Consider the following 86239-nt stretch of genomic DNA (forward strand, 5'->3'; position numbering starts at 1 on the left):
TGATGGTTCCGCAGGTATCACCGATCTCGCCGAGCGTATCGTCCAGATCGCCGACAGCGACATGGCGCAATTCCAGACGCTCTACCCGGACGACATGCCACTCATGGGCAAGATCGAAACCATTGCCAAGCGCATCTACCGCGCCGACGAAGTGTTGGCCGACAAGAAGGTCCGCGATCAGCTGAAACAGTGGGAAGATGATGGCTTTGGCCATCTGCCCGTCTGCATGGCAAAGACGCAATACAGCTTCTCCACCGACCCCAACCTGCGCGGCGCACCCACCGGCCATTCCGTGCCGGTGCGCGAAGTTCGCCTCTCAGCAGGCGCAGGCTTCATCGTCGTCGTCTGCGGAGAAATCATGACCATGCCCGGCTTGCCACGTGTCCCATCATCAGAAACCATCATGCTCAATGATGAAGGGCTCATCGAAGGCCTGTTCTAATGCTGAAATATCTTGCCAGATTTTCTCTTGTCGCGGTCGCTCTAACGACGACCCCGGCTTCTGCTGGCGAGTGGTTCACCCACCCATTTGGAGAGTTGCGGGCCTATCATGGCTCGTGGCTCGCCGTTTGCAGCGACAGCGGTCGCGGTGAATGTCGTGCCGTTCAAATGGCGGGAGACGATGGCAGCGGCTCGTTCTTCGGGTCACGCCGCATGAGCATCGTCGTCAAGGAACCACAAGGCTACACCGTTGAGATTTTCCAGCGTGGAATGACAACTCCGATATCCGGCAGCGTCACACTGAACATCGATGGCTCCAGAACGAACCTCACAGATGATCAATGGTCAGACGGCGCACCTGAATACACCAATGTGCTGGAAACATTTTCTCTGCGGGGAGACGGTCTGATGAACAAGCTCGTTGCCGAAATGAAGGCAGGCAACCAACTTTATGTCCGCCATTCGCCTTCAGAAAACGATCGCCGCACCATTCGCTTTGACCTGCACGGCTTCACGTCTGTGATGAACGCAATAAACAAGCACCTGCAAAACAGAAAGAACTAACCCATGGCTGACATCATCGACGGCAAGGAATTCGCAGCCAAAGTTCGTGCGCAGGTGGCGGAACATGTGACCGCTATAAAGAATGACCACAACATCACACCCGGCCTCGCCGTTGTGTTGGTGGGCGAAGATCCCGCATCACAAGTCTACGTCCGCAACAAGGGTAAGCAGACGCTGGAATGCGGCATGGCGAGCTTCGAGCACAAGCTTGATGTCGACACCGATCAGACAACGCTGATGGCGATCATCGAAAAGCTGAACGCTGATCCTGCCGTCCACGGCATCCTGTGCCAGCTTCCATTGCCAAAACATCTCGACGAAGAAGAGGTGCTCAACGCCATCCTGCCGGAAAAAGACGTGGACGGTTTTCACATCTCCAATGTCGGCCTGCTCGCCACAGGCCAAAAAGCAATGGTGCCCTGCACACCGTTGGGCTGCCTGATGATGCTGCGGGAAAAGCACGGTTCGCTGTCCGGCATGAACGCAGTTGTCGTCGGTCGTTCCAACATTGTCGGCAAACCCATGGCGCAACTCCTGCTGCGCGACAGCTGTACCGTCACCATCGCTCACAGCCGCACCAAGGACATCGAAGCGCTGTGCAAAACAGCCGACATTCTGGTGGCAGCGGTCGGCCGCCCTGAAATGGTGACGGGTGATTGGGTGAAACCAGGCGCCACCGTAATCGACGTAGGCATCAACCGCATCGACGCGCCTGAAAAAGGCACAAAGGAAGACGGAAGTGTCAAAACGCGCCTTGTGGGCGATGTGGATTTCACGTCTGCTGGCGAAGTCGCAGGGGCCATCACGCCGGTTCCCGGTGGCGTAGGCCCCATGACCATCGCCTGCCTGTTGGCTAACACGCTCACCGCCTGTTGCCGCGCCAACGGTTTAGCCGAACCACAAGGCCTAACCGCTTAAACAAAAACGAGATTTCGCAGGTTCACTCTGGGTCTGCGACATAAACTCTCACTGCCAGATCGTTGACTTGTCATTGATCTGATCTAGACATGCCCGATCACTGTGAATAGATTGCCGACGGAAACCACTTGAAATATAACGACGATCACCTCGACCCTGAAATCCTGCGCTCCATGCTGGCCTACCGCTTCATGGTCATCCAGCCGAAGCTGAATGCGCAGGCTGCTCAACTGGTAAAAGAGCAGGCGGGCCTAAGCCTGACGCAATGGCGTATCGCAGCTCTTGTAAAAATGTACGGGCCGGAAGTCGCATCTACAGACATCCTGCGTGACGTCAAAATGGACAAGGGCATGTTCAGCCGTTCGCTAAAGAGTCTCATTGATCAGGGCATCATCACACGCCGTGCAGACGAAAACGATCAACGCAGAACACTGCTGTCACTGACGGCTGCGGGTGAGACAATCTACAAGCGCACACTCCCCTACATTCATGCCCGCGAGCGCCATCTGGTGCACGACTTCACAGAAGAAGAGCAGGCTTGCCTTGATAGCGTTCTGACTAAGCTCGAACGAAATTCGGAATTCCGAAAATTCAACGTGGGCATTGAGGCCTAAGGGCCAGCACCAAATTCCTGCCGAACAGCTTCCGTGTGTTCACCAATATCAGGCACAGCACGCGCCTCTATCTCTGGTCGGAGCGGCGGGACAGCCAACGTAAAATCGCCGCCTGATACGCTTGCCTTGGACCTTCTCACCGCGGGGTGGTTTGTAACACCTGACACCGTATTGATCCGCGCCCCAGCCAGATTACCGGCCTCAAGCCGAACGAGCGCATCTTCGCATGTGAGCTTTACAAAGACTGGCGCCATTTCACCGTCCAGCGCTGCACGATTTGCATCACGCGCGGGATTGTCGTGAAAGCGCGGGTCGTGCTCGAGGTCTGGCCGCTGCAGAGCCACCGTGCAAAAACGCGTCCACTCCGCAGGGTTCTGCACCACCACCATTACTTGCCCGTCGGAACACTCGACCGGCCCGTAGGGATAGATGGAAGCGTGCGCCAAACCGGAACGCGGCACCTCACGGCCCAGATGTTCGTAATGCATCATCGGCACATTCATCCAGTCGGCCATGGTGTCGAACAAAGTCATCTCGATAGCGCGTCCATGACCGGAAATAGATCGCGCGATCAACGCCTCCAGCACGGCGGCGTGGGCGTTCATTCCACACGCGATGTCCGCCAGTGATACGCCGACTTTCACCGGTGTGTCCGCAGTTCCTGTGACAGCACAGACACCACTTTCCGCCTGCACCAGCGCGTCATACGCGCGGGCGTTGGCGTAGGGCGTGTCGCCGCCATAGCCAGCAATCTGCACGGCGATCAGCTTTGGGTTGGCAGCTTTCAATTCGTCGAAACCAAGTCCCAGCCGGTCCACCGCGCCACGCGCAAAATTGCTGACAAGCACGTCGGCCTGCTCCGCCATACGCCGCACAATGGCGAGGTCATCGGCGTTCTTAAGATCGAGAACTGCGCTTTCCTTGCCCCTGTTCAGCCAAGCAAAATATGCGCTGGTGCCGTGGACAGCTCGGTCGTAGTGGCGGGCGGTCTCGCCACCGGCACGCTCGATTTTAATCACCCGCGCACCGGCATCAGCCAGCCGTTGCGTACACATGGGCGCGGCCACCGCCTGTTCGATGGCGACGACGAGAAGGCCGGAAAGCGGTTGGGCGGGGTTGCTCATGGGTCGAACCTACACGCCGAGGTAACGGTCGGCCAAATCATCTGTCAGATCAGACGAAACTCCCGACCAGACCGTCTCACCCTTTTCGATCAGCACGCAACGGTCCACCACGCGTAACAATTCAGCCAGCGTTTTATCGACGATCAGGATCGCCTGTCCCTCGCGTTTCAAACCCGCGATAGCGTCCCAGATTTCACGACGCACAACCGGGGCCAACCCCTCTGTTGCTTCGTCCAAAACCAACAAACGCGGGTTCGTCATCAACGCGCGGCCAATGGCGAGCATCTGTTGTTCTCCGCCGGAAAGCGTATCGGCCATCTGACCTGCCCGTTCCCCAAGCCGCGGGAAGAGGTCGTGAACCTTCGCCAGCGACCATGTTCCGCGTTGGGCAGCTACGGTCAGATTTTCAGCGACCGACAGGTTGGCAAAACAGCGCCGCCCTTCCGGCACCAAACCGATGCCAAGCTTTGCGACACGATGGGCAGCCATCCCACCGGTTTTCATGCCGGCAAATTCGATGGACCCGCCGGACAATGGCAACAGGTTCGAGATGGTGCGAATGGTCGTGGTTTTGCCCATGCCATTGCGCCCCATCAGCGCGACGGCTTCGCCTTCCGACACATCGAGATCGACACCGAACAGCGCCTGCGTTGCGCCGTAGTGGGCGGCAACCGCTTCGAGCTGCAACAACCGGCTCACGCGCCCTCCCCCAAATAGGCTTCGCGCACTTGCGGGTCGCTGCGAATATCATCGACGGACCCGTGGGCGATCACCTTGCCGCCCACCAACACGGTAACACGATCAGCCAGTGCGAATACCGCATCCATGTCGTGTTCGACGAGCAAAATAGGTGCCTGCGCGCGAAGACCATCGAGAATGGATGTCAGTACCACCGAACCGCCGGGCCCGATACCGGCCATGGGTTCGTCCATCAAAAACACCTTCGGCTTCAACGCCAACGCCATGCCAAGTTCCAACTGGCGACGTTCGCCGTGGGAAAGGCTCGCCGCCTTCTCGTTGGCGCGGGAACCGAGACCAGCGTCGGTAAGATGCGTCATCGCAGGTTCGGTCAAAGCCTTATCGTTTGCCGCACGACGGAAGAACGAGAAGCTGCGGCGGCTATGGCCCTGCACAGCGAGCATCACATTTTCCAGGGCTGTAAAATCGTCGATCAGCGAGGAAATCTGAAACGTGCGCGCGAGGCCTGCTGCGCTGCGGCGGGGAACATCGAGCGCGTTGATGTTCGCGCCATCAAAACTCACCTCGCCTTCGTCAGGCACCTGCTCACCGGTGATCTGGCGAATGAAGGTGGATTTGCCTGCGCCGTTAGGGCCGATCAACGCATGGATTTCACCAGCGCGCAGATCGAAATCCACAGCGTCACAAGCCGTCAGCGCGCCGAAGCGTTTGGTGATCGCGGCCGTGGAGAGGATAGGTTCAACCATGGTGCGACGCCTTTCCCGACAGAAAAGCGATCGCACCACCACGTGCAAACAACACGACGCCAAGCAAAATGAGACCGACGAAGAACTGCCAATGTTCCGTCCAGCCACCCAACGTGTTTTCCAGCACAACGAACAACGCAGCGCCGAGCAGCGGGCCGAACAATCGCGCGGTGCCGCCCAGAATGATGAACACGATCAACTCGCCAGACGTCTGCCACGACAGCATGGAGGGCGACACGAAGCGGTTGAGATCGGTGTAAAGCGCCCCTGCCAAACCGGTGATCGCACCCGACAAGATGAATGCAACGTAGCGGATGCGGAAGGGTGCGATGCCCACCGCCTCCAACCGTTCGCCGTTCTGTCGCGCTGCCGCCAAAGCCAGCCCGAAGCGGGAATGGGTGAAACGATCCACCAGCCAGATGACGAGCGCAAGAACCACAAAGCAGACGATGAAGAACGGCAACGGCACCAGCGTGTTCAGCCCCGGAAAACCGTTACGAACGTAAGTCGGCAACCCGTCCTCACCGCCGTAGCCGGGAAATGAGATGGCGAAATAATAAATCATCTGCGCGAAGGCGAGCGTGAGCATGATGAAATAAACACCCGCAGTGCGAAGCGCGAAAAGGCCGATAAGAGCGGCCAATAGGGCAGACACCACTATTGCGACCAGCCAGATGACCGGCATGCTCTTCGTGCCTTCGATGAGGAACGGCACCGTCATCAAAGGTTCGGATGTGAAGGCGTGACTGGCGAGAATTCCGCAGACGTAACCGCCCGCACCAAAGAACGCCGCATGGCCAAAAGAAACCAAACCGCCATTGCCGAGCGCAAGGTTCAGGCCAGTGGCGGCGATGGCAAGGATTGCGATGCGGGTGGCCAGTGTGATGGTGAACGTCTCGCCCGTCGCCGATGCCCACAGAACCGCAGCGGGCAACATGAGCAGGACGGCCAGATCAACGATCCGTTCGCGGGACATTTTGAAACCCATCAGTGTTTCGCCCCGAATAAACCTGTCGGGCGCACCACAAGCACGCAGGCCATGACGATGTAGATAAGCATGGAGGACAAGGACGATCCCACCGCCGTTGCGCTGGACGGCTCCATGAATTGCGCAAAAAGCGCGGGCAGCATGGAACGGCCCAATGTGTCGGACAGGCCCACGATCAACGCACCGACGAACGCGCCGGGGATCGAGCCAAGGCCGCCGATGATGATAACGACAAAGGCGAGAATAAGCACCGGTTCACCCATGCCCACTTGCACCGATTGCAGCGATGCCACCAACGCCCCGGCCAGCCCTGCCAGCGCTGCGCCAAGCGCGAACACAAGTGTGTAGAGACGGTCTATATTCACGCCCAATGCAGAGATCATCTCGCGGTCGGATTGTCCGGCGCGGATACGCGCACCGACACGGGTTCGCGCAATGAAGATCATCAAGCCAGCAGCCAGCGCAAGACCGACACCGATGATGAAAAGGCGGAACAGCGGATATTGAATGCCGCCGGGCAACGTCACCGCGCCGGACAGGCCTTGCGGTACGGACAGGTAGAGCGGGAACGAGCCGAACAGCCACCGCGTGCCTTCGGAAAAAACGAGTATCAGCGCGAAGGTTGCCAGCACCTGATCGAGATGGTCACGTTTGTAGAGACGGCGGATCACCGCCAGTTCCACCACTGCACCTGCAGCGGCGGCAAACACAAGGCTCGCCGCAACGCCGAGCCACCACGAGCCGGTCGCAGCAGCAACAGCGGCACAGGCAAATGCGCCGACCATATAAAGCGAGCCGTGGGCGAGATTGATAAGACCCATGACGCCGAAAATCAGCGTCAGCCCCGCCGCCATGAGGAACAGCATGACACCGAATTGCAAGCCGTTCAGCGCCTGCTCCGCGATCAGGGTCCATGTCATGTAATTGTTCTGCCTTCAAACAAAACGGGCGGCAGACCGATCATCGGCCCACCGCCCGTTGAAGCTGCGCGTCGCCTACTTAAGCGCGCACTGTTCGGCGTAGGCATCGCCACGGGCAATGAGGCCGGTGGAGATGATCTTGTTTGTGAACACATCACCTTCTTTCACCACTTCGCGGACGTAGATGTCCTGAATGGGGTGCTGGTTGGTGTTGAAGCTGAACTTGCCGCGAACGGAATCGAATTTCGCAGCCTTCAGCGCGGTGCGGAATGCGTCTGCATCCTTCACATCGGCTTCCGCCATGGCGGACAGGATGAGGTTTGCCGTGTCGAAACCCTGGCTTGCGTAGAGCGATGGCAGACGACCATATTCAGCCTGAAACGTTTCCACGAACGCTTTGTTGGCAGCGTTGTCGATGTCCTTGTTCCACTGCGACGTGTTCTTCACACCCAGCGCCGCTTCACCCACGGCCTGCAAAATGCCTTGGTCGAATGAGAAAGCAGGACCAACCAACGGTTTGTCGACGCCGGAACCAGCATACTGCTTCATGAAGGCGATACCCATGCCGCCGGGCAGGAAGAAGAACACGCTATCGGCACCCGATGCACGGATCTGCGCGATCTCGGCGGCGTAATCGGTCTGGCCGAGCTTGGTGTAGATCTCGCTTGCCACTTCACCTTTGAAAAACCGTTTGAAACCGGTCAGCGCGTCTTTGCCAGCGGGGTAGTTGGGCGCAAGGATGAAGGTCTTTTTAAAACCGGCATCGTTGGAATAGGCACCGGCAGCTTCGTGCAGGTTGTCGTTCTGCCACGCGACGTTGAAGTAGTTCTGGTGACAACCGGCACCAGCCAGTGCGGATGGGCCAGCGTTAGGCGACAGGTAGAATTTGCCCTGCGCGGTGGCAGCTGGAACAACAGCCATGGCGAGGTTAGACCAGATGATGCCTGTGAGGATGTCGACCTTTTCCGACTGGATCATTTTATCAGCAAGCTGCACGGCGATGTCCGGCTTGCGCTGATCATCTTCCACCACGACGGTGAGGTCGGAATTGCCAGCCTGTTTCGCGGCCAGCATGAAGCCGTCCCGCACATCGACACCAAGGCCCGCACCACCACCGGTCAGCGTGGTGATCATACCGACTTTGACAGGTTCGGCCTGCGCGGAAAGCGTGCTTGCAGCCATTAGGGCCAGTGCAGCTGCGCCAGCGGCCAGTTTGGAAATCGTCTTCATTCTAGATCCTCCCGAGATCATCTGTTGCCGTTCCTCAAGAGCCGGTCATCGCAAACAACCTAGAGTGGCTTTTCCGCCGCGCAAAGGCCGCAGCGAGGAAAAATGCGCGCTTATTTAACGGGTGCCACAATGGCTTTCACGAAACTGTCGCAAATGCGATGACAGGTCGTGCGGTTGCCGAAACCACTGATCGCGCAAACACATGTCGCTCTTCAACCCCATGCCCCGCAAACCAGACTGGACCCAATGTCAGACCCGCGCTTTGCACTGCTTGATGAGATTCATGATCTGGTTCTGGTGCTCGATCCAGACCGCACGGTGGTCTTCGTCAATCGCGGTGCGGCGGTGCGACTGGGCGCAATGCATCTGGGGCGGCCCTTCATTCACGTCATCCGCAATCCGCAATGCCTTGATCTGTTGGAACAGGTGGAGCGCGGCGCAGCATCTGCTGCCGATACGATCACACTTCGCACGCCCACCCCCGGCACGTTCCGCATTCGTGTCAGCCGCAGCGATGCCGGAAATGATACGCGCGAAACACCTTTTATCGTGGTCGCGATGTTGGACATCTCCGAACAAATCGCCGCCGAACAAATGCGGTCGGACTTCGTGGCGAACGTCTCCCACGAATTGCGCTCACCACTCACGGCATTGTCCGGTTTCATCGAAACCCTGCAAGGACCGGCCAAAGACGACGCGGATGCTAGCGACCGTTTTCTCACCCTCATGCAGGCCGAAACAGGCCGCATGACGCGGCTGATCGCCGATCTTTTGAACCTGTCGAAGGTGGAGGGGCGACAAGCGGCGCGGCCCACAGACGAAATCGAACTGCAGAGGATTTTGGCCCGCGCATGCACTCTGGTGCAGCAGCGCGCCGATGATGCGGACAAGGTCATTCGCTTCGATATCCCGTCGGAGCTGCCGTCGATCCGCGGCGATGAAGATGAGCTGGTTCAACTGGTCCAGAATCTGCTGGAAAATGCCGTGAAATATTCAGCGCCGGGAACCGCGATCGACGTCAGCGTCACGCCGGACACGCGAACCCCCGGCATCAGTGGCCCAACCCTCACCGTTGCCGTTCGTGACCACGGTGAGGGAATCGCCCGTGAACACCTGCCTCGCCTGACCGAGCGATTCTATCGCGTGGACGATCATCGCGGGCGCAAAAGCGGTGGCACAGGCCTGGGCCTAGCCATCGTGAAGCACGTTGTTCAGCGCCATCGCGGTCGTCTGCATATCGAGTCCGAAGTGGGTAAAGGCAGCATCTTCAAGGTTCACCTGCCGATAGAAGGCTAGCGTTACCGCCAACCGGTGTTGCGAAACCGCTTTCACCCACAGGCTGTCACGAAAACTGTCACACAAGTGTCACCCACCGTTCCTAGGCAACACCTGCAAGGGGCAAACGGCCACGTCTGGCCACCCCTGATGAGACTCTCTTCCGACCTTTCTAAAAGGATCAATCATGAAAAAGACAATAGCTCTCAAGGCCGCTCTGCTTGTTGCAGCAGCAGCCATCGTATCCACACCAGCCGCAGCACGCGACCAGATCAATGTCGTCGGTTCCTCCACTGTGTTCCCATTCGCAACCGCAGTCGCTGAACGCTTCGGTAAGGGCACCAGCTTCGGTACGCCTGTTGTTGAATCAACTGGTTCCGGTGGCGGTTTGAAACTGTTCTGCTCAGGGACAGGTGCCAACACGCCGGACATCACCAACGCCTCGCGCCGCATCAAGGCATCTGAAGTTGAACTTTGCGCGTCCAACGGCGTGAAGGAAATCGTTGAAGTTAAAGTCGGCTATGATGGCATCGTGCTCGCCAACTCCCGCGCAACAGCGCCGCTGGCTGTCGACATCAAGGACATCTACAACGCGCTCGCCAAAGAGGTCGAAGTTGACGGCAAGATCGTCGCCAACCCCTACACGATGTGGAACGAGGTGAACCCCGCTCTGCCCGCCACCAAGATCGAAGTGCTTGGCCCGCCACCAACCTCCGGCACGCGCGACGCTTTCGTTGAGCTCGTGATGGAAGAAGGCTGCGACATGTTCCCGGCCATCGCCGCGCTGAAAGACAGCGACAAAGATCGCCACTCCACGGTGTGCAAGTCGGTGCGCGAAGATGGTGGCTACGTCGAAGCCGGTGAAAACGACAATCTCATCATCCAGAAGTTGGAAGCCAACGCAGACGCCTACGGCATCTTCGGCTTTTCCTTCCTCGATCAGAATGCCGACAAAGTGCAGGGTGCCACCATCGGTGGCAAGGAACCTACGTTCGAGAACATCGCAGACGGTGCCTATCCCGTGTCGCGCTCGCTGTTCTTCTACGTGAAGAAGGCTCACGTCGGTGTCATCCCCGGCATCGAAGAGTTCCTGGCCGAGTTCACCTCGGAAGGTGCTATGGGTGAAGACGGATATCTTGCCGATAAAGGCCTCATCCCGATGCCGGAAGACGAGATGGCCAAAATTCGCGATGATGTGAAGAACTTGAATCCCCTCTCCATGTAAGCGGAATTTCCGTTTAGACCCCCTTTCAGAACAGGAACCCGGCGGTCGATTTAGGCCGCCGGGTTCAACACTTTCCACGACGAGGTGGCTTTCCATGAACATGGCGATTGATGACCCGGCCACACGGTCCAGTTCTGGCGCGGTGCATTCGATTGTGCGCACCTCATCACGCGACCTCTTTGTCGACCGTGTGGTGCGCGGCGTTCTGATCGCCTGCTCGCTGGTGGCCGTGCTGACGACAATTGGCATCGTAGCCTCGCTGCTTTTTGAATCCTTGCGCTTTTTCCAGCGCGTCCCGATCACAGAGTTTCTCTTTGGCCTGCAATGGAGCCCGCAGACGGCTCTTCGCGCCGATCAGGTCGGCTCATCCGGTGCATTTGGCGCTGTTCCTCTCATCACCGGCACATTGTTGATTTCGGCCATCGCGCTCATCGTTGCGGCACCGTTGGGCCTTCTATCGGCTGTCTATCTCGCCGAATACGCATCGGAACGCGCCCGCGGCATTATCAAGCCATTGATCGAATTGCTCGCCGGTATTCCAACAGTTGTTTACGGCTTCTTCGCCGCCCTCATCGTCGCCCCGATGTTGCGCGGCGGAGGAGACCAAGTCGGTTTCGACATATCATCAGAATCAGCGCTAGCCGCTGGCCTCACCATGGGTGTGATGATTATTCCGCTGGTCTCATCGCTCTCAGATGACGTTATCAACGCCGTTCCCCGCGCGCTGCGTGAAGCCTCATACGGTTTGGGTGCAACGCAGTCAGAAACCATTCGTCAGGTCGTGTTGCCCGCAGCAATTCCCGGCATCGCAGGCTCCATGTTGCTGGCAGCATCCCGCGCGATTGGCGAAACCATGATCGTGGTCATGGCAGCCGGTCTTGCTGCAAACCTTACGGCCAACCCCTTCGAGGCCGTCACCACAGTCACCGTGCAGATTGTCACGCTGCTGACAGGTGATCAGGAATTCGACAGCGCCAAGACGCTGTCCGCCTTTGCACTCGGCCTCCTGCTTTTCGTCATCACGCTGGCGCTGAACGTCCTCGCGCTCCGCATCGTCGACCATTACAAGGAGCAGTACGACTGATGCCCTCTCCAGCTTCCTCGATCCTCCGCAGCGGCCCCACAAAGCGCAGCAAGGCGGAAACCCGCTTCAAGATGTATGGCCTCGCCGCCATCATCCTCTCGCTCGGTTTCCTTGCGCTTATGGTCACGTCCATCGTTGTGCGCGGCACCGGTGCGTTTCAGCAAAGCTTCATCACCCTCGACGTCGCCATTCCGGCAGACGTCGATGTGAACGACATCAACGCCCCCAACTGGGGCGGCGTGTTGAAGAAGGCGTTGCGCGAACGTTTCCCCGACGCCAAATCCCGCAACGACAAGCGCAGCCTCTACCGCCTCGTTTCATCCACCGCAGAGTTCACGGTGCGCGATGCGGTGGCCGCCAATCCGGCGCTCATTGGCACAACGGCCCCTATCGCTATTCGCGCATCGTCCGACATCGACATGCTCATCAAGGGTAATGTCGATCTGGAGCTACCGGAAAACCAGCGCCGCGTGACCGACCAACAGGCCGCATGGCTGACCGATCTTCAGCAGGCCGGAGTGGTGGAAACATCGTTCAACAAACAATTCTTCACCGGTGGCGATAGCCGCGAACCGGAACAGGCCGGCATCTGGGGCGCTGTCGTTGGCTCGTTCCTTTCACTGATGGTCTGCTTCACCCTCGCCTTCCCGCTAGGCACCTTGGCCGCCGTCTATCTGGAAGAATTCGCCCCCAAGGGACGCATCAGCCAGATCATTGAAGTGAACATCAACAACCTCGCTGCCGTGCCCTCCATCGTGTTCGGTCTGTTGGGACTGGCGATCTTCCTCAACTTTTTCGACCTCCCGCGTTCCACTCCGCTCGTCGGCGGCATGGTGCTGGCGTTGATGACATTGCCAACCATCATCATAGCGTCCCGCGCCTCGCTGCGCGCAGTACCGCCCTCCATCCGCGAAGCTGCTTACGGCCTTGGCGCTTCGAAAGTGCAAACCACGTTCCATCACGTGGTGCCGCTGGCCATTCCCGGCATGCTCACCGGCTCCATCATCGGTATGGCTCAGGCGTTGGGCGAAACCGCACCTCTGTTGATGATCGGTATGGTCGCCTTTATCGTCGATATCCCATCCGGTGTGCTGGATGCTGCAACCGCCCTACCCGTTCAGATTTTCCTCTGGGCCGACGCGCCGGACCGTGGCTTCCTCGAGAAAACTTCCGCCGCCATAATGGTGCTGCTGGGTTTTCTTATCATCATGAACATTATCGCGATCGTGCTTCGCAAGAAACTGGAGGTCCGCTGGTGACCCTTAATCAAGAAGCGACCCTCGCTGAAACTGCCCCCGTCGCAGACCAGGTTGAAACCATCATTGATGTCAAAGATGTCGACGTCTTCTACGGTGACAAGCAGGCCATTCATACGGTCTCCGTTCCCATCGAAGCCAATACCGTAACGTCCTTCATCGGCCCGTCAGGTTGCGGCAAGTCCACGCTGTTGCGCTGCCTGAACCGCATGAACGACGTGATCCCGATCTGTAAGGTAACCGGCGATATTCGCTTGGCCGGACAAGACATCTACGCACCCGAAGTCGATGTTGTGGCGTTGCGCCGCCGTGTCGGCATGGTGTTTCAGAAACCGAACCCGTTCCCCAAATCCATCTTCGATAATGTCGCCTACGGCCCGAAAATCCATGGCCTCGTAAAGTCGAAATCGGATCAGGAAGAAATTGTTGAAAGCTCGCTAAAACGGGCAGGTCTGTGGAATGAGGTGAAGGATCGTCTGTCCGAACCCGGCACCGGCCTGTCCGGTGGCCAGCAGCAACGCCTGTGCATTGCTCGTGCCATAGCCGTGCAGCCCAACGTTATTTTGATGGATGAGCCATGTTCTGCGCTCGACCCCATCGCCACCGCCACGGTAGAAACGCTGATCGACGAATTGCGCGAAAAATACACGATCATCATCGTCACCCACTCAATGCAGCAGGCCGCGCGCGTGTCGCAAAGAACCGCGTTCTTCCATCTGGGAGAACTCGTAGAATACGGTGACACGGAATCGATTTTCAACGCACCGCGCGAAGAGCGGACGCAAAACTATATCACCGGCCGGATAGGCTAGAAGAAAAATCCGCATCGGCTGAGGGAGAACAATGCCATGGAAAACGCACACATAGTCAAAAGCTTCGATGCAGATCTGACACGCATCGAGAACCTGATCCTCGAAATGGGCGGGCTTGTCGAAAGCCAAATCACAGGTGCGCTGGAAGCGTTGCTGGCGGGTGACGAAGAGCGTGCATTGGAAATCCGTGCGGCGGATAAGGCCATCGACGCGCTTGAAAGCAAGGTCGATGAACAAGCGCTCAGCGTGCTTGCCCTGCGTCAGCCTATGGCCACCGATCTGCGCTCCGTTGTTTGCGCGTTGAAGGTCGCGGGCAACCTTGAACGCACCGGCGATTATGCCAAGAACATCGCCAAACGAACCGTCGTTCTGGCGGATGTAAAATTACCCGGCAGCGCACCAAAAACGCTGAAGCGCATGGGCGCGTTGGTGCAACAAATGGTTGCTGACGTGCTGAATGCATACGTTGCAAAAGACCTCGCCATGGCTGACGAGCTTATCCTGCGCGATGAGGAAGTGGACCAGATCCACAACACCCTGTTCCGCGAATTGCTCACCTATATGCTGGAAGAACCGCGCAACATCACACCCTGCATGCACCTGTTGTTCATCGCCAAAAATCTGGAGCGGATGGGCGACCACGTCACAGCGATTGCCGAGCAAATTCACTACGTCGTCACTGGCGCCATGCCGACGGACGACCGCCCCAAGGCTGACCAGACCAGCGTTATGCCGCTCTAAGCAATCACGGGATATGGGATGAACAACATGTCAGACCCCAAAATTCTTGTCGTAGAAGACGAACCCTCCCAGCAGGAATTGCTGGTCTACAATCTGGAAAAAGCGGGCTTCCGCGTTGTCGCCACCGGAGATGGCGAGGACGGTGTTGCGGCAGCTCAGGACGAGAATCCCGCGCTCATCGTGTTGGATTGGATGCTACCCGGCCTGTCCGGCATCGAAGTCTGCCGCCAGTTGCGCCGCGATGCGGACACCCGCCAAATTCCCATAATCATGCTCACCGCTCGCGGCGAAGAGGGCGACAAGGTACGCGCGCTGGACACCGGGGCAGACGACTACATCGTCAAACCATATTCAGTAGCCGAACTGCTGGCCCGCGTGCGCGCCCATATCCGTCGGGCAAATCCCGCAGAAGTCGGCGAGATGCTGGAGCACGGAGACATAAAACTGGACCCATCTCGCATGAAGGTAGAGCGTTCCGGAACGGGTATCAAACTCGGCCCGACCGAGTTCCGCCTGCTCACCGTTTTCCTGTCACGCCCCGGTCGCGTGTGGACGCGCGAAAGCTTGCTTGAAAGAGTGTGGGAACACGATCTCGATATCGACCAGCGCACGGTGGACGTCCATGTCGGTCGCCTGCGCCGCGCGCTAAAGGTCAACGGATTGGCAGACCCGATCAGAACCATCCGGTCGGCAGGTTACTCGCTGGATTTCGAAGACTAGTCTCGCAGCGCGGACATCCAGTGCAGCGTTCCAGCAGTCGGTTGCGTGGGCTTGTATTCAGCCCCAAGCGGAACCTCCCATCCCATATCGCTGAGCAGAGCGAAAATGTGCTCGTAGTTCACTTCGCCATGATCGGGCGTTCCACGGTCGGGCACGGAAGCGAACTGGATGTGACCAATTACCGGCAGGAGTTTCCGCAACCTGTTGGTCAGGTCGCCGCCCATCAATTGCATGTGGTAGCAATCGAACATTAGCTTCGCCCGCTCGTCGCCAACATCGGCCAGAACTTCTTGTCCTTGTTCAACGGTGGACAGAAAATAATCCGGCGCATCATAGCGGTTGAGCGGCTCGATCAGAATGCCAATGTCGTGGGGCGCGGCCCGTTCGCAGGCATAGCGCAGGTTTTGAACAAATGTAGCATGAGCTTCCTGCCCTGACGCGAAACCCGCCATGACGTGAACATTCGTCGCTTCGATTTCAGCTGCGTAATCCACCGCCTGATCGACAGCAGCACGCGCATCCGCCTCACGACCGGGCAAAGCGGAAAGGCCGTTTTCGCCACCGACAACATCACCACGATCCGTGTTGAGGCCCAGCACCGGCAGGCCTGTTTCAACAAGTGCAGCCTTCACCTCATCAGCCGGTGTCGCGTATGGCCAATGCAATTCAACCGCATCGAAACCGGCTTTTGCAGCTTCGCGGATGGCATCTGGCAGACTGTGCTCGGTGAAGAGAAAACCGAGGTTGGCTGAAAATTTCGTCATGCGTCCCACTCCACATCGAACTTGGTGACAACGGCCTGCACTTGGTCAGGCGTCAGTCCGCGCGGGTTCATGCCTCGTGTCATCATCGCAAGACGCGCGGTATCCTCTAATTCTTCGACAGCATTACAGGCCGCTTCTATATCACGACCAGCAACCACCGGCCCGTGGTTGGCGAGCATCACCGCACTGCGTTTTCCCGCCAACCCACGCACCGCATCTCCCATGGCAGGATCACCAGGCAGAAAGAACGGCAGCAACTTCACGCGGCCCAATTTCATAATGCCGTAGGGCGTGAGTGGCGGCAGGAAATTATCTTCATCAGCATCAGTCATCATCGATAGCGCAACGCTGTGGCAGGAGTGCAAATGCACCACCGCACCCGCTGTTGATCGCGTGTCGTAAAAAGCGCTGTGAAGCGGCATTTCCTTCGTCGGCGCATCGCCGTCGATCAGTTGACCAGAAGCGTCAAACCGCGACAGCCGACCCGGATCAAGCCTACCGAAGCTCGTGCCGGTGGGCGAGACCAGCAGGCCGCCATCTTCAGTCCGCGCAGATATATTTCCCGTGCTTCCGCCGGTCAGACCACGCTCAAACATTGAAGCAGCCAAGCGGCAAATCAATTCGCGAAGATCAGCTTCCGCGCTCATCGTGGCGTTCCAGACAGCAACGCATCGGCTTTTGCGAAGAAATCGGGCGCACCGAAATTCCCCGATTTCAAAGCAACCACCAAGCCCGGTCCAGCGCGAAGAGCAGGCACACCGGGATCGATTTCCGGTCCAATTTCCAAAGTGTTCAATGCCAGCCCCTCAACCACTGCACCGGACGTTTCACCGCCCGCCGTGATGATGCGCGTGAAACCAGCCGCCACCGCAAGACGGACCAATTCGGCGAAAAACTCTTCCACCGCACCGGCAGCCCGTTCGCGGCCATAGCGCTCCTGAATATCGCGAACGACAGCAGGGTCGGCAGAGGAATACACCAGCGGCAAGCCATCAGCAGCAAGCGCCCAATCCAGCGCACTTTGGGCAGACACCTTACCTTCGATCACATCGGCAGCATCCACCATCATGGCAGGCGCAGCCTCGGCATGGAGCGCAACTTGTGCCCGCGTGGCGTTGGAACAAGAACCGGAAACCGCAAGTGCACGGCCCGCCTGCCTCGTCCATGCCGACCGAACATCAACAGCTTCAAACTCATCGAAATTCGCAGGCAAGCCCATTGCGACACCAGAGCCGCCGGTGACCAGCGGCAGGCCTTTCGCAGCGCGCCCAATCTCTAAAAGATCTTCATCGCGCACGGCATCCACCACAATGTGGCGATGTCCAGCGTCGTGCTCGCGGTCGAGCGCGGCCTTAACCGCTTCGCTGCCCGCCCAAACATCAGCAGCCGAGACATGACCCACCGAATGTTTCGATTGCAGCGCCATCCAACGCCGCAGGTCACTATCGGTCATGGGCGTCAGCGGGTGGTTCTCCATCCCACTTTCTGAAAGCAACTTGTCGCCAACGAACAGATGCCCCTGATAAATCGAACGACCCGTCCCGGGAAAAGCGGGGCAGACGATCACGCGGGCTGCCTCCAACGCTTCAGCCAGCGCGTCTGCGACCGGCCCAATATTCCCTTCGGCTGTGGAGTCGAATGTGGAGCAATATTTGAAGACGATCTGCTGACAGCCTTGATCGAGCAACCACCTTAGTGCTGCAAGCGACTGCTCCACGGCATCGGCAGGAGCAATGGATCGCGTCTTAAGAGCCACAACACCAGCGGCAGCTTCGACATCAGCCGGGCCATCTGGCACGCCTGTGTACTGCACGGTGCGCATTCCAGCCTTCGACAGCGTATTGGCGAGATCGCTGGAGCCGGTAAAATCGTCGCCAATACAACCGATCAGCACGAGCGCAAGACCATTTCCAAGGTCAAAGTTAGTTTGAACATCAGCACTCTTTCAGATCCGCAGGCAAAACAGTCTTACCGCACACTATGAAGGGCTATGTCGCCGAAGGAAACCGCTGGTCGGACCACTACATCGTCTTGCTGCGGCTAACCCGCCGTTTCGATATTTTCGCGCAAGGCTTCAGCCAGCAGCCGACGCTCCTCTTTCAGCAGCAGCAAATTTTTGGTGTTGGATTTGAACGCGAAGTCGAAAAGGTCTCCGACGACAGGAATGAGGCCAACGGCAAAATCCACACCGACATTGGCGATCATCTTCGCAATGATGTGTTTGCGCGCGCCAATCTTATAGGCGTCAGCAACAAAGATCGCAGACATGCCCGTTGTCGCAATATCGCCCACGACTGGCACCAGCCCAACGACACCGTCCAGCCCAAAGCGCATCTGCGTGCCAGGGAACCGGAAGCTGCTGTCAAGCCAGCGCTCCAGCATTTCCAAATGGTGGTCTTGCAGCACGCCATTGGGCCCGTCCGCCAATGTCAGTTGCTCGATCTCATCAGCGGTAAGGTCTCGGACGGCCAAGTCAGGAGAGATTTCTCTGCTCACAGCTTACCGTCGCGGGCAATGATCCAGACAGCATGCACAACGCCGGGAATGTAGCCCAGAATGGTGAGAATGATATTGATCCAGAATTGACCACCAATTCCCACGGTCAAAAAGACACCCAGTGGTGGCAGTAGGATCGAAAAGATTATGCGCAAAAGGTTCATGTTTGCAGCTCCGTTTGTCGTTCCCAACGATAACGCGTAGACCGTCACAATGTTGCGCTCCGCTCAGATATGATTCCTGAAATCTCGACAACGAGATTAGGGAACAGATCAACGGCTGCTGCGTTTTAGTTATAGTGGTCGTACGGCGACCGTAAAAATGGAGACGTGAATGACCCAGAATATCGCACCGCAAGACGCTCGTCAGGGCCGCAAAAGCCGTCGGGTCGTCAAAGTACTAGTAGCAGCACTTGCTCTGACAGCCGTAGCGTGGGTTGTGCTGGAATATGTCTGGAGCTAGCGCAGCAAAACAACAGTACTGTAAATGAAAAAGACCCGCATGGCGTAGCGCCATGCGGGTCTTTTGCATTTAAGAACTCAAATTTCGAGGTAGAATGCCGCTATCCGCGCCTAACGGCGGGAGTCCAAGGCCACTGAACCAACGATATGGCTTGAAATGGCATCCGGCCCGAACTCGCCTTCCTCATCAAGACCGAGATCTTCAACCAGACGACTTCTGGCGCGCGAAACGCGACTCTTAATGGTCCCAACGGCCACGCCAACAATTTCAGCCGCTTCTTCATAGGAAAATCCGTTGGCCCCGATAAGAACCAATGCTTCGCGCTGGTCTTCCGGCAAATCCTCTAGAGCTGCCTTGAAGTCCTGCATATCCATGTGGCCCTGCTGCTCGGGATGGCTTGCCAATTGAGACGCCAGCACACCCTCGCTATCCTGCACCTCTCGCCCACGCTTACGCATTTGCGAGTAAAACTCGTTGCGCATAATTGTAAACGTCCAAGCCTTCAGATTAGTGCCTGCCTGAAACAGGTGGTGCTTGTTCCACGCCTTCATCAGCGTTTCTTGCACCAAATCATCAGCCTTATCGGCAGTCTTGGTCAGCGATAGCGCAAAAGCCCGCAAGTTGGGAATGACGCTCAAAAGTTCAGTTTTAAATGTGTCGGGAACACTCATTGAAGCTCAAATCAGCGTTTGGTTGAGCTGGAATTTTCCAACTCTTGAAGCAGGTCGAGAAAACGGTCAGGAACCGGTTCAGAAATCACATCGGAATAAACCTGCTGCAATTTCTTACCCAGTTCCGCCTGCACTTTTGCCTCTAAAACGGGCTTAGGTTCATTTGCGTCATCATTACTATTCATCAAAAAAATTCCCGGCCCATCCAATTACCATTGCGCCGGCTACAAGGCCGGTAAGCTTTCAACGGGCGGCTGCAGATATGGTTCCAAAACATATTTTTTGGTCAATTGACACGGCAGCATCTGCCAGGGAAATGCTACGCCAGCGAACCGCTCAGGTTCACGAAAATATAGAATTCACACCCATTATGACAGGTGCCAGTTTTGTCGATCGTTGAAAATATCAAACCAAACCTCCCCTATCTACGCCGTTACGCCCGCGCACTCACCGGCACTCAGGAAAGCGGCGACACATACGTGGCCAACGTGCTGGAGGCGATAATTACCGATCCCTCGCAGATTGACGAAAAGCGCAATGCGAAGCTCGCTCTGTTCCATATCTTCTCGCGCATTTGGGCTTCGCTTGATGTGAATTTGGAACACGACCGTGCACCGACACCGGCTGAACGAAACGTAACCGGTTTGTCTGCATTACCACGCCAGGCCTTCTTGCTAACCTCCCTGGAAGGTTTCGACACCGCAGAAGCTGCTGAAATTCTGGAATGCAGCAAGGACGAGATCGCAACCTTGATCCAACAAGCGGGTGAAGAGATCGCCAGCCAGGTCGCGACATCAATTCTGATCATTGAAGACGAACCATTGATTGCGATGGATATAGAGCAGCTGGTCACAGATATTGGCCACGAGGTCACCGGGATTGCCCGCACTCATACTGAAGCTGTCGCGGAGATTGCAAAACGCAAACCGGGTATGATCCTGGCCGATATTCAACTTGCCGACGGATCATCGGGCATTGATGCCGTGAATGAGATTTTGGACCGCATTAATGTGCCGGTCATATTCATAACGGCCTACCCGGAGCGATTGCTCACCGGTGAGCGCCCTGAACCCGCGTTTCTGATCACCAAGCCGTTCCGACCGGAAACGGTGAAAGCGGTGATTTCCCAAGCCCTTTTCTTCGACCAACGTGCAGGAAGTTAGAAAAAAAGCTGCAGTCGGCTGACATCTAATGTGAACCAAACCGGCTGCAGCTCGTTTTACCTCACCGAAGAAGCTTTCCGCACAAAAACTTTTTCGCATCGTGTCAGACTGGGCGACAGAGGGAACTGCAATGAATTCAGCAGAACCAAAAATCTCCGCATCGCAACTCATGCGCGCACTGCAAGGGACAGATATCTGCGTCTTTTTCCAAGACTGCGATCTCGTTTACCAATGGATTGAGAACCCTCTTGCAGGTTGGAGCGAGGCTGACCTGATCGGTTTTTCCGACCGGCAAATATTTGAGCCGAAAGTCGCCGACCATCTGGTCGGGACCAAGCAAGACGTTCTGGCGTCGGGTAAGAACCAGAAAATTGAAGTCGAGGCTTCAAAAGACGGCGTCGTAAGCTGGTTCGACCTTTATTTGGAATGCGAACACGGAACAGATGGACAGCTGGCAGGACTACTATGCTTTGCGGTCGATATCACAGAGAAAAAGCGACGCGAGCACAATATGCGCGAGCTTTTGATGGAGGTATCGCACCGGTCACGCAACATGCTGTCTATGGTCCAAAGTCTGGCCAATCATTCGTTGAAGTCCGGCGACAACGATCACTTGCTTGAACGCTTCAACGACCGCCTGCAGTCCCTCGCGTCTACACTTACCGTCGTTACAGCGGCCGATTGGGATGGGGCTTCTCTTCACAAACTCATTCGAGCACAGGTTTTACCATTCGTGGAACGCGATAGCGTAATTGATATTACCGGACCAGATATCGATATTACGCCCAACGCTGCCATTCACATCGGACTGGCTTTCGAAGAGTTGGCCGCCAACAGCGCCCTACATAGGCAAGCGCCGATTATCGCCAGCGAAGTTGGCATCGCGATAAATGAAACTGGCGATGGGATTCTCGCTCGGTGGCACGAGAAGACCGACTACGACGCAAAAGGGGACGGCTTGGATGCGCTAACTCTGAAAAAAATCGTTCCGGCCGCAATTGGTGGAAGCTCACAGATCGATCACATCGACGGCAAACTGACATATAAGCTGCACGTTCCTGCGATCAATTTGCGAGAATACGCTGATAATTAAAGCGCAGTGATCCGCCTTAACTGCGACAGTTAGGCGTGTAGGAATTATATCAGCATTCTTTGACACGGGCACCTAAACATGACCCTAATGATCCACGCCTGAGGGGGCCTGAACACCGCTTTTTAGTCTGACATAGCGTGAAAAACCGCAGTTACAGACTCGCAAGCCAGGGATCAAGGGCCGCTATTTTGCTAAACGATCCAATCAACAAAAATTCTGCAGGCATTTCTTTGACGAAGCCTGACGAAACACGCGGCATGCGTGAGCTATCAAACGGCGATATCCACGCGCTTCTCGACGCCAGTCCCGATTGCATCAAAGTCGTCGAGATTGATGGATCCGTCGCCTACATGAATTTCAATGGCCAATGCGCCATGGATATAGATGATTTTAACGCGATACGTGGTCGTCAGTGGGTCAGTCTGTGGCCGGAACACGCGCAGATGTTGGTGCAGCAGGCGATCGCAAAAGCCATGCAGGGCGAGATCAATCGCTTCGAAGCTTTGTGCCCAACCGCAAAGGGCAAGCGCAAATGGTGGGACGTTTCAGTGTCGCCAATCACCGATGAACAAGGTCGGGTTAAACGATTGTTGGCCACGTCGCGTGACATCACAGAAATTGTCGAGCGAGAACGTAGATTGCGCGAACACGACACGCAGTTGATGGACTACGCCGAAGCGCAAAGCGACGCGTTAGCCGCAAAAGAAGAATTGTTGAAGGTGCAGGACACACTGCTGCGGGAAATCGACCATCGGGTGAAGAATTCTCTGGCGATGATCTCTAGTCTGTTGCGCATGCAGGCCTCGGCCTCGCGAAGCGAAGCGGTAGAAGACGAGCTACACGATGCGGCAAACCGTGTCCTGACCGTCAGCCGTGTGCACGAGAAGCTGTATCAAGGCCGTGACGTGTCTTCAGTGAACATGCGTGATTATATCGAGCCGCTTTGCACCGAAATCCGCGATGCAGTGTCGTCCGATGCGATCGAAATCAATTTCGATTTGCCCGATGAATTTATCTCCGCAGACATGGCGGTGGCTTTGGGTCTGATGGTCTCGGAACTGTTGTCCAACGCATTGCGTCACGGTTTTGAAGACAACGAAACGGGCCGGATCGACATTTCCTGCAAAGGCAACCGCGACGCATTCGTTTTCTCCGTTGCCGATAACGGCAAAGGTTTGCCAGCTGACTTCACGCTGGAAAAAGAGACAGGTTTGGGCATGAAGATTGTGCGGCTATACGCCAGCCAACTTGGCGGACAACTGACCCACACAAGCGAAGACGGCATCGGGGCTGAATTTAAGATTGCTGTGAATGTCTAAGGCAAGCTCCACGGAAATCTGATGGCTGACGACGACAAATCTTCCAACGAGTTGGCACAAGACCGGACAGACTGGGCGGAAGATCGCACAGTTCAGGCTAACGAACGCACGTTTGCCGGTTGGATGCGAACCGGAATGGCAGCAATCGGTATCGCAATCGCATTGCAGGCTGTATTCGGTGAGATGGAGAGAACATGGATACCAAAATCCGTCGCAACTGCGTTTCTCTTACTTGCTATGCTTATCTTTTATGCGGCTTGGAAAAATGCCTGCAAGCTCATTCAACGGCTAGACGCTCACGCCGCAGAGCCAGTATCTGCAAGCCGCTTTGGCACTATTGCATCGATAATGGCGGCAGGCGCTTTAGGGACCGGAATCGTGCTGTGGCTGATCTAACGCCTCACGTCTTGGCCTGTGCCCGAATGTAATCTGCAGCCTCCTGCCGTGTTTCGAAAATATGCGGCGGTATAGAACGGCTCTTCAAATCCTGCCCCAGTTTTTGCCGTAAAAATGCCGACGTCGTGTAACGGGTCGCTTCCAGATAATGATCGGTTTCCAGCTGTGCCATGAGATTGGCAAACCGTTCCGTCATGCGCGGTGCGATGAAAATGCCATCATAATTCGAAACCAGATTGACCTTTTGCCCCAGCGAATTGAAAAACGCATTCAGTCCGGTCGACAGCTCTTCTAGGTCATGCGGATCTTCGATTTCCAAACCAGACAGGTTGGCGAAGACGATGTTGTTTTCTCCATCATGCGTCAGCCGGTCTGACAGAGGAATTTCCAGCAATTGCTTCCGCAATTCCATCGGCTCCTCACTGAAGATACGGCTGTCCATCAGCTTCGGCTCACCATCGATGATAGGAGTGAATTCCATCAAATCGAGAATGTCTTTTTGAACATCGATACCCGGCGCAACCTCGGTCAATTGCAATCCGCCATCCACAAGCCGGAAAACGCAGCGCTCGGTGATGTAGAACACGTCTTGCCCACGGCTGGCGCCATAGGTGCCGTTGAAAGTGATCTGCTCCACATCGCCGATGAACTTGCGGTTGCGGCCTTCCGTGACGATCCGAAGCTTGTGATCCTCAACCGCAACTTCCAGCCCGCCCGCTGTAAAAGTGCCGACGAAAATCACCTTTCGCGCGTTTTGCGAAATGTTGATGAAACCGCCAGCACCGGCAAAACGTGTCTTGAAGCGTGAAACATTGACGTGGCCGTTCTGGTCAGCTTCCGCCATGCCGAGACAGGCGAGATCAAGCCCGCCACCATCGTAAAAATCGAACTGCTGGTTCATCTGAATGATGGCGTCGGCATTGATACCAGCACCAAAATCAAGCCCTGATTGCGGAACGCCACCCAGAACACCGGCTTCCGTGGTGAGCGTGATACGGTCGATCACGCCCTCTTCGTTGGCCACCGCAGCCACACCTTCCGGCATGCCGATGCCCAGATTGACGACACCGTTGACCGGCAATTCCATCGCCGCGCGCCGCGCGATAATTTTACGCTGGCACAGCGGCATGGAAGGTGGCGTGCCCACATCGGCTTTCATGCGGCCGGTGAAGGCATGGTTGTAGGGTGTCTTATAGGTCTGGTGATGTTCGGAATGATCCGCCATCACGATGCAATCCACCAAGTTGCCCGGCACCATGACTTGTCGCGGGTCCAGCGTGCCACCAGCTGCGATGCGCTCAACCTGCGCGATCACAAGACCGCCGGAATTCTTAGCAGCCATCGCAATCGGCAGCATGTCCAGCGTCAGCGCTTCACGTTCCATGGTGATGTTGCCATAGCGATCCGCCGTGGTGCCGCGAATGAGAGCGACGTCGATAGGAATGGATTTGTAGAACAGCCAATCCTCGCCGTTGATCTGCATCACCTCCACCAGCTTTTCAGTGGTGCATTCGTTGATCGCCCCGCCGCTCTGGCGAGGGTCCACGAAAGTGTGCAGGCCAACTCGGGAAAACATCCCGGGCTTACCGGCAGCGATGTCACGGTAAAGCTGCGAGATGCAGCCGAGCGGCAAATTGTAGGCTTCGATCTTGTTGTCGATGGCCAGCGCACCAAGCTTCGGCACCAGCGACCAGTGGCCGCCCACCGCGCGCTTCACGAGGCCAGGCGCTGCCAGCCGGTTGAGGCCTTTTTCGCCACCATCACCGGGGGCAGCAGCAAACAGAAGCGAGATACCGGATGGCGATTGCGTTTCAGCAAACCGCTCCTCCAACCCGCGTAGCAATGCTTCGGGCGTTCCGACACCAACAAAACCAGCCACACAAACTGTGTCGCCATCGCCAATCGTGGCAATCGCCTGTTCCAACGAAACGAGTTTATCGACCATTCCAACGCCCCTCCCAAGGCTGCCGCTTAGGGCTACTGCTTCGTCTTGCGTTCCATCCAGTCGACCAACCCACCAGCGACAACACCTTGCGCCTTGCCGGATACGAACACGCCGACATGACCGCCCGGAAAGCCGATTTCTTCGTAGAGATCATCCGCCACGAACTTACCCAGCGCCTTGGAACAAGATACCGGAATGATGTGATCGCGCAGCGCGAAAATATTGATGACGGGCATGTCGATCTTCGTCAGGTCCACCGCCTCACCACAAACCTCGAACGTGCCTTCGACAAGTTTGTTCTCGCGATAGAGATCGTTGAGCCATTGCCGTGCCGCCTCACCGGGGTGGTCTGGTCGGTCGGCGATCCACTTTTCCATACGCAGGAAATTGTCGAGCGCCTTCGGGTTACCGTCCATCGCGGCCAGCCCGATATTGTATTTCGTCATCGACGCCATCGGCGTGAGTGATGAGAATACGGCGCCCGTCATAGCACCGGGCAGATTGCCGTAGGTGTCGATGATCTTGTTCACGTCATCGGCATCCAGATTGCCAATCCAGGAATTGAGGAACCCCTCACCTTCCCAAAATTCATCAGGCCTGCCGTGAAAATCCACTGGCGTAATTGCCAACGCCAGACCGGAGAAAAGCTCGGGCCGTGTGGCAGCCAGCATCACCGCGAACGTGCCACCCTCACAAATGCCGAACAGGTTGATCGGCTTGCCGCCATTGGTCTCCACCACATGCTCCACGCAGTCGCCGAGATAACGGTCCACATAATCATCAAATGTGAGATAGCGGTCGGCCCGCGTCGGCGTGCCCCAATCCACCACATAGACGTCGATACCAGCAGCCAACAATGTGCGGACCAGCGAACGGTCATCTTGAAGATCGATCATGGTCTGACGACCGAACAACCCATAGCAAATCAGCACCGGTGGAATGTCGGCCCGTATGTCTGTGACAGGATGATAGTGGTCCACCCGAACCTTGTCGGTACGGAAAACCGTATCGGCAGGCGCGTCGGCAATCTTCACCTCTGAATCGCGTTGAGCCGCGATATAAGCGTTGGACTTCAGCGCCCGCGCACCGGTGGCGGCCATCTCAGACCACGCCAATTGCCAAGCCTGCATCGCTTGCGCGACCGGATCGGCCTCCGGTTCTTTTGCTGGACCGTCTTGGCTCAAGATGCGTCCGTATTTGCTGTGTCAGTCTTCGCTGTATTGGTAGCTTTGGACTTGCGGGCTGATTTGCTGGTCCGGCGCGTCGGTTTTTTCACATCACCGCCCTGCGCTTTGATCACCGCTTTCAGTTGGCGCTTCAGATCGCGCACTTCGCCGCGCACGTCGTGCAACTGTTTGGCCATGTCATCGACTTCGGAACGGGTGGGCATCTGCCATGCTTCTGCCCACTGCTCCGCCGCTTCGTTCATCCGCGCTTTCACATCGAGACCTGCGCGCAAAAGATTGCGTTGGGCATCAAGATAATCGCTCTGGCGTTGCGTCGAAAGAAGCTCGGCATTGGCAATCTTAAGCCATGCTTGCAGCGCCGCATTCACATCACCGGTCTTCAGATCATCCAGCGACCAGTCCTGCGCATAGGTGCTGTAGGCACGGCCCCATGCAGCACGAAGAACGGCGGCAAATTCACCAGCCGCCTTTTGATAATCCAGCCATTCACGGCTGGTCTGCGCAGCATCCATCCACGGCGCAGCAAGGTCTGCAAAGCGCGGGCCTTGAGCCACAGAATCCAGTATTTCGCGCAATTGTTCGGGTGCGAAATTAGCCCATGCATCCATTGCGAATGGCGCAGCTTTCGACGCATCGAATTGCTGGAACCCTTCCGCGAAATTTGGCATCGAACCGAAGGCAAAACCCGGCATTGTCATCGCCATTGGGTTGAACATCTGCGCGAACATGTCGGTGCCACCCCCATTCCAGATCGTGTCGGAACGGATTGGCGCGTTCGGCGCGCCATCTCTGTAGCCAGGCATCCATGCAGCCATCAGCTCACGCCACGTGTCCACAAGGTCATCGCCACCGGCGGCGCCGGGCGGGTTCATGCCGCCATTCATCGCGCCGCTCATGGCAGCCTGAAACTGCTCTGTGGCTTGCGCCTGAGCGTCCATCATAGCCTTGCCACCTTCGCTCCACATCTTCGCCATTTGAGCGAAAGCGTCACTGTCATCCTGTGCCATGGAGTTTCCTTTAGTTCAGAGCTGCGGTGTAAATCGCCAGCGCCGCATCATAGGTCATCTCGCGCGGATTGTTCACGAGCAAGCGGGTCTGTTTCATAGCATCTTCCGCAAGCATAGGCAGTTGGTTGTGGTTCACACCAACCTCGGCAAGCGTGGACTGCATACCCAGTTTCGGGCCAAGCGATTTGAAGCCGTCGATCATGCCCTGACCGATTTCGCTATCGGATTTGCCGGCAAGTTCAGGGAAGATCAGCGGACCAATTTCGGCGTACAGACCTTCGGCTGACGGCATGTTGAATTCCAGCACATGGGGCAGAACCAGCGCGTTCGATAGGCCATGCGGCACATGGAAATGGCCGCCCAGCGGATAGGCCAGCGCGTGAACCGCAGCCACCGGTGCGTTGGCAAATGCCATACCGGCGAGCATGGAACCGAGCAGCATCGCAGAGCGGGCTTCGCGGTTTTTGCCGTCGGAGCAAGCGGTTTCGATGTTAGCACCCAGCAGTTCCAGCGCTTGACGGGCCAGCGTGTCAGAAAGAATGTTTTTCTTATGCGCCGAGGTATAAGCCTCAATCGCGTGAACCATAGCGTCGATGCCGGTAGCCGCGGTCACAGCCGGTGGCAGACCGACAGTCAGTTCAGCGTCCAGAATAGCCCAGTCCGGCAGAAGCTGCGGCGACACCACGCCCTTCTTCTCATTCGTGCCGGTGGTGACGATGGAAATCGGCGTCACTTCCGAACCTGTGCCCGCCGTTGTTGGCGCAAGAACCAGCGGCAAGCGACCGCCGGTCACGAGGCCAACGCCGTACATTTCACCAATGGGCTGATCGCTGTTCATAAGCACCGCGATGAGCTTGGCCGTATCGAGCGATGAACCACCGCCCACCGAACAGACGCCATCGACGCCCGCAGCTTTCGCTTCTTCGACAGCCGTCAGCACCATGCTTTCCGGTGGGTCCGGCACAACGTCGTCGATGATGTGGGCGTCGATACCAGCAGCCTTCAGGCTGTCTAGCGCAGCAGCGGCAAGACCGAGTTCAAGAATGATCTTGTCGGTGACGAAAGCCACCTTCTTGCAGCCCTGCTTCGCCATGATCTCACCGATCTTCGCGGTGGAGCCCACTTCGGACAGGACATTGGGTGTGGTCTGGAATTGGAAGGCGTGCATGTTCGGGAAACCCTTTTGTTCGGTATCAGGTCGTGCTGTGCAGGTGTGTAATCAGACGTCTTCAGACTGATCGAGGCTGGTCATGCCCTTCAGGCGTTCCGTCAGCTTCATATTTTCAGAATAGTCGATCGGGCAATCGATAATCGACACGCCACCATCGTTCATGGCTGTCTTGATCGTGTCCAACAGATCTTCGGTTTTGGAAACGTGGTAGCCCTTGGCACCAAAGCTGTCGGCAAATTTTACGAAGTCCGGGTTGGTCACATCGATGTTCGACTTACGACCGTACTCACGCAGCTGATGCCACTCGATGAGGCCGTATTTATTGTCGTTGAAAATCAGGATCGTGATATTGAGGCCAAGGCGAACTGCCGTTTCGATTTCCTGATTGTTCATCATGAAGCCACTATCGCCGCAGACGGCCAGAATGTTGCGTTCGGGATAGACCAGTTTGGCAGCAATCGCGCCGGGCAGCGCGATACCCATCGACGCAAAGCCGTTGGAGATGATGCAGGTGTTAGGCCGTTCCGCTTGGAACATCCGCGCCATCCACATTTTATGCGCGCCGACATCGGAAATGACGATGTCTTCCGGGTTCATGGCCTTGCGCAGATCGGAGATGATTTTCTGCGGTTTGATCGGGTGCGCGGTGTCATCAGCGTAGCGGTTCAATTCCTTGACGATCTTCTTGCGAAGTTCCGGCATCGCCTTGTTCTTATCCTGATCACAGCGCGACGCGATGCGGTTCATGGAGTCCGTCAGGTCGCCCACGACACCGGCTTCAACGATGTAATGAGTGTCCACCTCTGCAGGTGAACCATCGATATGAACGATTTTCTCTTCCAGCTTCGGGTTCCAATAAGCAGGGTCGTACTCGACAAGATCGTAACCGATGCACAGCACCAGATCCGCTTCTTCGATACCGAAGGCGATAAGATCGTGCGCTTTCAGGCCAACGGTGCCCAGCGACAACGGGTGAGATGAAGGGATCGCACCCTTGGCCATGAATGTCGTGGCAACGGGAATGTTGACGGTTTCGGCAAGGTTCAACAATGCGTCGCATGCATTGTGGCGGATGACGCCATTACCCGCGATGATGATCGGGTTCTTGGCTTCATCAATCAGCTGCGCCACCTGACGGCATTTACCGGATGCTGCCTGTGGCGGCACCGGTTGCTGCACGCGCAATGGCGGCATCTCGTCGATTTCCATCTCAGCGACGTTCTCGGGAAAGTCGATGAACGCGGCACCGGGCTTTTCGGTTTGCGCAAACTTGAACGCCTTGCGGACGATCTCCGGCACAATTTCAGGTTCACGAATTTGCACGGAATACTTGGTGATCGGTGCAAACAGGTTCACCAGATCGAGCACCTGATGGCTTTCTTTGTGCATGCGGGTCGTTGCGCCCTGCCCGGCAATCGCAACCATCGGTGCGCGGTCCATATTGCCGTCGGCAACGCCGGTCACGAGGTTCGTGGCACCCGGGCCAAGCGTCGACATACAAACACCGGCACGGCCGGTCAGGCGGCCGTAAACGTCGGCCATAAACGCAGCTCCCTGTTCATGGCGCGTGATAACGAACTGGATAGGGCTGTCGAGCAGCGCATCCATCACACCGATATTCTCTTCACCGGGAATGCCGAAGATATATTCGACACCTTCGTTTTCAAGGCATTTTACAAGCAGTTGTGCGGAGCGAAGCCGGTTAGTTGTTTTCACAGAAGTTCCTTTGGCCCTTGATATGGCGCGTTAAAGTTGACCCAAACCTGAACACGAAACGTCGCAGTTTCTTGCCGGTTCCGATAGGGTTAAAAGCAAAAATTGTGCAGACGCACAATAAAAATGTTGCGCCGCACAAATTAAATGCTATGTTAGCTTCAATAGCGACGCAGAGTCGCTCGAAAAACGACCATCACAGGAGTGAATCACATGGCCAGCACCAAAGAAACAATGAACGAGCAGACTGCCGACATCATGGGCAAGAGCCAGGAATTCGTTACCACACACATCGCCAATTCCGAAAAAGCGATGGAATCGCTGATCGAGCTGAACGCAGCCGTGTTCAAGGGCGGCGAAGCAATCGCCAAGAAAATGTACGAAAACTACGTTTCCAACGTTGCAGCCACCTTCGACGGCGTAAAAGCCATGAACAAGGCCGGCGACGTGTCCGAATTCTTCAAAATCGCAACGTCCAACGTTGCTTCCGGCACCGAGCGCCTCGCTGACCAGACCAAAGGCGTTGCTGAACTCTCCGGCAAAGTCATGAAAGACACCGGCGAAGCAGCACGCGCAGCCTACTCCAAAGGCTTCGCAGTCAACCTGTAAAGACGAAGGTCGCCGGTTCCTCCCAACCGCGCAGACCACCTTTACCATTCAAGCCGTCGCGCTCGTTAATTCGGGTTCGGCGGCTTGTTTGTTTCTGCCCTTGCCCTATCATGATGCAGTGCAACATTCCTGATGGAACCGCACCGCCCCTCATCTGTTTAGACCGCAAGAACCGGAAACCGACACCCCATGTCTGACGCCAAATCTGACCCAAGGCCGACAAAAGCAGCGCCTGCCGCCAAACGTGGCCGCCCTTCCAAGAAGGAAAGCGGGCAAGATGGTTCTGATGGCTCAACAATCGTCATCCGCAAATACCCGAACCGACGTCTCTACAACACGGCGTCCTCCAGCTACATCAAGCTAGATGACATCGTAGACCTGATCGCCGATGACACGCCCTTCGTTATCGAAGACGCAAAGACGGGCGAGAACATCACCCGTTCGATCCTCAACCAGATCATCTACGAGCGCGAAAACGGTTCTGATGACGCCTTCCACTTTCCGCTGGAATTCCAAAAGCAGCTGATCGGCATGTATGGCGACAGCTACTCGAAAATGGTGCCTGACTATCTTACCCAGTCGCTTTCGCTTTTCGCGCAGGAGCGGGAGAAGATGGGCGAAGCCATGACGAAAGCCGTTGGCACCGCCATAGACCGCAACGCCCGTGCCATGATGGATTTCAGCCAGGCGCTCGCCAAGCAAAATATGGCGATGTTCAAACGCTCCTGGTCAATGTTTCTGCCAACGCTGAACCAGTCCGGAACAGAAACAACACCACAGGCCGATGCGGAAAAGCCCGCCCCCCGTGACGCCGAACTGGAAAATATTCAGGCGCAAATCGACGCCCTGCAATCCCGCCTCAAGGACATGAGCTAGACGGCTTTTCGCCTCGTCATTAGCCGCCCGCTCTCCCCACAACGGAACATTCATGCCCCACCGTAAAAAGCAGCCTGCCAAAGCCTACTCCAAGCACTACCATCTCGGTCTTGGATTCCACGGCTTCCACCGCATCAACTATCTGGAGTGGGGCAATGCGCAGGACTTTTCCCATCAGGAAACACTGTTCTGCGTCCACGGCCTGACGCGCAACGCTCGCGATTTCGATTTTTTCGCGAACCGCATGTGCGACATGTATCGTATCGTCTGTCCGGACGTTGTGGGCCGTGGCGACAGCGACCACATTCCCGAAGACGGCTACAACTACCTGCAATACAACGCAGATATGAACAGCCTAATTTCACGTTTGAACGTGACCGAGGTGAACTGGATCGGCACGTCCATGGGCGGCATCATCGGCATGGTGTTGGCATCGGTCGCCCAGTCTCCCATCAAGCGGCTTGTCATCAATGACATCGGTCCGGAAGTGTCCCGCGAGGCGCAGCTGAAGATCGCCGAATATATTGGCAAGAGCATCGATTTTGCGTCGGTGGAGGCCGTCGCTGACCATCTGAAGAACATCTATTACGAGTTCGCCCCCATGACGGAGGAGGACTGGATGCATATGGCAAAATACTCATGCCGCCGCACAAAAGCCGGCACGTGGCGGCTGAAAGTCGACAATCGCGTCGGCGAAGCGTTCCGCGAAAGCATCTCCTATTTCAACGTCGATATGTGGGAAACTTGGGAACGCATAACCTGCCCCGTTCTCGTATTACGCGGCAAAAATTCGTCCTTCCTGTCGGAAGAGACCGCTGAAAAAATGCTGACCTGCGGGCCGCAAACCACATTGGTGGAATTCGACGATACCGGTCACACACCGACGCTGCGCAACGAAGAACAATGCGACGTCATCGCCGAATGGCTGGCCAGCAACTAATCTCACCCTATCACGTCGCAACCACCCCAAGGCAAACGACGGGAATGCAGGCGCAACGAACGACTTTCAAGGAACGACTACATGAAAAATCTCCGCAGAACACAGTGCCTCATCAACGGCGAATGGACGGGCGGCGAAGACATGCCCGTGCTCGACCCTGCCACAGGCGAACAGATCGCCATGGTGCCCAAGATGGGTGCCGACGAGACCAACCGCGCCATCGATGCCGCAGCCACCGCATTCGAAAGCTGGTCCAAAACCACCGCCAAGGAACGCGCAGCCATCCTGCGCCTCTGGTACGAACTCGTCGTCGAAAACGCCGATGAAGTCGCCGCCATCCTGACATCCGAACAGGGCAAACCACTGGCAGAGGCCAAAGGCGAAGTTCTCTACGCCGCATCCTTCATCGAATTTTACGGCGAAGAAGCCAAGCGCATTCATGGCGAAACCATCCCCTCCCCGTGGCCGGACGGACGCATCGTCGTCATCCGTCAGCCCATCGGCGTGGTCGCTGCAATCACCCCGTGGAATTTTCCGGCTGCGATGATCACCCGTAAGGTCGCCCCCGCATTTGCCGCTGGCTGCACGGCTATCGTGAAGCCCGCCGAAGACACGCCGCTGACCGCATTTGCGCTGGCCGCACTGGCACAGGAAGCTGGCCTTCCAGCGGGCGTTTTGAACGTCGTGACCGGCGACGCGCCAGCCATCGGCGGTGCCATGTGCGATAGCTCCGATGTGCGCGCCCTCACCTTCACCGGCTCCACGCCCGTGGGCAAAATCCTAATGCGCCAGTGCGCCGACACCGTTAAGGTGATGGGTCTAGAACTGGGCGGCAACGCGCCCTTCATCGTCTTCGATGACGCCAATATCGACAAGGCCGTCGAAGGCGCCATGGCGTCCAAATTCCGCAACGCCGGCCAAACCTGCGTCTGCGCCAACCGCATCTATGTTCAAGACGCGGTCTATGATGAATTCGCCGAGAAACTCACTGCCGCTGTCAACAAACTCGTCGTCGGGCCCGGTGACGAAGCCGCCTCCACGACCGGCCCTCTCATCAATGATGCTGCCATCGACAAGGTGCAGAAGCTGGTCGCAGACGCCATGGACAAGGGCGCAACGGTCGCAACCGGCGGCGTGGTTTCCGACAAAGGCCCACGCTTCTACGAGCCCACCGTGTTGACCAACGTCACCACCGACATGGCTGTAACCAACGAAGAAATCTTCGGCCCCGTTGCACCGCTCTACCGGTTCGAGGACGAAGAAGAAGTGATCGAGCTGGCCAACGCAACACCGTTCGGCCTAGCCTCTTACTTCTTCGCCCGCGACATCGGTCGCGTCTGGCGCGTAGCGGAAGCGCTGGACTACGGCATGGTGTCGATCAACTCCGGCGTGCTCTCCACCGAAGTCGCTCCGTTCGGTGGCGTGAAGGAATCCGGTCTGGGCCGCGAAGGCTCCACCCACGGCGTCGATGAATTCACCGAGATGAAATACCTGATGATGGGCGGCCTGCACGACTAGACCGGTAACCGCGACACATCCCCCAACACTCCCTTGTCATCCCCGCCCCCGGGTCAAGCCCGAGGGCGGGGATGATAGCCGAATTGTGGTGAGTGGTTGAGAAATCTATCCCCGCTCTCCGTGCCCACCCCATACTACCCCTTCTTTCGCGCATGAGCCGACGGTCCGGACCGTCCTGATCGTTGCGTGGAAGCGATCCTTCCGTCGCGCGCGCTTAACGGTCGCAAGCGGGCGGAGCTCTATGTCGCACCGGCAGGGCTGCCACAACAGCTTCGGGACCGGACGTCGAACGTCAGTAATGGCGGGCCGAAGGCAAGGCCGATGAACCGCAGATTATCGCGGTTCATTTTCGGGGAGGTGACGGGAATGGTGTTGAGACACACTCGCAGCAGGATTGAGCGGGGCGAAGGTGTCATGCCTTTTCGCCTGAGACTACAGGCTAACGGCAGACTTCTTCGTCCCGCTGGCTCTTTATTTTACGGGGTCGCTTGCGCTTTGGCGCAGCCAAAACGGCGACACCTTACTCCCCGTTCGGACGTCGTGAGACGGGCCGGGGTTCTTGCTCGTCCGCAATCCCAATCCTCCGCTTCAAACAAGACGCAGGCAACTAAAAGCTCTGGCCTTACCCCTTCGCGCAGCCTGCTACTGCATCACCAAGCGCGGCCATCATAGATTCGTAAAGCTCCGGTCCATCGGCTTGTTCAAAGCCCAACTGATCTACTGTTACGACCACCGTGTCTCGACCTTCAGTTAGCGTGCTGATCTGCCCGGGCTTGGTGCTGGCCTCGACCAACAGGCAACCGGGTTTTTCGGCAAGCGCGGCGCGGACCGACGAAACACCTTGTGCGCTGCCACCTTCGGTATTCGCACCCAGCAGCGTGTCGCCCTTGGTCAGCCCATAGCGCTCCATAAAGCGGGAGATGGAATCGTGGACTTGATAAATCGGCAGGCTGCTTTCACGCACGGCCGCGGTCTTCTCACGCAGGCTGGCATCCAACGCCTTCAGGCGGGCGGTCAACGCTTCGGCATTGGCGCGATAGGTCGCTTCGTTAGCAGCATCGACAGATACAAGACCATCGGTGATGGCTTCCACCATCTCGACCATCTCAACAGGGTCGAGCCACACATGCGGGTCGTCACCATGATTATGGTGGTCGTGGCCTTCATGGCCATCCTCCGCCTTGGCTTCCTTAGCGTGGTCATGGTCGTCATGCCCATCCTCAGCCTTAGCCTCCTTGGCGTGATCGTGGTCATCATGCCCATCCTCAGCCTTAGCCTCCTTGGCGTGATCGTGGTCATCATGCCCATCCTCAGCCTTAGCCTCCTTGGCGTGATCGTGGTCATCATGACCGTCTTCGGCTTTAGCCTCCTTGGCGTGGTCATCATGATCGTCGTGCTTCTCTGCGCCATGCTCGCCCTCTTCGCCTTCCATAAGCGTGATCACCTTCGATGTATCGGCAAGAGAATCGATGGCCTTATCGAGGCGTGTCGACATGCTTGGCCCAACCCAAATGACGAGATCCGCGTTAGAAAGCGCCCGCGCTTTTGATGGTGTCAGGCTAGCGGTGTGCGGGTCGGCATTGCCCTCAATCAAAAGTTCAGGAGTGCCAACGCCCTGCATCAGGGTGGCAACCACAGAATGAATTGGGCGAATGCTGACAGCAACATCAACGGCCCATGCTGCTGTGGTAAACTGGGTGGCCGCAACCGTTGAGAGTGCCGTTGTGAGTGCCGTTGTGAGCGCTGTGGTGAGAAGCAAGCGTTTGAACATGATAGATAAGACCCTGTGTTTTAAGCCGCCCGGTTTGTGAATTTTTGGGCTTTGTGTCAGGTGAAAGATGTGGCATTTAATGTAACAATGAAAAGTACGATATACTGATCTCATGAGCGAACGCAACATCATTGAATTAAAACAGGCAGGCTTTCGAGCTGGCGAGCGCTGGGCCGTTCGCGATGTGTCGTTCACCGTGCAGCCGGGCGAAATCGTGACGTTGATCGGCCCTAATGGTTCCGGCAAATCCACCACCGCGAAGCTGGCACTCGGTATTACCAAACCAACAGCAGGCACCGCTACCCGCACCGCTGATCTGACCATCGGCTACGTGCCGCAGAAGATGTCGATTGACTGGACCTTGCCGCTGACGGTCTCGCGCTTCATGCGTTTGACCGACCGTCTTACGAGCGATGAAACTCTTGCAGCACTGCAACGCACCGGTGTTGCCCAACTGGTGAACGACCAAATGAGAACGCTTTCCGGCGGAGAATTCCAGCGCGTCCTTCTGGCCCGCGCCATCGCCCGAAAACCGGATTTACTCGTGCTGGACGAACCCGCGCAGGGCGTTGATTTTCAGGGCGAGATCGAACTCTACCAACTGATCGGAGACCTGCGTAACGAATTAAATTGCGGCGTGTTGATGATCTCCCACGACCTGCATCTCGTTATGGCGCAAACCGATAAAGTGATCTGCCTCAACGGCCATATGTGCTGCGCGGGAACGCCCACCACGGTCACGGAGAGCGACGATTACCGCAACCTGTTTGGCACCCGCGCAGGCGAAGCGCTGGCCATCTATCAACACAGCCACGACCACAAACACCTGCCCGATGGCACCGTGCAATTGGCAGACGGCACAGTTGCCGACCATTGCGACACCTGTGGTACCGAACACGGTGAAAACAGCTAATGGATGACTTTCTTATTCGTGCCGGCGTGGCTGCGGTCGGTGTGGCGCTGGTTGCGGGGCCTTTGGGCTGTTTCGTGATCTGGCGGCGGCTTTCCTATTTTGGCGACACGCTGGCCCATGGCGCACTTCTTGGCGTAGCCCTATCCTTCCTCTTGGGTTTAGCACCCGTAGCAATTGTATTTCTGGTCTGCGCATTCATCGCGCTGGCACTGTTTGCACTACAACGCGATGGCGCGCTGGCGTCTGATGCAATTTTGGGCATCCTGTCCCACGGATCGTTGGCGCTTGGCATGGTTGCAATCGGGGCGATGTCTTGGCTGCGCGTCGACCTCACCGGACTTCTGTTCGGCGATATCCTCGCGGTGAACATGAATGATATTCTCACCATCTGGATCGGCGGCGCGGTCTGTCTTGCCGTTCTTGTGCTGATCTGGAACCGGCTTTTTGCAGCCACCGTAAACGGCGATATCGCAGCAGCCGAAGGGCAGCAGCCGGAACGCATCACATTGGTGTTCATGTTGTTGGTGGCAGGCGTGATCGCCATCGCCATGAAGGTGGTTGGTGTGTTGCTGATAACCGCGTTGTTGATCGTGCCTGCCGCCACTTCGCGGCGGTTGGCACATACGCCCGAAGCAATGGCGGTGGTCGCGTCACTGCTGGGCGCAGCGTCTGCCGTGCTTGGATTATGGGCGTCACTGCAGTGGGACGTTCAAGCAGGCCCAGCCATCGTCGTGGCCGCGCTGGTACTGTTCGTGGGAAGCCTCGCCATCCCCCAGCGGTAGAAGCCGTGGTAGGGTGGCGGTTATCGCAGCAGTGTGCGTCCATCGGCACCAAACAGGTGCATCTTGTCGGGATCAGCGGTGAATTTCACATGCTCGCCGCGCTTAAAATCACCGGTACCTGGGGTTTTTGCGACCAACGGATCAGGCGTTCCTTCAAGATCGAAATAGAGGTTCGTGACTTCGCCAAGCGACTCAACCAATGAAAGAGGCCCCTCAATCAAAGCCTTCGCCTTACCCGTGATGAGCGTCATATCCTCAGGGCGGAAACCGAGCGACACGGCAGTGCCTTCCAGTTCCTTGTCAGTGGCAATCGGCACTTTGACTTCGTTGCCGGATGCGAGCCGCACGGTAGAAATTTTCCCGGCCTTGGCCAGCGTTGCCGACACGATATTCATGGCTGGTGAGCCGATGAATTGCGCCACGAACAAATTGGCTGGACGTTCGTAAAGATCGATAGGAGCGCCGACCTGTTCCAGATAACCGGCAGACAGCACCACGATGCGGTCGGCCAAGGTCATGGCCTCAACCTGATCGTGAGTGACGTAGATCATCGTCGTTTCCGGCATAGACTCCTTCAGCTTCGCGATCTCGATACGGGTCGCAACACGGAGCGCGGCATCGAGGTTCGAGAGCGGTTCGTCGAACAGGAACACTTTCGGATCGCGGCAAATGGCGCGGCCAATAGCGACGCGCTGGCGTTGGCCACCGGACAAAGCCTTGGGCAGGCGAGTGAGATATTCGTTCAGCTGGAGTATTTCGGAAGCCGAACGCACACGGCGGTCGATCTCTTCGGGCGACGCTTTCGCGATCCGCATGCCGAAGGCCATGTTGTCGTAAACCGTCATATGCGGATAAAGCGCGTAGGACTGGAACACCATGGCAATGCCGCGCTGGGACGGCGGCATTTCATTGACGCGTTCGCCACCGATTTGAAGCTCACCGGCGGTGATGCTTTCCAGCCCCGCAATCATGCGAAGAAGGGTAGATTTACCGCAACCGGATGGGCCCACGAAGACGATAAACTCGCCCTCGTCGATTTCCAGATCGATACCGTGGATGACCTCGGTCTCGCCGTAGCTCTTGTAGACATCGTTCAGTTGCAGCGCACTCATACCTGTTCTCCCCCGTCGGCCCGTTGTTCCTTCATTGCGTAGTAAGCGCCGAAGGGGGGCAAAGTCAGTTTATGGTCTTCGATGGTCGCCCCGCTTCCGGGGCCTTCCAGTGTCGATAGTCCGCCGTCAGGCAGCGTCGTAGAAACGCTTTCGTCGCTCATATTCAGCGCGACAAAAATCGTGGTGCCGCGATACGTGCGTGTGAAGGTGAGCAAGTTCGGATTATCGCCGATAAAACGGATATCGCCCTTGGCAAAAGCGGGATGGGCCGCGCGGAAATGGATGATTTCCATGTAGCGGGCGAGCAAGCTATCATCATCACCAAGCTGCGCGTCGGCGGCCAGATGGATGTGTTCGGCAGCCACCGGCAGCCATGGATCGCCCTGTGTGAAACCGCCTTTGGGATCGTTATCCGTCCAGACCATCGGCGTCCGGCAACCATCACGGCCCTTGAAGGTGGGCCAGAAGCGAATGCCGTAGGGGTCCTGCAAATCCTCATACGCAATCTGCGCTTCGGTGAGGCCGAGTTCTTCACCCTGGTAGAGGCAGACGGAACCGCGAAGCGCCAAAATGAGCGAGGCCGTCATCCGCAGATAGGCATCGCGTTGCTCAATCTGGTCCGCCCAGCGGGAAGCGTGACGGACGACATCGTGGTTTGAAAACGCCCAACAGGCCCAGCCATCCGGCGCGGTTTTCTCAAACGCCTGCACAACTTCACGCACCTTCGGTGCAGATACCGGTTCCGGCGCGAGGAAATCGAAAGCGTAGCACATGTGGACCATGTCATCGCCAGACGTGTAGTCGGCAACAATCTGCAAACCGTTCTCGGCATCACCCACTTCGCCCACAGCAGCGGCGGCAGGGTACTCGTCCAGCAACGCGCGGAAGCGTTTCAGAAAGTCGAGATTTTCCGGCTGGTTCTTGTCGTGCTGGTGGCTCTGATAATTGTAAGGGTTCACCGTTGGCGCGATGGAATTGTTCCGCTTTTCCTTCGCCAGCGCCGGATTGTCAGCAAGCCCTTCGGAGTGGAAATAGAAGTTGATCGTGTCCAACCGGAAGCCATCCACGCCACGGTCGAGCCAGAAACGAACAGTGTCGAGCAACGCATCCTGCACGTCACGATTGTGGAAGTTCAAATCCGGCTGGGAGGTGAGGAAGTTGTGCAGGAAATACTGGCAGCGGCTCGTGTCCCACTGCCACGCAGAACCACCGAAAATCGACAGCCAGTTGTTGGGCGGCGAACCATCTTCCTTGGCATCGGCCCACACATACCAATCAGCCTTGTCGTTCTCGGCATCAACACGACTTTCCTTGAACCACTCGTGCTGATCGGAAGAATGAGAGATCACTTGGTCGATCATAACCTTGAGGCCGAGGCGGTGGGCCTCCGCGATCATCGCATCGAAATCGGCGATGGAACCGAACATCGGATCAACGTCGGTATAGTTCGACACGTCGTAGCCAAAATCTTCCATCGGCGATGTGAAAAAGGGCGAAATCCAGATCGCGTCCACGCCGAGCGCTGCCACATAAGGCAGGCGCATAGTGATGCCACGCAGATCACCGATGCCGTCATCGTTGCTGTCCTGGAACGAGCGCGGGTAGATCTGATAGATCACCGCGCCGCGCCACCAATCCTTGTCCGGATTATGTGCGGTTACGATGCCCGGCACGTCCTGCGCCCTCGTGTCATGCAATACGTTCAAAAGTCAGCCCCCTTTCACGGAACCGGCGAGCAGGCCGCGCACGAGATAACGTTGCAGCGAAAAGAACACGATGATCGGCACGATAATCGTGACGAAGGCAGACGCTGTGAGAATTTCCCAGTTGCCGCCCCGCGACCCCAGAAGCTCGCGCAGACGCCCAGTCAGCACCAACTGCTCTTCATTGTTACCGAGGAAAACGGTGGCCACGAGCAAGTCGTTCCACACCCAAAGGAATTGGAAAATGGCGAACGACGCGAGCGCAGGAAACGATAGCGGCAGGATAATTTTGCGGAAGATATCAAAGTCCGACGCACCATCGACGCGGGCGGACTCAATAATTTCCTTGGGCAATCCGACGATGTAATTTCGCAGCAGATAGATCGCCAGCGGAAGACCAAACGCGGTGTGAGCCAACCATATGCCGACGTAACTTTTCGCAAATCCCGACCCGCCTTGAAGTCCGAGAAGATTGTCGAGACCGATATAGATTTGCAGCAGCGGAATGAGCGACATTTGGAGCGGTACAACCAGCAGGCCGACCACAACGGCGAGCAGCAAGGCACGCCCCGGAAACTCCATCCACGCCAGCGCATAAGCAGCATATGCCGCAATGAGGATCGGGATGATCGTTGCAGGTATCGTGACGGTCAGCGTGTTGATGAACGACTGCCCCAGCCCTTCGGCAAACAACACTTTCTCGTAATTTTCGGTGGTGAATTTCGGCGGTTCCGTAGCGGTAACGAAAATGCGTTGCCCACGCCCGCCGTCCCGCGCCTCATCATATTCGATCCGCCAAGACCCGTCGGCATTCACCGTCAACGTACCGCCCCGGCGCAGTTCGGCAGACGCGCCCGGCTCGAAAGCCGTAGGCGCGCGGGAGGATATGCCGAACGCTTCAATGGACCCACCGGACCCGTCGAAAACATTGCCTTCCAGAACCCACTTGTCACCGTCCTGGACAGCAGTTTCAGGCCCGGGTGCGCGGATAGCAGGAAGATTGCGTTTGTTAGAGCTTCCCGCCGTCCACCAACCGGTGACGGCAAGTTGATCCTTGTCACGTAACGACGAAACCAGGATGCCAAGGGTAGGGATCGTCCATACGATCACCAGCAGCAAGGCGGAGATATTGACGACCCATGTAAGGGCCGGACGGGAACCAACCATACCACTCATGTCATATCCTTCCGGGCTTCGCGGATGTTCCAGATCATGATCGGGATGACCATCGCCATAATGACCAGCGCGATGGCCGAGGCTCGGCCATAGTCGCCGCCACCGCGGAACATCCAGTCGAACATGTAGTTGGCCAGAACCTGCGTGTTCCACTGACCGTTGGTCATGGCGAGCACGATGTCGAAAACCTTGAGAACCAGAATGGTGATCGTGGTCCAAACCACGGCAATCGTGCCCCAGATTTGCGGCACCTTGATCTTGAAGAAAATCTGCAATGGGCTTGCGCCATCGATAACCGCAGCCTCAATCGTCTCTTCGGAAATGCCTCGCAGAGCTGCTGACAGGATGACCATGGCAAACCCGGTCTGAATCCATATCAGGATGATCATAAGGAAGATGTTGTTCCAGAAAGGCACCGTAATCCACGCCTGCGGATCGCCACCAAAGAAGGTCACGATAGCGTTGATGAGGCCAATCTGCTCGCTGTCGGGACCGCGATATTCGTAGATGAACTTCCAGATCACCGACGCACCGATGAAGGAAATCGCCATGGGCATAAAGATCAGCGATTTGGCAAAGTTGCCCCACGCAATGCGGTCAGTCAGCGCCGCCGCAAGCAGTCCGAAGAGCGTCGCACCGGCAGGAACGATGAGCAGCCACAAGATATTGTTGAAGAAAGATTCGCGAAATTCCGGATCGTTGAACAACCATTGGTAATTGGCCGTTCCAACGAATTCGCGACCGTTCACATCCTTGAAAGACAGCCACAGAGAATTGAAAACCGGATAAACGAGATAGAGCCCTAACAGCACTACGGCAGGGCCAAGAAAAAGCCATGGGCGCACCTGCGCGGTAACCGCCATGTTCGCAACAGCGGCATCGCCCTGTGCCGGATAGACGCGGTCAAGCAACCAGTTGGTGCCGAAGAAATAAGCAAAGCACGCGGCCACGCCGAGGATGACCACAAGGCTTGCATTGATGAGCGGTCCCATGGGGAAAACCGCCGCGATGAGAGAATAGACAACCAAGGCAACGAAGGTCGCGATCACTATTGCAATCGTGATGATACCAAGAACAAGCCCGAGTATCTTCAGCGGGTTCGCACGCACCGGAATCACCGGCACAGGCTTCTGCTTAACGGCACCGGCGGCAACCGGCCCGGTGGCTGCAAGGCCGCCCGCAATTGTGGACGCACGTTCTTCCATGGCTCCCTCCCCGCTCCGTGGCTATGCACGGAAACTGTCTCCCTCGACCCGTCAGCGCTTATCGCGCGCCGTTTACGGGCAGTTCGGGTCTGCGCGGAACAACTGCCCGCGCAGGCCCTGATCCGTCGTAGGCATGAGCCTACTTGATGGCGTCCCATTCTTTCTGGATGCCTGCGGCCACTTCTGCTGCGGGCTTGCCACCAGCGTAGTCGACCATGCCGGTCCAGAATGCGCCTGCGCCAATTTTGCCGGGCATCAGGTCGGAACCATCAAAGCGGAAGGTCGTGGCATTGGTGAGAATTTCACCCTGCTTGCGGGTGGAATCATCCGGGTAAGTCGCAGCGTTTGCAGACTTAGACGGCGTCAGGAACGCGCCCTGCGCCATCATGATTTCGCTTGCGATTGGCGTCTTCAAGAACTGCATGAACGCACGAGCCGCTGGCGACTCCTTGGTCATGGCAAGCAGGATGCCAGCACCCAAAACCGGCGTGCCGAGATCTTTTTCAGCAAATGCCGGGAAGTAGAAGAAGTCGGCATCCTGACCGAGCTTCGTCCCCTCTGGGAAGAATGCCGGAATGAACGACGCCTGACGGTGCATGTAGCACTTGGGTGGCGAAGCAAACATGCCCTTCGGTGAGTCGCGGAAGTCGGTTGTCGCAACAGCACCGGCACCGCCATCGACATATTTGTCGTTGCGGGCAAATGCGCCGAACTCGTCGATAGCCGCCACAATGCGCGGATCATCAAAGCCAATTTCGTTCTTCACCCACTGGTCGTAGACGTCTGGCGACTGTGTGCGAAGCAGCAGGTCTTCCACCCAGTCGGTTGCCGGCCAACCGGTGGCTGCACCTGAACCCAGACCGATGCACCATGGTGTTTCGCCATCGGCAACAATCTTGTCGGACAGCGCCTTCAACTCTTCCATCGTAGATGGAATTTCATAACCGGCATCCTCGAAATTTTCCGGGATGTACCAGACCAGCGATTTCACGTTCACGTTGAACGGAATAGCGTAGAAATCATCATTGCCGCTGGCGTCTTTATAGGTGCCAAGTGCTGTCCAGGATGGACCGGCGGCGAACTCGTCATTCACATAGGCTTCGACATCATCAGCCAGCGGAACCAGTTGGCCTTTTGCGGCAAGGTTTGCTGCAAGACCGGGCTGCGGAAATGCGGAGATGTTCGGTGCAGAACCGGCTTCGGCGTCGATTACGATCTGCTGCTCGAAGCTGTCGGAACCAGCGTAGGTAGCGTTGGCACCGGTGGCCGCGTTGAAATATTTGATAAGCTCGTTGAAATTGTCTTTCTCAGCACCGGTCCATGGGCCGAAGATGGAAAGCGCTTCGCCTTCAAGCTTTGGGGCAGCCGCCTTATAAGCGTCGTAGCTGGCCCAGTTGAAGGCGCCCTCACCCGGTGCAAATTTCATGTTGCCGTGGCCGTCCGCAAGCGCCGGAGTGGATACGGCAAGTGCCAGCAGACTGGCAGCGATCAATTTTTTCATGGTGTTCTCCCTGAACCATTTCCCGCCGGCTTCACGTTTGAGGCCAACAGTTGAAAATGTTGCGCTGAACAGGATCTTCGCCCGGATTTCAGCAAATTTTACGCCCGAAAAGAAATCCAAAGCGCTTTGGAAGATGAGGTTGACCATCGCTAACACCACGTGTCAAGCCAGTTGCTGACTTGTGGGAAACTCGAAATGTCACGTTTCAGGTGGCACGATGGGGAACCTGAACCGTTGGGGAGACGGAACAGAAGTGTCTGGAAATGCCGTCAATTTGAAGTCGCTATCGCGGCAGCTGGGTCTTTCACAGACCACGGTCAGCCGCGCCTTGAACGGGTTTCCCGAGGTTTCCGAACGCACCCGACGCCGCGTACAAAAAGCCGCGCAGGACGCCAACTATCGCCCGAGTGCAATCGCATCTTCACTTGCAGCCGGGCGAACACGTGTCATCGGGCACGTCATTCCCATGGCGCAACACCGTATGATCAATCCGCATTTTTCCGACTTTCTTGCAGGCGCAAGCGAAGCCTATGCCAGCGCCGGTTACGACATGCTGTTGCGCGCCGTACCGCTTGATGAAGAGGAAGACGTCTATCGCGATCTGGCGCGCCAACACCGTGTGGATGCCGTCGTCGTGCACGGCCCGAAGCTTGAAGAACCCCGTATCGACCTGTTGCAGAAACTGGGCCTGCCCTTCGTTGTGCACGGTCGTTGTGGCGATGCGGAGCACAAAAGCTACAGCTTCCTCGATGTCGACAATCAAGGCGCAATGGAAGTTGCCACGCGCCATTTGATCGAGTTGGGCCACCGTAAAATCGCGCTGGTGAACGGGTTGGAGACCATGCGTTTTGCTGCCGACCGGCGGTCTGGTTTTACCGCCGCCATGGAAAAAGCAGGTTATGACATCCGCACCGATTACATGCACTCCGCCGACATGACGGAGCCCTTCGGACACTCCGCCACACGTGAACTCATCACCATGGATGAGCCACCCACCGCCGTGGTTTACGGGTCCATGCTCATGGCTATGGGTGGAATGCGCGCGGCAGCAAATGCCGGAATCAAGTTGCCCGATGATCTGTCCATGGTCACTTACGATGATGCCCTGTCGTTCCTCGAAGCAGAAGGCGCGGAACGCGACGACCCCTTCCTCACCGTCGTACGGTCCTCCATTCAGGAAGCGGGAGGAAAACTGGCCCACATGTTGATGGAAAAGATCGAACATCCGGATCGTTTGCTGCAGCAGGTCATGCAACCGGACTTTATAAACGCTGCCAGCACAGCATCTCCACGAGACAACGCATGAGCGGTATCAGCTGGTCGCGTAGCGATTTCCCCGAAGATTTCCGCTTCGGCACCGCAACGTCATCCTACCAGATCGAAGGCAACGCCAAGGGCGGTTGCGGCCCCAGCCATTGGGACGCCTTTGCACGCGACGGCGGCACGTTGCGTGGTGAAGATGGATCGGTTGCTTGCGACCACCTGAACCGCTGGCGCGAAGACCTCGATCTGGTTTCGCAGGCAGGCTTCGACGGCTACCGTTTCTCTGTCGCTTGGCCCCGCGTGCAACCAGCGGGCTCCGGTCAGGTGAACCGCGAAGGCTTGGATTTTTACGATGCTCTCGTGGACGGATTGCTGGCGCGAAACGTCGAACCACATCTCACGCTCTATCATTGGGATTTACCGCTGCCTTTGGCTGAAAAAGGCGGTTGGACCAACCGCGACACGGCCAAGCGCTTCGGTGATTTCACAGAGATCGTGATGGACCGCATCGGTGACCGTATGGCTTCTGTCGCCACAATCAATGAGCCGTGGTGCGTGGCGTGGCTGTCGCATTTCGAGGGCCACCACGCGCCGGGACTGACCGACATCGGCGCGGCAGGAAAGGCGATGCACAACATATTGCTCGCCCACGCCCACGGCCTCGACGCGATCCGCGCCCACGGCGACCGACCAGCAGGTATCGTGTTGAATTTCGAAGCCGCCCTGCCCGCCCGTGCGAACGATAAGTCAGAGACAGCAGCAGACCTCTACGATGGCATCTACAACCGCTGGTTCCTGCAGGCGCTCACCACCGGCACCTACCCCGAAGCTGTGCTGGAAGGATTGGAAAGCCATCTGCCCCAAGGTTGGCAGGACGACATGGCAAAAATCGCCCGCCCCATAGATTGGCTGGGCATCAACTATTATACCCGCTCGCTGGTGGACCGTGACGACACGCTGCCATGGCCCCACCTGAAAACCTCGCGCGGTGAGTTGGAACGAACGGCCACCGATTGGGAAATCTACCCGGAAGGCATCCACCAGTTCCTCACCCGCATCGCGGAACAGACCGGCGACCTGCCACTGCACGTGACCGAAAACGGCCTTGCAACCAACGAACGCCCGGACCAATCCGACGATCAGCGCATCCGTTATCTCGACCAGCACGGCGAGCAACTGCTGCGCGCTATTGCCGATGATGTTCCGTTGCACAGCTATTTCATCTGGTCACTGCTCGATAATTTCGAATGGGCGCTGGGCTACGACATGCGTTTTGGCCTCACACATGTGGATTTCGACACACAAGCGCGGACACCGAAGGCGAGCTATGGTGAGGTTCGCGACGCACTTTCAAGATAGGCAAATTTTCGATGTTCGATCCCACAACCCGCCACGCAGACACCATCGCCGTCATCGCAGGCGGATCGAAAGGGTTGGGGTTCGCCACCGCCCAACAACTGGTGGCAGAAGGCTGCACGCGCATCGCCATCGGCGCACGGGGGCGCAATGAGGGTGTGGCTGCAGCCAAGCAATTGTCAAAACAGGGCGTCGATGCGATCTACATTCCGCTCGATCTGGCAGAGGTGAAAAGCTGTACTGCGTTCATCGCAAAGGCCATCAGCCATTTCGGTCACATCAACGCGCTCATGAACTCCGGTGCCAACACCCAACGCAGCACGCTGCTGGAAACCACGCCGGAGTTTTTCGACAAGGTGATGGCGATCAACATGCGCGGCCCGCTCTTCACCATGCAGGCGTTCGTGCAGCACTTGCTCGACACGAAACAACGCGGGCACGTGGTCAACATCCTGTCTACCGAGCACCATTGCGGCCACGCCAATCTGACACCCTACGCCGCATCGAAAGCAGCACTCGCCAACCTGACCAAGAACAGCGCCGCCGCCCATCTGCGCGACCGCATCAACATAAACGCCGTCGCCCCGGGCTGGATGGACACGCCCAATGAACACGACGTGCAGATGCAGGAAGACGGCGCGTCAGAAGACTGGTTGGTGGAAGCCGAGGCGCAAGCGCCGTTCGGCCAACTCATCAAACCGGCAGAAATCGCCGGTCTGATAAGCTACCTGTTGTCACCGCAGGTGGGCGTGATGACCGGGGCCATTATCGACCACGATCAACACGTTGCGGGCAGTTTTCCAGAAGACGATTAGAGCACGAACTCCAGCGGCTTGGCGCTGTCGATTTCAGGCGTGTCCTTCAGCTTCTCCAAGAAGTCCGCAGGCACCGGATGGTCGAGCTGGATCAACGAGATCGCATCGCCACCGGCATGGTTACGGCCCAGATAGAAGTGCGCGATGTTCACGCCGGCTTCACCGAACAATGTGCCCAACTTACCGATGATACCCGGTGCATCGGAGTTCGTGGTGTAGAGCATATGCTCACCAGCCTCGGCCTCCATATTGATGCCTTTGATCTGAATGAAGCGCGGCTTGCCGTCGGAGAACACCGTGCCAGCCACTGAGCGTTTGCTGTCGGAGGTTTCGACATTCAACTGGATGTAGCCCTCGAAAACGCCGGACTTGTCCCGCGTCATTTCCAGCAATTTGATGCCGCGCTCGGTCGCCATCACGGGGGCCGAAACCATGTTCACATCAGCAACCTGCGCCCGCAACAGACCGGCAAGCACGGCGGATGAAAGCGCCTTGGTGTTCATCGTGGCAACGTGACCATCATAGAGAATTTCGACGCTCTTGATCGGCTTGTCGGTCACCTGCCCCACGAAGGAGCCAAGCATATCGGCCAGCTTCACGAAGGGCGTCAGGCGCGGCGCTTCTTCGGCGGTGATCGACGGCATGTTGAGCGCATTGGAAACGGCACCGCGCGTGAGATAAGCCGACATCTGTTCGGCCACCTGAAGCGCAACATTTTCCTGCGCCTCGGTCGTTGCTGCACCCAGATGCGGCGTGCAGACGACATTGGGCAGGCCAAAGATCGGTGAATCGGTAGCAGGTTCCGTTTCGAACACATCGATACCGGCACCGGCAACCTTGCCGGATTTTAGGGCTTCTGCCAGCGCCGCTTCATCGATGAGACCACCGCGGGCGCAGTTCACGATGCGAACGCCGTCTTTCATTTTCGCCAACGCATCGGCACCGATGATGCCGCGTGTTTTATCGGTCAACGGCGTGTGCAACGTGATGAAATCGGCGCGGGGGAACAACTCGTCCAATTCGACTTTTTCAATGCCCAGCTTCTCGGCCCGTTCTTCCGACAAGAACGGATCGTACGCGATGACGCGCATCTTCATGCCCTGTGCACGGTCGGCGACGATGGAACCGATGTTGCCCGCACCGATGAGGCCGAGCGTCTTGCCGGTCAGTTCAACACCCATGAATTTCGATTTTTCCCACTTGCCCTGCTGGGTGGAATTGTCGGCTGCGGGGATCTGACGGGCGACCGCCATCATCAGGGACATGGCGTGTTCGGCGGTGGTGATGGAGTTGCCGAAGGGCGTGTTCATCACAATGATACCGCGACGCGATGCAGCTTTGAGATCGACATTGTCGACCCCGATACCAGCGCGACCGATGACTTTAAGATTGGTTGCAGCCTCGATCAGTTTTTCGGTCGCCTTAGTGGCGGAGCGGATGGCAAGGCCGTCATAGTCGGCGATCTTGGCCAGCAGCGCGTCTTTGTCCTTCCCGAGTGCGGGCTCGAAATCGACGTCGCAGCCATTGTCTTTGAAAATTTGAACGGCGGTCGGAGAAAGCGCGTCGGAAACGAGGACGCGGGGTTTACGGTCGATCATGGGAGTTGGTCCTTTAGTTAGGAAGCCACACCACCCTCCAACTGTCATCCTAGCGAAGGCGGGGACCCACTTTTCAGCGGGTTCAACAGGTGGCGGATGAGGCGACGTTGCGACAGCTAGACTGCCTGAAAGATGGGAACGCTTTGATGAGTGGGTCCCCGCCTACGCGGGGATGACAACGAGTGCGGGGTAACAGTTGTGGAAGAGGCTAGGCTGCGGACTTCAAACCGGCTTTCGCCTGAGAAAACGCCCAGTCCAGCCACGGCGTCAGCGCTTCCAGATCGGAAGTTTCCACAGTTGCACCAGCCCATATCCGCAGGCCCGGAGGCGCGTCGCGATAGGCGCCGATGTCATAGGCGACACCCTGCTTGTCCAGCGCTGTCACCATTGACTTTGCGAAAGCCGCCTGCCCGTCCTTGTCCATCGCCGCCACTTCAGGGTCGGTGATGGCAAGGCACACGGACGTGTTGGACCGCGTCGCCGGGTCGGTGGCGAGAAAGTCGACCCAATCGGTTTTCGCAACCCATGAGTCGAGCGCAGCGAAATTTGCGTCTGCACGCGCGATCAACGCATCGAGACCACCGAGACTTTTGCCCCAGTTCAGCGTGTCGATATAATCTTCGACACAGAGCATGGACGGCGTGTTGATCGTCTCGCCCTTGAAGATACCCTCGATCAGTTTGCCGGATTTGGTAAGACGGAAAATCTTCGGCAATGGCCGGTCCGGCGTGTAGCTTTCAAGACGCTCGACAGCGCGGGGCGACAGGATGATGATGCCGTGCGCAGCCTCGCCACCCATGACCTTCTGCCATGAAAACGTCGTCACATCGCATTTGTCGAAAGGCAGCGGCTGGGCGAATGCGGCGGATGTCGCATCCACCAGCGTCAGGCCTGCGCGGTCTGCTGGAATGGCGTCACCGTTGGGCATTTTCACGCCCGACGTGGTGCCGTTCCATGTAAAACAAACGTCGCTGTCCCAGTCGATCGCCGCCATATCCGGCAGCTCGCCGTAGGGCGCGGTGACCTCGGTGGTGTCGTCCAACTTCAACTGTTTGAGCGCATCCGTCACCCAGCCTGCGCCGAATGATTCCCAAGCCACCATGGTGATCGGCCGAGCACCGAGCATGGTCCACATGGCCATCTCATAAGCGCCGGTATCAGAGGCCGGCACAATGCCGATGCGGTAATCCGCAGGCACCTGCAGCACTTCGCGGGTGAGATCGATTGCTTCAGCAAGTTTCACCTTGCCGCCGCCCGCGCGGTGGGAGCGGCCCAACCAAGCGTCGGTTAGCGCGTCGAGCGACCAGCCAGGTCGTTTCGCGCAAGGGCCGGATGAAAAGTTGGGATTAGCCGGGCGCACCTGTGGTGCCCCGACCTGTGTGGTCTCGTTCATAATCTATCCTTCCAGATAGCTGGCCCTTCGTTGGGGAAGGGTGTCCCACGGACTGAGCTATGGAAGGATTATGTCGCCGTCAAGACAGCGTTTGACGCTTTCGCGCCAAATTTTCGCCGCCTAGAAAATATCGAAGCGCAGGCCGACCTTCACGGAATGAAAGTCGGTCGGAGTGTCGGTGGAATTCACCAACGTGGAGCCACCCCACATTGCGTCTTCCATCATGTGGGTCCACTGATAGGAGGTATCAAAATGCATGTATTTGTTTATCGGGACAGAGACACCTGCGGTGAGGCTGGTGGCAAGGTGATAGGAGACACCGTTGTCTCGCAAGCCTTGTTGCGTGTACTCAGCGCCGAAACCATCTGAGTCCGACGGCAGTTGCCCACCATCTGTTGGGGCACAGCGTTCTTCGGGACGCGGCGAACAGGTAACATCACCAGCTCTGCTGTTGAAACTATTGCGGATGACACCCAAACCGGCACCGACAAACGGACGGAAACCGTAGAAACTCGTATCGAAATCCCAGAAGGCGTTCACACCAAAATGCTGCAGGCTGTACTCGTTGAATGAGCTCTCGTTACAATTTTCGATTGTGTGTGCGGTGTCGATAAATTCGACACCAGTGGTCGTGTTCACACGACGTGCATCTGCAGGGCTACACGGGCTGCGCAGAGGCTGCGCCCTGCCCTCGCGCTCGGTAGTACCTGAACCAAGGTAAGCGTAGCTCGCATCCAGACGCACATTATTTGTAAGACGTTGACCAACGGCCAGCGTGCCGCCGAACACATTATCAACGTCGGTAGTGGTTCGCTCGAAGGTTCCCGTCGCAGGGATTGGTTCGGAGCGGTCAGATAAAAAGAGCGAACCGTTATGGTTGAGCGAAATCTCGCCGCGGATGTACCATCCGGTACCGAATTCCACGACCGTCTGCGGCATGGCTTCCTGCTCCAGCATGTCGGCAGCAAAAGCTGAGGCCGAAAGAGAGGCTGACAGGCTTGTCGCCAGTGCGGCTGCTGTGGTGCAGAGCACCAGGCGGCGGGCGATATGAGAGAGAACGGTCGTCATGGCCGGGGCTCCGGATTACGCGGGACTTAACTACTCGAGACTTGAATCAACGACCGTCTGGCCGTTGCAAAAGGCTCCCCTGAAGCGGAGAGAGAGTTTTTGAAGAGAGTTCGGTGCGGACAGGCTGTTCGGCGATCCGCACCGGAAGTTCGGGGGCTGTCGCCTACCAGATCTGGTAGCGAAGACCGGCGCGGATCACGTGGGAATCAATACCCTTGTCGTGGCCGCGAACACCGGTGCCGTTGTCCCATTTGAACATGTCGCCAGCTTCGATGCGGGAATAGGTGTAACCCACGTCCAGCTTCATGTTGTGCGTCAGGTCGTAGGACGTACCGGCGTGAAGAGCCCAGGCGAAGCGCCAGGAGTCCGCGCCACCGGTGGTGCGGCTGTTATAGGTAGTGGTCTGGTTACCGTTGGCCGCGTAGTTGGCAGCGTCATAGGGGCAAGGGCCATGATTCTGCGTATCGGTGTTCACGCAGGTCTCATTGGTGTTCAGGTTGTCATAGCTGACACGTGCACCACCGATACCGACACCCACGTAAGGTGTGAAACCGTTGAAGTTACCCAGATCAGCATAGGCGTTGGCCATCAGCTTGAACGCGGTGTAGCTGGTCTTCTCGGTGGACGCACAAGTACCGGGACCGCCGCCACAATTGTTGTTGCCAGATGTTTTGAAGTGAACGTCAGTGTCGAAAACATATTCGCCCGTCGCATCGACGCGGAACGTCTCGTTGATCTGGTAACCGATACCAATGCCAAGGTCGAAAGCATCGTCAGCTTCGACGTGACGCTCATCGATGTGGATCTGGCTGTTGCCGGCGGAATAGTCGACACCTTTATGTGTCTGGAAATCGTAGGTGATGTCACCGCGAAGATACCAACCGCCCTGCTGCTGCACGACCACTTCAGGCACGTGCGGGGGATCGATCAACAGGTCGGCCGCATTGGCAGCTGGCGCTGTGAATACGGTGCCAAGCGCAATTGCCGACACCAGATATTTCAATTTGTGGTAGCTGCGCATCGCAACATCCTTCCTTTACTGACGCCAATACTCATGCGGCGGAACTGATAATCTGGATGCGATACTGACGTGCATTCGTTAAATGACGCTTAACCGTGTTTTTTAACCGTGATTTTTAACGTTAAGAAAAGATGAATACTGGCGAAGCTTTCTGTTAATATTTGAGCGCAGAAAAATGCCGCTGGCCGGTTGCCAGTCGCCGCAGGGCTGGTGATAGAGACGATATGAACGTTGATCGCTATCCGTTGGCAGCCAAATTTTTATCCTGGCTGCTGTTTCTTCCCTATGTCGCCCAAGGAATTTGGGTGAGAAGTCGGTCTTTGCGCCTATCACCCGCAGCTGGCCCACGCTCCGGCGTTTACGGGTCCGGCAAACCGGCAGTGTCCATATTAACCGTTGGCGACTCGTCCGGTGCCGCTGTCGGCATCGAGCATACGGATGGCTCTATTGGCGCGCAGATAGCTCGCAAATGGCATGAGCGGCGCAACGAAACTGCCCATTGGCACATCTCCGGCCACAACAGTGCGGTGGCGAGCGAACTTCGCGACTACGTGGTGCCAAACCTGGAACCGGTCGACTACACTCACATTTTCATCATGCTCGGCACCAACGACATGAAGAACTGGCACACAACAGGCCGCTGGAAGCGCGATTTCGGCTCCCTGCTTTATGCGCTGCGCACACGCTTTCCCGAGAGCAAAATCTACTGGCATCAGGCCATCGATATTTCCACCGCCCCTGCCCTTCCAGCATTTCTGGGTTGGGTTATGAATTTGCGAGTGGGATTGTTCAATCGCATAGGCGCGCAACTGTGTGTCGAGCGCGGCGTGGTGTGCATTCCGCCTTTGCCCGTTGAAGATCCGTCCGGTTTTTGCCGCGACGGCTTTCACGCCAACGAGTTGGGTTACGACTATTGGTCCGATCACATGATGAAATTCGTTGACGAGACGCCGCGCAGCACGCCGCCAGTACAGGATTATATTCGCGAATAGGCTGCAAGGCGCACACACCACCATCGGCTCAATAGACACCGCCTCCAGCCAGCGCTAACTCATTGGCACGAAATGGTTGGCTGGGAGGCGAGACCGATGGGCACATATGCAGACATCTATAACGGTTGGAAAACGGACCCTGAATCTTTCTGGATGAAGGCGGCCGACGCTATCGACTGGGTGGATAAACCGACCAAAGCGTTTTTCGCCGATCAGGGTGTGGCCGGTCGCTGGTATGCCGACGGGTCTCTCAACACTTGCCACAACGCGGTGGACCGCCACGTTGCTGCAGGTCGCGGCGAGCAGACCGCGCTGATCTATGACAGCCCCATCACCGGCGCCAAGCGCAGCTACACTTATGCCGAAGTCAAAACCGAGGTCACCGCGCTCGCCGCCGTACTGCGCGAACAAGGTGTCGGCAAGGGCGATGGCGTCATCATCTATATGCCTATGGTGCCGGAAGCCGCTTTTGCTATGCTGGCCTGCGCCCGGATTGGCGCACCGCACTCTGTTGTCTTCGGTGGCTTTGCGGCAGCCGAACTCGCCACCCGCATCGACGATTTCGAACCAAAACTCATCATCTCCGCATCCTGCGGCATCGAACCCGCCCGCGTGGTGGCCTACAAACCGCTGCTCGATGGTGCGATCGATCTGGCCGAACACAAGGTCGAAAGCTGCGTCATCCTTCAGCGTGAGAAACAGACCTGCGATCTAATTTCCGGCCGCGACGTGGACTACGATCACGCAGTCACCATGCACCGAGATCTCGGCACAGACGTTCCGTGCGTCACGGTGAAAGCAACCGACCCACTCTATATTCTCTACACATCCGGCACGACCGGCCAGCCCAAGGGCGTGGTGCGCGACAATGGCGGACACGCAGTGGCTCTGCACTGGTCGATGAAAGCGATCTACGGCGTTGATCCCGGCGAGGTCTACTGGGCTGCCTCCGATGTCGGCTGGGTCGTGGGGCACAGCTACATCGTTTACGCCCCGCTGCTGGCGGGCAACACGACCATCCTGTTTGAAGGCAAACCGGTTGGCACGCCGGACCCTGGCACGTTCTGGCGGGTGATGGCGGAGCACAAGGTTGCATCCTTCTTCACCGCCCCCACCGCCTTCCGCGCCATCAAGGCGCAGGACTCAAAAGGTGACTGGGCGCAAAAATACGACCTGTCAGCACTTCGCACCATTTATCTTGCTGGCGAACGCGCCGACCCGGACACAATCCATTGGCTGGAACGGGTGAGCGGCAAGCCCGTTATCGACCATTGGTGGCAGACCGAAACCGGCTGGACCATCGCGGGCAATCCGGTGGGTATCGAACAACTGCCGGTCAAATACGGCTCCCCCACCGTCGCCATGCCCGGTTACGATATTCGTGTGTTGTCCGATGAGGGCGAAGACATGCCCGCAGGCGAACTCGGCAATGTGGTGGTGAAACTGCCTCTACCACCGGGCTCATTCCCGACCTTGTGGAAAGCAGATCAGCGATTCAACGACGCCTATCTGGCTGAATTCCCCGGCTACTATAAAACCGCCGACGCCGGCATCATGGATGAAGACGGCTACCTCTTCATCATGGCGCGCACCGACGACATCATTAATGTGGCGGGCCACCGACTTTCAACAGGCGGCATGGAAGAGGTCATCGCGGCCCATCCCGACATTGCTGAATGCGCCGTCATCGGCATCGCAGACGAAATGAAAGGCCAGCTACCAGCGGGTTTCGCAATATTGAACGCAGGCACAGACCGCCCCATCCCCGACATTCAAAAAGAGGTCGCAGCCTTGGTGCGCGAAAAAATCGGCCCAGTAGCAGCGTTCAAGATTTTAGTGCCAGTCGCCCGTCTGCCAAAAACCCGCTCCGGCAAGATCCTACGCGCGACAATGCAAAAGGTAGTCGACGGCGAGGAGTTCAAGATGCCTGCGACAATCGATGATCCGGCGATTTTGGAAGAGATTGCGGCAAGCTGGAAAGAGCACTCAGGGAGATAGTACGCCCTCACCTCACCTCAACACCGCTGTCATCCCCGCCTGCGCGGGGATGACAGCGGTGTGTCTGATTTCCAGACCATACCATCGGAAATCAGCCTTAGCGTTCACTCCGTGGCTTCTCACCGAACCGCGCAGCTACCGTATTCCGCTGGCCCGCGCAGCGCTTGGAACAGTATTTAACTTCGTCCCAATTCTTCGCCCACTTCTTGCGCCACATGAACGGTCGCCCGCAGGTTACACAGGGCTTTTCAGGAATTTCTGCTTTCTTGTGCGCCATGATCTAACCGGCCTTTTCGACGGCGGCTTGCAGGGCGCGAATGCGATCAGCGAGAGATACATCATCGGGTGATTGTGCAGCTTTTGCACGCGTGCTCTTGCGGCGGGCGGTATCGCTTTTGCCTTTGCTTGCACCTTTGGCCAGCGCTGTGTTGATCGGCGAGTCCGGTCCTTCCAGCGTCGCCGTCATGGCGGTCACTTGGGCGGCGAGATCGTTGATACGCTCGCGCACCAGCGCATTCTCGCGACGGTCGGCTTCCCAATCATCACCAGACGCCAGACGAATACCGTCCAACTCAACGCGCAGGGCATCGCGATCCTGCTCCGCCTGTTGCAACGCGTTGCGAAGTTCACGTCGCTCGCCTTGAAATGCTGAGAGCGCAGAATCGGTATCGCCAGTGACCGTGCTTTCCACCAACGCTTCCATACGCAGCGCCGTTTGCGCGAGTTCGGCCTGTAGACCCAACCGATCGTTCAGCGCATCATCCAACTGTTTCTGCAGATCGGAATTCTGGTCGTCAGACGAACCGGAACGGTTGCGCAAACGGTCGAGGTCCAGTTCGCGACGCTCCAGCCGGCCTTCAAGGTCAGCCAAATTGGTTTGCAGGTCAGCAATCATCTCCTCAGCCGCGTCCGCCCGCTTGGCCTCACGACGGGCAGCGGCCTGCGCGGCTTTCATCTCGTGCTCGGCAGCCTTCACACGCTCCCGTTCAGCCAACAGGTTCGCGCGGGTATCGCGGGCTTCATCTGCGATGGAATCAACGCGGGTTTCGCGCGCCACCATCTCGATTTTCTGCCCATCGAATTCGTCCACCGCGTTGCGGTAGCGGTCGCTCAACTCTTCATAATCAAGCGTTTTACCGGCGAGTTTCTCTTCCAGTGAAGCAAGTTTTGCCTTCACGGCGTTCAACCGGTTCTCGCGTTCGCGCAGTTCTGTTCGCAGATCACCGCCCTGATTTTCCAACTCGGACATGCGCTCAAGTTTGCGCTTGTGGTCTTCTTCCAGCGACAGCATTTCGTCCCGACGCCGGTTGATTTCGATCATCTGTTCAGCAGAGCGGGTTTTCAAATCTTCCAGAGAGACTTCCAGCCGTCGCGTGCTCATGGCGAATTCTGCGCGGAGTTGATCTTTATCCGCCTGAATTTCGTTCAACGTGAGCGGCACCGCGCTTTCGATACGCTGGCGGGTCAAAACGACAGCACGCCGCCAGATCGCAGGCGCAACCATAAGCGCAAGCAAGCCGGAACACAGAAAACCAAGGGTAAAGAAAAGGCCGGATTCGAGCATGGAGAAAGTCGATTTCGCCTGAATTCAAAAGACGCCGAACCATGACACGATTGCGGCGGCATTCCCATCGGAAAGCCGCCGCATCGTTAAAAGTAGATATAAATGCGTTTCACAGGCGCGCTGAACTAATAGCTAGAAGCTGGCAACAGCGAGCGAAAAGCGAACCGCCAAGAATCTTGGCGCCCCGCCGGAGCGAAGGCCACAGGCCGACAGCGTGAGGCCTAAAATGGATTCCAGGTCGGCTGCGGGCGCATTTTCAGATAACCGACATTGACGCCGAGGCGGGCACCAACACCGGTGCGAACGGGAACGAGAACGGTATCGCCGTGCTTCATGACGGTCATACCAAGGCCGCCCACCAGATAAGCGGAGCCGGTAACGCCGACGTAGCGGCGGAAGATTTTGTCGGTATCGGTGAGGTTATAGACCAGCATCATGGTGCGGTTGCCATCACCACCCCAGTCCCACCCGATGGATGGGCCCTGCCAGAAGACGGTGTGGTCGCCAGCGTTCTTGGTGAACAGCTTGCCCTCGCCGTAGCGCAAACCGGCAACCAATGCGCCGGAAGCTTCTTCACCCAAAATATAGCCATTGGGCAGGCCGTATTGCTGAACCGCTTTTTCCACCAATGTACCGAGACCGGTGGATGCGGAGCCGAAAAAGCCGTGCCCCGCGTTCACCAGCTCGTTGGGCGAATAACGGTTCTGCTGCTGGCTGGCGCTGTAGTCCTGCGCGCTAGCAGATGTCGACACCACGAGCGGTGCAATGGCGACGCCTGCGATAAGCGCTGCAACTGCGGCCAAATGAATGGCGGCTGCACGAATACCGCGGCGGCTTGCAGCTGCGCGGTCGGACTTGGAAGAGCTGTTGGACGAATTGTAACTGGTCATGGAACGGGTCCTTCACCTGAACGCTGGAACTGGAGGCGTGAAAGGCAAATGCGGCCTTTCGCGGGAACTTCACTCAAATTGGACCAAAAGGTTTTCGATTGGGTTAACCAAACCTTTCCGACACTTGGCTCGTTCGCCTCCACCAATTTCATCAGCCGCCTTTGCGACAAGAACACGCGCGTGTATCCGTGAAGGCGGAGAGGCTTTGGGGTGATTCGCCATCACTGTGTTCAAGGCTTCGACGATGCGATCCGAGGAACCAACCATGCCTGAACTTCCAAAACTGTCTCCGCTTGATCTCGCGGCGTTGATTGCCAGCCGTGTGTGCCACGATATTATTTCGCCAGTTGGCGCGCTCGCCAACGGTTTGGAGGTGCTGGAAGAAGAAGACAGCGAAGAGATGAAAGCCTTCGCCATGGAGCTGATCCACAAGAGCGCGAAGACGGCTTCAGCCAAGCTGAAATTCTGCCGTATCGCTTTTGGTGCATCGGGTTCTGCAGGATCGTCCATCGACACGGGGGAGGCCGAAGAGATGGTTGGCCTCTACATGAATTCGGAAAAAGCCGAGTACACGTGGGAAGGCTCCCGGTCGTTCGTCCCGAAAAACCGCGTGAAGCTGCTTCTCAACCTGTTGCTCATTTCGCTAGGCGCAATTCCGCGCGGCGGCAATGTCGGTGTGCAAATCCACGGCGAAGGCGAAACCGCAACCTTCACCCTGCGCTGCGTCGGCCCCAAAGCCCGCGTGCCTGCCGACTTCGTGGATATGATGAACGGCACCGTAGAAGGCGACATCACAGCCCACGCCGTGCAGCCGTATTACACGGTCATGCTGGCGCAGGATTGCGGACTGGAACTGGGCGCGGTGCTGGAAGGCGAAGACGTGGTGTTTACGGCGAAGTAGGGTTCAACCCCGCTCCGCTTCCGCAGTCCACTCGCCCTTTGCAGCCAAGCCATTCATCCGCGCACGGTGGGTGAACGCCTTTTGTGCGGCTGGCACGTTTTCCGGCAGGCCGGACCACGCGGACAGGCACGCAGCCTGTAGTGCGCGGCCGTAGGAATAGGTTAGCGCCCACGGCAGATCGTAATTGGCGTTCATCGCGGCAAGGTTCGCTGTCGCTTCTTCATCGCTCTGCCCGCCGGACAGGAACGCGATGCCAGGTACGGCGGATGGCACGGTGCGCTTGAGGACGGCGACTGTGTGATGCGCTACTTCTTCCGGCGTGGCTTGCTTCTGCGCTCTAGAGCCGGGCACGACCATGTTCGGCTTCAGGATCATGCCTTCCAGCTTCACGTTGAGCGCGGAAAGCTGCTCGAACACTACCCGCAGCACTTCTGCGGTAACCTCGTGGCAACGCTCGATAGTGTGGTCGGCAGGGTCGGCATCCATCTGAACTTCCGGCTCGACGATGGGCACGATGCCGGCACGCTGGCAGTCTGCCGCATAGCGGGCCAGCGCGTGGGCGTTGGCGAGAATACCGCCACGGGTGGGCAGCGCATCGGTGATGGAAATGACGGCGCGCCATTTGGCAAAGCGCGCACCGGCCTCGTGATATTGCGCCAGGCGCTCCGGCAGACCATCAAGACCGGCGGTGACTGTTTCGCCCGGATGGCCAGCAAGCGGCTGCGCGCCTTTATCCACTTTGATGCCGGGAACGGCACCGGCCTTGCGGATGAGGTCGACAAACGGCGTACCGTCAGCCGCCTTTTGAAACAGCGTTTCTTCGAACTGGATGACACCGGCGATGTTGTTGTTCATCGCATCATCGGAGCGGAACAGCATCTCGCGGTAATCGCGGCGGTTGGTTTCCGTGTTCTCCACACCGATGGAATCGAAGCGTTTTTGTATCGTGCCGGTGGATTCGTCTGCTGCGAGAATGCCCTGCCCCGGCAGCACCATGGCGCGGGCGATGTCTTCGATTTTTTCACTCATAGGGAGGGCTCTTGGCTGAACGGAAGATGTTTGTTCTTATACAAACCCATCCGCCACGCGGAACCACAGCGGCCTGATGCTAAACGATTTTAGCCGCCGCAGACCCCAAGTTTTCTCAAGAATGGTTACGAAGCGCGGCGACACCGGGCAGTTCCTTGCCCTCCATCCATTCCAGAAACGCGCCGCCTGCGGTGGACACATAGGTGAAATCATCCACGACGCCTGCGTGTTTCAGCGCGGCAACGGTGTCACCACCGCCAGCGACAGACACCAGCGTTCCCGCTTTTGTTGCCGCCGCTGCCGCTTGGGCGGCTTGCACCGTGGCCCTGTCGAAAGGTTCGATTTCGAAAGCTCCCAGCGGGCCGTTCCAGACGAGCGTTTTGGCGGAAGCGATACGGTTTTCGATCAGCGCGACGGTTTCCGGTCCAGCGTCGAGGATCATCCGGTCGGTGGGCGCATCAGCAGTTGGCACAGTGTCGTTGGGGCTGTTGGCGGCAAAACCGTCCGCCACCACTACGTCCACCGGCAAGATGATTTCGCAATTTGCAGCTGCAGCCTTGGCTTCGATTTCCCGCGCGGTGTCGGCCAGATCGTGCTCGCACAGTGATTTACCGACTTCCATGCCCCGCGCAGCGAGGAATGTGTTGGCCATGCCGCCGCCGATGACGAGATGGTCGACCTTGGCAACCAGATTGCCCAATAGATCCAGCTTGGTGGACACTTTCGCACCACCCACAATAGCGATCACCGGATGTTCAGGCGCACCGAGGCCTTTTTCCAGCGCTTCCAACTCCGCCTGCATGGTGCGCCCGGCATAGGCGGGCAGACTTCCGGCGAGGCCATGGGTGGACGCATGGGCGCGGTGGGCGGCAGAAAATGCGTCGTTTACATATACATCCCCCAGCTCCGCCATTTGCGCTGCCAGCGATGGTGCGTCCTGCTCTTCGCCTTCGTGAAAGCGGGTGTTTTCCAGCAGCACGACATCGCCGCCGCGCATATCAGCGATGATGGCTGCTGCCTGCCCACCAACGCAGTCCGGCGCAAAGCGAACTTCTTGGCCGAGGACTTTGGAAAGAGCGGGCACGATCTGTTTCAAGCTCATATCAGCCACCACCTTGCCGTTCGGTCGGCCGAAATGTGCCAGCAGAATGACTTTGGCGCTCTTTTTCACCAGCTCGGAAACCGTCGGCACGATGCGTTCCATGCGGGTGGTATCACTGACCTGACCCTCCGCCATAGGCACGTTGATATCGACACGCACCAGCACACGCTGGCCGGAGATGTTTTTCAGATCGTCGAGGGTCTGGATGGTCATGGCGCAATGCTCCGGAATCGGTTGCCCTTGCTTTAGCCGATGGCCGCGCGGGATTAAACGCTCAGACCACTCATATCATATGGTCGGCCAGACTTCCGCCAAACGTCCGCCCACCCGCAACGGCTCGACACCGGTCGCCAAGCCGGTGGAATCATCCGTCACCACCAACACGCCGCAAACCGTCGCTTCGCCACTAGCGGGTTCCATGCGACCTTTGGGTACTTTGGTGAGGAAGCGGTTGAGCGGCTCTTCCTTATCCATGCCCAGCGAAGAGTCGTAATCGCCGCACATTCCCGCATCGGACAGATAGCCCGTGCCGCCCACCAGCACCTGATGGTCGGCTGTTGGAATGTGGGTGTGGGTGCCGACGACGAGGGATGCTCGTCCATCGACGAAATGGCCGAAGCATTGCTTTTCACTTGTGGCTTCGGCGTGAAAGTCGATGACAATGGCATCCACCACATCGCCCATAGGCGCGGCGGCCAGAATATCTTCGGCAGCTTTGAACGGATCATCGAGTTCGGGGTGCATGAACACGCGGCCCATGATGTTGGCGACCAGCACGCGGCGGCCATCATTGGTTTCCACCATGGTGCTGCCACGACCGGGCACGCCGCCGGGCCAATTGGCGGGGCGCAGAAAGCGGTCTTCCTCGCTTGCCCAGTTCAACACTTCTTTTTGGTCGAACACGTGGTTGCCCGTGGTCACCACATCGGCCCCGGCATCCAGCGTTGCCTGATAGATTTTGCGGGTAATGCCGAAACCGCTGGCGGCATTTTCACCGTTGACGATGGCGAGATCTACGGAGAGGCGGTCACGAATTTTGGGAAGGCGGTTATACACTGCCTCACGGCCGGTTTTACCGACCATATCGCCAAGAAAGAGTATGCGCATATCGGGAAGCTGCCTCCGGGGACCAGCCTCACCCACTTACGGGGAAACCGGAATCCATTCCGTTTCGGTTGCGATCCCGTGCAATACGCGATCATGCTCCCCCCGAGGCACGTTGTCTGCCTCCTGAACCGCAAAAGATAGCCCCCACAGACGTGTTTTCATGCCGCGCCCTTCAAGCGCAGCAATCGCGCGGTCGTAAAAGCCCGCACCGTAGCCAAGGCGGTTGCCCTGCCGGTCGAAGGCCGAGAGCGGCAGCAGGATGTGATCGGGATCGACCACCTGAGCATCATCATCAGGTCCGATGGTCCCGAAACCCGACGCCACCATAGGCGCACCACGAACCAGATCACGAAATTCCATCGAAGTTTCACCCATCACAACAGGCAGGCAAAGCCGCGCACCAAGTGTGGCGAGTTCCGCCATCAACGGACGCGGGTCGAGTTCGGAACGGATGGGATGATAGCCGGCAACAATCTGGCCCGGCTCGATTTCGATGTTGGCAGCGGCGATGCTGACCAGCGCAACGGAGCTTTCAATACGACCTTCCATCGACAGCGCATCCCGGGCCGCAAGCGCCCGCTTTCGCAACGCATTCTTTTCATCAGCAAGCGACAATTTCACAAATTCCCATCTCGACCGGGTGCGTCCGCAAGAGCCGCCCATCTCTATCGGGTGCGCCCGCAAGGGCCGCACCATGCGGCACTCGCCGGAGCGAAGAGCGACCGGGCGGTCAGCCCGCGCCAACGCAGCGCAGCCCGTAGGGCGACAGCGTGAGTTCAAAAATGTGACGGACCACCTCTGCCGTGTGCCTGTTTTCGATCCTGGAACCTACAGCGTAGGTGGGCGCCGTGTGCTCAAGCCCACGGGCGAGAACAGGGACAGCTCCCTTCAGAAATCGTAAGGCCCCGAGGATGAAAGACATCACGGCCAGCGCAGCCCGTCGATGAGTAATCTAGGGGCAAACGGCGGCGATTGCGAGGCGCGAGTTGAGCCGTGGCTTTTATTTCGCAGCGTCGTCGAGTTTTCTGGCAATTCCGTCGATGCGTCGGGCTGTTGCAGACAATGCTTCTGCGACACGGCCGTCGCGATCTGCGTCTCCTGCACCATTGGCGGATGTTGTAGAGGTGCCGCGCAGCCGGGCCACTTCGCTTTCCAACCCTGCGATCCGCTGCTGGAGCGATGTCACTTCATCGGTCACGAACACGCCAGCCATTACTGTGAGGCGTTGATCGCCGATTTCACCGAATGAACCTTTCAGCTGATTGATCGTGGTGTCGAAGCGCTGGGCAAGATCGAGCAGATGCGCCTCCTGCCCTTCTTCGCAGGCCATACGATAGGTTTTGCCGTTAATCTGAACTGCGACCTGGGGCATATCAGCGACCTCTTTTCGTTGCCGGTCCGGAAGCTGCATCGCTGTCCAGCACACCGCGCACGGTTTCCATCACATCGACGAGACGTCGCGAAACTTCGCCATTCACGCCGGACAGTTTTTGCGCCCGTGCTTCGGACTCGTCGAGGTCTTGCGCCAGCCGCGAACGGTCTTCCGCCATGCGCTGCACTTGCTCATCGACGCTGCGGCCAGCGGTGCTGCCTTCGATATGACGGTCGACAGCACTGTCCAAACGGTCGAGCGAACTGGTCAACGCAGCGAATGCTGCGGCCAGCGGATCGCCGCCTGCATCTTTTTTGGACTTGTGGTCTGCCGCCATGGAACCGTTCGCAAAATTGAATGTCGCTGTGTGTCTGCCCATCAGATGGGATACACACGCTTGGAAGTGAAACGCCCTCACGATAAAAACGTCAATTGCGGCGGCGCGTTGTCCCGCTTGTTTTATCCAACACAATAGAGCGAAGCCGTGTTTTGCGGTGCATGGCGCGATCACGACTGTGGAGAGCCGGTTGGACAGTTGCGTTCGAGGTGCTAGAGCCTCGCCGCAACAGGCACGCGCAGCCGTAAAGCCGGTACGCAGCCCAAACATTCCAGCGCCCCATAATGGCGCATGAAACACCACGTTCAAGGAACGAAATCCCATGTCGAACAAGAACGCACGTATGGCACACGCCATCCGCTTCCTTTCCGCAGACGCTGTGCAGAAAGCCAATTCCGGCCATCCCGGCCTGCCAATGGGCGCAGCCGACATCGCAACCGTGTTGTTCACACGCTTCATGACCTTCGATCCGAAGAAGCCCGACTGGCCCAACCGCGACCGTTTTGTTCTGTCCGCCGGTCACGGTTCGATGTTGCTGTATTCCTCGCTCTACCTGCTGGGCTACAAAGATATCGACATGGAGGAAATCAAGAATTTCCGCCAAATTGGTGCAAAAACCGCAGGTCACCCGGAATACGGCCACGCCGCCGGTATCGAGACCACCACAGGCCCATTGGGTCAGGGCATTGCAAATGCCGTGGGCATGGCAATTGCAGAAAAGAAGCTGTCCGACGAGTTCGGCGCAGATCTGATGGACCACCACACATATTGCCTTGTAGGCGATGGCTGCCTGATGGAAGGCATCAGCCAGGAAGCCATTGCACTGGCGGGTCACCTCAAACTGAACAAACTCATCGTCTTTTGGGACGATAATGGCATCTCCATCGACGGCGCGATTTCGCTGTCCGATTCCACCAACCAGATCGAGCGTTTCGAAGCCTCCCAGTGGAACACGATTTCCATCGACGGCCACGACCATGACGCCATCGCCGGTGCCATCGAAGAGGCAAAAACCTCCGATAAACCAACGATGATCGCATGCAAAACCACCATCGGTTTCGGCGCACCCACCAAGGCAGGCACCGCAGGCAGCCACGGTTCGCCATTGGGCGACAAGGAAATTGCCGGTGCCCGTGAAGCGCTGGGCTGGGAAGCGGAACCATTCGTGGTTCCCGAAGACATTCTGGACGCCTGGCGCATCGCCGGTCTGCGCTCCACCCACGAGCGTAAAGAATGGGAAGACCGTCTTGGCGCTGCCGATGGCACCAAGCGCGGCGATTTCGAACGCCGTTTCCGTGGCGACCTTCCCGGAAAGTTCGAAGAAGCCATCACGACGCTGAAAAAAGAGCTGGCGGAAGAGCCACCGAAGAAAGCCACCCGCAAAGCCTCGCAGCAGGTGTTGGAAGTCATCAACGGCGTGCTGGACGAAACGCTGGGCGGCTCCGCCGACCTCACCGGTTCCAACAACACCAACACCAGCCAGACGCCGCCGATTTCACCGGACGATTTCTCTGGACGCTTCATCCATTACGGCATCCGCGAACATGCGATGGCAGCGGCCATGAACGGCATCGCATTGCATGGTGGCTTGATCCCTTATTCTGGCGGCTTCCTCGTGTTCGCAGATTATTGCCGCCCGTCGATCCGTCTGGCCGCACTGATGGGCATTCGTGCAATCCATGTCATGACGCATGATTCCATCGGCCTTGGCGAAGACGGCCCGACCCACCAGCCGGTTGAACATCTGGCTTCGCTGCGCGCCATCCCCGGCCTCCAAGTCTTCCGTCCGGCAGATGTGACGGAAACAGCAGAGTGCTGGCAGCTGGCGTTGGAAAGCCGCGACAAGCCATCCGTCATCGCGCTGACCCGCCAAGACCTCGAACCGGTTCGCACGGAATTCGACGAAGAAAACCTGTGCGCCCGTGGTGCATATGAAGTCGCAAGCCCAGGCGATGACGATGCTGCAGTCTCGATCTTTGCCAGCGGCTCGGAGGTCGAAATCGCCATGGAAGCAAAGGCTGCGCTGGACGCTGCCGGTCATCCCACCCGCGTCGTTTCTGTACCAAGCTTTGAACTGTTCGCCGCGCAATCCGGCGGCTACCGCTCGTCGGTCATTGGCAATGCGAAGGTGAACGTCGGCATCGAAGCCGCCGTTCGCATGGGCTGGGACGCGATCATCGGTTCCGATGGCATCTTCGTCGGCATGGATTCGTTCGGCGCATCCGGCCCCTACAAGGCGCTGTACGAACACTTCGGCATCACATCCGACGCGGTGGTCGAAAGGGTGAACAAGCGCCTCGCTACCGAAAGCTGAGCCCGCATCACCCGCCGTTTAAAAAAAGCCCGGTTGCTCCAATGAGCAGCCGGGCTTTTTGTTATCTAGAGTATCGTGCGTTCCACGAACCAGTAGGCTCCCATCGCACCGATGAAGAGCGAGGCTGGAATGGCGATAGCCTTGCGATACCACGGCTTGTTGAAAGCCCAGAACAGCAGCAGCGCCGCGATTGCGATAACGAATAGCTGGCCTGCTTCCACGCCAATATTGAACGAAATCAACGCCAGCGGCACCTGACCTGCAGGCAGGCCGAATTCTGCCAACACACCGGCAAAACCAAGGCCGTGCAGCAGGCCGAACAGGAACACGATAACCGGCCGCCACGGGTGCAACTCCTTCGTCACTATATTCTCCACCGCTACATAAACGATGGACAGCGCGATGATCGGCTCCACAATGGATGGCGAGATGTTGATGATGCCGTAAAGGCCCATCGCCAGCGTGATCGTGTGGGCCAACGTAAAGGCAGACACCTGCCACAACAGCGGCTTCAAGCGCGGGGCAAGGAAGAACAGACCCAACACAAAAAGAATATGGTCCAGCCCCTTCGGCACGATGTGATCGAAGCCGGAGACCAGATAAGTCCACGCGGTTTCATACCAGGGCAACTCGGCCGCGGTGCCGACTTCCAGAGGACCAAGGCTGCCGCCAGCGGGCACGAATTGCGCCTGCAACTCCTGGCCGGGGCGGGCAACGCGCAAAACGCTTGCGCCATATTCATTCGGGTAGGCCCATGTGAACTGTTCGACACCGGCAGGAACGGTGACGTCGAAGGTAAGAACCGAATTACGGGCAGACTCAATATCACCGACCTCGGGAATTTCAATTCCGGTGAGGTTCAGTTCGGCAGCAGAATCGCCAAAGTTCAATGGCGTTTTTGCAAGCCACTTCGGCAAGAACTCGCGGAAACGGGCTTCCAACTCGGACGGCGGTAAAGCACGAAGCTGATCGTACAGCTCGGCCTGTGGCGCATCGTCTGTGTCGGTCACATCCGGCGGAATTTCTGCCAGCAACGCCTCTAATGTGGCATCTAGTTTCAAGACCGCCCCGCCATTTTCGGCGAAGGTCAATTCTGCAATCGCAGGACGCACTTCATGAGCATATGCGTGCTGGGGCAGATTGGAAAATACGGCGGCAAAAGCTGCTACGATGAAAATGAAAAGCGGGCGCAAACCGGCTGGCATGATAGGACGTTCCTGTAATGTTGTCGTGAGTTTGGTATTCCTACCTTGCTCAAATGACAGGCCTTTGACAAACACAACGATGTGCTGATCGGATAAGTTTCCGCAGGAAAGGTTTCCCTTGATTTCCCGTACCCTCATCGCCGCAACTGTAGCTTTTGCCACCATGATGGCGACCGAAGTGCAGGCGCACGAATATTACCTTTTGCCTCAAACATTTACGCCCGCTGTCGGTGAAACCGTGCCCGTCAGTCACAAGCTGGGGCAACGGTTCAATGGCAACGAGATGCCCTATGTCGGCATCTGGAATGTCCGTTCCGAACAGTGGAACCCATCCGGCATGGAACCAGTGAAAGGCCTCGATGGAGACCGACCTGCCCTGCAAATCACCGTTAGCGAACCGGGAATCACGGTGGTGGTCCACCAGTCCAACATCGATAAGCTGACGTTCAAAAGCTGGGAAAAGTTCAAGACCTACGCCTTCAAGGAAGGTTTGGGCGATGCGGTTGCCGCAACGCTCAAATCAGACAAACCGAAGGACACCTTGAAAGAAGGCTACTCCCGTTACGCCAAGACGCTGCTCGTCACATCCGGTGACACAAGCTCGCTCGACCGGCCCACGGGCCTGAAGATCGAACTGGTCGCACTCGCCAATCCCAATGCGCTTGACCAGAACGAACCAATGCCAGTGCAAGTCTTGCTCGACGGCAAGCCCCTGCCCGGCGTGATGATCAAGATGTTCACGGGCATCGACACGGAAGCCTCCCACCGCATTTTGACAGACGCTGAGGGCAAAGCCCCCATTCCCGCGCGCGGACCCGGTCCCTATTTGCTCAACGCCATCCATATGAGCGAACCACAGTCGGAAGGCTTGGTCGAGGACGGCGTGCATTGGGAAAGTTTCTGGGCATCCCTGACTTTCGCCAGACCCAACTAAATCGAATTTATGAGAGTTGCTGCCAGCCTACTTCTGCTAGCCTCTGCGCTGTGCCTGCCGCTGGGTCTGACACTGCCGCTGCTGCATCTGCAAAAGCTCTACTTTTTCAGCGACACACCATCGCTGATCAATGTCATTACGGGACTCTGGACGCAGGGCAGCGTGGTTATCGCGATTGCAGTCGCGCTGTTTTCCGGCATCTTTCCGCTGGCAAAACTCACTCTAACCTTTATCGCAGCCGTCGCCCCACAAGCAGCGATCGCTCGTTCGCCGCTGATCGCCACGACAGGTGCTCTGGCAAAATGGTCGATGATGGATGTGTTGCTGGTGGCAATCGTCATTTTCGCAGCAAAAAGCTCAGGCTTCGCCACGGCATTTGCCCAACCGGGTTTGTGGTTTTACGGTGCAAGCGCACTATGTGGCGCAGTGGCAGCAGCACTTCTCAAGCGCAGCTGATAGACCTTATCAGCTTGGCAAACGGCGCCCGGGCTGGAAGCCCTGTAGCAGAACCATATGCGCGTCTTTCGGTTCGGCCTGCTTCTGCTTCACTTCGTCTGCTTCCGGCGCGCGCAGCTCGATCAACTTGTCGCGCAGGGTCATCAGGTCGATGCCAAGAATATCGGCAGCCCAAGTGCGGTTGCCGCCACAACGGGCCAACGTGCCGCAAATCAATTCCCGTTCCACGTCTGCAAGACTGCGCCCAACCAGCTTTTGCACGGTATGGGAAAATCCAAAATCGCCGTCTTTGTCAAAGGGGTGGTCGAAGGAATGATTCATGGGGAGCGCGGTCCTGAGAAGCTGAAGCGCCGGTGGCTGTCTGTATCGAGAGCCGCCCGGCCGTGTTGATCCCAAGATTGACGCGACATGGTAAACCGTCGGTAAACCGTCGTGTAATTTTCCACAAAAAACGCCAAAACCGCATCGCCGACCGTTAGGTCAGGCAAAGCGGAGATCGCGGATTCGTATAAGAAATCAGAGCGCTGCCCGCGCCCTTAGAAGATCAGTGGCGATATTGTTGGATACGCGTGGTGCGCAAACCGGCCAGACCGTGGTCGTCGATGGATGCCTGCCAAGACAGGAACTCCTCGACCGTCAGCGTGTAACGCTGACAAGCTTCATCCAGGCTTAGCAAACCACCACGAACTGCTGCTACGACCTCTGCCTTACGGCGGATCACCCAGCGACGCGTGGTCGTAGGCGGAAGGTCGGCAATCGTCAGGGGGCTCCCATCAGGGCCGATGACATATTTCACCCGAGGGCGCATTTGTTCGGTCATGATACTCTCTACTCAATACAAAAAACGGTGTCTGACCAGACAAGCCAAAGCTATGCGGCATGGCTTAACAACGGATGAACCTTGCCACTGCATTGCCACATTGTGTCATGATGCAAGCCCGTGTGACCGGATTTACTGGGCTTCCGCGCTTGCCAAATGCCCATTCCACACCATATCAGACGGGCAATTCCACCCGTTCTGCACCCATTTACAGGCTATCCCATGGCGCTGAATTCCCTTGGCTTTGATAAGGCACCTGCCGACACCCGCGTCGTTGTTGCGATGTCGGGCGGTGTGGATTCGTCAGTGGTGGCCTGCCTTTTGAAGGAACAGGGCTACGAAGTGCTGGGCATGACGTTGCAGCTCTACGACCACGGTGCTGCCGTGCAGAAAAAAGGCGCGTGTTGTGCCGGTCAGGACATTCATGATGCCCGCCGCGTGTCCGAGCAGATGGGCTTCCCCCATTACGTGCTCGACTATGAACAGAAGTTTCGCGAGCAGGTGATCGACCCCTTCGCCAAAGCCTATATCAATGGCGAAACACCGATTCCTTGCGTCGCGTGTAACCAGACGGTCAAATTCTCCGATCTGCTGACAACAGCTCGAGAGTTGGGTGCAGATTGCCTCGCCACGGGCCACTACATTATTTCAAAGCCCGGCGACGACGGCCCGTTGAAAAACCGACAGCTGTTCCGTCCGGCAGATGCCGACAAGGACCAGAGCTACTTTCTGTTCGCCACGACGCAAGAGCAGTTAGATTTTCTGCGCTTCCCTCTCGGTGACGTGCCAAAATCCCGGACCCGCGAAATGGCGCAGGAAATGGATCTGATCGTTGCTGAAAAAAGCGACAGCCAGGATATCTGTTTCGTGCCGCAGGGCAAATATGCCGACATCATCGCCAAGATTCGCCCCGATGCGGGCGTTGCGGGCGATATCGTGCATCTTGATGGCCGCGTGTTGGGCCGTCACGACGGCATATTCAATTTCACCATCGGCCAGCGCCGCGGTATCGGCATCGCCACTGGCGACCCTGTCTATGTCATATCGATCGATGCCAAGACCGCGACAGTAACCGTCGGCCCACGCGAAGCCTTGGCCACGCGCCGCATAGCGCTGCGCGACGTCAACTGGCTGGGCGATGAAACGCTGGAAGACGCCGTATCCGAGGAAGGCATAGATCTTCATGTGCGCGTACGCTCTACAAGACCGCCCCGCCCTGCCCGCCTGACGTTGGAAGACGGCACAGCCTTTATAACGCTCACGGACGGCGAAGACGGAATTTCACCGGGGCAGGCCTGCGTGTTCTATGTCGATGAAAACCCGCAAACCCGCGTGCTGGGCGGTGGCTGGATCGCAAAAACATGGAGCGCAGCCGGTGCCGTTGATGCGGCAGTAACCGCTCCGCCTTCACAGCCGCTGGTTACAAGAAGAGCAATCGGTTAGTGCAGGGAAGGCTCTGCCTGCACTATCGTGACCGTTGCGGCACTCAGATCGTAACACTGGGTGCGATGAGACAAACAGCAGAAACAGGGTCGCAAAGCCTCATCATCACCCGCTCATCAATTGTAGGCCAGCCATTGCGTTTTCACGGTTGACGCAGCCTGCCCACCTTCCCTATAGAACGCCGGTTCGCGTAACCAATTCGGCAACGCAAACAGTCCGACAGGACCACCCCGTGGCGGGGTAGCTCAGCTGGTTAGAGCAGCGGAATCATAATCCGCGTGTCGGGGGTTCAAGTCCCTCTCCCGCTACCATTTTATTCAATTAATTCAATTCCTTGCGAAGATTCAATCTAAACTTTTCATGCGCACTCAAGTTTGTTGCTACAAGCGCTCTGCAGGAGTAGCGAATGATTAAGGATACTACGTAGCACGCTTGACCCAGAGTTGGGTTGTGCAGCCTAGTGTCACTAAACCCGCAGGTTACCAAAACCATTTGGTTCAAAACATGGCTATGACGCCCAATTGATACGGATCAAACGAACATCATTGGCGCGCGCGGTGCTTTACATAACGTCCGAAGCACGTCGTAAAATACATCAATCCAATCGTCCGCTTTCCGCCCCAGATTGGATGTTCAAAAAAACGCGGCGCTGCTCCAAAACGGACACAAAAATGCTCGGGGGTAACCAGCAGTCGACGGCAAAGCCTGCTTTCAAAGGGAGAGCCGCCGCCCTTTGCAGACAGCCGTAACGTGTTGTTTTTACCACATTTTGGCGGAAATATGGCGATAAGCACCGTTTTCCAAGTCGGATTCGACCTGCAGGATTGCAAACGGCCCCACTTCACTAAATTTTTCTTTTAAGAGCCTGTTAAGGTTTTATTTGACGCTTGCAGGGGCATGCCGGGGAAAATTCTATGATCTATTCGCTAAAAACAGCACTGCGCGGCGTTGCTGCCTCATCATTGACTGCCGGTATGTCTCTTTCACTCGCCCTCAGTGTTTCAACAGTCTCGCTCATCGCATCATCCACCAGCGCCCACGCTGCTTGTGCAATCGATGCTGCTAATCCGTTGCTGGCCACCTGTACCGGCGCCGACGTGGACGGTTTTAGTGTTCCAAGTGACGGTTTTACGGTCAATGTTCTCGATGGTGCCACTGTCACCAATGGCGGCGATGCCATTGGTGGGAGTTCCCGAGACAATGTGCGTGTCGTGAATGATGGCTCTCTGACATCCACTAGCGCTGACGGAGTCGATTTGGATGACTTCGGCACGGTAATCAACAACGGTGCGATCGTTGCAGACGATAATGGAATTGAAGGCGGAGACAACGGGGTCTATATCAACAACGGCACGATCACTGTTATTGATGATGATGGAATTAACGTCGACAACCGCTCACGAGTGGAAAATCACGGCACAATCATAGCCGATGACGAAGGCATTGAAGTGGATGAAGGTTCAACTGTCGTAAACACCGGGCTCGTAAGAGCCAGAGGCGGCCAAGCGATTGAGGGAAACGAAGCCAACACCAGAATCTTCAACTCCGGGACACTTATTTCAACCTCAGACGACGGTATCGATATTGGCGACCAAGGGTTTATCCAAAATTCCGGCTCAATTTTTGGAGAAGATTCTGGTATAATTGCAGATGGCGGTACGGTGACAATCGTCAATTCCGGGCTTGTGGCCGATCTTGACGGCCCGACTGGTAGGGCGATCAGGGCGGTCGGCGCTGATCTTTCACTAACTCTTCTGCCGGGTTCCGTTCTAGTGGGTTCGTTGGAGCCAGGCGCAGGCACAGATATGCTGACACTCGCACCAGGCCTCGATGCGATCTTAGAAGTCAGTGGCACACAATTTGAAAGCATTGCATTCGGCTCACCACTACAAACCATCCTCGGCCAACAGATCGTACAAGTTGATACCACGACAATGGCGCTGGTGGATGATGCGTTTGCCGATGTTGCAGGCAATGTTGGTCTCAATGTCCAGAACCGTATCGATTCAGCATTTGCAGCACCCGGTGCGCCTGCCGAAGGCGTGGCAGCTTACGGCAGCAGTTTTACATCCGGGTTCTCACCCGCAGCTGGCGCGCGCACTTATTGGAGTTCAGCCTTTGCTGCCAGAACGGCTAGCGATCAGTCTTTTCCTGCCGGATCTGCAGCGAGCGGTTCAATCGGCACAGTCTCCGGTATCGATATCTCAACGGGTAATGCCGGTCTCTATGGTGTATTCGCCGGTGGTGCATATGGCCTTATCGAAAGCAGCGACAACAATGGCGCAGAGATCGATTCCCAAGCTTACTATGCAGGCGTCTATGGTCGCACCCAGCTGAACAGTATAGCATTCAATGCCGTGTTGACCGGTGGCTGGATGAAATTCGATTCAAACCGCACAGTGGCCAACAACACCGTAGTTGGTGGCCTCGAAACGGCTAAAGCTGACTATAGCGGCTTCTTCATCGCTCCCCAGCTTACAGCATCCTCTCAATGGGGTGTAGGCGGCCACTCTATTCTGCCATCTTTCAGCGTCGGCTACGCTGGCCTGTTTCTCGACGGATACACCGAAGCTGGTTCTGCGGCCAACGTGACAGTCAACGACCGTGATATTCACGTGTTTAACGCCCGCCTGAAAATCGCGCTTGTTCAGGACGTCGAAAACAGTGACGGCACGATGACAACATTGCGCCCCTATTTGGGTGTCGAAGGCCGCACCGCCACAGGTGATGCGGACAAGATCAACGCCACCTTGCTGGGCAACAATGTGTCTTTCGATCCGGGCGGCGAAACATCGAAAGCACGCGGTTTCGTTGGTTTTGACTTTGCCCGTCCAGTCACTGACACGATTTCCGTATTCGGTCGGACAGAGGTTGGTTACGAAACCGATGACCGCTGGTCCGGCGCCGTACAACTCGGTTTTAGTGCCACCTTCTGATATGTTGCAGCGGGCCTGCCGCTTACAAGCGGCAGTTCAGAAAATTTGTGCCCGCGCGCTCGAACTGTAAGCTGCAGGCGCCCGTGAGACACTCTCTGGGTTGGTTCCGCCACAGATCGTGACCGTAAAACGCCCAACCGGTGATCGCAGCATCGTTCACATTCTTCATCTGCTTGATCACATAGGTGAGGTGGTGGGTTCGACATGATAGTGGTGGCCGCCACCTCGACCGGCATGACAGCCGCACTCGCCTAATTGTCCCGTATTGATGTATCGTGTGCTGCGCCTGATAGTGTTTCAGGCCGTCTTGAGCGTTTCCCCAAATCGGTAAAATCCCGAATCGAAACCCCATCCACGGCAGCGGCTAAAGCCGCATTGTGGGTCTATGGCATGCCACATGAAACTGGCGTTAGCGGAACGGGCCTCGAATAGGCTTTCGCGTGAACCAGCACTTGCTGATTGGTTCCGATTTGTCTGCGTTTGAGGAAATTAGAATGCATGAAATACGCCCTCAAGAAAATGACGCAAGCGCAGGGTCTCTTCGCTACCGGTAAAGCTCCATAAATCGACGGTCGTTCCAGTCCTTTAAAGCCAATGCAGACTTGCCCCGCCACCAAACAGACCCCCAAGAAGCCAGCCCTGTGCCATCTCCAAGGTTAAGCGCAGCAAACCAAATTTTTTGGGGCTTGTAAGCACGAAGTGGTTCGTCTGCGGCACGTGCCATGAGGTTTTCGGTGAGAACAGGCGACGCGCGAACACCAAAAACGCCGACCTTTGGCAAATTATATCCCCGAATCGACGCACAATCGCCTACCGCAAATATACGGTCGTCATCTGGCGATTGCAGATACGACGTAACGATGAGACCGCTCTCGTTGTGGTCAAGTTCACAGGCTGTAACAAGTGCAGATGGCTGCAAACCCGTCGCCACCATGGCGACATCAAAAGGCATTTCACTGCTGTCTGCCAGCGTCAAAACCTTTTCCTCAATGGCGTTCACATACGTGTCACACATCACACGACAACCGGCAGCTTCAAGCACGTTCCGCATTGCCTTTCGTGCCCCGACAGGTTCGTTTCCGATCAAATCGACATCTGCACTGACGAGCGCTGCATCAAGGTTTCCGCCTTCAGCACGGGCTAGCGCCATAGCATTGAGAGTGAGTTCGCAACCTGAATGATTGCCGCCAACGGTTATCCACCGCACTCGATCACCCCTTTGAAAACGCCCCTTCAGGTCTTCACGCAGTTGCAGGAGATCGGAAATCGGCTTCGGCGACCAGATGCCATCGCCTGAGATCGAAAATGGCGGTGAGACATGAGAACCGACGTTTAGCGATAGAAAATCGTATGGAACCCTTGTGCCATCACCAAGCACAACATCGCGAGCAGTACGGTCGATAGATACCGCCCGACCTTTTATGAAATCGATCCCGTGTCGTGTAGCGAAAGCCTCAGCATCGATGACATCGTCAGCGCGCTCGTATCGCCCGCCGAGCATACCGGAACCAATCGAAGAGTACCAAAATTCGCCATCATCTATGAGTGTAAGCCGCAGGCCTTCGCGCCGAAATTGCGCCGCCCGCGAACCAACGTAAAGATGGGCATGGCCCAGACCAACAAGTACGACGTGCTGCATATCCGCCAAGGGTGCCAACTAGTTCTTCGCTGCAATGTGATTTACGATCCGCTCGCCAGATGCATCCAGCCAGACAATCGTTTTCAGCTCATCATCAGCAAGCAAATCGAAGCAAGCCCAGCCATCAGCAGGAGGCCATTGGGAACAATATTGATCGCCCTGCACGCGCCAACTGCCATAGCTATCACGCCCTTTGAACGAGTAGGTCGTGGCGCCCGCTTCGGAGAAAGTTTGCCGTGTGTCTTGCCCGGTTGCGATAATCGTAGGCAGCAGCGCAGCAACCGCAGCGCCGTCGAGTTTTCTTTGGCCAGCTTGCGCGGTGGAGATCATCAATAGCGCAGCCAAAAGCAGTCTCATGACAGTCCCCGCATGATGAGTAGGATTGATGCGCCGAGCGCAATCATCAACAATGCGGGACGGTACCTCGTGTCGAAGCGTCCGCGCAATCGCCGCCCGAACCACGTTCCTGTGATTGCCGCCGGCACCATGAAGAGCGCCATTTGAATATCCACCCAATCGCCGCGTCCACTGGCAAAAATGAACGCCAGCGAAAACGCGCCTCCCAATGCAAAGAATGTTGCAAGCGTTGGACGCGAAGGAATGGCCGGTCGATTTTGGTAGATCAACGCCAATGGCGGCGCACCCACCGATGTGATGATGCCGGTGAAGCCGGAAAGCAGTCCCATCGTCACAAGATTGAAGCCGTTTAGCGCAAGCTGCCACCCGATCGTTGTCAGCACCACCGCAAACAAGATGGTGCACCCGAACACGAGGCTGAACAGTTTTACATCGGTGAGTGATAACAACACCCATCCGCCCACTAGAATTCCTATAAAACGTCCCGCAAACCCGATACCGACTTCGCGCCAAACAATGTGTTCGCGCTCCGCCCAGGCACCCGCAAACGATGTGGCTGAGCCTAGAAAGAGCGCAGCGGTCGGAACCATCATCGGATCGATCAAAGCTAATAGCGGAGCAACCGACAACCCAAACCCCATGCCAAGACCGGCCTGAACAATGGCACCAGCAAACACGACTGCAAGCACAACCGCTGCCCAAAATAGCGAGTTGAAGACCAAAGGTGTGGCGTCGAGCATGGCGGCGTTCCGAAGCGACGAGAACAGGCCGACGCATGCCATTTCACATCACAGCCAGCAAACTGTCACAAGTGCTCAAGAAATGAAGCATCAAACTGGATGTTCAGTAGCGCGGCACCATCGCCGCGCCAGCGGATTAGGTATCTTCCGCAGCGCGGAGCTTCGCCATCGCTTCAAACAGTCCCGACGCATGTTCCTGGGCGTTATCGCCAACCTGACAATATTCAATGCCCGGTGCGTCCGCGATGCTGCGAAGCTGGTCATTGAAGCCTAGTCCTGCCGAAGATCCATAGCCGGACACCACCAAGGGTGCAGCCAGCGTAACGGCTTCAATCTCGCCGGTTGGACCATCAATGCGAACGCCGCGCGACACCACAGAACCATCTTCAAAGTTGGCGGAAATCTTCAACTCCAGATCCCAAAGGCTCGCAGGCCGCTCAGCCACCACGAACCCGTCACGTACAATCCGCAGCCATGATGGAACCGGTGAACCGTCCAGCATTTCTACCGAATAACGAGCGACCATGCCCTGCACTTCAGGATCGAACGAGTTGTTGATGTCGATAAACAGAATGCGGTTACGCACATAGGTATCGATGATGAGATCGCCGCTTGTGCGATCGTCTTCAACACCGTCACTGCGCAACGCATCGCCCTCGCCACCGGAACCAAGCCGGAGTGAGTAACCCGTCAGGCCTTCGATATCCCAAGAACCATTGAGCTCATCACGACCTTCAGCCTCGGTGCGGCTGGCGCTGAGCGCAGCAATTGCGTTCACAGCATCAAGAACAGCTGCGTCCTCACCCACCACATTGGAGGTGGCACGGGTGTCAGCAATGCCGTTCACCGCATCGCGTATAATGCCTTGTTGCCCGCCAAGGTCAGCAGTGCCGCTCAGATCGGAAATACCGTCGATAACATTTGTCAGGATTGGGTCGACTTGATCGATACCGGACGTCGGACGAGGCTTGAGCGGCTCAAATGCCGTGGTGCCAGGATCATCAGTGGTGATGATACCCGGATCAACAACCGGTAGCGGCGCTGTTAGCGTTACACTCGCAGTTGCCGTGCCGCCCTGCCCGTCATCTGCGGTCACCTGGAAGCTAAAGCCTTCGCCCGGCTGCACATCATCCGGCACGTTGCCTGTGGCAATGCCGGTGGTGTGGTCCAGCGTCAGCCAGACCGGCAGACCGGTTGCAGTGAATGTCAATGTGTCGCCGTCGGGATCGACAAACAGACTTGCCACATTCAACACGACGCTTTCTTCGGGTTGGATCTGCTGGACACCATCACGCACTGCAATCGGAGCTGGGTTGGTGAAGCTCAAATCGATCTCGACTGAGACCGGCGCACCAGTATCCTGCGCGGTCACAGTAACCCGCACAGTTGGTGTTTGCGAAGCATCAGATGGCAACACGCCAGAGATCACACCCGTCGTAGCGTCGATAGCGAAACCAAACGGTAAGTTGGTCGCAGTGAACACCGCACCATCGGCATCGGCAAACAGGGGGGTCGTGGCAATGGCAGCGGTCTCACCGTCGATCAATGAAAGTGCAGACAGCGGCACCGCGACTGAGACCGGATCGTCCACCGGCGTCACTGTAATATCGACCGTGATTTCGCGTGTACCCGCTACCGGATCGCTCACGCTCACGCGGAAACTGTCCGGGCCGTTATAGTCCGGGTTCGGCGTATATGTGTAATCGCCAGTCGCCGGGTCGGTGATGATCACCGTGCCGTTGGTTGCATCAAGAACAAGCGTGGCAACAGGATTGGCCGCAGCTCCGATTTCGATAGAACCGGTGAGCACTGTGTCCTCAGGCGTGGTCTGTGGAGGCTCGGACACCGTGATCGTAATCGGCGTGTTCACCACCTCGATCGTGACCGTCACTTCTGTGCTTTCGCCGCTTCCGTCCTGAACTAAGACAGTGAAAGTGTCGGTGCCAAGGAAGCCTGCATTCGGTGTGTAGTCCCATGTCAGATCAGGATTGACGATCACGGTGCCGTTGACGGGCCCTGTGCCGAGGATTTGGGTTAGTGCATCTCCATCAGGATCGGTAGCGATGGTCGTGCCGCCGATTGTTTGGGATGGTCCCGTCTCTACATTCTGATCAGTTCCCACCGGTGCGCTGTTCACATCGGTAACCGTTATGGTCACAGTTTCCGTCTCGGTCGTACCGTTTGCGAGCACCGAGTAAGTGAAAGTGTCAGTGCCAACGAAACCGGTATCCGGTGTGTAGGTGATGTTACCGGCACCATCGAAAGTTACAGAGCCATTGCCGCCTTGAGTGACATTGTTCACCACCGCAGGCCCGGAGAACGTATCTGCCGATGCACCAGTTGTTCCGGTCAACACGTTGAAGGTTGCCGCTGTGTCTTCACGGGTCGTGACATTGTCAGGAACAGTATCGGTCACCGCAGTAACAGTGACGGACACGGTTGCGCGGTCCGTACCACCCATGCCGTCATCAGCAAGAATGATGAAGCTGTCAGCTCCAACGAAGTCAGCTTCTGGCGTGTAAGTCCAAGAGCCGCTCGGATCGAACGTCAGCGTACCGTTTGTGGGCTGGGTATCGACGCTGAATGTGAAAGGGTCGCCCTCGGCATCTGTCGCTGTTACGACACCGATGACTGTCGTGTCTTCTGCCGTGGTCACTGCATCATCATCAGCAACCGGGGCTGCGTTGACAGCACCAACTTCGATAGTCAGTTCCGCATTGTCTGCGCCACCATTTCCATCATCAATAGTGTAGGTGATGAGAGGCGTGCGACCGTTGAAACCTGCAGCAGGGTCGAAGGTCCATGCGCCTGCAGCGTCCATGGTGAAGCTACCAACGCTCGGAATGAGCGTCGATGCACCGAGGAAAATGGGGCCAGCGTGACCGTCAATTGTGTAGCCAGTTACCGTCAGCGCATCGCCATCAGCATCGCTATCAACAGTAGCAGGATCACCACCTTCGTCGTCAGTGATGACGTTGCCGTTGACTGAAGTATCCTGCGTCGTGGTCGCAAGATTATTCTGCGCGATAGGATTGTCGTTGACCGCAGTCACCGGAGAAAACGACAGCTGTGCCGTACCGAAACCACCCTGACCATCGGTCAGAACATAAGTCGCAGAGGGCACAACACCGGCATAGTTTGCTTCCGGCGTAAATGTGTAACCACCGCCTGCGCCAATGGTCAGCGTGCCAACACCCGGAATGGTTGCCGTATCACCCGCATTGAAGGAACCAGGAACACCACCAACAGTGAAGGATACCAGCGACAACGTATCGCCGTCAGCATCAGTATCATTGGACAACACGTTGCCGCTGGATGGCATATCTTCCAACACCGCAATCGGGCCATCATCGACACCGATCGGGCGGTCGTTGACAGCTACGATGGTGAAGGCAATCGAGCCTGTTGATTGCGGACCGGATGCAGAAGCATCGCCTTCATCATCAGCAACGACGTACGTCGCATCGTCCACGGCGCCGGAATAGTCCGGCGCACCGATGAAGTTCAACGAGGCGAATTCAGTCACAGTGAGGACTGTGCCGTCAGCGACGGGCAGCGACGCGCCGCCGCCATCTGGCGTGTAGCTCAATGTACCCTGCGATGGCAGCGGCACGGAACCGAAGGTTATGTTGAGCGAGCCAACTGCATCGTCAGCATCTGTCGGCAGCGTAGGCGAGACGGAAACAGCAACATCTTCATCGGTGCTGACCGTATTGACGAAGCCAACGGGGCTGTCGTTTACAGGCACAATTGTGATCGTGAGAGTGCTATCGGCGGTGCCACCTTCAGGGTCGGCCACCGTGTAGGTGATCGTTGGGACAGCGCCATCATAGTCCGGCACCGGCGCGAAGCTGTAGCTGCCATCGCCAGAAAGCGTAAGCGTACCCACCGCTGCACCACCAGTTCCGAAGATAACGGTAGGCGTATCCAAAGCAACGGCATTTGTACCACCACCGGGGATCGGAACGACAGCACCGGTAAGGGTCAACACACCGCCTTCAGGATCACTATCAACACCGCCAAGCAGTGCGCCATCTACGATACCCGTAATGAGGTTGCCGGTAACCGTTGCATCTTCAAGCACGGTCACAGCATCTGCCAGCGCAACCGGCAGATCGTTCTGCGGTGTTATGGTGAAGGTCACGGTCGATGGCGCTGCCTGTAGGCCTTCATCGTCTTGCGCGACATAAACGAAGTCGGAAACAGTGCCTTCATATTCCGCAGCAGGGACGAAAATCAGGCTTGTGAGTTCCGCAATGCTTAACACATCGCCATTGGCGACTTCGAACGGACCGGGACCGACAGGAGCGTCTGGCGTATAAGTCAGAACACCTTCGCCAATTGCAGGAATGGCTTGTACCACGACCGAAAGATCAGCGGCCACATCATCGACATCCGTCGGCACGGTGATCGTCAGCGCGAGCGGTGTGTCTTCCAGTACCACGAAGTCATCGTTGGAACTTGTTGGCGCATCGTTGATCGGGTTCACAATTACAGTCACCGTCGCCGGTGTAATGCCTGCCTTGCCGTCATCAATCTCGACCGTAAACGTATCAGTGCCGCTGAAGTCGTCGGTTGGTGTGTAGGTATAAGTGCCGTCCGGGTTCACCGTAACCGTACCACTAGCTGGCGGCACGGTCAGCGTTGCAGTGGGTGTGTCGCCATCAATATCCGTGATCGTGATAGTGCCAGAAACCGGAGTACCCTCGTCGGTCACCGGTGCATCGACCACCGCCACGGGCGCATCGTTGACCGGATTGATAAGCACGGCAACGGTTGCTGTCGTCGTACCACCCTGCCCATCGCTCACTTCGACAACAAAATTATCATTGCCGTTGAAGTCGGGGTTAGGCGTGTAGCTATACGTACCGTCCGTGTTCACGACCACGGTACCGTTTGTAGGTGGTGTCAAAAGCGTCGCGACAAGTGGGTCACCATCAACATCGCTCATGGTGACAAAGCCGGTGACAGGGTTGTCTTCGGACGTCACCGCCGTGTTTCCTGATGCTGTCGGAGCATCGTTCACCGATGCCACATTCATCGTGATCCGCGCAGTTTCCACGAGGAAGCCGCCCTGCCCGTCCGGTGTCTGCACTGTGTAGAGGAATGTATCCGTACCGAAGAAATTCGCGTTTGGCGTGTAGGTGATCTGACCGGCATTGATACCGCTAGTTTCCAGAACCGCGACACCAGACTGCGGTCCGTCAACGCCTGTTCCCAGAACGGTTACGGTAGCTGCTGGACTGCTGAAACCATCAGCCGTCGCGCCATCAGGCAGACCGTTGGTCAAACCCGTAAGCGGGTTGAACACGACGGCATTGTCCTCATCCAGCGCCAGCGTGTCATCGACAGCATCAGCGGCAGATGTGATGGCAATCTCAACCACAGACGTGGCATCGGGAACGACGTCCCCGGCATCATCAAAGGTGTTCATGGTCAGTGTTTCAGCAAGGCCCGCATCCGTATGGACGTCAGCATTCGGCTGATAGGTAAGGCCATCCAGCGCAGCATTGATTTGTGCAACCGTGCCTTCAAGGGTCAATGACCCGCTGCCATCACCGGATGCGATCACGCCAGCAGTAACACCAGCCGGGCTGATCGATAATGTACCGAACGTGACGGTGACCTGAGTCGTGATCAAGCCGCTGTCGGGGTCGGCCACCGACAACTCGTTCGCAGTCCCTGCGGTAAACACAAGCGGCGTGTCTTCATTCGTCGTGGTGGACGGTATCGGACCTGTCGATGTATCTGGAGCTGTGTGCACTGCAGGATCATCCACCGCTGCAACGGTGACATTTACCTGTGCAGTTTCAGATACGGTTCCACCCTGCCCGTCCGGCGTGGTGATGGTGTATTGGAAGGAATCCGTGCCACTGAAATTCGCGTCCGGTGTGTAAGTCAGCTCACCATCGGCAGAGAATGTAACGGTGCCATTGCTTGGTCCATTTGCCCCTGTTCCGATAGCGGTCAACGTCGGACCAGCCAGCGTACCAGGCGTCTGCAGGTTCTCGAAATTGTCCGCACCACCGGTCGATCCGCCGCCTTGAACAGCGCCTGTAAGGACGTTCAACGTGACAGCGACATCTTCTTGCGTGGTCACAGTATCGTCCGCCGCGTCAACCCGAGCAACCACATCAATGTCGACACTGGTCATGATAGTGAGAGGGATCAGAACGCCGGTGTCGACGGTAAGCGTAATAGTATCGCTACCGTAATAGTCTGCAACACTGTTATAGATCAGGCCGTCCAGTGCAGCCGTTACATCCGCCCAAGAACCTGTGAGGGTCACGGTAGAACTACCATTATCAGGCGACACTACGCCCGCAGTAAGATTTGCAGCCAGCGTACCGTGGTCGGCCGACAACGTTACATCAACCAGTGCTGTGGGCAGCAACCCCAGTGGTGGGCGAAGATCAAACCCGATCCCAGTGGCGACCGAGAAAATCAGAGGCGTGTCTTCCGCAACAATCTGCAGACCCGGAACTGGGTCCACCACTTCGATTGCCAATGCGGCAGTATCTGTAAGTGGCCCGCCGACAGCAGCGGAACTATCCGTCACAGTAACGGTCACCGCAGGAACCGGCCCCGAGAATGTGTTGAGCGGCAAGAAGGTAAAGTCACCATTAGCGTCGATTGTCAGTGTACCGGCAGTCGGAACATTGACGGTAGCACCGGCAGCAAAGGTTGATGGCAGACCGGCAACCGTGAAGCTTTCCACCGTTACGGTTTCACCATCCACATCAGAGTCGAGACCAGCACCTGTATCTTGCGTCAGAACGTTGCCAACAAGGCCGCCTACCGCGCCCGAATTGACGACATATGAATTGTCGGTCGCAACCGGCGCGTCGTTCACCGGTGAGATGGTGATATCAAGCAGGGCGATATCCGTACCGCCATTCCCGTCACTCAACGTGTAGGTGACGGATGGAACTGCCCCGTTAAAATTCGTCGCTGGCGAAAAGACGAAGCCGCCATCGTTATCCAGCGTCAACGAACCGACAATTTCACCGCCTGCATCAAAAATATCAGTAGCAACGCCCAGTGTGATCGCCACCGGTGAACCGGCAACGTCGACAGTTGCACTTGCAATCGCCAGCGTATCGCCATCAACATCACTGTCGAGGCCAGCTCCGGCGTCTGTGATGATGTTACCACCCACAGGGCCGCTGTCTTCATCAGCGGTGTAGGTGTCGTCAGCAGCGGTCGGACCATCATTGACGGATGTCACGGCGATATCGACTGTCGCAAGCGACTGCGCACCGGCAGTATCTTCGATCACATAGTTGATTTGCGGAACGGTACCGTTGAAATCAGCAGCAGGCGTGAAGCGAAGATCACCATTGGCGTCGATTTGAATCTCGCCTTCAACCAACGTAACCGGAACTCCCGGCGTAAGGGTCTGGCTGGTCGATGGAATGAACGCGGACACAACCTGCAAATCGGCAGTCAGGTCTTCCTCATCACTATCAACGCCATTGCCAAGATCATCGCCAATCAAGTTGACGACGGTCAGGCCAGAATCTTCAGCAACGCTTAGAGTATCGGGAGTGGCAAGCGGAGCATCATTTTCCGCAAACACAACACCCAGCTCGAAAAGCGCCGTGGACGTTTCGCCGAACGGATCGGTAATCTCATACTCAATGTCCACAATCGGACCGGTATAGGTGCCATTTGGCGTAACGACAGCATTGCCTGCGTCATCAATCACCACTTCGCCAACACCCGGCAAGGTCAGCGTGTCGCCAACCAGTACCCAAGAAGCGCCTCCAGTATTTGGACGGTAGCGGGTGACTTCTAACACATCACCATCGGGGTCAATGTCGTTAGCCAGCACATTGACGTTTAGCGGTGTGTTTTCACCGATGTCGTAAGCCGTTCCAAGATCATTATCGTTGATGGCCGTTGGCGCTACGTTGTCGTCCTGCACGTCGACCGTCAGCACCGCGCTATCGGACAAGGTACCGAGATCCGTCACGGTGTAGTCGATAGCGACCGTTCCAACGAAGCCACCATTACGTTGCAGGGAAAGCGCTTCGAATTCCGCAACCGACAGGGTCCATGGTCCAGCACCTGTCAAAATGATCACAGTGTTCGTGACATCTTCACGATAGCTCAGTGCAGCATCTGCCGTAGGCGTCCATCCATCGATTGTGACGGTCAATTCGGTCGCCACGTTATCAATATCAGTTGGCGCAACCGGATTGAGCGCGACCGCAGCATCGCCTTCAACAGCGAGCAGTTGATCGGTCGCCACAGGCGCATCATTCACAGGCAGCACATTGACCGCAATAGAACCGTTGGAACCAGCATCACTTTCAGAGGCATCGCCCTCATCGTCAAACGCTCGATAGGTGAGCGCAGCGACAGAACCATTAGCATCGGCAACGGGGGTGAAAGTCAGGCTGCTGAATTCAACAACCGTGATGATCTGACCTGTCGCTACAGGAACAATCGCCCCGCCAGGCACAGCGGTATAGCTGAATGAACCCAATGTCGTTGATGGCACCGACGTAATCTCAACCCGCAAATCGCCAGAGACGTCATCAACATCAGTAGGCAATGTTGGGTTCAGACCAGTAGGCGTATCTTCCAGAACATCTATCGTCTGAACGAAACCATCAGGCGCATCGTTCTGTGGGTTCACCGTGATGGTAACAGTCGCCGTGTCTGTTCCGCCATTGCCGTCATCGACAGACACAGTGAACGTGTCCGTGCCGTTGAAGTCGGCAGCAGGCGTGT

At 57.1% G+C, this 86239-nt stretch carries 76 protein-coding genes, 1 tRNA gene, 1 other RNA gene and 2 pseudogenes; 34 read left to right on the forward strand and 46 right to left on the reverse strand.

Annotated elements, in window-relative coordinates:
* From R2A130_RS15520 to R2A130_RS15535, 4 genes are all read left to right on the forward strand, one after another.
* Positions 1 to 442, forward strand: a 442-nt coding sequence (locus tag R2A130_RS15520; protein ID WP_009465121.1) for a formate--tetrahydrofolate ligase, incomplete at its 5' end; no start/stop codon positions are given.
* Complete coding sequence (locus tag R2A130_RS15525; protein ID WP_009465122.1) at positions 442 to 1005, forward strand: invasion associated locus B family protein; 564 nt, start codon at positions 442 to 444, stop codon at positions 1003 to 1005. The genes R2A130_RS15520 and R2A130_RS15525, both read left to right, overlap by 1 nt.
* A gap of 3 nt (positions 1006 to 1008) precedes the next feature.
* Positions 1009 to 1923, forward strand: a complete 915-nt coding sequence (folD, locus tag R2A130_RS15530; protein WP_009465123.1) for a bifunctional methylenetetrahydrofolate dehydrogenase/methenyltetrahydrofolate cyclohydrolase FolD — start codon at positions 1009 to 1011, stop codon at positions 1921 to 1923.
* 128 nt (positions 1924 to 2051) lie between these two features.
* The gene (locus tag R2A130_RS15535; RefSeq protein ID WP_009465124.1) at positions 2052 to 2537 is read left to right on the forward strand and encodes a MarR family winged helix-turn-helix transcriptional regulator; all 486 of its coding nucleotides are present in this window, start codon (positions 2052 to 2054) and stop codon (positions 2535 to 2537) included.
* Here R2A130_RS15535 and R2A130_RS15540 read toward each other — a convergent pair.
* The 6 genes from R2A130_RS15540 to R2A130_RS15565 form a co-directional block, all read right to left on the reverse strand.
* Entirely contained in the window at positions 2534 to 3661 is a 1128-nt protein-coding gene (locus R2A130_RS15540; RefSeq protein WP_009465125.1) for a CaiB/BaiF CoA-transferase family protein, read from the reverse strand. The two genes, R2A130_RS15535 and R2A130_RS15540, sit on opposite strands and share 4 nt — an antisense overlap.
* 9 nt (positions 3662 to 3670) lie before the next feature.
* Positions 3671 to 4360 carry an ABC transporter ATP-binding protein gene (locus tag R2A130_RS15545; protein WP_009465126.1) on the reverse strand — a complete coding sequence of 230 codons (690 nt, stop codon included), beginning with the start codon at positions 4358 to 4360 and terminating at the stop codon, positions 3671 to 3673.
* Positions 4357 to 5106, reverse strand: a complete 750-nt coding sequence (locus R2A130_RS15550) for an ABC transporter ATP-binding protein (protein ID WP_009465127.1) — start codon at positions 5104 to 5106, stop codon at positions 4357 to 4359. The genes R2A130_RS15545 and R2A130_RS15550 overlap by 4 nt, the downstream gene beginning before the upstream one ends.
* Positions 5099 to 6094, reverse strand: a complete 996-nt coding sequence (locus R2A130_RS15555) for a branched-chain amino acid ABC transporter permease (protein ID WP_009465128.1) — start codon at positions 6092 to 6094, stop codon at positions 5099 to 5101. The genes R2A130_RS15550 and R2A130_RS15555 overlap by 8 nt, the downstream gene beginning before the upstream one ends.
* The gene (locus tag R2A130_RS15560; protein ID WP_009465129.1) at positions 6094 to 7014 is read right to left on the reverse strand and encodes a branched-chain amino acid ABC transporter permease; all 921 of its coding nucleotides are present in this window, start codon (positions 7012 to 7014) and stop codon (positions 6094 to 6096) included. Before R2A130_RS15560 ends, R2A130_RS15555 begins: the two co-directional genes overlap by 1 nt.
* A 75-nt stretch (positions 7015 to 7089) precedes the next feature.
* Positions 7090 to 8244 (reverse strand): ABC transporter substrate-binding protein, encoded by a 1155-nt coding sequence (locus tag R2A130_RS15565; RefSeq protein ID WP_009465130.1) that lies wholly within the window; start codon positions 8242 to 8244, stop codon positions 7090 to 7092.
* Positions 8245 to 8838: 594 nt separating this feature from the next.
* On the opposite strand from R2A130_RS15565, the gene R2A130_RS15570 reads away from it, so the two are divergent.
* The 7 genes and pseudogenes from R2A130_RS15570 (at position 8839) to phoB (ending at position 15357) form a co-directional block, all read left to right on the forward strand.
* Complete coding sequence (locus R2A130_RS15570; RefSeq protein ID WP_371179400.1) at positions 8839 to 9540, forward strand: sensor histidine kinase; 702 nt, start codon at positions 8839 to 8841, stop codon at positions 9538 to 9540.
* Between the two features lie 166 nt (positions 9541 to 9706).
* On the forward strand, positions 9707 to 10744 hold the full coding sequence (locus R2A130_RS15575; RefSeq protein WP_009465132.1) for a substrate-binding domain-containing protein: 1038 nt from the start codon (positions 9707 to 9709) through the stop codon (positions 10742 to 10744).
* Positions 10745 to 10925: 181 nt separating this feature from the next.
* Positions 10926 to 11828 (forward strand): annotated as a pseudogene (pstC, locus tag R2A130_RS15580) (phosphate ABC transporter permease subunit PstC); the annotation flags it as partial.
* Positions 11828 to 13087: a phosphate ABC transporter permease PstA gene (pstA, locus tag R2A130_RS15585; protein WP_009465134.1), complete on the forward strand. Its 1260-nt coding sequence runs from the start codon at positions 11828 to 11830 to the stop codon at positions 13085 to 13087. The pseudogene pstC and the gene pstA, both read left to right, overlap by 1 nt.
* Positions 13084 to 13896 (forward strand): phosphate ABC transporter ATP-binding protein PstB, encoded by an 813-nt coding sequence (gene pstB / locus R2A130_RS15590; RefSeq protein ID WP_009465135.1) that lies wholly within the window; start codon positions 13084 to 13086, stop codon positions 13894 to 13896. Before pstA ends, pstB begins: the two co-directional genes overlap by 4 nt.
* Positions 13897 to 13932: 36 nt before the next feature.
* Positions 13933 to 14637 carry a phosphate signaling complex protein PhoU gene (gene phoU, locus R2A130_RS15595; RefSeq protein WP_009465136.1) on the forward strand — a complete coding sequence of 235 codons (705 nt, stop codon included), beginning with the start codon at positions 13933 to 13935 and terminating at the stop codon, positions 14635 to 14637.
* Between the two features lie 18 nt (positions 14638 to 14655).
* Positions 14656 to 15357: a phosphate regulon transcriptional regulator PhoB gene (gene phoB, locus R2A130_RS15600; RefSeq protein WP_009465137.1), complete on the forward strand. Its 702-nt coding sequence runs from the start codon at positions 14656 to 14658 to the stop codon at positions 15355 to 15357.
* Here phoB and R2A130_RS15605 read toward each other — a convergent pair.
* The 5 genes from R2A130_RS15605 to R2A130_RS18235 all read right to left on the reverse strand — a co-directional run bounded on the left by R2A130_RS15605 (position 15354) and on the right by R2A130_RS18235 (position 18781).
* Positions 15354 to 16121: a hydroxypyruvate isomerase family protein gene (locus R2A130_RS15605; protein WP_009465138.1), complete on the reverse strand. Its 768-nt coding sequence runs from the start codon at positions 16119 to 16121 to the stop codon at positions 15354 to 15356. The genes phoB and R2A130_RS15605 overlap by 4 nt on opposite strands.
* The gene (locus R2A130_RS15610; protein ID WP_009465139.1) at positions 16118 to 16768 is read right to left on the reverse strand and encodes an aldolase; all 651 of its coding nucleotides are present in this window, start codon (positions 16766 to 16768) and stop codon (positions 16118 to 16120) included. The genes R2A130_RS15605 and R2A130_RS15610 overlap by 4 nt, the downstream gene beginning before the upstream one ends.
* Positions 16765 to 18015: a 3-oxo-tetronate kinase gene (gene otnK / locus R2A130_RS15615; protein WP_009465140.1), complete on the reverse strand. Its 1251-nt coding sequence runs from the start codon at positions 18013 to 18015 to the stop codon at positions 16765 to 16767. The genes R2A130_RS15610 and otnK overlap by 4 nt, the downstream gene beginning before the upstream one ends.
* Before the next feature lie 146 nt (positions 18016 to 18161).
* Positions 18162 to 18617, reverse strand: coding sequence for a DUF4112 domain-containing protein (locus R2A130_RS15620; protein WP_211098064.1), 456 nt, complete (start codon positions 18615 to 18617; stop codon positions 18162 to 18164).
* Positions 18614 to 18781 carry a YqaE/Pmp3 family membrane protein gene (locus tag R2A130_RS18235; protein ID WP_009465142.1) on the reverse strand — a complete coding sequence of 56 codons (168 nt, stop codon included), beginning with the start codon at positions 18779 to 18781 and terminating at the stop codon, positions 18614 to 18616. Before R2A130_RS18235 ends, R2A130_RS15620 begins: the two co-directional genes overlap by 4 nt.
* A 169-nt stretch (positions 18782 to 18950) precedes the next feature.
* Here R2A130_RS18235 and R2A130_RS19025 point away from each other — a divergent pair, with 169 nt between their 5' ends.
* Positions 18951 to 19079, forward strand: coding sequence for a hypothetical protein (locus R2A130_RS19025; protein ID WP_009465143.1), 129 nt, complete (start codon positions 18951 to 18953; stop codon positions 19077 to 19079).
* A gap of 110 nt (positions 19080 to 19189) precedes the next feature.
* On the opposite strand, the gene R2A130_RS15630 is transcribed toward R2A130_RS19025, so the two are convergent.
* Together R2A130_RS15630 and R2A130_RS15635 are read right to left on the reverse strand one after the other, a co-directional pair.
* Complete coding sequence (locus R2A130_RS15630; protein ID WP_009465144.1) at positions 19190 to 19750, reverse strand: sigma-70 family RNA polymerase sigma factor; 561 nt, start codon at positions 19748 to 19750, stop codon at positions 19190 to 19192.
* 11 nt (positions 19751 to 19761) lie between these two features.
* Complete coding sequence (locus R2A130_RS15635) at positions 19762 to 19935, reverse strand: NepR family anti-sigma factor (protein WP_009465145.1); 174 nt, start codon at positions 19933 to 19935, stop codon at positions 19762 to 19764.
* A 201-nt stretch (positions 19936 to 20136) separates the two neighbouring features.
* Between R2A130_RS15635 and R2A130_RS15640 the strand changes: the two genes are divergently transcribed.
* From R2A130_RS15640 to R2A130_RS15655, 4 genes are all read left to right on the forward strand, one after another.
* A complete protein-coding gene (locus R2A130_RS15640) occupies positions 20137 to 20913 on the forward strand; it encodes a response regulator (protein ID WP_009465146.1) in 777 nt (258 codons plus the stop codon).
* Positions 20914 to 21043: 130 nt separating this feature from the next.
* Positions 21044 to 22006: an HWE histidine kinase domain-containing protein gene (locus tag R2A130_RS15645; protein WP_009465147.1), complete on the forward strand. Its 963-nt coding sequence runs from the start codon at positions 21044 to 21046 to the stop codon at positions 22004 to 22006.
* Positions 22007 to 22263: 257 nt separating this feature from the next.
* Positions 22264 to 23325: a sensor histidine kinase gene (locus R2A130_RS15650; RefSeq protein ID WP_156798573.1), complete on the forward strand. Its 1062-nt coding sequence runs from the start codon at positions 22264 to 22266 to the stop codon at positions 23323 to 23325.
* Positions 23326 to 23346: 21 nt separating this feature from the next.
* A complete protein-coding gene (locus R2A130_RS15655; RefSeq protein WP_009465149.1) occupies positions 23347 to 23721 on the forward strand; it encodes a YidH family protein in 375 nt (124 codons plus the stop codon).
* 4 nt (positions 23722 to 23725) lie between these two features.
* Here the strand turns inward: R2A130_RS15655 and R2A130_RS15660 are convergent, their stop codons facing one another.
* From R2A130_RS15660 to R2A130_RS15680, 5 genes are read right to left on the reverse strand one after another with little or no spacing between them, the layout of a single operon-like run.
* Complete coding sequence (locus tag R2A130_RS15660) at positions 23726 to 25666, reverse strand: acyl CoA:acetate/3-ketoacid CoA transferase (protein WP_009465150.1); 1941 nt, start codon at positions 25664 to 25666, stop codon at positions 23726 to 23728.
* Between the two features lie 32 nt (positions 25667 to 25698).
* The gene (locus R2A130_RS15665) at positions 25699 to 26850 is read right to left on the reverse strand and encodes an alpha/beta fold hydrolase (RefSeq protein ID WP_009465151.1); all 1152 of its coding nucleotides are present in this window, start codon (positions 26848 to 26850) and stop codon (positions 25699 to 25701) included.
* Positions 26847 to 27860, reverse strand: coding sequence for a poly(R)-hydroxyalkanoic acid synthase subunit PhaE (locus R2A130_RS17825; protein WP_009465152.1), 1014 nt, complete (start codon positions 27858 to 27860; stop codon positions 26847 to 26849). The genes R2A130_RS15665 and R2A130_RS17825 overlap by 4 nt, the downstream gene beginning before the upstream one ends.
* A 10-nt stretch (positions 27861 to 27870) precedes the next feature.
* A complete protein-coding gene (locus tag R2A130_RS15675; protein ID WP_009465153.1) occupies positions 27871 to 29028 on the reverse strand; it encodes an iron-containing alcohol dehydrogenase in 1158 nt (385 codons plus the stop codon).
* Between the two features lie 51 nt (positions 29029 to 29079).
* Complete coding sequence (locus tag R2A130_RS15680) at positions 29080 to 30747, reverse strand: acetolactate synthase large subunit (RefSeq protein WP_009465154.1); 1668 nt, start codon at positions 30745 to 30747, stop codon at positions 29080 to 29082.
* 210 nt (positions 30748 to 30957) lie between these two features.
* Here R2A130_RS15680 and R2A130_RS15685 point away from each other — a divergent pair, with 210 nt between their 5' ends.
* The 4 genes from R2A130_RS15685 (at position 30958) to R2A130_RS15700 (ending at position 34687) form a co-directional block, all read left to right on the forward strand.
* Positions 30958 to 31353: a phasin family protein gene (locus R2A130_RS15685; protein WP_009465155.1), complete on the forward strand. Its 396-nt coding sequence runs from the start codon at positions 30958 to 30960 to the stop codon at positions 31351 to 31353.
* Between the two features lie 189 nt (positions 31354 to 31542).
* Complete coding sequence (gene phaR / locus R2A130_RS15690) at positions 31543 to 32229, forward strand: polyhydroxyalkanoate synthesis repressor PhaR (protein ID WP_009465157.1); 687 nt, start codon at positions 31543 to 31545, stop codon at positions 32227 to 32229.
* A 52-nt stretch (positions 32230 to 32281) separates the two neighbouring features.
* On the forward strand, positions 32282 to 33169 hold the full coding sequence (locus R2A130_RS15695; RefSeq protein WP_009465158.1) for an alpha/beta fold hydrolase: 888 nt from the start codon (positions 32282 to 32284) through the stop codon (positions 33167 to 33169).
* Between the two features lie 81 nt (positions 33170 to 33250).
* Positions 33251 to 34687: an NAD-dependent succinate-semialdehyde dehydrogenase gene (locus R2A130_RS15700; protein ID WP_009465159.1), complete on the forward strand. Its 1437-nt coding sequence runs from the start codon at positions 33251 to 33253 to the stop codon at positions 34685 to 34687.
* A 239-nt stretch (positions 34688 to 34926) separates the two neighbouring features.
* Here the strand turns inward: R2A130_RS15700 and R2A130_RS18730 are convergent, their stop codons facing one another.
* Together R2A130_RS18730 and R2A130_RS17830 are read right to left on the reverse strand one after the other, a co-directional pair.
* Positions 34927 to 35103, reverse strand: a complete 177-nt coding sequence (locus R2A130_RS18730; protein WP_009465160.1) for a hypothetical protein — start codon at positions 35101 to 35103, stop codon at positions 34927 to 34929.
* A 206-nt stretch (positions 35104 to 35309) separates the two neighbouring features.
* On the reverse strand, positions 35310 to 36458 hold the full coding sequence (locus R2A130_RS17830; RefSeq protein WP_009465161.1) for a zinc ABC transporter substrate-binding protein: 1149 nt from the start codon (positions 36456 to 36458) through the stop codon (positions 35310 to 35312).
* Between the two features lie 112 nt (positions 36459 to 36570).
* Between R2A130_RS17830 and znuC the strand changes: the two genes are divergently transcribed.
* Positions 36571 to 37371: a zinc ABC transporter ATP-binding protein ZnuC gene (gene znuC / locus R2A130_RS15710; RefSeq protein ID WP_009465162.1), complete on the forward strand. Its 801-nt coding sequence runs from the start codon at positions 36571 to 36573 to the stop codon at positions 37369 to 37371.
* The gene (locus R2A130_RS15715) at positions 37371 to 38153 is read left to right on the forward strand and encodes a metal ABC transporter permease (RefSeq protein ID WP_009465163.1); all 783 of its coding nucleotides are present in this window, start codon (positions 37371 to 37373) and stop codon (positions 38151 to 38153) included. Before znuC ends, R2A130_RS15715 begins: the two co-directional genes overlap by 1 nt.
* Positions 38154 to 38173: 20 nt before the next feature.
* Here the strand turns inward: R2A130_RS15715 and R2A130_RS15720 are convergent, their stop codons facing one another.
* The 5 genes from R2A130_RS15720 to R2A130_RS15740 all read right to left on the reverse strand — a co-directional run bounded on the left by R2A130_RS15720 (position 38174) and on the right by R2A130_RS15740 (position 44850).
* Positions 38174 to 39265, reverse strand: coding sequence for an ABC transporter ATP-binding protein (locus tag R2A130_RS15720; RefSeq protein ID WP_009465164.1), 1092 nt, complete (start codon positions 39263 to 39265; stop codon positions 38174 to 38176).
* Positions 39262 to 40938 (reverse strand): alpha-glucosidase family protein, encoded by a 1677-nt coding sequence (locus R2A130_RS15725; RefSeq protein ID WP_050786195.1) that lies wholly within the window; start codon positions 40936 to 40938, stop codon positions 39262 to 39264. The genes R2A130_RS15720 and R2A130_RS15725 overlap by 4 nt, the downstream gene beginning before the upstream one ends.
* Positions 40939 to 40974: 36 nt before the next feature.
* The gene (locus R2A130_RS15730; protein ID WP_009465166.1) at positions 40975 to 42144 is read right to left on the reverse strand and encodes a carbohydrate ABC transporter permease; all 1170 of its coding nucleotides are present in this window, start codon (positions 42142 to 42144) and stop codon (positions 40975 to 40977) included.
* Positions 42141 to 43136 carry a carbohydrate ABC transporter permease gene (locus R2A130_RS15735; protein ID WP_040306341.1) on the reverse strand — a complete coding sequence of 332 codons (996 nt, stop codon included), beginning with the start codon at positions 43134 to 43136 and terminating at the stop codon, positions 42141 to 42143. Before R2A130_RS15735 ends, R2A130_RS15730 begins: the two co-directional genes overlap by 4 nt.
* A 352-nt stretch (positions 43137 to 43488) precedes the next feature.
* The gene (locus R2A130_RS15740; protein ID WP_040306343.1) at positions 43489 to 44850 is read right to left on the reverse strand and encodes an ABC transporter substrate-binding protein; all 1362 of its coding nucleotides are present in this window, start codon (positions 44848 to 44850) and stop codon (positions 43489 to 43491) included.
* Positions 44851 to 45067: 217 nt separating this feature from the next.
* Between R2A130_RS15740 and R2A130_RS15745 the strand changes: the two genes are divergently transcribed.
* From R2A130_RS15745 to R2A130_RS15755, 3 genes are read left to right on the forward strand one after another with little or no spacing between them, the layout of a single operon-like run.
* A complete protein-coding gene (locus R2A130_RS15745; protein WP_156798574.1) occupies positions 45068 to 46156 on the forward strand; it encodes a LacI family DNA-binding transcriptional regulator in 1089 nt (362 codons plus the stop codon).
* Complete coding sequence (locus tag R2A130_RS15750) at positions 46153 to 47472, forward strand: GH1 family beta-glucosidase (RefSeq protein WP_009465170.1); 1320 nt, start codon at positions 46153 to 46155, stop codon at positions 47470 to 47472. The genes R2A130_RS15745 and R2A130_RS15750 overlap by 4 nt, the downstream gene beginning before the upstream one ends.
* 11 nt (positions 47473 to 47483) lie before the next feature.
* A complete protein-coding gene (locus R2A130_RS15755; RefSeq protein ID WP_009465171.1) occupies positions 47484 to 48284 on the forward strand; it encodes an SDR family oxidoreductase in 801 nt (266 codons plus the stop codon).
* Here the strand turns inward: R2A130_RS15755 and serA are convergent.
* From serA to R2A130_RS15775, 4 genes are all read right to left on the reverse strand, one after another.
* Positions 48281 to 49882 (reverse strand): phosphoglycerate dehydrogenase, encoded by a 1602-nt coding sequence (serA, locus tag R2A130_RS15760; protein WP_009465172.1) that lies wholly within the window; start codon positions 49880 to 49882, stop codon positions 48281 to 48283. The two genes, R2A130_RS15755 and serA, sit on opposite strands and share 4 nt — an antisense overlap.
* A gap of 208 nt (positions 49883 to 50090) precedes the next feature.
* Complete coding sequence (locus R2A130_RS15765; RefSeq protein WP_009465173.1) at positions 50091 to 51275, reverse strand: phosphoserine transaminase; 1185 nt, start codon at positions 51273 to 51275, stop codon at positions 50091 to 50093.
* 120 nt (positions 51276 to 51395) lie between these two features.
* The gene (locus tag R2A130_RS15770; RefSeq protein ID WP_009465174.1) at positions 51396 to 52343 is read right to left on the reverse strand and encodes an outer membrane protein; all 948 of its coding nucleotides are present in this window, start codon (positions 52341 to 52343) and stop codon (positions 51396 to 51398) included.
* Positions 52344 to 52506: 163 nt separating this feature from the next.
* Positions 52507 to 53364, reverse strand: a complete 858-nt coding sequence (locus tag R2A130_RS15775) for an outer membrane protein (protein WP_009465175.1) — start codon at positions 53362 to 53364, stop codon at positions 52507 to 52509.
* A gap of 224 nt (positions 53365 to 53588) precedes the next feature.
* Between R2A130_RS15775 and R2A130_RS15780 the strand changes: the two genes are divergently transcribed.
* Complete coding sequence (locus R2A130_RS15780; RefSeq protein WP_009465176.1) at positions 53589 to 54356, forward strand: SGNH/GDSL hydrolase family protein; 768 nt, start codon at positions 53589 to 53591, stop codon at positions 54354 to 54356.
* A gap of 96 nt (positions 54357 to 54452) precedes the next feature.
* Entirely contained in the window at positions 54453 to 56354 is a 1902-nt protein-coding gene (locus R2A130_RS15785; RefSeq protein WP_009465177.1) for an AMP-binding protein, read from the forward strand.
* A 97-nt stretch (positions 56355 to 56451) separates the two neighbouring features.
* On the opposite strand, the gene R2A130_RS18240 is transcribed toward R2A130_RS15785, so the two are convergent.
* From R2A130_RS18240 to R2A130_RS15805, 3 genes are all read right to left on the reverse strand, one after another.
* Positions 56452 to 56631: a DUF2256 domain-containing protein gene (locus R2A130_RS18240; RefSeq protein ID WP_083804361.1), complete on the reverse strand. Its 180-nt coding sequence runs from the start codon at positions 56629 to 56631 to the stop codon at positions 56452 to 56454.
* A gap of 3 nt (positions 56632 to 56634) precedes the next feature.
* A complete protein-coding gene (locus R2A130_RS17835; RefSeq protein ID WP_009465178.1) occupies positions 56635 to 57918 on the reverse strand; it encodes a hypothetical protein in 1284 nt (427 codons plus the stop codon).
* 221 nt (positions 57919 to 58139) lie between these two features.
* Positions 58140 to 58808 (reverse strand): DUF1134 domain-containing protein, encoded by a 669-nt coding sequence (locus R2A130_RS15805; RefSeq protein WP_009465179.1) that lies wholly within the window; start codon positions 58806 to 58808, stop codon positions 58140 to 58142.
* Between the two features lie 265 nt (positions 58809 to 59073).
* On the opposite strand from R2A130_RS15805, the gene chpT reads away from it, so the two are divergent.
* Positions 59074 to 59709 carry a histidine phosphotransferase ChpT gene (gene chpT, locus R2A130_RS15810; RefSeq protein ID WP_009465181.1) on the forward strand — a complete coding sequence of 212 codons (636 nt, stop codon included), beginning with the start codon at positions 59074 to 59076 and terminating at the stop codon, positions 59707 to 59709.
* A 3-nt stretch (positions 59710 to 59712) separates the two neighbouring features.
* Here chpT and R2A130_RS15815 read toward each other — a convergent pair whose 3' ends face one another.
* The 7 genes from R2A130_RS15815 to R2A130_RS15840 form a co-directional block, all read right to left on the reverse strand.
* Positions 59713 to 60738, reverse strand: coding sequence for a class I fructose-bisphosphate aldolase (locus R2A130_RS15815; protein WP_009465182.1), 1026 nt, complete (start codon positions 60736 to 60738; stop codon positions 59713 to 59715).
* A gap of 115 nt (positions 60739 to 60853) precedes the next feature.
* Entirely contained in the window at positions 60854 to 62053 is a 1200-nt protein-coding gene (gene pgk, locus R2A130_RS15820) for a phosphoglycerate kinase (RefSeq protein WP_009465183.1), read from the reverse strand.
* Positions 62054 to 62128: 75 nt separating this feature from the next.
* The gene (locus R2A130_RS15825) at positions 62129 to 62947 is read right to left on the reverse strand and encodes a TIGR00282 family metallophosphoesterase (RefSeq protein ID WP_009465184.1); all 819 of its coding nucleotides are present in this window, start codon (positions 62945 to 62947) and stop codon (positions 62129 to 62131) included.
* A 36-nt stretch (positions 62948 to 62983) separates the two neighbouring features.
* Positions 62984 to 63568 (reverse strand): 5-formyltetrahydrofolate cyclo-ligase, encoded by a 585-nt coding sequence (locus tag R2A130_RS15830; protein WP_247869286.1) that lies wholly within the window; start codon positions 63566 to 63568, stop codon positions 62984 to 62986.
* Between the two features lie 164 nt (positions 63569 to 63732).
* A non-coding RNA gene (gene ssrS / locus R2A130_RS18245) (6S RNA) lies at positions 63733 to 63889 on the reverse strand.
* A gap of 58 nt (positions 63890 to 63947) precedes the next feature.
* Positions 63948 to 64319: a cell division protein ZapA gene (locus R2A130_RS15835; RefSeq protein WP_040306326.1), complete on the reverse strand. Its 372-nt coding sequence runs from the start codon at positions 64317 to 64319 to the stop codon at positions 63948 to 63950.
* A 1-nt stretch (position 64320) separates the two neighbouring features.
* Positions 64321 to 64656 (reverse strand): DUF4164 domain-containing protein, encoded by a 336-nt coding sequence (locus tag R2A130_RS15840; RefSeq protein ID WP_083804362.1) that lies wholly within the window; start codon positions 64654 to 64656, stop codon positions 64321 to 64323.
* Between the two features lie 322 nt (positions 64657 to 64978).
* On the opposite strand from R2A130_RS15840, the gene tkt reads away from it, so the two are divergent.
* A complete protein-coding gene (gene tkt, locus R2A130_RS15845; RefSeq protein ID WP_009465189.1) occupies positions 64979 to 66970 on the forward strand; it encodes a transketolase in 1992 nt (663 codons plus the stop codon).
* Positions 66971 to 67035: 65 nt separating this feature from the next.
* Here tkt and R2A130_RS15850 read toward each other — a convergent pair whose 3' ends face one another.
* Positions 67036 to 68175 carry a HupE/UreJ family protein gene (locus R2A130_RS15850; protein ID WP_009465190.1) on the reverse strand — a complete coding sequence of 380 codons (1140 nt, stop codon included), beginning with the start codon at positions 68173 to 68175 and terminating at the stop codon, positions 67036 to 67038.
* A 118-nt stretch (positions 68176 to 68293) separates the two neighbouring features.
* Between R2A130_RS15850 and R2A130_RS15855 the strand changes: the two genes are divergently transcribed.
* Both R2A130_RS15855 and R2A130_RS15860 read left to right on the forward strand, forming a co-directional pair.
* Entirely contained in the window at positions 68294 to 69109 is an 816-nt protein-coding gene (locus R2A130_RS15855) for a DUF4198 domain-containing protein (protein ID WP_009465191.1), read from the forward strand.
* Between the two features lie 9 nt (positions 69110 to 69118).
* A complete protein-coding gene (locus tag R2A130_RS15860; protein ID WP_009465192.1) occupies positions 69119 to 69565 on the forward strand; it encodes a paraquat-inducible protein A in 447 nt (148 codons plus the stop codon).
* Positions 69566 to 69682: 117 nt separating this feature from the next.
* Here R2A130_RS15860 and R2A130_RS19030 read toward each other — a convergent pair.
* A pseudogene (locus R2A130_RS19030) lies at positions 69683 to 69817 on the reverse strand (helix-turn-helix domain-containing protein); the annotation flags it as partial.
* Positions 69818 to 70109: 292 nt separating this feature from the next.
* Complete coding sequence (locus tag R2A130_RS15870) at positions 70110 to 70385, reverse strand: DUF1153 domain-containing protein (protein WP_009465194.1); 276 nt, start codon at positions 70383 to 70385, stop codon at positions 70110 to 70112.
* A gap of 222 nt (positions 70386 to 70607) precedes the next feature.
* On the opposite strand from R2A130_RS15870, the gene mnmA reads away from it, so the two are divergent.
* From mnmA to R2A130_RS15885, 3 genes are all read left to right on the forward strand, one after another.
* Positions 70608 to 71828 carry a tRNA 2-thiouridine(34) synthase MnmA gene (gene mnmA, locus R2A130_RS15875; protein ID WP_009465195.1) on the forward strand — a complete coding sequence of 407 codons (1221 nt, stop codon included), beginning with the start codon at positions 70608 to 70610 and terminating at the stop codon, positions 71826 to 71828.
* 234 nt (positions 71829 to 72062) lie between these two features.
* A tRNA-Met gene (locus tag R2A130_RS15880) sits at positions 72063 to 72139 on the forward strand.
* A 603-nt stretch (positions 72140 to 72742) separates the two neighbouring features.
* The gene (locus R2A130_RS15885) at positions 72743 to 74764 is read left to right on the forward strand and encodes an autotransporter outer membrane beta-barrel domain-containing protein (protein ID WP_009465198.1); all 2022 of its coding nucleotides are present in this window, start codon (positions 72743 to 72745) and stop codon (positions 74762 to 74764) included.
* A 544-nt stretch (positions 74765 to 75308) separates the two neighbouring features.
* On the opposite strand, the gene R2A130_RS15890 is transcribed toward R2A130_RS15885, so the two are convergent.
* The 4 genes from R2A130_RS15890 to R2A130_RS15905 form a co-directional block, all read right to left on the reverse strand.
* A complete protein-coding gene (locus tag R2A130_RS15890; RefSeq protein ID WP_009465201.1) occupies positions 75309 to 76421 on the reverse strand; it encodes an NAD(P)/FAD-dependent oxidoreductase in 1113 nt (370 codons plus the stop codon).
* Positions 76422 to 76760 carry a hypothetical protein gene (locus R2A130_RS15895; protein ID WP_009465202.1) on the reverse strand — a complete coding sequence of 113 codons (339 nt, stop codon included), beginning with the start codon at positions 76758 to 76760 and terminating at the stop codon, positions 76422 to 76424.
* Complete coding sequence (locus R2A130_RS15900) at positions 76757 to 77500, reverse strand: sulfite exporter TauE/SafE family protein (protein ID WP_198008806.1); 744 nt, start codon at positions 77498 to 77500, stop codon at positions 76757 to 76759. The genes R2A130_RS15895 and R2A130_RS15900 overlap by 4 nt, the downstream gene beginning before the upstream one ends.
* 136 nt (positions 77501 to 77636) lie before the next feature.
* Positions 77637 to 86239 (reverse strand): Ig-like domain-containing protein (locus R2A130_RS15905; protein ID WP_009465204.1); only part of this gene is annotated, 8603 nt, incomplete at its 5' end.

Origin of the sequence: Ahrensia sp. R2A130 (genome assembly GCF_000179775.1) — a bacterium.
Taxonomy (GTDB): Bacteria; Pseudomonadota; Alphaproteobacteria; order Rhizobiales; family Rhizobiaceae; genus Pseudahrensia.

Coding starts and splice junctions, on each gene's coding strand:
- R2A130_RS15805 (WP_009465179.1), bottom strand. CDS start 58,808: ATGACCAGTTACAATTCGTCCAACAGCTCTTCCAAGTCCGACCGCGCA.
- R2A130_RS15650 (WP_156798573.1), top strand. CDS start 22,264: ATGCGTGAGCTATCAAACGGCGATATCCACGCGCTTCTCGACGCCAGT.
- R2A130_RS15895 (WP_009465202.1), bottom strand. CDS start 76,760: ATGAGACTGCTTTTGGCTGCGCTATTGATGATCTCCACCGCGCAAGCT.
- R2A130_RS19025 (WP_009465143.1), top strand. CDS start 18,951: ATGACCCAGAATATCGCACCGCAAGACGCTCGTCAGGGCCGCAAAAGC.
- R2A130_RS15785 (WP_009465177.1), top strand. CDS start 54,453: ATGGGCACATATGCAGACATCTATAACGGTTGGAAAACGGACCCTGAA.
- serA (WP_009465172.1), bottom strand. CDS start 49,882: ATGATCGACCGTAAACCCCGCGTCCTCGTTTCCGACGCGCTTTCTCCG.
- R2A130_RS15885 (WP_009465198.1), top strand. CDS start 72,743: ATGATCTATTCGCTAAAAACAGCACTGCGCGGCGTTGCTGCCTCATCA.
- R2A130_RS15720 (WP_009465164.1), bottom strand. CDS start 39,265: ATGAGTGCGCTGCAACTGAACGATGTCTACAAGAGCTACGGCGAGACC.
- R2A130_RS15840 (WP_083804362.1), bottom strand. CDS start 64,656: ATGGCGGCAGACCACAAGTCCAAAAAAGATGCAGGCGGCGATCCGCTG.
- R2A130_RS15645 (WP_009465147.1), top strand. CDS start 21,044: ATGAATTCAGCAGAACCAAAAATCTCCGCATCGCAACTCATGCGCGCA.
- R2A130_RS15715 (WP_009465163.1), top strand. CDS start 37,371: ATGGATGACTTTCTTATTCGTGCCGGCGTGGCTGCGGTCGGTGTGGCG.
- R2A130_RS15575 (WP_009465132.1), top strand. CDS start 9,707: ATGAAAAAGACAATAGCTCTCAAGGCCGCTCTGCTTGTTGCAGCAGCA.
- R2A130_RS15685 (WP_009465155.1), top strand. CDS start 30,958: ATGGCCAGCACCAAAGAAACAATGAACGAGCAGACTGCCGACATCATG.
- R2A130_RS18730 (WP_009465160.1), bottom strand. CDS start 35,103: ATGACACCTTCGCCCCGCTCAATCCTGCTGCGAGTGTGTCTCAACACC.
- R2A130_RS15780 (WP_009465176.1), top strand. CDS start 53,589: ATGAACGTTGATCGCTATCCGTTGGCAGCCAAATTTTTATCCTGGCTG.
- R2A130_RS15835 (WP_040306326.1), bottom strand. CDS start 64,319: ATGCCCCAGGTCGCAGTTCAGATTAACGGCAAAACCTATCGTATGGCC.
- R2A130_RS15745 (WP_156798574.1), top strand. CDS start 45,068: ATGGGGAACCTGAACCGTTGGGGAGACGGAACAGAAGTGTCTGGAAAT.
- R2A130_RS15850 (WP_009465190.1), bottom strand. CDS start 68,175: ATGCCAGCCGGTTTGCGCCCGCTTTTCATTTTCATCGTAGCAGCTTTT.
- R2A130_RS15525 (WP_009465122.1), top strand. CDS start 442: ATGCTGAAATATCTTGCCAGATTTTCTCTTGTCGCGGTCGCTCTAACG.
- R2A130_RS15740 (WP_040306343.1), bottom strand. CDS start 44,850: ATGAAAAAATTGATCGCTGCCAGTCTGCTGGCACTTGCCGTATCCACT.
- R2A130_RS15825 (WP_009465184.1), bottom strand. CDS start 62,947: ATGCGCATACTCTTTCTTGGCGATATGGTCGGTAAAACCGGCCGTGAG.
- mnmA (WP_009465195.1), top strand. CDS start 70,608: ATGGCGCTGAATTCCCTTGGCTTTGATAAGGCACCTGCCGACACCCGC.
- R2A130_RS18235 (WP_009465142.1), bottom strand. CDS start 18,781: ATGAACCTTTTGCGCATAATCTTTTCGATCCTACTGCCACCACTGGGT.
- R2A130_RS15860 (WP_009465192.1), top strand. CDS start 69,119: ATGAGAGTTGCTGCCAGCCTACTTCTGCTAGCCTCTGCGCTGTGCCTG.
- R2A130_RS15565 (WP_009465130.1), bottom strand. CDS start 8,244: ATGAAGACGATTTCCAAACTGGCCGCTGGCGCAGCTGCACTGGCCCTA.
- chpT (WP_009465181.1), top strand. CDS start 59,074: ATGCCTGAACTTCCAAAACTGTCTCCGCTTGATCTCGCGGCGTTGATT.
- R2A130_RS15700 (WP_009465159.1), top strand. CDS start 33,251: ATGAAAAATCTCCGCAGAACACAGTGCCTCATCAACGGCGAATGGACG.
- R2A130_RS15610 (WP_009465139.1), bottom strand. CDS start 16,768: ATGAGCGCGGAAGCTGATCTTCGCGAATTGATTTGCCGCTTGGCTGCT.
- phoB (WP_009465137.1), top strand. CDS start 14,656: ATGAACAACATGTCAGACCCCAAAATTCTTGTCGTAGAAGACGAACCC.
- R2A130_RS15570 (WP_371179400.1), top strand. CDS start 8,839: ATGCGGTCGGACTTCGTGGCGAACGTCTCCCACGAATTGCGCTCACCA.
- R2A130_RS15755 (WP_009465171.1), top strand. CDS start 47,484: ATGTTCGATCCCACAACCCGCCACGCAGACACCATCGCCGTCATCGCA.
- R2A130_RS15750 (WP_009465170.1), top strand. CDS start 46,153: ATGAGCGGTATCAGCTGGTCGCGTAGCGATTTCCCCGAAGATTTCCGC.
- R2A130_RS15540 (WP_009465125.1), bottom strand. CDS start 3,661: ATGAGCAACCCCGCCCAACCGCTTTCCGGCCTTCTCGTCGTCGCCATC.
- R2A130_RS15765 (WP_009465173.1), bottom strand. CDS start 51,275: ATGAACGAGACCACACAGGTCGGGGCACCACAGGTGCGCCCGGCTAAT.
- R2A130_RS15630 (WP_009465144.1), bottom strand. CDS start 19,750: ATGAGTGTTCCCGACACATTTAAAACTGAACTTTTGAGCGTCATTCCC.
- pgk (WP_009465183.1), bottom strand. CDS start 62,053: ATGACCATCCAGACCCTCGACGATCTGAAAAACATCTCCGGCCAGCGT.
- R2A130_RS15695 (WP_009465158.1), top strand. CDS start 32,282: ATGCCCCACCGTAAAAAGCAGCCTGCCAAAGCCTACTCCAAGCACTAC.
- R2A130_RS15550 (WP_009465127.1), bottom strand. CDS start 5,106: ATGGTTGAACCTATCCTCTCCACGGCCGCGATCACCAAACGCTTCGGC.
- R2A130_RS18240 (WP_083804361.1), bottom strand. CDS start 56,631: ATGGCGCACAAGAAAGCAGAAATTCCTGAAAAGCCCTGTGTAACCTGC.
- phoU (WP_009465136.1), top strand. CDS start 13,933: ATGGAAAACGCACACATAGTCAAAAGCTTCGATGCAGATCTGACACGC.
- R2A130_RS15655 (WP_009465149.1), top strand. CDS start 23,347: ATGGCTGACGACGACAAATCTTCCAACGAGTTGGCACAAGACCGGACA.
- znuC (WP_009465162.1), top strand. CDS start 36,571: ATGAGCGAACGCAACATCATTGAATTAAAACAGGCAGGCTTTCGAGCT.
- R2A130_RS15735 (WP_040306341.1), bottom strand. CDS start 43,136: ATGGGACCGCTCATCAATGCAAGCCTTGTGGTCATCCTCGGCGTGGCC.
- R2A130_RS15605 (WP_009465138.1), bottom strand. CDS start 16,121: ATGACGAAATTTTCAGCCAACCTCGGTTTTCTCTTCACCGAGCACAGT.
- R2A130_RS15675 (WP_009465153.1), bottom strand. CDS start 29,028: ATGCACGCCTTCCAATTCCAGACCACACCCAATGTCCTGTCCGAAGTG.
- R2A130_RS17835 (WP_009465178.1), bottom strand. CDS start 57,918: ATGCTCGAATCCGGCCTTTTCTTTACCCTTGGTTTTCTGTGTTCCGGC.
- R2A130_RS15635 (WP_009465145.1), bottom strand. CDS start 19,935: ATGAATAGTAATGATGACGCAAATGAACCTAAGCCCGTTTTAGAGGCA.
- folD (WP_009465123.1), top strand. CDS start 1,009: ATGGCTGACATCATCGACGGCAAGGAATTCGCAGCCAAAGTTCGTGCG.
- R2A130_RS15900 (WP_198008806.1), bottom strand. CDS start 77,500: ATGCTCGACGCCACACCTTTGGTCTTCAACTCGCTATTTTGGGCAGCG.
- phaR (WP_009465157.1), top strand. CDS start 31,543: ATGTCTGACGCCAAATCTGACCCAAGGCCGACAAAAGCAGCGCCTGCC.
- R2A130_RS15555 (WP_009465128.1), bottom strand. CDS start 6,094: ATGGGTTTCAAAATGTCCCGCGAACGGATCGTTGATCTGGCCGTCCTG.
- R2A130_RS15775 (WP_009465175.1), bottom strand. CDS start 53,364: ATGCGCAGCTACCACAAATTGAAATATCTGGTGTCGGCAATTGCGCTT.
- R2A130_RS15660 (WP_009465150.1), bottom strand. CDS start 25,666: ATGGTCGATAAACTCGTTTCGTTGGAACAGGCGATTGCCACGATTGGC.
- R2A130_RS15870 (WP_009465194.1), bottom strand. CDS start 70,385: ATGACCGAACAAATGCGCCCTCGGGTGAAATATGTCATCGGCCCTGAT.
- R2A130_RS15730 (WP_009465166.1), bottom strand. CDS start 42,144: ATGAGTGGTATGGTTGGTTCCCGTCCGGCCCTTACATGGGTCGTCAAT.
- pstA (WP_009465134.1), top strand. CDS start 11,828: ATGCCCTCTCCAGCTTCCTCGATCCTCCGCAGCGGCCCCACAAAGCGC.
- R2A130_RS17830 (WP_009465161.1), bottom strand. CDS start 36,458: ATGTTCAAACGCTTGCTTCTCACCACAGCGCTCACAACGGCACTCACA.
- R2A130_RS15560 (WP_009465129.1), bottom strand. CDS start 7,014: ATGACATGGACCCTGATCGCGGAGCAGGCGCTGAACGGCTTGCAATTC.
- R2A130_RS15770 (WP_009465174.1), bottom strand. CDS start 52,343: ATGACGACCGTTCTCTCTCATATCGCCCGCCGCCTGGTGCTCTGCACC.
- tkt (WP_009465189.1), top strand. CDS start 64,979: ATGTCGAACAAGAACGCACGTATGGCACACGCCATCCGCTTCCTTTCC.
- R2A130_RS15815 (WP_009465182.1), bottom strand. CDS start 60,738: ATGAGTGAAAAAATCGAAGACATCGCCCGCGCCATGGTGCTGCCGGGG.
- R2A130_RS17825 (WP_009465152.1), bottom strand. CDS start 27,860: ATGGCACAGGATGACAGTGACGCTTTCGCTCAAATGGCGAAGATGTGG.